Below are 113801 nucleotides of genomic sequence, written 5' to 3'. Positions count from 1 at the left end.
ACGACCGCCTCATCAACGACACGGAGAACGTCGACTACTACGCGACGTTCGACAACTACGCGGTGGGCAAGCTCCAGGGCGAGTACATCGTCGACAGCCTGGACCTCGAGAACCAGCCTGGCCCGTTCTACCTCGAGCCCTTCGCCGGCAGCCCGGACGACAACAACGCCAAGTTCTTCTTCTCCGGAGCCTGGGACGTCCTCAAGCCGTACATCGACGAAGGCAAGCTCGTCGTCGCCTCCGGCAAGTCGCCGGCATCGAACGATGACTGGGCTTCAGTCGGCATCCAGGGCTGGGAGAGCGCTGGCGCTCAGGACGAGATGGAGAACCGTCTCGCCTCGAACTACAGCGACAAGAAGGTCGACGTCGTTCTCTCGCCGAACGACAGCCTCGCCCAGGGCATCGCGGAGGCGCTCGTCTCCTCCGGCTACACGCCCGGCTCCGAGTGGCCCATCCTTACGGGTCAGGACGCTGACAAGGCATCGGTCACGAACATCCTCGCCGACAAGCAGTCGATGACGGTCTGGAAGGACACCCGCCTCCTCGGCGACCAGGTCTTCGCCATGGTCGAGTCGCTCAAGGCAGGCACCGAGGTCGACGTCAACGACACCGAGAGCTACGACAACGGCGTCAAGGTCGTCCCCTCGTACCTCCTCGACCCCGAGGTCGTCACGAAGGACACCGTGCAGGAGAAGCTCATCGACAGTGGCTTCCTCAAGGCATCGGACGTCGGACTCTAACGAGTCACCGACACCACACACTGAACGCGCTCGGGCTGGCTGTGCCCCCACACCAGCCCGAGCGCGCTTCTGTTGCAGCTCGCGCCCCCGAGGCGCAGCAGTGCCGAGCGTTGATGCTCGGAAAGTGAGACGGAGCAATGGTGCAAGACGACACAATCCTGAAGATGTCGAACATCGTGAAGGAATTCAGCGGTGTGCGAGCCCTCGCGGGCGTCGACATCGAAGTCCGTCGCGGCGAGGTGCACGGCATCTGCGGCGAGAACGGCGCGGGCAAGTCGACGCTCATGAAGGTCCTGAGCGGCGTCTACCCCCACGGCACCTTCGAGGGGACCATCGAGTTCGATGGCCGCGAGGTGCGGTACAAGACCATCAACGACAGCGAGCACGACGGCATCGTCATCATCCACCAGGAGCTCGCACTCAGCCCTTACCTGTCGATCGCGGAGAACATCTTCCTCGGCAACGAGATCCAGCGCTTCGGCGTCATCGACTGGGATGAGACCAACCGCCGTGCGGCGGAGCTGCTCAAGCGGGTGGGCCTCAACGAGAACCCCGCCACCGTCATCCGCGAGATCGGCGTCGGCAAGCAGCAGCTCGTGGAGATCGCCAAGGCGCTCTCGAAAGACGTGAAGCTGCTCATCCTCGATGAGCCCACCGCGGCCCTCAACGACGAAGACTCCGCGCACCTGCTCGGCCTCATCGAGCAGCTGCGCGAGCAGGGCATCACGTCGATCATCATCTCCCACAAGCTCAAGGAGATCAGGCGCATCGCAGACCGCGTCACGATCATCCGCGACGGTGCAACGATCGACTCGATCGACATGACCGAACCGGATGCGACCGAGGGGCGGATCATCCGCGCCATGGTCGGCCGCGAGCTCAGCTCCATGTTCCCTCCCCGCGAGGCGGTCATCGGGGAGGAGAAGCTGCGCGTCGAGAACTGGACGGTGCACCACCCGGCCGACCCGAGCCGCAAGGTCGTCGACGACGTGTCGTTCCACGTGCGCGCCGGCGAGATCATCGGCTTCGCCGGCCTCATGGGAGCAGGCCGCACGGAACTCGCGATGAGCATCTTCGGACGCAGCTACGGCACGAACATCTCCGGTGAGGTGTACAAGTCGGGACAGCTGATCTCCACGAAGACGATCAACGAATCCATCAAGAACGGCCTGGCGTACACCACCGAGGACCGCAAGCACCTCGGCCTCAACCTCATCGGCGACATCCAGGCGAACATCTCCGCGGCAGCCGAAGGCAAGGTCTCCCGCTGGGGAGTCGTCGACGGCATCAAGGAGAACGGCGTCGCTGAGGGCTACCGCAAGTCCATGAACATCAAGACGGCGAGCGTCGCGACGCTCACGGGCAAGCTCTCCGGCGGCAACCAGCAGAAGGTCGTGCTCAGCAAATGGCTGCAGACCGACCCTGACGTGCTGTTCCTCGACGAGCCCACCCGCGGCATCGACGTCGGCGCGAAGTACGAGATCTACGGGCTCATCAACAAGCTCGTCGAGCAGGGCAGGGCGGTCGTCGTGATCTCCTCCGAGCTCCCCGAGCTGCTCGGTCTCGCCGACCGCATCTACACGATCTCCGAAGGCCGCCTCACGGGTGAGGTCTCCAAGGAGAACGCAACACAGGAACTGCTCATGCAGTACATGACCGCTGGAAAGGACGAGTCGTGACCACCACGAACACCGAGGCCGCGAAAGAAGCAGGCACCCGGAAAGTGAGGATGTCGGTCGACGTCCGCCAGTACGGGATCCTCGGCGCACTCGCCGTCATCATCATCCTGTTCCAGATCCTCACCGGCGGAAAGCTCCTGCTGCCCGCGAACATCAACAACCTCATCCAGCAGAACGCGTACGTGCTGATCCTCGCGGTCGGCATGATCATCGTCATCATCGCGGGTCACATCGACCTGTCGGTCGGCTCGGTCGTCGCCGTCGTTGGCGCCATCACGGCCATCGCCATCACCCAATGGGGACTGCCGTGGTTCGCGGCGGTGCTCATCGGCCTCGCGGCCGGGGCGGTGATCGGCATCTGGCAGGGATTCTGGATCGCCTACGTGGGCATACCGGCGTTCATCGTGACGCTGGCAGGCATGCTGCTGTTCCGAGGTCTCACGCTCGTACTCCTCACGGGTGGAACGATCAACGCGCTGCCAGACGAGTTCGTCGCCATCGGCAAGGGCTCGCTGCCGCAGTCGATGGGCACGATGCTCGGCGGGCACGACGTCGTCACGATGCTCATCGCGCTTGTCGTGGTCGCAGCCGTCATCGGAAGCCAGCTCCGCACCCGAACACGCCGCAAGAAGCTCGACCTTCCCGTCGAGCCCGGGGCTGCCCTCATCGCGAAGCTCGCGATCGTCGCCATCGCAGTCCTCGCGTTCGCGTGGCTGCTCTCGGCGCACAAGGGCCTGCCGATCATCCTCATCATCCTGGCCGTGCTGATCATGCTCTACACGTTCATCCTGCAGCGCACCGTCTTCGGCCGGAACGTATATGCCATGGGTGGCAACCTCTTCGCGGCAAAGATGAGCGGTGTGCGCACGGAGCGCGTCAACTTCCTCATCTTCGTCAACATGGGTGTGCTCGCGGCGCTCGCCGGCATCGTGACGACGGCTCGCGCAGGTGGCGCCGTCGCCTCAGCCGGCAACACCTACGAGCTCGACGCCATCGCGGCGGCGTTCATCGGCGGTGCGGCCGTGACCGGTGGAGTTGGTACGGTTATCGGCGCAGTCATCGGCGCGATGATCATGGGTGTCCTCAACATGGGACTCTCGATCCTCTCGGTCGACTCGGCCTGGCAGTCGGTCATCAAGGGCCTCGTGCTGCTGCTCGCCGTGGCGATCGACGTGCTCGGCAAGCGCCGAGGCGGACGCAGCTGATCTATTTCCGTCGCCCGCGCTGATCCCAGCGCGGGCGACGGAACGGCTCGGCCGAGCGCCAGCCTGCCCGGAACGAGAACCTGAACCAAACACGCAACGCCGTGATGAGCGAGAGAAGAGGACGGGCATGGCCACCGATCGTGTCGCCTCGTCGAACCTCTCCCTCATCCTCGAACGCCTCCACCGCGGCGGGCATGCGTCCCGAGCGGAGCTGACCCGCGAGACCGGCCTCAACCGCTCCACCATCGCGGCGCTAGTCTCCGAGCTCGCCGACCGCGGCATCGTCGAGGAGCACGAGCCCGTCGCCACGAATCTTGTCGGCAGGCCAAGCCCCATCGTCGGCGTCTGCGACAAGATCGTCGCCGTCGCGGTCGTGCCGGAGGTGGATGCCCTCAACGTGGGTGTCGTGAGCTTCCGCGGCGAGCTCCTGAAGCGCATCCGCTTCGAAACCGAGAAGCCGCCGACCGCGAGGGAAGCGGTCGCCATCGTGAAAGCCCTCGTCGAGGGCCTCAGCGAGAGCCTCGACACGCTCTACGAGTGCGTCGGCATCGGCGTCGCCGTGCCAGGACTCGTCCGGGCCTCCGACGGATTCGTGCGCTGGGTTCCCCACTTCGAGTGGCGAGACGTGCCGCTCGCCGAGCAGCTGCAGAAGGCCACGGGCCTGCCGGTGCTCGCCGCGAACGACGCCAACCTCGGCGCGGTCGCCGAGCACATCTTCGGCGCCGGTCGCGGCATCAGCAACATGCTCTACATGAACGGTGGCGCGAGCGGCATCGGCGGCGGCATCATCGCCGACGACCGACTCCTGCACGGTGTCGCCGGTTACGCGGGTGAGTTCGGACACAACCTCGTGGCGACTCCCGCGGCGCTCGGCAACTCGGGCGACGACGAGCTTGAGCGTGTCGTCAGCAGGCGTCGACTGCTCGCCGCCCTCGGCACGAAGAGCGCCAGCGACGACGAGCTGGAGCGGATGCTGCAGCAGAACATCGACCCAGCGGTGAAGCTCGAGACGCACCGCCAGCTCGGGGTGCTGAGCGTCGGCGTGCGCAACATGATCAACATCCTGAACCCCGAGCGGGTGGTGCTCGGCGGGTTCCTCGGCGTGCTGCTGGACCTCGAGCGCGATTTCTTCCTCGAGATCCTCGCCGAGCACACGCTCGCCCCGAACTACGGGGAGGTCGAGGTCGTGCGGGCCGGGCTCGGCAGCGACCTGCTGTTCATCGGCGCCGCCGAGCTGCAGTTCCAGGCGCTCATCGAACGCGCCCACCTGCGCCGCTAGCGTCCGCAGCCCGGTCCCTCCCGCGCGCCTCGCCGTAGCTCGCCCGCCTCGCCTCCCGTGCTTCGGGCTGGGTAAGTCACTTCGTTCGGGGAATCTTCCCGGTACGAAGTGACTTTTCCATCCCGAGACGGGATCTGGCGGGGGCAGCGAGGGGCGTACGGGGTTTGTGCGGGCATGCGCGAGCCGCTCCTGCCCCTCCAGGACTTCGGGCTGGGTAAGTCACTTCGTTCGGGGAATCTTCCCGGCTCGAAGTTACTTTTCCATCCCGAAACGGGATCTCGCGGGGCGAGCAAGCGGGCATGCGCGGAGCTACGGAGTGCCGGGCGCGCGCGGGGGACGCTTGTGGCGTCTACGCGGGGTTGCGGACCTCGGGGAACGCGATGACCTGACCCGAGTAGCAGAATCCGCCGCCGAAGCCGAGCAGCAGGGCGGGTCCACCGGGCTCCGCGACGCCAGCCTCGACCTGCTTGGCGAGCGCGATGGGGATGGAGGCGGCTGAAGTGTTTCCCGAGTAGACGACGTCGCGAGCGACCACGTCGTCGGCGAGGCCGAGCTGTTTGCCGAGGGCGTCGATGATGCGCAGGTTCGCCTGGTGCGGGACGAACGCGACGAGCTCGTCCGCTCGCACTCCGCCCTTCGCGAGCGCATCGATCGCGACGTGCTGCGCCTGCGTGATGGCCCAGCGGAAGACGCTGCGGCCCTCCTGCTCGAAGCGGCCGGACGGCTGCTGGATGCGCACGAGGTTGCCGAGCTCCGGCTGCGAACCCCATGCGACGGGGGCGACGCCGGGAGTCTCGCTGCGCTCGAGCACAACCGCGCCGGCACCGTCTGCCATGAGGATGGCGGTGGTGCGGTCGGTCCAGTCCATGAAGTCGCTCATGCGCTCTGCGCCGATGATGAGGGCGCGGCTCGCGGAGCCGGCGCTGATCGCCTGGTCGGCGACGGCGAGCGCCTGCGAGAAGCCGGCGCATGCCGCGTTGAGGTCGAAGGCGACGGGGTGCGTCGCGCCGATGCGGGTCGCGACCTGCGCGGCCGTCGACGGCGAACGGTCCATGGCCGTCATCGTCGCGACGATGACCATGTCGATGTCCGTGCCCTGAACGCCTGCGGAGAGGAGCGCCTTGACGCCGGCAGCTGCGGCCAGGTCGGTGACGCTCTGCCCGTCTGCGGCAAGTCGGCGCTCGCGGATGCCGACGCGTGACGTGATCCACTCGTCGCTCGTGTCGAGAGTCTGCGAGAGCTCATCGTTCGTCACGATGCGCTCCGGCGACTCGTAGCCGACTCCGACGATGCGCGAGTGCACTGGCTGAGGCTGGGGGAAGGAAAGCATGATCAACGCAGAATCCTACCCTCCGGTCAGTGCTGGTCTCTGTGGGGGTATTCGGAGCGTGCGCGCCGCCCGGATTGCCGCATCGACCGGGGTCGCCCGGGGTGCGCGTCAGCTTCGGGGGAGCGCGCCGATCTCGTCACCGGCTTCGTTGTAGATCACGAGCGAGTCGCCGTCGACCGAGGCCGACGTGGCGCCGACGAGCCAGGTGTCGACGCCCTCGCAGAACATCATCGTCGAGGCGAGGGCGCCGAACTCGACCTTCCCGTCGGTCTCGCTCCAGTCGCCCATGAGCCGGTTGCAGCCGTCGTTGCCCGTCACCCTGCCGTCGTCCGAGAGACGCAGGCCGGGTTCGCCCTGCCCGCTCGAGTCGGGGGTGCCCCAGGTGCCAACCGCCGACGCGGCTGTCTGCGCGCATCCGCTGAGGAACAGAAGGGTCGCTGCCGCGACTGCGATGCTGACGCCGATGTTCTTCACGAGGGCTCCGATGCTCGGGGGTGTCCACATCGTAGCGAGTCGAGCCGGAGCGACGGATACCCTGTTGCCATGCCCGAACTGACGCCAGAACAAGTCGAGACGCTGACGGAGCTCGCGATGGGCTGCGCTCGCCGCGGTGACAGCCAGACGCTGGTGGAGCTCATCGAGCAGGGCATGCCGGTCGACCTGCAGGACGCGGCCGGCAACACCGCGCTGATGCTCGCCGCGTACAGCGGCCACGCGGGGGCCGTCCAGGCGCTCATCCGTCACGGAGCCAATGTGGACCTGTGCAATGCGCGGAACCAGTCGCCCATCGCGGGGGCGCTCTTCAAGGGCGAGGATGAGATCGTACGGCTGCTCCGGGACGCGGGCGCGGACCTCGACGCGGGAACGCCGACGGCGCGCGCGACCGCTGACATGTTCGGCCAGACGCACCTGCTGAGCTGACCGTCCCGACTGAAAGTGGGATCCGGCAACGGGAGACCTGTGGCGCAGGAACCGAGCGCTTCGGAACCCGAGCTCGCCGAAGAGTTGCCCGAATGCCAGGCTGGGGGCATGGCCACCTCCATTTCGCAGGCGCTCACGCAACCGCACCTCGGCGTGTGGCGTCCTGAGACGGGGCGGCTCCAACGCTTCGAGAAGACGGTCACCCTCGGCGACGGGGATGCGCTGTGGGAGCGCGCCGCGGCAGACGTGCTCCTCTGGCGAGTCAAGACGCGCAGCGGGTTCGAGGTGCACCCGGACGGGGCCCGTGCAGTTGTGGGGGCGCGGCCGACGATCATCGCCGGGTGGGCTGGGGTGCGCATCCAGGAGCCCGTCGAGGTCGTGGCCGTCGTCGACGAGCCGACGAGGGTTGGGTTCGCCTACCGGACCCTCCCGGGGCATCCCGTGCAGGGCGAGGAGGCATTCATCGTCCGGCGAGTGGATGCTCGGGTCGAGTTCACGATCCGATCGCTGACCCGTCCTGCACCCTCGGGGCCTTGGCGCACGCTGTTCCCGCTCCTCCGGGTCGCGCAGATCGTGGCCAGGCGGAGGTACGAGCGCGCGCTTCGGTGAGGCGCGGAACAAGCGCCGGGTCCGTGGTGTTCGACTCAGTGTGACGACGACGATGCTGCAGGCGCCCCCGAGTGACGCGTTCGACCGCGCCCTCGCCTCCCTGGAGTGGACGCTCATCGGATCGCACCGCCATCGGCTCGCTGCTGGGGAGCCGATCGTGCGTCGCCATGCTGGTCCGGGGTTCGTGTTCGTCTTCCGCGGCGGCGTCCGACTCTCGACCTTGGGGGCACCGGTCGTGGACCTCGCGGCGGGTGATCTGGTCTTCTTCCCCAGGGAGCACGTGTCGTCGGTGCTCGCGAGCGTCGAAGCCGAGTTCATCGACGTCGGCTTCGAGGAGGCGCCACAGGCGCAGACCGCGGCCGAGGCGCTGCCGGCGTCTCTGATCGTGCGTGACTTCGCCGGGCAGGAGCCCTCGATGGTGGCGCTCATCGACGGCATGGCGTGCGCTTGGAGTCTCGAGGGCGCACGTACTCGGCCGGGCGACGCCGTGATCTGCAGCCGCATCGCGACGACCATCGTGTCGACGGCGCTCCGCGCCTGGAACGAGGCCGGATGCGCGCCGGCAGGCTGGCTGCGTGACGTCACCGAGCCGCAGCTCGCGGCTGCCCTCGAAGCCCTCCACCAGAAGCCGGGCGACCCGTGGACGCTCGACGAGCTCGCCCGCGTCGCGCGGATGTCGCGCTCGGTCTTCGCCGCGCGGTTCCAGGAGTCCGTCGGCGAGACGCCCATCGGATACCTGACGCGCGTGCGCATCGAGACGGCCAAGGGGCTGCTCCTGCGGAGCGAGCTGACGATCGGGGCTGTCGCGAGCGGACTCGGCTACGAGTCGCAGGCGGGCTTCAGTCGCGCGTTCCAACGGCACACGGGTTCCACGCCCGGACGCTGGCGCGCCGAGGCGCGATCACGGTCGGAGCGAGGAATGCGCGCCAGCTCCTGACGCGCATCCGCTCGACCTGGCCAGGCGAACCGCTCAGCTGGAGCGGCCGGGGAAGCGCGCGCTGCCGAAGATGAGACCGCCGACGATCGCCGATACGGATGCGACGACAAGTGCGGGCGTGACGCCGATCAGGTCGATGAGCAGGCCGCCGACACCGGCACCGAGGGTGATGGCGAGCTGGAAGCCGGCAACCGAGAGCCCGCCACCCGATTCCATGCGGTCGGGGACCAGGCGACCCATCCACGTTCCCAGCGTCGTGAGCCAGCCCCCGAACCCGATGCCCCACGTGGTGACGGCGACCGCGACGAGCCAGATCTGACCGGGTGCGAGCGCGACGATGCCGATCGAGACGCCGATGAGGAGGGGCACGGCGAATCGCAGCACGGCGAGGTGCCGGTCGACGAGCAGCCCCACGACGAAGTTGCCGATGACGCCGCCGATGCCGAAGGCGACGAGCAGGGCGGCGACGCCGACCCCGTCGAGTCCGGGCACTCGGTCGATGGCGAGGCGGATGTACGTGAAGGCCACGAAGTGGCCGAGGACGGTGAGGATGTGTCCGGTCAGTCCCACGCGGATGCCGGGGACGCGGAGCGTCTCCACGAGCGAGCGGAAGCCGCCGCTCGATGCGGTCGGGGGAACGTGCGGGAGGGCCAGTCGCAGCGCGATCGCGACGACGACGGTCACGACGGCGACGCTCGCGAAGATGAGGCGCCAGTCCATGATCGTGCCGAGGTAGCTGCCGAGCGGCACGCCGGCGACGGTCGCGACCGTGGTGCCCGTGTTGACGAGCATGATGGCCCTGCCCAGGTGCTTGGGCTGGGAGAGGCTCGCGGCGATGGCGATGGACATGGCCCAGAAGGCGCCGAGCGCCGCGCCGAGCAGGAGCCGGGCGATGAGCAGGAGCACGAACCCGGGCGCGACGGCGACGACCGCGCTCGAGAGCGCGGCGGCGCCGGCGAGCACCACGAGCAGGGTGCGACGGTCGAGGCGGGGCACGAGGATGCCGATCGTGGGGGCCGTGAGGAACCCGACGAACGCCGTCACGGTGACGGTCTGCCCGGCCTGCCCCTCCGTGATGCCGAGGGAGGCAGCCATGGACGGCAGGAGGCTCGGCGGGAGGAACTCGGCGACGACGAGGACGAAGCTCGTAGCCATCATGGCCGCGATGGCTGCCCACGCCGTCTTTGGGGGAGTCTGCGTCTGAGGAGTCTGCGTCGCAGCGACGGTGGGGATGGTTCCTGTGGTCATGTGCCAAGCATCCTCGAACTCGGGGTCGAGCGTGTGACCGTCCGTCCGATTCGTTGCACCGATCGTCCGCCGCCGTCAGAGTCGCCGCCCCGTCACACGGGTGGCACGGTCACCTTGAGTGCGCGCTTCCTGTTCCGTCCACCGCGCTCGAGGGGCAGCTCAGTCGTGCTGTCGTCGATCACCTGGGCGAGCGTCCAGTCCATCCGGAACAGCGCGATCAGCGCTTCTCCGGAGGGTGATCTGGGGTCGAAGGAGCTGGCCTGGTCCTGCAGCAGGGCGTTGACCGACTGGTGGTCGTCGGCGTCCCTGTCGATCGCGGGCTGGCCACGAGACTCGGCCAGCGCGCGGCGGGCGGCGGATGCGCGCGCGGCGACCCTCGAGATCGCGGCGGCCACCAGCAGGTCCGGCCGGTCGAGATCGCCGTCGAGCTGGACGAGACGAGCTGCGGATCTCGTCGCGATGTACATGAGGTGCACGGCGTTCCCTGTTCTCCTCGGGCCGGTGACGAGGAAGGCCGTGGACATGCCGGAGACGGCGGTGTCGACGTCGCCTTGCGCGAGCTCCAGCGTGCGAAGTCCCGTTCGGAGCGCGGTGGTCGTGCCGAGGTTCACCGGGGTCGCCAGCAGTCTGCCGAGGAGTGCATCCAAGGCGTCCAGGTAGGCGTTCACCTTGGCGTCCAGCGCCGGTTTCGAGCTGGACGAGAGGATGAGGTAGGCGCAGAGCACGCCGATGACGCCGCCCGCGATGGTCTCCTCGAGGCGAGTCTCGAGGACGTCGGCGCCGAGCTTCCCGAGTAGGCGGTACAGGGCGACGAGGATGGTCGTGGTGAAGAGCGCCGAGTAGAGGTAGTTGAGCGGTCCGAAGTAGAGCGCCCCGAAGACGCCGAGGACGCAGATCGCGCTCAGCACGTTCACGTTCCCCGAGGCGAGGGCCACCGCGGCGACGCCGACGATGATGCCGATGGCGGTGCCGAGGATCCGACGGAAGGCGCGCGTGAGGATCCCGCCTCTTGTGGTGGTTCCGGCGAAGATCAGGGAGGCGGTGATGACCGCCCAGTACCAATGCGAGGCGGAGATGGCCTCGCCGACGATGGATGCGATCGATGCGGCGGCCATGGCCTGCACCGTCATGCGCGTCCAGGGATCCTGCTTCGGGGCAAGCGAGACGTGCGGCTGTGCCGAGCCTGAGCCAGACCTCGGCCTCGGGTCTGGTCGCGTGCCGACGATGGTGAGCTCTCGCAGCCGGGCGTGCGCGTGAACGCAGCGCGCGATGAGGTAGCTCGCGAACGTCGCCCCGAGACGGGTGCCGCGTTGCGAGGGTCGATGCGCGATGATGTCCGTCGCCCACTCGGTAGCGGCGCTGATGTCACGCGCGGGAGCACGCTCGTCGAGCACCGTCCGGAGGTGCGCGAGATCCTGATGGAGCTGGGTGGGCAGATCGGCGGCGCTCGCGGTGAGGCGGGCCAGCAGGTAGCAGAGCTCTTGAATGTCGACGCGGGCGTCGAGGACCCGATCGCCGAGCGTCCTCGGGTCACCGTCCGCGTGCAGCTCGGCGTCCGAGCTCCGCTGCCACGCGTCGATGGATTCGCTGGTCGCGTCGATGCGCGCGAGCCTCAGGCGCAGGGCTCCGGGGCGACCGGGGCGCGAGGCGGCGTCGAGCGCCGACTCCGACGCGGCCCGCAGCTCTCTGAAGAGCAGCAGCAGCTGCCGCCTGGGTCTCTGCAGGAGGAGCGCCGCGCGCGCGCCGAGCTGTGTCGTGCAGGCGAGGAGGGCGATCAGGCACAGCGCCGGCAGCTGATCGTGCGTGGGCTTCAGGAGGAGCGCGAAGAAGCACCCCATGAAGGCGACGGTGCCGAGCGAGCCCGCTCTGGCGCCGTAGCGGCGCACCCAGACGGCGGCTCCGCTGACGAGGATGAAGGCGCCGATCGCGAGGATGCGGTTCGGGGCGAGGAGCGCTGCGAGGGCGATCACGGCCACCGAGACGGGAATGAGGAGCGTCGTCGTGACGAGGCGCTCTCGTGGCGAACGATCCTTGACCGAGGCACCGGCCATGATCGACAGGAAGATGCCGACGCTCAGGAGCGAGCGCTCGGCGTGGAGCTGTCCGATGAGCTGGTTGGTGAGGAGCGCGCTCGCGAGGACACCGAGCGAGACGGCGGTGGCCGTGGTGAGTCGTGCACGGGCAGGGTCGCGAGCTGCCAGGAGCAGGCGGAGGGTGTTGCGCATCAGCTCACCCGCTGCTGAACTCAGCGGTTGTCGTCGTCGACGGAGATGAGCTGCAGGGTGAGCGCCGTCTGGATCGCCTCCGCGCGGTTCGAGCAGGCGAGCTTCCGGTAGACGGATCTGAGCTGGGACTTGATGGTGTTCGGGGACACGTGCAGCTGCGCCGCGATCTCGGCGGTGGTCAGCTCTCTCCTGAGCGCGGTGAGCACGCGGAGCTCGCCGTTGGTCAGGGTGGGCCGCGTCTGCACCATGACGTGCGTGATGCCGGTCACGGAGACGTCGAACATCGGGTGCATGGAGGCGTCGAGCTCGCACCTCACGCTCGAGAGCACCTCTCGCGGGATCTGGCTCAGGATGCGCCGGGAGTTGCCCCGCTGCACGATGTGCGCGACGCGCTGAGCGGTCGCCGGATCGATCGAGTCGGCCCTGGCGATGGAGAGCCAGGCGGAGAGGATGATGCGCTCCGTGTGCTGGGCCGGTGCGAGCGTTCGCTGCTCGGACAGGCGCCGCAGGTGCGTCTCGGCGAAGTCGAGCTTGTCGTCGGCGATGGCGAGGCGGATGGCGGCGCTCGTCTCGAGGAACCCCTTCTGCTCGGTCCGGTAGGCGGCTGCTCTCGCCTGCGTCTTCGAGCCGAGTGCCCACAGCGCGTCGATGGTCGCGGCGTTCATGACGTCGATGGCGAGCGAGCCGTGCTGCTCCGTGTGTGCGTCGCGCGCGAGGTGCACGCACTCGAGTGCCTCGTCCGGTCGCTTGCGGGCGAGCAGGGAACGCGTTCGGGCGAGGAGCCCGTACGGCCAGGTCACCTGCAGGCTGCCGAACGAGTCGAGCTTCGCGAGCAGGGGGTCGATGTCGTCGATCATCCGCTCGACGCCGATGAGGGCAGCTGCCGTGTTCTCCGCGAAGCGCGTGGGCTCGATGTACGGCGCGCACGGCTCGGGCAGGAGCGGCAGTTCAGCGAGGACGCGCTCCGCTTCCTCGAGCGATCCCCGTTTCGCGTGGGCGAGCGCGACCCGTGAGAGGGCGAGCCGCCTGGCGTCCGGGCGGCCCGCGATCTGGCCGATCTCCGCTGAGGCGGCGAGCTCGGTCAGCGCGGGCCCCGTCTCTCCGGCGGCGAGCATCGTCGAGCCGATCTGCTGGTGGTAGAACCACAGCGGCCCGTCGGCCCGCTCGCGGAATCCTGTTCCCCGCGATCTGATGCGGTCGGCGAGGCGAGCAGCGTAGGCGAGTGCGGCGGTCACATCGCCGCTGTACCGGAAGGCGATCATCTGCGCGAGCGTGAGCATGTCGACCTCGTCGGTGGTCATGCTCTTGACGGTTTCCGGATTGAGGTGCGGTTTAAACGGGGTTCGTTTATGGGCGAGAACCGGATTCACCCGGTGAAGAATCCAAAGAACCGGGTAATTTTCGAGAAGTGACAGCGGGATCTTCTCTATAGCGTGGATGAGATCCAGGTAGTGCTTGTCGAACAGTGGCCAGATGTGCGCCATCGCGGCCTGTGCGATCTTGCGCGGATTTCCCGTCTCCACTGCGGCGTCGAGCTTCTGCTTGGAGTCTGCGGCAGTGGCTGCGGTCATGAATCGCCATTCTCTGGGGGAAGTGCGGGGCATTTTCGATGGTTCGGCGAGAAAGTGTTTATCTCATGGTAAAAACATGTTCATCGATCGACCGTCCGTCTTCTCAAGGGTCTCTTCGCCCCTCTCGGAGTGGGGAGAAGGGACGGGTGTGATGGCTGTAATTCCCGCAGAGTCGGCGTCAGCGGCGACTGTCGATACGGGTCGGTGGGTATCTTGTCCGAAGAAACCTATCCTGAAATGAACGCGTCACGCGACCCTCGAGCGTGTCGTGACGAGCGGTGTCGCGAACGCCTTTGGAGCGCGGGGTGAAACCCGGGGTGAAGCGTCGGGTTACACCCCAGGTTACGAACCGGGTGAAATTCTCTGGCAGTCGCGGTACATTTTTTCTCTCGGGTTACTGTGGCTTTCATGCCCCAGGATGCGGATAACCCTCCACGAATCATCATTCGAAATGCCAGGCTTTTCGATGGGATAAGTGAACGTGTTCGCGATCATGTGGACGTGCTTATCGAGGGGGCGCGAGTGCTCGCGATCTCGGAATCTCCTCTGGCGAGCAACTCCCCGGACGGCGCGCGTGAGATCGACGCCCACGGCAGATTCCTCATGCCCGGGCTCACCGACGCCCATGTCCACCTCATGGGCAACGCCAACAGCATGAACGACTTCCTGCAGGCGGCGACGGGCGAGCTGTACGGCAACACGATCGCGGAAGCCAAGAAGATGCTGCTCCGCGGTTTCACGAGCGTGCGCGACATGGGTGGCGACACCAGCCCGATCAAGACGCTCATCGACCGCGGCGTGCTCGAAGGGCCGCGCATCTTCCCCAGCCAGGCCATGATCTCCCAGACCTCAGGCCACGCCGACTTCTCGTTCGTCTACGAGGAGCCGAGCGAGTTCGGTGGCAGGCCCGCACGCACCGAGGACATCCACTTCACGAAGGTCGCGGACGGAGTCCCCCAGGTGCTGACCGCGGTGAGGGAGCAGCTGAAGACCGGCGCGAGCCAGATCAAGCTCACGCTCGGGGGCGGTGCTGCATCGCTCTACGACCCGCTCAGCACGCTGCAGTACACGCCGGAGGAGATCCGTGCAGCGGTCCAGGCTGCTGCCGACTACGGAACCTACGTCGCCGCGCACGTCTACACCTCCGCGGGAGTCGCCAGGGCGCTCGACTGCGGTGTGCGCTCGATCGAGCACGGCCACCTCATGGACGAGGCCACCGTCAAGCTCATCCGGGACGCGGGTGCCTGGCTCTCAGTGCAGCCCTTCGCGGAGGACGACCACCACTATCCCGACCGCGATCGCGCGCAGAAGAACGCCGAGATCTGCCGAGGCACAGCGCAGGTCTACGCCTGGGCCAAGCAGCATGGAGTGCAGACCGCCTGGGGCACCGACCTCCTGCTCGAGCCCGGAGCGGCCGCGAGGCAGAGCGTCATGGCAGCTCGACTCGGCGAGTTCTACAGCCCGACCGAGGCGCTCCTGATGCTGACCTCCGGGAACGCGAGCCTCTTCGAGATGGCCGGCGAGCGGAACTCGTATCGGGACGCGAAGCTCGGCGTCATCGCCGAGGGAGCCTGGGCCGATCTCATCCTGGTCGACGGCGACCCGCTCTCCGACCTCTCGCTCATCGCCGAGCCGGAGCTGAACTTCCCGCTCATCGTCAAGAACGGCCAGATCGTGAAGGACGAACTCTGATGCTGCATGTATCCGGACCATCGAACAGGAGTGCCTGACGTGAGCGATGTGACGCAGCTGTTCGGTGACCAACCGCTTCCCTTGACCCGCGCCGAAGGCGAGGCGGCGGTCGGCGACGTCATCCTGAACGCCGACGGCATCGAGGTGAAGGCGTCCTGGGGCCACATCTTCGGGCCGGTGAACCTCACGATCCGGTCCGGTGGAGTCACCGTGCTCGTCGGCGCGGGCGGCCGGGGCCGGACAGCGCTGCTGCTCACCCTGGCCGGGCGCATGAAGCCCTCGAAGGGGCAGCTCGAGTCGTTCGGGCGGCTCAACGACGCCCACCACCTCTTCAAGCAGGCTGCCCTCGCCAACATCGACGAGGTCGATGGCATCGGCCAGACCATCCGAGTCCACGACATCATCACCGAGCAGATCCGGTGGGGAGCCAGAGGGGCCCGCTGGGTGCGGCAGTCGAAGCAGGCGGACCTCGAGCGCATCTGCGCCCCGGTCTTCGGCGAGTACACCCTGCCGACCATGGACGCGATGGTCGAGGAGCTTCCGGAGCTGACCGGAGCGCTGCTGCGCATCGCCGTCGCGAACACCCGCAAGCCGCCGATCCTCGTCGTCGGGGGTATCGACAAGCTCGCGAGCATCGAGAGCTCCCACAAGCTGCTCGAGCGCCTCGTCGAGCTCGGCAGGGAGCAGACCGTCATCACCGCAGACGTCAACGGCGTCAGCCCAGATTCTGGAATCCGCGACCAGTTCCTCGTGGAGAACCTGACGAACAAGGAGTTCGCCGTGCTCGAGCGAGAGGCTGATGGGCGATGATCGCTGCGTTCTCACCAGGAAGCGACTTCAAGCGCTACTACCGTGGCCGCATGCCGCGGCTCGCGCTCGCGGTCGTCATCCTCATGCCGCTGCTCTACGGTGCGCTCTACCTGTGGGCGTTCTGGAACCCGTTCGGCAACGTCGACAAGATCCCGGTCGCGATCATCAACCTCGACCGGGGCGCCACGGTCGAGGGTGAGCCGCTCACCGCCGGCGACTCGGTCGTGCAGGGCCTCATCGACTCCAAGCAGCTGGACCTCACCGAGACGAGCGAGCAGGACGGCGTCGACGGCCTCGCCCACGGCAAGTACTACTTCACGATCACGGTGCCCGCCGACTTCAGCGAGGCCGTGGCGTCGGTGACCACCAACGAGTCACGCTCCGCGCAGCTCGAGTTCACCTACAACGACTCCAACAACTACCTCTCGACGGTCATCGGCCAGGACGCGGCCGAAGAGGTCATCGTCATGGTCAACCAGCAGGTCTCGGCGCAGATGTTCGACCAGGCGCTGGCAGCCGTCAGAGCCGAGATCCCGACGCTCAAGGAAGCCGTCAGCAGCGTCGACGAGCTCAACTCCGGCATGCAGACGGCGAATAGCGGTGCGAAGGAGATCGCGGACAACCTGGTGACGGCGAAGGACGGGTCGGCCACACTCGCCGGTGCTATCGACACGCTCGACGAGGCCGTGCAGGGCGCCGTGACCCGAGTCGACAACGCCATCGCCACCTCCGGCATCACCGGCGCTGAGCTACGAGACCTCTCGGCGGATGTCGTCACGAGCACGAACACCATCGCGACGGCACTCAACGAGGCGGCTGCCGCGCAAGCGCGAGCCGACACCGAGCTCGCGACCATAATGACCGAGCTCGCAGCAAGCGACGATCCGGTCGAGCAGGCGATCGCGGCCCGTCTCGAGAGCGTGCACACGCACATCCAGGACTCCAGGCTGACGGAGGAGTTCGTCACGGTCTTCGACACCCTGCACACCGACATGAACCTGCTCGCCGGCGAATTCAATGATCCAGACAGCCGCGTCAACGTCATCATGACGGCCATCGAGGACGGCGCCGTGCAGCGCGACCTCGCGACCGCCTCCTCAGACGCGGAGCAGCTGCGCTCCGGAGCTGATCAGCTGGACACCGGCCTCGGTGAGCTCTCCGCCGGCGCCGCACAGCTGTCGTCTGGCACCGACCAGCTCGCGGCTGGCACGATCGAGCTGGCCGATGCCGCCGATACTGCGCTCAACCTGTTTCCCGACTGGGACGAGGACCAGCAGTCCAACTTCGTGCAGGCGCTCGCCCAGCCGGTGGAGCTGAAGGAGACGATCAACAACGAGGCCAAGACCTTCGGCTACGGCTTCGCGCCGTTCTTCCTCGGCCTCGCGCTCTTCGTCGGCGGCATCATCGCGTGGATGCTCTTCACCCCGCTGCAGGCGCGTCCGCTCGCCCAGGGGCTCGGTTCCTTCCGCGTGATCCTCGCCTCGTACGTGCCGACCGTGTTCGTCGGGTTCCTGCAGGCGACCATCCTCTACCTGGTCATCTACTTCGGCATCGGGCTGCATCCCGAGCACACCTGGGGAACGTACGGGTTCCTCCTGCTGATGGTGATGATGTTCATGGCGATGATCCAGATGTTCAACGCGGTCTTCGGCCCGGCAGTCGGACGCGTGTTCACGCTCGCCTTCCTCATGATCCAGCTGACCTCCGCCGGCGGCATCTATCCCGTGCCGACGACCACCAACGTGTTCCAGTACATCAACGTCATCGACCCGATGACCTACACCAACAACGGACTGCGGCAGCTGATCCTCGGCGGCATCGACGACCGCCTGCTCACAGCGATCATCGTCATTCTCTCCATGACCGTCGCCTTCATCGCCATCTCGACCTGGGCCGCGAGAAGGAACCGGCAGTACAACATGGACCGCCTGTATCCGCCGGTGGAGGTCTGACCGTGTCAGCATCACCACGAACCCCCAGTACTTCCACGAAGTCACCGTCCGAACGAGAAGAGAGAGTTCCCATGGAGAAAAGCACCAGCAACGGCCACCACCGAAACATCAACCCGGATCTCGACGTGAACCCCGTCTTCGTTCGACCCGGCGAGGCGACGGTCTTCGACAAGTTCAAGCTGCCAGCAGACCAGAGCCTCCCGGAGACGGCCTACCAGATCGTGCACGACGAGGCCATGCTCGACGGCAACTCGCGCCTCAACCTCGCGACGTTCGTGTCGACGTGGATGGACGACGAGGCGAAGAAGCTCTACGCCGAGGCCGCGGACAAGAACATGATCGACAAGGACGAGTACCCGGGAACGGCGGCCATCGAAGACCGCTGCTGGCGGATGCTCGCCGACCTCTGGAACGTCCCGGACGTCGCTGACACCATCGGCACCTCCACGATCGGATCGTCGGAGGCCTGCATGCTCGGCGGCCTGGCACTCAAGCGGCTCTGGCAGGAGAAGCGGAAGGCGGAGGGGAAGTCGACCGAGAAGCCCAACCTCATCATGTCGGCCGCGGTGCAGGTCGTCTGGGAGAAGTTCTGCAACTACTGGGACATCGAGGCGCGGTACGTGCCCGTGTCGCCCGACCACCTGGTGCTCGACGGCCACGAGCTCGAGAAGTACGTGGACGAGAACACCATCGGCGTCGTCGCGATCCTCGGACAGACCTTCACCGGTCTCTACGACGACGTCGTGGCGATCGCCGCGAAACTCGACGAGATCCAGGCCGCGACCGGCAACGACGTGAAGATCCACGTCGACGGCGCATCCGGCGCGATGGTGGCACCGTTCTGCCAGCCGGACCTCGGCTGGGACTTCGGGATCGACCGGGTGAACTCGATCAGCACGTCCGGCCACAAGTACGGGCTCGTGTACCCCGGCGTCGGCTGGGTGGTGTGGCGCAACACGGCGGTGCTCCCCGAGAGCATGATCTTCCACGTCAGCTACCTCGGCGGCGACATGCCGACCCTCGCCTTGAACTTCTCCCGCCCGGGCGCTCAGGTCCTGCTGCAGTACTACCAGTTCCTCCGCCTCGGTCGCGAGGGCTACCGGCTCGTCCAGCAGAACTCGATCGACGTCGCCACCTACCTCTCCTCGGAGATCGAGAAGATGGGGCCGTTCGAGCTCGTGAGCCGCGGGGACACGATCCCCGTCTTCGCCTGGGTGCTGAAAGACGGCCACACCGGCAACTGGAGTCTCTACGACCTCGCCGACCGACTCCGCATGAAGGGCTGGCTCGTGCCCGCGTACCCCATGGCCGACAACATGGGCGACGTCATCCTCCAGCGCATCGTCGTCAAGGTCGGCCTCAGCCGCGACCTCGCGTCGTCGCTCCTCGCGGACATCCGCGGTGACGTGGAGTACCTCGACTCCCTCGAGACGCCGCTGCCGCGCGAAGCTGGCCGCGGCGTGCACTTCCACCACTGAGATCAGCGGCCGCGCGGGGGAGCCGAGCTGCTCTCCCGCCGGCCCTCGCCCACGAGCAGGAGACGGAACCCACGGACATGACGAGCGCAGCCACCTCCCCTCGCGAGCACACGGGACCCCTCGGCGCCACTGGGAAGCTCCTCGTGCCGACCGTCGTCAAGCAGTGCTGGCTCTTCATGGTGGGCTCCGCGCTCTTCGCGCTGGGCTCCGCGCCGGTGCTCAGCGAGCAGATGGGCTCGCAGCTCTCGAACCTGTTCTTCTTCGTCGGGGCCTGGTTCTTCACCTCAGCCGGCCTCATCCAGCTCTTCCTCAGCGGCGCGGTGGCGGTTCCCGTCTCCTACGCCCCCGGTCGAATGGTGAGAGCCGAGTGGCTGACGGCGTCCACCCAGTCGTTCGGGACGCTGCTCTTCAACGTCAGCACGACAGCGGCGCTGCACGCCAAGTCGCTGACCAGCCAGGAGAAGCTCGTGTGGAATCCGGACGCGGGCGGGTCGGTCGCGTTCCTCGTGAGCGGATGCGTCGCCTTCATAGCGTTCGCGCACACGAACCAGACGTGGAGCGTGCGTTCGAGCGCGTCCTGGTCCGTGGTCATCAACTTCGTCGGCTGTGTGGCCTTCGGCGCCTCCGCGGTCGGTGCCTACATCCTTCCTGGCGGGGCGACGATCAACGCCTCGCTGGCGACGTGGGGCACGTTCATCGGCGCGGTCTGCTTCTTCCTCGCGTCCCTCGTCGTCCTGCCAGGGGCGACGAAGGCCGGTGCGACTCCGGCTCGCGACGGCTCCAGTGTCGGACGGAGCGCCTAGGCCATGCTCATCGGCATCGCGCTCGCCCTGGCCGCCGCGGCCTTCATGGCCGTTGGCAACCTGCTCCAGTCGCGCGGCGTCCACCTCGCGGAGACGAGGTCGAGCAGCCGCAAGGATGCGGCCGTCCACGTGCTGCGGAATCGGATCTGGCTCTTCGGGAGCGTCGCGCTGGTCGTCGCGATGCTCGTGCAGGTCGGCAGCCTGGCGTTCGCGCCGCTGATCGTCGTGCAGCCGATCGGCGTGGCGGCTCTCGTGTTCTCCGTCGTCCTGACGAGCATCTTCCGCAAGACGCGGCCGTCGAGAGCCATCATCCGGTCGATCCTGCTGTGCGTCGTCGGCGTCGGCGGATTCGTCGTGGTCGCCGCGATCGTGAGCACGCAGCAGCCGATCGAAGACGCGCAGCTGGTCGCCGTACTCGTGACGCTCGGCGGCGTGCTCGTCGCGACCGGCATCGTCGAAGTGCTGGGGAAGGGCCGTCCGACGCCGCCGCTGCTGTGGGTGCTGTTGGGCGGGGTCTACTCCGCGTTCGTCGCGACGCTCGGGAAGACGGTCATCCTCCGGGTGCAGGCCATCCTGAAGGCCCATGAGATGCCGTTCAACTCGACGGACATCCTCACCATCGCCAGCATCCTCGGCATCGGGATCGCCGGGGCACTGTCCGTGATCTTCGTCCAGCGCGCGCACCTGGACAACCCACCGGAGGTCGTCGTCGCGGGGCTCACGGTCATCGACCCCACGATCGCGGTTGTCCTCGGCATCGTCATCCTGCGCGAGGCGACGAATGCCCCGCTCTGGGCGGTCGTCGCATTCCTTGCGGCAGGTGCCGTCGCTATCACCGGAGTGATTCAGCTGGCGCGGGCCGAGAAGTCTCCCGTCGACGAGGTCTCGAATTCCTCATCCGCGGGTGAGAGGAAGGGTTAGTGGGCGGGTGAAATAACGAGCATCTCTTATCGGTGCAAAAGGGTCAAATATATACTTCGATAACGTCGGACAAATCATGATGGCATTTTATCCTGGCCATTTACGCGAGCCGGCGGGAAATGAGTCGACTATGCATTACAGCAGTGGAAACTACGAAGCATTCGCACGCCCGCGCAAGCCGCAGGGCGTCGACGACAAGAGCGCCTGGCTCGTCGGCGCAGGGCTCGGGAGCCTCGCTGCGGCGATCTTCCTCATCCGCGACGGGCAGATGAGCGGCGACCGCATCACCATCCTGGAAGAGCTCAACATCGCCGGCGGCGCACTCGATGGCATCAAGTACCCCGAGAAGGGATTCGTCATCCGCGGTGGCCGCGAGCTCGAGGACCACATGGAGTGCCTCTGGGACCTCCTGCGCACCGTGCCATCGCTCGAGATCGAGGACGCCAGCGTGCTCGACGAGTTCTACTGGCTCAACATCGACGACCCGAACTCGACGAAGAGGCGGGTCACGGAGAAGCAGGGCCAGGACGCCGGAACGAACTTCAAGTTCGGCCTGTCCGAGAAGGCGCAGAAGGAGATCGTCGGTGTCTTCCTCGCTACGCGTGCGCAGATGGAGGACAAGCGGATCGACGAGGTGTTCAGCGCCGAATTCCTCGACAGCAACTTCTGGCTCTACTGGCGCACGATGTTCGCCTTCGAAGAGTGGCACTCGGCCCTCGAGATGAAGCTCTACCTCCACCGCTTCGTGCACCAGCTCGGTGGGTTCCCCGACATGTCGGCCCTGAAGTTCACCAAGTACAACCAGTACGAGTCGTTTGTGCTGCCCATGCAGAAGTGGCTGCTCGAGCGCGGCGTGACCTTCCAGTACGGCACCAAGGTCACCGACGTGCAGTTCGACCTGGCGGGCGACAGGAAGCAGGCGACGCGAATCGACTGGGTCCGCGACGGCGAGGAAGGCGGCGTCGACCTCAGCGAGAACGACCTGGCCTACATCACCATCGGATCGCTGACGGAGAACTCCGACCAGGGCGACCACGCCACGGCGGCCCGACTCAACACGGGCCCGGCTCCGGCCTGGGACCTCTGGCGCAAAATCGCCGCACGCGACGAGGCGTTCGGCCGCCCCGAGGTGTTCTGCGGAGACATCCAGAAGTCGAAGTGGGAATCGGCGACGGCGACGACGCTCGACGCTCGCGTGCCCGAGTACATCGAGCGCATCGCGGAGCGCGACCCGTTCTCGGGCAAGGTCGTGACCGGCGGCATCGTCACGGCACGCGACTCGCCGTGGCTCATGAGCTGGACCGTCAACCGCCAGCCCCACTTCAAGGCGCAGAAGCCGACCGAGATCGTCGTCTGGATCTACGGCCTCTTCGTCGACACTCCCGGGGCCTTCGTCAAGAAGAGCATGCAGGACTGCACGGGGGAGGAGATCACCCAGGAGTGGCTCTTCCACCTGGGGGTCCCCGTCGACGAGATCCCCGAACTCGCCGCCACCGGCGTCAAGACGGTTCCCGTGATGATGCCGTACGTCACCTCCTTCTTCATGCCGAGGAAGGCCGGCGACCGCCCGGCCGTCGTCCCGAAGGGCAGCGTGAACTTCGCCTTCATCGGCCAGTTCGCCGAGACGACGCGAGACTGCATCTTCACGACGGAGTACTCCGTGCGCACTGCCATGGAGGCGACCTACGAGCTCCTCGGCGTCGAACGCGGTGTTCCGGAGGTCTTCAACTCGACGTACGACCTCAGGTTCCTGCTGCACTCGACGAACGTCCTGCGCGACGGCGAACAGCTCGACATCCCAGGGCCGAGCTTCGCGAAGCGACACCTCGTGAATCGCTTCGATCAGACCGAGCTCGGCCAGCTGCTGACCGACTTCAACCTGATCCCCGCCACGCAGAACGCTCGAGTCCACGACCGCAGCGACGACGCGATCGCCTGACCCGCACGCGCACCCGCCGCCGTCGCATCCGCGGCGGCGTGCACAGCAGTTCCCTTACGAAAGGACGTGTCAACGAACATGTGCACTCGAATTGTGTGGCCCGACGCCAACGGGTCCGTCATTGTCGGCCGGAACATGGATTTCCACATGGATCTCCTCACGAACCTCTGGAAGTACCCACGCGGCATCGAGCGGGCAGACGGAGTCGAGGGAAACCTCACCTGGACGGCCAAGTACGGCAGCATCGTGGCGACGGCCTTCGACCTCATCGCCACCGACGGGATGAACGAGGAGGGCTTCGCAGGGCACATCCTGTGGCTCGCCGAGTCGGAGTACGGAAAGCCGAACGACAAGACGACTCAGCTGAGCCAGTCGGTCTGGCTGCAGTACTACCTCGACAACTTCGCGACGGTCGAGGAGGCCGTCGCGTGGACCAAGAAGTCGCAGGTGCAGATCTCGCAGCTCTTCGACCCGACGGGCCACCTCGTCCCGACCCTGCACCTCGCGATCAACGACGCCACGGGTGACTCGGCCATCATCGAGTACACGAGCGGCAAGCCGACGGTGTATCACAGCCGTGACTACAAGGTCATGACGAACTCCCCGACCTACGACAAGCAGCTCGAGCTCGCGAAGAAGATCGAGGGGCTCGGCGGCGACCAGCCGCTGCCGGGGTCGACGCTCGCGAGCGACCGCTTCGCTCGCGCATCCTTCTACGTCGAGCACCAGGTGCAGCCCAAGACGCAGCTGGATGCGATCGCCGCGATGTTCAGCATGATCCGGAACGCGGCGCAGCCGTTCCGGACCCCGGAGCCCGGCAAGCCGGACGCATCGCAGACGATCTGGCAGGTGGTGCTCGACCTCACGAACAAGCGCTACGTGTTCGAGTCGACGACCCGTCCCAACATCGTCTGGGTGGACTTCGACGAGGTGAGCTTCGCCGAGGGATCCAAGGTGCTCAAGCTCGACCTCGTCGGCCAGCTGGCGCTCGAGGGCGGACTCGCCGGCAACGTGAGCCACAAGTTCACCGACGTCGGGGCGGAGGCGACGCAAGCGCTCGCGACCGGCGTCAAGGCGCTGGAGTTCGTGGCGAACAAGAAGGATGACTTCCTCGCCGTGAAGACGCTCGTGCAGGACCTCGTCGGCAAGAAGGGATAGTCCGCGCGCGGCAGCGGGCGCCCCGCCTCGGGGCGCCCGCTGTCGTCGTATCAGGAGCCGGCCGGGGTGCTCGGCCGGAGACGCCACGGTTCCAGGAGCCGGAGATAGGGAGAGCATCGTGCGGCATGGTCCTGATGTCAGTGGCGGTGCGGTCAGCGCGGCCCTCTCGGTCAAACAGCTGCTGGTGGCGGTCGCCCTGGTCTCCGCCGCGGCGCTCATCCTCGGGGCCAGCCAGCTCCTCATCGGCCCGAACACGGCGGCGTCCGGCTACCTGACGATCCTCTTCCTGCTCTCGATCATCCGCGCGGGGAGTTGGCGGGCCCGGCTCTTCTCCGTGGGTTGGTCGCTTGCCATCGCGGCCCTCGGCTTCGCGGTCGGGGGCCTCGGGCTCTGGGTCACGCTCGCCGCAGTCGTCTTCGTCTGCCTCGTGCAGGCCTTCGTGACGGTCGGTGAGACGGCCTTCCTCACGCGGTCCCCCGTGAACCTGCTGGCGTTCGCCGCGCTCTCGCAGACGGGTGCCGAACTCTGGCAGGCGATGCTGGGGTCCGCGATCGGTGCGGGTGTCGTCGTCGGCTTCGCCGCGCTCGTGAAGGCGAGGGCGCATGCTCACGACCCGGGCACGCCGCTCGTCGACCGGATCGCCTATGGCGCGGTCACCGCGGGCGGATCCTTCCTCATCGTCTTCGCCTCGGAGCTACTGGAGTTCCCCTACCGCGACTGGACGCTGCTCTCGTTCAGCGTGATCCTCGCCGTGGGAGCGGACCAGCGCTTGCGACGCGGCTACCTCAGGGTGCTCGGATCGGTCGCCGGGGTCCTTCTCGCCATGCTCGCGTCGATGCTGCCGGAGCCGATTCCGCTCATCCTGGCCGGCCTCTTCCTCGTGCTGTGCGTCGCCTACGTCAACGCCGGAGAGTACGCGCTGTTCGTGCTCTTCCTGACGCCAGCCATCCTCCTCACAGCCGCCTCAGAGCTCTCCACCTTCGCCCTCGGGGTCTACCGACTCGAAGCGGTGCTCTTCGCGACGCTCGTCGCGGTCCTCGGGGGGCTCGTCATGAACTTCCTCACCCGGCGCTCCGGTGGCGGTGAGGTCGTCGAAGCCGTCTGAGACTGAGCTGTTCGGCTAGCTCCGCGCCTTCTTGGGGATGACGACCTCGCGCACGAGCAGCACGATGCCGGCGGCGAGCGGGATCGCGACGAGGGCGCCCACGAGACCGAGCAGCGTTCCACCAGCGAGGGCGGCGATCAGGACGAGGGAGCCGGGGATCTGCACGGCCTTCGACATGACGCGTGGCGTGAGGATGTACGCCTCGACCTGCATGTAGACGAGCATCGCGACGAGGACGATGAGCGCCGCGATGGGGGAGGCGAACAACGCGATCACGGTCATGAAGATCGTGGTGATGATGGTTCCGATGAGCGGGATGAGCGTGATGAAGAAGCAGATGACCGCGATGATGAACGGGTAGGGCGCGCCGACGATCCAGAGCAGGAGCCCGCTGAACACCGCGTTGATGAAGGCGAGCACCACCATCCCGTTGAGGTACGAGCCGACCGATGCCATGATCCGCTCCGCGTACTCCTCGAAGCGGGGGCGAACCGAGGCGTTGATGAGCGAGTAGCCCGCCTGCTTGATGCTGCCGAGGGTCGCGATGAAGTTCAGGGTCAGGATGAAGACGAACAGCCCGGTGCTGACGCCGTTGACGATCGTCGTTCCCACCTTCAGGGCGCCGCCGCCGACGGTCGCCCAGGTGTTCGGGTCGGTCGCGGTCTTCTGCGCCCAGTCGAGGGCGTTGGTGGCGGCACCGTTCGTGGCCTTGTTGACCGTGTCGAACCAGCCCTCGTTGTTGATCCTGGTGATCTCTTGAGGAATGGTCGTCGCGAGGGAGGTGATCTGGTTGACCAGAATCGGCACGACGATCCAGATGAGCCCGGCGACGATGAGGATGAAGACGACGATCACGGCGATGATCGCCATTCCTCGCTTGAGCCCAAGACGCTGAAGGAGGCGAATCAGCGGGTCGAGTCCGAGGGTGATGAAGAATGCGATGAAGACGGAGAGGACTACCGATTGCAGTTGAATGACGGTGGTTGCGAGAAGCGCAGCCAGGAGAAGTCCGATTGCCACGGAAAAGGCCCACATGACGGGATTGCGACGAAAGAGATCAGTCGCTGTGCTGCGAATATCGGGCATCAAAAAGCCTTCTTCTGAGGGGATTTCCTCTAAGGCTAGAGCACGACCGGCTCCGCACGACTCGTCGTGATGAGCGGTGGGGCGAACTCGCGTGGTGCCGGCGCGAGCGGGAATGCTGCTATGTATGCATAGCCTGGTAATTCGGGCAGAAACGTTGCCCAATGGCCTGACTGTGCATACATTGAGGGGTGTCGAAACGAGGGGACTCCATGCTCGCCAGTGACCGGGTCTACGCGGTGCTCCGTGAGGAGATCCTCGCGGGCGCGCTCCCGCCCGGGACGGTCCTCACCGAGGTCGAGCAGGCCAGCCGCCTCGAGGTATCTCGCACGCCAGTCCGCGGTGCATTCACGAGACTCCTCGCCGACGGGCTCGTGCGCAGCCAGTCACCGCGAGTGCTGCTCGTCTCCGAGATCAGCGCAGAACGCGTCGTCCAGCTCTACGAGCTGCGGGAGGCGCTCGAGACACAGGCCGCCGCCCTCGCCGCGATGCGCCGAGACGAGCGGCCGTTCGAGGCCATCCGCATCCGCCTGCTGCACGCACCCGAGCTCCTCGAGCTCGGGGAAGCCGGCATCGCCGACTACTTCGAGCTCGTCGACGCCCTCGACCGCGCGATCGACGAGGCTGCGGCAAGCGACTACCTCAGCGTCGCGCTCGAATCGTGCCGCCTCCACTCCTCGCGAGTGCGCAGGCTCGCGAGCCACAACCCCGAACGCCTGCGGGAAGCCGCGAGCGAGCACCTCAGCGTCGTCGACGCAATCCTCGCCCGTGACCCTCGCCTCGCCTCGCACGCGACCCACGTCCACCTGCACCGCAGCCTCACGACCGCGCTCTCCTCCCTGCAGTCGAGCGCTCCACGACCAACTCCTCCAGAAGGGATCCTCCACACGTGAATCTCCACGACGTCCGAGTCCACCGCAGCGACGAGAACCTCGAGCGCCGCGACCAGCTGGCGTGGAAGATCGCCGAGGTCGCCGCCGATCCCGTCCCCGTCCAGGCCGAGGTGACCGACATGGTCATCAACCGCGTCATCGACAACGCCGCAGTCGCGGCCGCCTCGCTCACCAGGGCCCCCATCGTCGCGGCCCGCGACCAGGCACTCGCGCACGGCGTCTCGCGTCACGGTGCCGGCTCGACGCTCTTCGGCCTCGAAGACGCACAGCGAACCTCACCGGAGTGGGCGGCCTGGGCGAACGGCGTCGCGGTGCGTGAGCTCGACTACCACGACACGTTCCTCGCCGCCGAGTACTCGCACCCCGGCGACAACATCCCGCCGATCCTGGCGGTCGCCCAGCACCTCGCGGGCCAGCGAGCCATCTCCGGCGAGCAGCTCGTCCGAGGCATCGCGACCGGTTACGAGATCCAGATCGACCTCGCCAAGGGCATCTGCCTGCACAAGCACAAGATCGACCACGTCGCCCACCTCGGCCCGTCAGCGGCGGCCGGCATCGGGACGCTCCTCGGGCTCGACGCGGAGACCATCTTCCAGGCTGTCGGGCAGGCGCTGCACACGACCACGGCCACACGGCAGTCGCGCAAGGGCGAGATCTCGACCTGGAAGGCGCACGCGCCGGCCTTCGCGGGGAAGATGGCTGTGGAGGCCGTCGACCGTGCCATGCGCGGCCAGACGAGCCCCACCCCCATCTACGAGGGCGAGGACGGCGTCATCGCCTGGCTCCTTGGGGGTGTGGACGCGCGCTACCAGGTGCCCCTCCCCGCCGCAGGGGAGTCGAAGCTCGCGATCCTCGACAGTTACACGAAGGAGCACTCCGCCGAGTACCAGGCGCAGGCCTGGATCGACCTCGCGCGCAAGCTGCACAACGAGCACCCCCAGCTCGCGACTGCGCCCGACCGCATCGAGCGCATCCTCATCCGCTCCTCCCACCACACGCACTTCGTGATCGGCTCCGGCGCGAACGACCCGCAGAAGTACGACCCGACCGCCAGCCGCGAGACCCTCGACCACTCGATCCCCTACATCTTCACCGTCGCGCTGCAGGACGGCGCCTGGCACCACGTGGGCTCCTACGCGCCGGAGCGCGCCGCCAGGCCCGACACCGTCGAGCTGTGGAAGCGCGTCGTGACGGAGGAGGACCCGGAGTGGACCCGCCGCTACCACTCGCTCGACATCGCCGAGAAGGCGTTCGGCGGGAGCGTCGAGATCCTGCTCGCCGACGGAACCGTCATCCGTGACGAGATCGCCGTCGCCGACGCGCATCCGCTCGGCGCGCGGCCGTTCGCGAGGGACGAGTACATCAACAAGTTCCGCACCCTCGCCGCAGAGGTCGTCGAGGACCACGAGATCGAGCGCTTCCTCGACACCGTGCAACGGCTCCCCGAGCTCGCCCCCGGTGAGCTTGGCCAGCTCGGCTTCGTCGCGTCGCCCGGCGTCATCGAGTTCAACGAAGGCGGAGGGATCTTCTGATGCTGTACGCCAAGACCACCCCCGCAGAGAAGCGCGCGGCGTTCCGCGCGAGTCTCGCGAGCGGGGAGCTGCTGCGCTTCCCTGGCGCCTTCAACCCGCTCTCGGCTCGCCTCATCGAGCAGAAGGGCTTCGAAGGCGTCTACATCTCCGGGGCAGTGCTCTCCGCAGACCTCGGCCTGCCCGACATCGGGCTCACGACGCTCAGCGAGGTCGCGGGGCGTGGCAGGCAGATCGCCCGCATGACGGAGCTGCCGGCCATCATCGACGCCGACACGGGCTTCGGGGAGCCCATGAACGTCGCCCGCACCGTGCAGGAGCTCGAAGACGCCGGCCTCGCGGGCATGCACATCGAAGACCAGATCAACCCGAAGCGCTGCGGGCACCTCGACGGCAAGCAGGTCGTCGACGAGGAGACGGCGCTCAAGCGCATCAGGGCGGCCGTGGATGCGCGACGTGACCCAAACTTCCTCGTTATGGCCCGCACCGACATCCGCGCGGTCGACGGGCTCGACGCATCCATCGACCGCGCCAGGAAGCTCGTCGACGCGGGCGCCGACGCCATCTTCCCTGAGGCGATGGCATCGCTCGAGGAGTTCGCGGCCATGCGCGCGGCCGTCGACGTGCCGCTGCTCGCCAACATGACCGAGTTCGGCAAGAGCGAGCTCTTCACGGTGCAGCAGCTCGCCGACGTCGGCATGAACCTCGTCATCTGGCCCGTCTCGACCCTCCGCATCTCGATGGGCGCGACGGCCGGGGCGCTCGACGAGCTCATCAGCCACGGAACGCTCACGGGAAAGCTCGACGAGATGCAGCACCGCGCGGAGCTGTACGAGCTTGTCGACTACGAGGGGTATAACCACTTCGACAGCGGAGTGTTCAATTTCACCGTCAAGCGCTGACGACAGCAGCGTTCGCCACACAAGGAAGGGCAGGTCAACGATGACTGAGCAGGAGATCTACAAGGGACTCGCAGGGGTGCCCGTCGACTACAGCGCCATCTCGAAGGTCAACCCGGAGACCAACTCCCTGCTCTACCGCGGCTACCCGGTGCAGGAGCTCGCGGCGCAGAAGAGCTTCGAGGAGGTCGCTCTGCTGCTGTGGGGAGGCGAGCTGCCGAGCGACGCGGAACTCGCCGAGTTCGTGGCGCAGGAGCGCTCGGGCCGTGCGCTCGCCGACAACGTGCGCTCGATCATCGATGTCCTGCCTGTCACGGCGCATCCCATGGACGTCGTGCGGACGGCCGTGAGCGTCATCGGCGCCAACGACCCAGACGCGGACGACCCGTCGCCCGAGGCGGAGCTCGCGAAGGCGAAGGCCCTCTTCGCGGCGCTCCCCGCGATCGTGGCCTACGACCAGCGCCGCAGGCACGGCCTGGAGCTCGTCGAGCCTCGCGACGACCTCGACTACTCGCAGAACTTCCTCTGGATGACGTTCGGGGAAGAGGCCGCCCCCGAGGTCGTAGATGCCTTCCGTGTCTCGATGGTGCTGTACGCCGAGCACTCCTTCAACGCCTCCACCTTCACGGCACGCGTCATCACGTCGACCACGGCAGACCTCTACTCGGCGGTCGTCGGTGCTATCGGCGCGCTCAAGGGCGCCCTGCACGGCGGCGCGAACGAAGCGGTCATGCACACGTTCGCGGAGATCGGCGATGCGGCCAACGTCGAAGCCTGGCTCGACGACGCCCTCGCGAACAAGAAGAAGATCATGGGATTCGGGCACCGCGTGTACAAGAACGGCGACTCACGCGTTCCCACCATGCACGCGGCCCTCGAGCGCCTCGCTGAGCACTACGATCGGCGTGACCTGCTCGAGCTCTCCGAGGCGCTCGAGCAGAGCTTCGGCGAGCGGAAGGGCATCAAGCCGAACCTCGACTATCCGGCGGGTCCCGTCTACCACCTCATGGGCTTCGACACCCCAACGTTCACGCCCCTGTTCGCCGCGGCGCGCATCACGGGATGGACGGCTCACATCATGGAGCAGGCCGGAGCCAACTCCCTCATCCGCCCGCTTGCCGTGTACAACGGCGTCGACGAGCGCCACCTCGAGGGCTGAAGCGGGCCAGCCGCCGGCCACCCCGAGTCTCGCGGGTTGCGACTGTGGGGAGGCTCAGGGCCGGGCTCAGCGAGGGCGGATGCTCGCCGATGTCGCCTGGAGCTTCGTCGCCTCGAGGCGATACAGTCCCCACGTGCCGCTGCGCTCGTAGGTGAGATACCCGCCATCGACGAGGATCCGCAGGTGGTGCGAGGCGGTCGACTGCGCGCATCCGAGCGCCGAGACGAGTTCCGTCACGGTCGTGGGCCGGTCTGGATTCGCGGCGACAAGAGACAGGATGCGCAGTCGGGTCGGGTCGGCGAGCACCTGGAGTCCGTGTGCGAGCGCGTTGGCGGTCGCCGCATCAAGCGGTGCTGCGGACGCAGCACCGGCCCACGCGAAATCAGGCGCCGAAGTCACGCCCGCGACCACCCGTCTGGCCGACGCGGAGCTTCGTGCAGAGGTGCTGCAGGGTGCGGAGCTCGTCGGCGTCGAGCGAGCTGGTCATCCGCTCCTGGATATTGCGCATGTGCGTGCGAGCCGCACGCGTGAACTCGGCGCGGCCTTCCGGTGTGACCTCGATGAGCGTCGATCGCAGGTCGAGCCTGTCGTCGATCTTCACGAGGAACCCGCGTTGCACCAGTCGATCGACGAGCCTCGACACCGAGGACTGCGTGATCAGCACGTTGCGATTCAGGTCGCGGAGGCGGATGCGTCCCTGTGGTTCCCGAACGACGTTGAAGAGCACGTCGTACTCGTTCATCGACAAGGAATTGCTCGAGAACTCGCCGCGGAGTTCTCGCATTATCGAGACCTGGGCGCGGAAGAGAGACTCCCAAGCCTCCACTGGGTTGCTCGTCGTCGGCATCGGGCCTCCAGCTTCGTCGTCTCGTCAGGTTCCGTTGCAGTGTACTGGCCAGTACATCAGGCGACGGAATCCGGCGCGACCACGCGGCGAGCGAGGCCGCATCCACTCACCGCAATCCGGCGCAGAGGCCTTGATCCGGGGGGATGCTCCCAGACCGATCAGAGGCGGTCGGGCGACTGCGCGTTCGGGTAGAGCACCTCGACGTCGGCGTGACGATCGAAGCGGTAGCCCGTGCCGCGGACCGTGCGGACGATGTCTCCGTAAGCGCCCAGCTTGGAGCGGAGGCGGCGGACGTGCACGTCGATGGTGCGTTCGTTCGGGCGCTCCTCGTCGCTGTCGCGCCACAGGATGTCGATGATCTCGGTGCGGTCGACGGTGCGTCCCTCGCGCAGCACCAGCGCCTGGAGGAGCTCGAACTCCTTGTACGTGAGGCCCGCGTTCTCGCCGGAGACGCTCACGCGCTTCCGAGTCGTGTCGATCGTGACCCCCTCGGCGGAGTCAGGCAGGTGGTCCTCCTCGACCCCGCGGGCGGCGAGCGCCTGGGGGTCCTGCAGTGCGAGGCGGACGACGTCGACATCGCGACCGCCGGCGCCCTTCGGAGCAAGGGCGACGGCTGCGTGCGTCTCGGCGTGCGGGGCGACCTCGGCGGTGACGCGCTTGAGCGCTTCGACGAGCTCGGTGAGCGTGGTCCCGTCGAGGGTGGCCTTCGCTTCATCGAGGCCGACGTAGAGGACGAAGCCGCGCGCTTCAGGCGCGGCGGGGACCGCCTGGACATAGGCGGGGCGAGGGGTTTCTGGGATCTGGGTCACGGCATTCAGGGTGCGAGGGCGGCGGAAGTCGGTGGCAAGCGACATGGGAGGAAGTCCTTCGAGGTGATGATGCTCATGGCACCCACCTGCTGGCGGGTGCTGCCCGCGACGGTTCGCGGACGGTGCCGAGGGGCTGGAGCCTCGGCGGGATGCAGTCGGGTGCAGAGTGCAGCGCGACCGCGCTGGCCCAAGGGGCGCAGGGTTCCTTCTTCATGGGCAGGCCATCATGAGAGAAGGGGACGGAAAATGCGGCGACTCGACGGAGGTTGAGTTCCGGAGTCAGCGGCACATTCGACAGCACATCACGCTGCTGGGCATCATCATGCCAGCGGTTCCCGTCGCCGAAATGGCGGTCAGGGTGCGCGAGAGGTTCGTCATGCCGCCAGTATCTTTCCTCGTGACGGCACATGTCAACAGATGACGCGAAGTTTATTCCGCGACGCCGTAGAGGCGATCGCCGGCATCGCCGAGGCCGGGCACGATGAAGCCGTCCTCGTTGAGTCCCTCGTCGAGGGCTCCGACGACCACCGTGACGTTCTTGTCGGCGAACGCTTCCCGCATCTTCTCGATGCCTTCCGGGGATGCGACGATGCAGATGGCGGTGACATCGACTGCCCCTGCGTCGAACAGGAAGTCGATCGCGGCGACAAGTGAACCTCCTGTCGCCAGCATCGGGTCGAGGGCGAAGCACTGGCGGTTCGCGAGGTTCTCGGGGAGGCGCTTGGCGTAGGTCTCCGGCTGCAGCGTCTCCTCGTTGCGGCGCATGCCGAGGAAGCCGACCTCGACGTTGGGGACGAGCTTCAGGAACCCGTCGAGCATGCCGAGGCCAGCGCGGATGATCGGGACGACCAGGGGCACGGGGTCGGTCATGCGCAGGCCAGTGGTCTTCGCGACCGGGGTCTGCAGCTCGTACGACTCGGTGCGGACGTCTCGGGTCGCCTCGTAGCTGAGGAGGGTCACCAGCTCTTCGACCAGCGAGCGGAACTGCTGCGACGAGGTCTTCTCGTCCCGCAGCACCGAGAGCTTGTGGGTGATGAGCGGGTGGTCAGCTACGTGCAGGCGCATGAAATACAGAGTAACGATGCTGGAGGCGTCCCGGTGACATCCGGTCGATGAGGTCGGGGCCGTGATGGGAAGATGGGCGGCGTGCCACTCCACGTCGACGAGCGCCTGCATGAGCTCATGGGAATCGCCCTCGGTGAGGCCGAGCTGGCGCTCGCGAGCGCTGACGTCCCCATCGGTGCGGTTGTGACCGACGCTGCGGGCGAGGTCATCGCCACGGCGCACAACGAGCGGGAGTTGACCGGGGACCCGACGGGGCACGCGGAGGTGCTCGCGCTCAGGCGTGCGGCCGAGCGCCTCGGTGGCTGGCGACTCGACGGATGCACGCTCGTCGTCACGCTCGAACCCTGCGCCATGTGTGCGGGGGCGATCCTCTCCTCGAGAGTCGGCACGCTCGTCTACGGCGCCTGGGACGACAAGGCCGGCGCCGTCGGCTCGCGCTACGACCTCGTGCGCGACCGGAGGCTCCCCGAGCGTGCTGTGGTCATCGCCGGGGTGCGCGAAGCGGAATGCGCGGCACTCGTGCGCGGCTTCTTCCGCGACTGAGCGCCGCGGTGCCCGCGCGGGTCAGTCGACGGAGCGGATGACGATCGACTCGGTGCTCACGTGCACGTTGTGTCGCTCGGTCACGTCGGGCTCGACGAAGATCGACTCCGCATGCGGGGCGGCCTCGCGCACGAGCGCGCGGAGCTGAGCGAGGACCGGAGGCAGATCGAGCACCTGCGGGAGGTTCAGCACCGAGACGCGGACTCCCACGAGCGTCACCCGGTCATCGACTTCCACGCTGCGCACCTGGAGCACCTCGCCCACGTGCACGTTTTCGAGCAGCAGTTCGCGAATGTGTGCGGCGAGTTCCTGATTCGGCACGAGTTCCCCTTCGACGGTGACGAGTAACGGCCAGCATACCGAGGCCACCTTGGCGCCTCTCAGAGCAGGTGCTGCATCGCGGCGTCCTTCATGGTGCATCCGTACAGTCGCGACGCCGGGGCGGCTTCGACCTGGCCCGTGTCTGCGGCGGCGCGCGAGGGTGCACGGCGGGCGAATGTCGGTGGTGCGTCCGTACAATCCCGGTATGACGGCACTCACCTATGCGTTCCTCGGCGGCGGCAACATGAACGGCGCGATCCTGCGCGGGCTGCTGGATGCGCCCCTCGGCGAAGGGGCGCGGGTCCACGTCACGACGAGGTCAGCGGCCTCCGCGGCGGCAGGCGAGAGCGACGGCCGGGTCACGACGACGGCCCTCGAGTCCGATGCGCGTGCGAACCTCGCCGCTGTCGAAGAGGCTGACGTCGTCGTCCTTGGCGTCAAGCCCTACCTGATCGGTGAGCTGCTCGACGAGATCGCGCCGGCGCTCAAGCCGGACGCGGTTGTCATCTCCGTGGCGGCAGGCGTGCGTCTCGAGAGCCTCGCGGCACGTCTTCCCGACGGGGCGCAGATCGTGCGCTCGATGCCGAACACGCCCGCGAGCATCGGCCTCGGCGTCACGGGGCTCGCCGCGAACGACTCGACAGGCGAGGCTGCGCTCGCAGTCGCCGTCGCGCTCTTCGAGAGTGTCGGCAGGGTGGCCACCATCGACGAGGACCGCATCGATGCGCTCGCCGCGGTCTCCGGTTCGGGACCAGCCCACGTGTTCCTCCTCATCGAGCAGTACCTCGAGGCGACCAGGCGGCTCGGCTTCGACGAGGAGCTCGCGAGGCAGCTGGTCGTCGGGACGTTCGAGGGCGCTGTCGGCATGGTGGTCCGCGATCCCGCGACCGAGCCGTCCGAGCTGCGTCGTCGGGTGACGAGCCCCAAGGGAACAACTGAGCGCTCCGTCGCGGAGCTGCAGGATGCCGACCTCGCCGGCCTCTTCGAGCGTGCGTTCGACGCCAATCGGCGTCGATCCGCTGAGCTGGCCGCAGAGAACTCCTGAGTCCACACTCGCGCTCGCCCGCACGGCGACGGGCGACGAGGCGATCACTGCGTAGGCTTGGGCACTTGAACCAGGAGCGGGAGGGGCGGCCATGAGCGGTCGACGGCACGTCTTCACAGAAGACCTCTACCTCGTGCTCGGCGTCTCCAGAACGGCGTCCCTCGAAGAGGTCCGTCGTGTCGGGCGTGCCAGGCAGCGAGAGTCCCACCCCGACCTCGGCGGCAGCTCCGACGACTTCGTCAGGGTGCGACTCGCGGTCGAGGTGCTGACCGACGAGACGACGCGGCGAGAACACGACGCGTGGCTCGCGGGCGGTGGCTCGCGTCGTGTCCGCACCCAGCAGCGCACGCAGTGGGCGCCGACGAGCAGGCGCTCAGCCGGTGGCGGCGGTCGATTCCGCACACCCCCTCGCGCCAGCGCGAAGCGCGACTCGGCCGCCTCCGCTCCTCGTCGCAGCGCCCACGCCGAGCCGGCGACGCGGGACGCACCGCCGCCGTCGCGCATCCCCGCGCAGATCTTCGATGTGCGGCGCATGGCGTGGTTCCGCACGCGCTGGCCGGAGCAGCCCGCCTACTGGCCGCCCGCCGTCGCCGCGAAGCGTCCGTACACGCGCCGTGAGCTGATGGCGGTTTCGGTGCATGCGGCCATCGTCGTCATCGGTGCGCTCCTGCTCCTCGTCGACGCGTCGTTCGTGCGCCTCACGGTTCCCACGTTCGGGCCGGGGGAGGAGCCGACCATGTGGCCCGCGGTGCTCGCCTACGTGGCGGTCAGCGCGGCTTGGCTGACCCTGCGGCTGCGTGTCCGGGCACAGCGCTGGGCTCTTGTGCTGTGGCTCGTGTCGCTCGTGGTGGCCGTCGTCGCGGGAGTGCTGTCGGCGACGCTCGGTGTCATGTCCCTGTTCGCGACGACTGCTGGCATGCAGAACCCGGCGTTCGCGAGCCTGCTCGCGCAGGCGGCCATCTACCTTGCGGCCGCGGTGTCCGGCTACTTCGCCTGGTCCGGCCTCACGCAGCGCCGCGTCGCGGTGACCCGCGAACGACTCCTCGTCCAGCTCGCCAACGAGTCCGCGCCCCCGGCGGGAGATGGCAGGCGAGTCTGGGGTGAACCAGGCCAGACGGCCATGGACGCCGGCGGAACCGCGGGCGGGACGAACCCGATGCGGGCGTTCCTCGCGCAGCGATCGGTCGGCGAACCCCTCGCCCAGCTGCTCCGCATCCCAGGTGTGCGCATCGTGCATGGCCTCCGGGTTCCGGGCCAGGGCACCGGATCGATCGCGCACGCGGTCATCAGCGGCCGCCGGGTGGCGCTCATCAACGACGAGCTCTGGGCGCCGGGCACCTACGGCATCTCGGCAGATGGCGAGCTCACGCACAATGGCGTCGCCTTCTCCTCGCCCGCGGCGGAGTTCCCGCACGCCGTCGAGCGATTCCACGAGCTGTTCGGCGAGATGTCGGCCGTGCGCGGGTGGATGACGGTCGTCGCGGAACGCGAGGGGACGCTCGAGGTCGACAACGCGCTCACCTGGCAGCGGGTCAGGCTCGCCACCACGGAATCGCTGCTGCGCGAGGTCGGCGACTGGCTCGCCGGCGACGGCAATCGCGTCGACCGGCTGCTCCTGCGCGACCTCGTCGCCCACAAGCGCTGACGCTGCCGCACCCCGGGCGCCTCCCTCGCGCAGCGGAGGGACCGGATGAGGAATCATTCGTGCGGCTGATCCCCGGGCATCCGCTGCTCGATACCGTCGAAGCATGAGCAACCACGGCATGACTCCGACCCCGACCGGCAGTGCACCGCTCACCGAGCAACCCGCAACCGGCAACAGCAGACTCACGTACGACCACGCGCTGAGCCCGATCGGGCGCGGCAAGGGATGGTGGAGGGGGCTCCTCTTCATCGCGTTCCTCGTCGTCGGCTTCTTCATCAGCTCCATGACCATCGGCGGTCTCGGAATCCTGATCTCGACACTGACCGGGGAGATCGGCCAGCAGCAGCTCATGGACGCCGTCGAGAGCGGCATCGTCCCCATGACGCCCGCGATCTTCGTGACGAACAACCTGGCGCTCGCGGCGCTCCTCCCGCTGGCGTACCTCGGCCAGCGGATGCTCTTCGGCGTCCGGCCGGGCACGATCTCGTCGGTCACGGGCCGCTTCCGGTGGGCGTGGTTCCGCAAGCTCGCTCTGGTCATCGTCCCGGTCTTCGCGGTCTACTCGGCTGGGCTGTTCCTGCTCGAGCCAGCCGAGGTCAACATCGACGGCACGGCGATGCTCATGCTCGTGTTCGTGCTGCTGACGACGCCCTTCCAGGCAGCGTCGGAGGAGTACGTGGCGCGCGGCGGCTTCCAGCGCGCGGCCGGCTCCTGGTTCGCTTCACCGCAGCTGTCCTTCATCATCGGGACCGCGGTCTCCGCGACGCTGTTCTGCCTCGCGCACGGTGCCGGCGACTGGTGGCTCATCGGGTACTACTTCTTCTTCGGCGTCATCATGTCGGTCACCGTCAAGTACACGGGTGGGCTCGAGAGCGCGGTGCTCATCCACGCGGCCAACAACGTCATGCTGTTCATCCCTTCCGTGCTCACCGGTCAGCTCAGCGAGGGCATCGACCGCTCGGAGGGTGCGGGCGGCCCGATCATGCTCCTCCCTGCCGCGTTCCTCGCGATCGTCGCGGCGTTTGTCATCTGGCGTGCCAGGAAGGAAGGCATCGAGACGACGACGGCGCCGCTCGTGACCGCCAAGCAGCGCAAGGAGGAAGCGGCGCGCGCCGCCTACGAGCTGTACGCGCAGCAGCAGGCGCAGCTCGCCCAGCAGGCCGCGCAGCAGCCGATGCAGACCTACGGCGAGTTGCCCGGTCAGAGTTACGGGCAGACCTACGGCCGGGCCCCGGTGCAGCAGGACAGCCAGGTCCACGGTCAGGTCCCGAACCAGCAGCATGGCCAGGTGCCGGCGCAGCAGTACGGTCAGGCTCACGGTCAGGCACCGGCGCAGCAGTACGGTCAGGCTCACGGTCAGGCACCGGCGCAGCAGTACGGTCAGGCTCCGGCGCAGCACGACGGCCAGGCGCCGAACCTCGGTCAGCAGCAGCAGTCGGACTCGACGCCGCCAGCCGACACGAACCGGGGCCGCGAGTAGCGCCCGCCGCTCGGCTCGGACGCTCGGGCACGACGAAGCCCCTCGAGATGGACCCAGTGTCCATCCGAGGGGCTTCGTCGCAGCAGCGTCCAGGAGCCGCCGCAGGATCGATCAGCGTGCGTCGAATGCCGCTTTCGCCTCGACCGCGAGACTCGGTTCGCGGAAGACGGCGAGTGCAGTCGCAGCGAGCATGGCCGCGCCGTCGGCGATCGTGACCGAGGCATTCGGGCCATCCGCTGCCTCAGCGAACTCCCTCGTGTGCGTGACCCCGTCGGGAATGAGCTGGATCATCGGGTGGATGGAGGGCACGACATGGCTGACGTTGCCCATGTCGGTGGAGCCCGTTATGGGCTCTTCCGTCACCATGCGGCCGAGCCGCTCGTAGGCAGTGCCTGCGATGTCGGCGAGCACCGGGTTCGAGATGAGTGAGTAGTAGGCGGGGGTGTTCTCCTCGATCAGCACCGTGCACCCGGTTGCGATCGCTGCCCCTTCGAAGCAGGCGCGAACCCTCGGCACGATGTTCTCCAGCAGATGGTCCCGGTCATTGGCGCGCACGAAGATGCGCAGCGCCGAGCGCTCGGGGATGATGTTCGGCGCCTGGCCGCCATCGGTGACGATGGCGTGCACACGTGCATCGTCGGTCAGCTGCTGTCGGAGCAGCCCGATCGCGGTCAGCGACAGCGTGGAGGCGTCGAGTGCGTTGATCCCCGTCTCGGGGCTCGCGGCAGCGTGGCTGGCGCGCCCGGTGAACGTGACGTCGAGGGCCACCCGCGACAGCGTCGACCCGCCGACAGTGTTCGTCGCTGCCGGGTGCACCATGATCGCGAGGTCGATGCCATCCAGCACACCGCCCTCGATCATCGGGACCTTTCCTGCGGCCCCCTCCTCGCCAGGGCTGCCGATCACGACGACATGGGCGGGAGTGCCAGGGGCGGCGGTCAGGGCGTCCTTCAGCAGGATGCCCGCACCGAGCCCGCTCGCCGCGATGATGTTGTGGCCACACGCATGCCCGATGCCCTCGAGGGCGTCGTATTCGCAGAACACGGCGATCGTCGGGGTGCCCTCACCCGCATCGGGCGTCGACCAACGGCCCACGAAGGCCGTGTCGAGGCCGGCGAAGCCTCGCTCGAGGGCGAAGCCCGCCGACTCGAGCTCGGACGTGAGCCTGGCTGCGGCGTGCACCTCGGTGAAGCGGATCTCGGGGTTCGCGTGCAGGTCGGCGGCGACGTCGACGAGCAGAGGCAGTCGCGCTGGCAGCTGTGCGCTCAGCTCGTCGACGATCGCGGGCACGTGGTCGGTGCTGATGTTCATGCTGGGTGTTCCTCCAGTGGGGTCGGGGTCATGGTCGAGTGGCCAGGCGTGCACATCAGCCGCCCATCATGAGGGAGTGGCCGGGGCCGACGGGAAGCTCGAAGATTCCCCAGACGAGCAGCTGCAGCAGCCAGACCCCCCAGATCGCGATCGTGAACGGCATGACGAGGCTGAACAGCGTGCCGAGTCCACCCTTCGGCGCCCACTTCTGCATGAGGCCCAGGACCACCGGCAGCAGCGGGTTCATCGGCACGAGCGGGTTCGAGGCGGAGTCGGTGATGCGGAACGCCGCCTGCACGTAGGCGGGGTCGACGCCGTTGAGCATGAACATGGGCACGAAGATCGGCGCGAGCAGGGTCCAGAGCGCCGAACCGCTGGTGAGCAGCAGCGCGGGGACGAACACGAAGATGCTGAAGATCATGAGGCCGCCGATGCCGCCGAGACCCGTCGCCTCCATCGCGTCAGCACCGCCCGTGGCGAGGAGCAGGCCGATCTGTGACCACGAGAACCAGGCGATGGCCTGCGCCGCCGTGAAGATGACGACGATGAACGGCACGAGCTCCTTGACCGCTTCCGTCATCATGCTGGGCACCTGTGCCCAGCTGGTGAGGGTTCCGGCAGAGATGCCGTACGTGACGCCACCGACGAGGAACATGAACAGGATGAAGATCGGGATGCTCGACATGAACGGCGAGCGCAGGATCGCGCCACCCTCACCCTGCAGGGCGGAACCTGGCAGCAGGAGGAGGACCACCAGGACCGCGAGGTAGGCGACGATCGCCACCGTGGCGATGAGGAGCGCGCGACGCTCCTTGCTGGTCGCCGGTCCTGCTTCGGAGTCGGGGGTGAGCGCGCTCGGAAGGAGCGTGTTCTTCGGGGGCACGAAGGTGCCGAGCTTCGGTTCGAGGAAGCGCTGGCAGACGAACGTGATCGTGATGGAGAGGATCACGGTCGAAGAGGCGAAGAAGTAGTAGTTCGCCAGCACCGACACCTCGGCACCCGGTTCGACGATCTGGGCGGCGCTCGTCGTGATGCCCGACATGAGCACGTCGGTGCCCGCAGGGACCACGTTGGCGCTGAACCCGGCGATGACAGCCGCGTATGACGTGATGAACCCGGCGAGCGGGTGCCGGCCCGCGGCGAGGAAGGCCGCTGCAGCGAGTGGGGGAAGGATGATGACGGCCGTGTCCGAGGCGAGGTTGCCCATGAGGCTCACGAAGACGACGACGTACGTGACGGCCCACTTGGGCGCGGACAGCACCGTGGCACGCATGAACGTGCTCAGGAGGCCAGTGCGCTCGGCGACGCCGATGCCCAGCATGACCGTGATGATGAGGCCGAACGGCGGGAACGTGATGAAGTTCTCGATCGCCGTCGAGACCGCGTAGACGAGGCCCTCCGCCGAGAGGATGCTTCGGATGGGAATGACCTCGCCGGTCGCCGGGTCGATCGTCGTCGCCCCGAGCCCCGCCGCGATGGCCGAGGCGACGGCGACGAGGCCGGCGAGGATGAGGAAGAGGAAGAACGGATGCGGGAGTCGGTTGCCGACGCGCTCAACGCCGCGCAGCATCCTTCCGCTGAGTCCTGGCGCCTCCGCGAGCGTGAGCTCCGTGGTGTCAGTCCGAGTCATGAGCACTCCGATGTTCGAGGGGACTTCGCTGTCCTGAGTGTTCTGATTGTGCTTTACGGCAGTGTTACGTTGGTCGCATCGGCCACCAAGTTGGTCCAAGATGTTCGATATGGATCTCAAACCGCGAGAACTGTCCCCGGTGTTGTCCGAATCGGACCTCGCGCTCATCGACGTCATGCAGGAGGACCCGCGCGCTCCATGGGCGCAGATCGGGCAGACGATCGGAGTCAGCGCCCCGACCGCCCGGCGCAGATGGGAACGTCTCCACGCCGAGGAGTCCGCCTGGGTCACCACGCACGTCGGCTGGAACTCCGGGGTCGTCACCGCCATCGTCGCGGTGCAATGTCGGCCAGGGTCGGTCGAGACCGTCATCAACGCCTTCGTCACCCACCCGAGGGTCGTGACCATCGCCGAGATCACCGGCGATCACGACCTCATGCTCACCGTTCTCGTCCCCGACGTGCACGAGCTGCGCCGGTTCCTGCGTGTCGGCCTCACCTCGCACGCCGATGTCGCACGCATGCGAACCATGCTCGTCACTCGGATGTTCCTCGACGGCTCGCACTGGCGGTCCGGGTTCGGCGTCTCCTCCCGGCCCGTCGAGGCCAGGGACGGAGGCACGTCAGCGCCGTCGCCGCTCTCACCCGCCCTGGCGACGGCCATCAGCGTCCTCGAGCGCGACGGTCGCGCGCCGAGCAGCGAGCTGGCATCGGCACTTGGCGTCTCGGAAGCTCACGCGAGAAGGTTCGTCCACCGCGCCGTGCGGTCGGGACACATCGTGCAGCGCATCGACGTGCAGCTCGAGCAGCCTCGCTGGCCATACTCGCTCGTGCTGTGGATGGTCGTGCCGGCTGGCCGCCTCTACAGTGCCGCGGCCCGCATCAGCCAGCGCCAGTCGGTGCGTGCCTGCGCGGCGCTCGCGGGAGGCAGCGCGAACCTGTACGCGATCGTCTGGCTGAGCTCACTGGCTGAGGCGCCGGATGTGGAGATGCAGATCGTGCAGGATGGCGACGTGCGGGTCGTCGAGCGCAGCATCATGCTCCACTACAGCAAGCGCATGGGACACGTCTTCGACAGCGATCAGCGCAGGACGGGTCACGTGCCGTGGGTCGCCGGGGCGGTTACGTGAGCGCCGCGAAGCGCTCCACATCGGAGGCCGAGCCGGACACGATCACGAGGTCGTGGTTCGAGACGACCGTGTCCGCCATCGCGTAGGTGAAGGGCTTGCCCGGGCTCTTCACCCCGACGACCGTCACCCGGTACTTCGTGCGAACGCCGGACTCCATGAGGGGGACGCCCCGGATCGCCTTCGGCGGGTAGAGCTTCACGAGCACGAAGTCGTCATCGAACTGGATGAAGTCGAGCATGCGCCCCGAGAGCAGGTGCGCGATGCGCTCGCCAGCCTCGCGCTCCGGGTAGATGACGTGGTGCGCGCCGATGCGGCCGAGGATCTTGCCGTGTGTCGCCGACATCGCCTTCGCCCAGATCTGCGGCACCTTCAGGTCGGAGAGGTTCGCCGTGACGAGCACGCTCGACTCGAGCGACGTGCCGACCGCGACGACGGCGACCGCGAACTCGTGCGCGCCGATCTGCCGCAGGGCCTCGATGTTCCGCGCATCCGCCTGCACCGCATGCGTCACCCGCTCCGCCCACTTCTGGACGAGTCCCTCGTCGGTGTCGACCGCGAGCACCTCGCGACCCTGACGCTGCAGCTGGCCCGCGGTCGCAGCGCCGAACCGGCCGAGGCCGATGACGAGCACCGGCGCATTGTGTGGAATCGGCTCACCCAACGATGATCCTTTCTTCGGGCAGCCTGAACAGCTGCTTGTGCTCGCTGGAAGCGAGCGCGGCGGCCATGGTGACCGTGCCCACGCGGCCGAGCCACATAGTGATGGAGAGAATGTACGCGCCCTGCTCGGGCAGGTCCCCTGTGAGACCCGTCGAGAGGCCGCAGGTGGCGAATGCGCTGATCGCCTCGAAGATCGCCTCGTCGAACGGCACCGAGGCGAAGTGCATGAGGGAGATCGAGGAGACCGCCACGATCGTCGCCCCCCAGAGCGTCACGCTGACGGCGAGGCGCAGCACGTCGTTCGGGATGCGGCGGCCGAACGCCTGGATGTCGTTGACGCCCCTCGCTTCGGCGAAGGCTGCGAGGAAGAGGATCGCGAGGGTCGTCACCTTGATTCCACCCGCCGTGGATGCGCTGCCGCCACCCACGAACATGAGCATCTGCATGGCGAGCATGGTGGCGGGGTCTGCGTCGGCGAGGTCGATCGTGGAGAAGCCGCCTGAGCGGGTCATGGCAGACATGAAGCCAGCCGTCACCGGCCGGAACCACGGGTCCTGCGCACCGATCGTCTGGGGGTTGTCGCCCTCGAGGAAGTAGATCGCGACCGCGCCGAGCACGAAGAGCAGCACGGTCGTCGAGATGGTCAGCTTCACGTGCACCGAGATGCGCTGCTTCGTCTTCACCCAGCGCGTGAGGGCGAAGATGACGGGGAAGCCGAGGCTGCCGAGGAAGACGGCCGTCGCGAGGCATGTGAGCATCCACACGTCCGTCGCGAAGGGCGCTATGCCGCTGCTCGTCGGCATGAACCCCGTGTTGGTGAACGCCGACGTCGCCCAGAAGAAGCCGTCGAGGATCGCGTCCCAGAGCGGCTCACCGGCGATCAGGAGGCGCGGGATGATGAGCATCGCGATGATCGTCTCGATGATGACGAGCGAGATCGCGACGGTCGCGAGGATCCCGCCGATGTCGCCCAGCTTCACCGCCTGCGATTCGGAGACGGGGCCGGCGTGCGTGCGCAGCGCGTTGCTGTCGCTCGCCGCGACGAGCTTCTGCCGCAGCCCGAGGCGCCGTGTGACGATCGCGCCCATGATGCTCGCGAGCGTCAGCACTCCGATGGCCCCGACCTGCATGCCGAGCCACACCATGAAGTGGCCGAAGCCCGACCAGTGGGTGGCCATGTCGACCACGGAGAGGCCAGTGACGCAGATCGTGGAGACGGCGGTGAAGAGCGCCTCGTGGAACGGAGTCATGGTTCCGTCGGCTGAGGAGATCGGCAGCATGTAGATCGTCGTCCACAGCAGGATGATGCTCGTGAAGATGATGACCGCGAACCGGGACGGCGTGTGATGGGCGAAGTCGTCGATCTTCCGGCCGATGGCCGCGACGATGCGCCGCAGCAGCCCATCCGTGTCCACAGGTGCGGGGATGCTCGAGGCCCGCGGAGTGCGCATCCCATCCCCAATTCACTGCACCGACGACGACGCCGCGCGTGCGCGAGGCGTCGGTCATGCTACTCCTCGCGGGTGGAATCGCGAATCCGTGGCACGGCATGATTCGCTCTGGACCTTGTTTCTGCAGTGCTCTGGGCCATAAGGTGTTCAATTGACACTCACTTCACTTCCGTAACGCGCGGATCATCTGTCACCTTGGAGCTGCAACACATGGCAAACGACCTGTCTGATGTGCGGTTCCTGACCGTTGCCGAGGTGGCAGAACTCATGCGGGTCTCGAAGATGACGGTGTACCGACTCGTGCACTCCGGTGAACTTCCCGCGGTGCGCTTCGGCCGCTCGTTCCGGGTGCCGGAGTCGGCGGTCTCCGAGGCCATCAAGCAGTCCGGCCGCGGAGATGAGCTCGACCAGCACACTGCCTGAGTTCCGCTGGACACAGGGTTACCGGCAGGTGACGTGTAAGCTGGCGCGAGCGATGCCGCAGCCTACCGCTGCGCACACCTCGTACTTGTAGATAAAGGATGTTCCTATGGGTTCAGTAGTCAAGAAGCGCCGCAAGCGCATGGCGAAGAAGAAGCACCGCAAGCTGCTTCGCAAGACTCGCCACCAGCGTCGCAACAAGAAGTAGTCGCGACGACGCAGAGCGCCGGGCCCTCGGGTCAGGCGTTTTCTGCGTTAAGGGGCCGGTTCGCCGGTCGAGTGCTCGACTGGCGGTGACCTGCGGGCCTGCCGTCTCAGGACGCTCGTCTGCGAGACTCGAGGCATGACGGATGCGCGCGTTCCGATGGTCACCTTCCTGGGCAAGCCGGGGTGTCACCTGTGCGAGCAGGCTGAACCAGTGGTGCGGGAGGTGACGGCTCGTCACGGCGCGGCGCTGTCGGTGCTCAGCATCCTCGACGATGAGGCCCTGCAGCAGCAGTATGGCGAGCTCATCCCGGTCGTCCTCGTCGATGGGGTGCAGCACTCGCAGTGGTTCGTGGAGGCCGAGCGGCTGGACGTCGCGCTCGCGGCGGCGGCACGTACGTAGGCCCGGCCGGTCGCTGCGAGTGCACTCAGCTCGCGGCGGTGGCCTCGGTGCTCACGCGGCAGAGGACGTCGCCGAGTCGAAGCTGCGCGCCGTCGGGGACGCGGTACACGACGCCCGGCACGAACGTCGAGATGTGTCTCCCACTGAGGTGCACGCCGTGCGTCGAGTGGTAGTCGGTGACGAGGATGCGACCGGCGTGGTCGACGTCGACGAGCGCGTGGGTGCGAGAGACCGTGCTGTCTCGGCTGTCGACACGAACCGGGATGCGGCCGTCGACGGGTGACGGGTTGCGTCCAAGGGCCGCGCTGCCCGCGAGGACCGCGCGAGAGTCGTCGTCGAACTCGATGACAAGGGCTCGAGGAGAAACCGGCCGTCGTGAAGACGCGCGAGCTGACCCCTGCTGCCTGGATCTCTCTCGGGAACGTCGGGAAAGCGAGGGCGAGGGCGAGGATGCGGGCGAGGGCGATGGTGCGGGCAGTTGCCTCGGCGGTTGCGTCTGCTGAGGTGGCTGCGGCTCTTCTCGGCGGAGCTCGCGTCTGCCGGTCCGCCGGCGCTCGTCCGCACCGTCCTCGCCGGGAGCTGCCCTCAGATCTCTGGGCGGGGTATCGGCATTTCGACTCAGCGGTTCCAGGATGCCGCACCCCTGGCACTGGGCGTCTGCGGCGCTCGACGTGCACCCGCACGCGCGACACGTGCCGGTCACCGCCACCAGCGGTGGGAGGTCCGACTCGGTGCGGTAGGACCCGTCCTCGGTGTCTCCGGGCTCCGCGGCGCCAGACGGATGCACCACCAGCTCGCGCATCCGGTCGCGCTCGTGCAGCTCGAGTCGGACGGGGCGTGCGATCGTCTGCGCGACGCGCGTGCACCGCGCGACGATGGCGGCGCGTGCCGCGTCGCGATCCGACGCGGAGATCCGGCGCACTACGGAGTTCCAGGACAACTCCCCCTGGCCGCCCACTCCGAGCCGCGCGGAGATGCGGGGCCACCGGGGCACCGCCATGCCCGGCTCGGCTGCGTCGGACCGTCGCCTCCTCGCCATCAGAAGCTCACCCCGTGGGTTGCCAGGAACGGCAGAGGATCGACGCGACTGTTGTCGACGACCACCTCGAAGTGCAGGTGGCAGCCGGTCGACTGCCCGCTGGTGCCGGTGATGCCGATCTGCTGCCCCGCCGCGATCGTGGCTCCGACCCCGACGAGGTAGCCGTCCGCCTCCATGTGCAGGTATTTGGTGATGAGACCCCCGCCGTGGTCGACGACGATCGTCCCGTTGCCGGAGCTGTCCGGTTCGGCCTCGATGACGGTGCCCGAGTGCGCGGCCCAGATCTGGCCCCCGCAGCCGCCGGCGGCGAGGTCGATGCCGTTGTGCATGCGCCACTCGAAGTCGGTCGGGTGGAACCTGTTGCCGAAGGTGTCGGTGATGCCGCCCAGGCCGGGAGCTGCCCAGCCGCCCGGACTCACCGCCGTGCTGGTGCCGCCGCCGAGGGCGGCTGCTCCTGCTCCTGCGGCACCGCATCCATCGCCATCCGAGCCGCTTGCGCTGGCACCGGAAGCGAGTGCTCCGTCGCCGAGGTCCGTGCTGGAACCGCTGATCGTCTCGCTGATTGCGACGGCTGCCTGCCAGTACTTCGAGTAGTGCGCCGGATCGGCGTTGCCCTGTACTCGGTGAGCTGCCTCAGAGGGGGTGAGCGCGTCTCGCTCGGTCACCGCGAGCAGTGCTGCGAAGAAGTTGTCCGCGCTGATGCGCGGGTCCATCCTGTCGGAATAGCTGCCCCATGCGCCGTTGTCGCGCTGCTGGAACAGGCCACGTGAATCAGGGCCAGCCTCGTCGCCGTGGTCGATGACCAGCAGCGTCGACTCGCCGATCGCGGTCATGACGCCGGTGACCTGATCACGCGTGCCGAGTCCAGCCTCGCGGCCCGCCAGCAGGATGTGGGCCGCATTCGACAGCTGGGCGCCGGCGAAATCGACCTGATCTGCGCCGATCATGGTGCTCACCTCGAGCTGTGCCGCGGAATCCGGCTCGGCCCCCATGCCTACGCTCGAGTTCGATTCGGTGTCGGAGAAGACGCCCGGCATTGGGAAGTCTGGCGTCGCGCAGGCGGCCACACCCACGAGCGAGGTACTCGCGATGGCTGCGACCACGAGAGCGCCGAGCAGGAGGCCGGGAGCGAGCAGGACCACCATCGCAACGCCCCACCAGAGGCCGTTCCGGGTGCTCACGAGCTCGACTCCCGGGTCGTGATCTCGGCGACGAGCCAGGGCCCCGAGCTGCCGTCGCGCACGAGCAGAAGCCGGTAGGAGCCCGACCCGGTCGGTGCGGTGGCGTGAACCAGGTACCCGCTCGTGTGGCGCTCGAGGTATGTCGCGGCGGTCAGGGAGGCTCCGGGGATGGTGGCGGGGTCGACCGAGCTCAGCGCTGCCATCGCCGACGCCGTGAGGTGCGGTTCCAGCGCTTCGAGCCAGGTGCGTCGCGGGATCTCGCGGCTGAGGTACGCCTCGATGGCGGCCGAGGCGACGGCCAGAGCCTCCACATCCGAGGCCTCGTCATGCGTCGGAGACGGACCAGGGGGCTGCGTATCGACGTGCTCATCCTGCGGCCCACGGACGAGCTGCGTCGGCACGGATGGCGAAGCTGGAGCGTTGGCTGGAGCGCGCCTCGGCACCTCGGCGGGCGCGCAGCCGCTCACGCCTGCGCTCACACCGAGGGCGATGGCGGCAAGCCCGGCGACAGCGATCCTTCGGCGCATGGAGCACCCCCTTCTCGCCGCAGACCGGCTGCGGCGAGCACCAATCTAGGTGGCTGGGGAGCCCCCAGATCGTGGCTGTGGATAACTCCTCGCAGCCCCGTCGACCGTGCGTAGAGTCCATTCCTGTACCGAGCCGGTGCACAACGCCGACGGACCGTCCGAGGTCGTCGACCTGCCGGCTCACGTCCCCGGTGGGCCCATGGCGAGCTGACTCGAGCGCTCGCGGTCTGACTGACCGGCGACGGCTCGAGCCCGCCGTGAGGGGGGCTGCCCTTCATCGCGCGTTCCCGCGTTCATCTCGACAGGAGACCACTGACCATGACGATCGCCGCACTCACCGACCTGCTGCTCGACGCTTCAGCGCGCCTCACGACGCTCCCCGACCCCGACCCCGTGCAGCCTCCAGGCACCGAGGGCCTCACGACGCTGCTCGGCTGGGTGAAGTGGATCGGGCTCGCCGTGTGCGTCCTGGGCCTCATCGCCGCTGGCACCATGATGGCGATCCAGTCACGCAGAGGCGAGGGTGGCGAGCACGCTGGGAAGATCGGCATGGCGCTCGGCGGCGTCATCATCATCTCGGCGGCGACCAGCCTCGTCGGCTTCTTCGTCTGATGCCGGGAGGACGAGCATCATGCCGAGCGGCGGATCGATCCAACGGCGGTCAGCGCAGCGCCGAAAGGCTTCCTCCGGGAGCCGGCCAGGGTTCATCGTCGCCGCGCTGGGCGTCGCCCTGCTTGTCGTGGCCGGTGTCGTGGTCTCCATCCAGGCCGCCTTCGGCGGCGACGCATCCGGAGGCGACATGACGGTGGGCGACGGCCAGCGGGCAGCCGCTCCGGCGGGTGCCGCCCATGCGGGTCCCGAGCACGAGGTCGGCGATGCCGACACGATCGCGACCGTCTCGCCGAGCAGCTGCGGGCTGCGCGAACCAGAGCAGACCTCACCACTTCCCGCCGACAGGCAGCTCCTGATCGCGCCGGAGACCAGCTGGCGCGGCATCGACGTCAACCTGGCACCGAGCTCACCGGAAGCTGGCCCGGCGGCAATGCACGAGGGCGGCTTCGGATACTGCTTCCAGCGTTCGGCCGATGGGGCGCTGTTCGCCGCTGCGAACTTCCTCGTGCAGTCGAACACTCCCGCGCTTCGAGCACCGCTCCTTGACTACGCGCTCGCCGCAGGCCAGCACCGGGATTCTCTGCTTGCCAGTTCGGGCGCGGAGGGCTCCGGCGTCCGACTCCAGATCGTGGGCTACCGGATGCTCGCGTTCGACGGCGACACCGCGCGCGTCGACGTCGCCCAGCGTGTGAGCGTCGACGGGGCCAGCAGCTTCATCGCCGCCGTCGTCGACCTCGTCTGGATTGACGGCGACTGGCGCATTCCGAGCGATGAGCCTGCTCCGGTGCGACTGCAGTCGCTCGGCGACGTCGGCGGCTACGTGAGATGGAGCGCCTGATGGCCGACTGCGGACTCATGGACTTCGAGTGCTACTCCAAGGAGATCGCCTCGACGGTGTGGACCCGAACACGCGAAGCCCTCCAGAACGACATCAACGAATGGATGGCCGAGCAGCTCTCGACCCTCGGCACGATGTGGGTCGACGTCCCGACGCCCGACCTCGGGACGACCGGCGCGCCTTCTGGCACGGCGACAGCAGCGCCGACGGGTGACATCGAGACGCACCTCGGGACCGTCCTCGGCTACGTCAGCTGGATCTCGGGCACTGTCGCGGTCATCGGACTCGTCTTCCTGGCCGTCATGGTGGGTCTGCGCATCCGCTCGGGCGACGGCGTCCCCTTCCACGGAAGGCTGTTCGCGGTACTCGCTGGCGGGGTGCTCATAGCGGGAGCCTCGTCGCTCGTGTCTGCCCTCATACCAACGGCCCCAGCGGCGACGACCAATACTGCGACGTTCCTGCAGTCGTCGACGTGGTGGCTGGCCGGGGTCTGCGCGATCGTATCGGTCATGATCGGCGGTGCTCGCATGGCCTGGGAGCAGCGCGCGAGGCCAGGGCAGGAGCTGCTGAAGAGCCTCCTCACCTTGGTGGTCGTCGCCAGCGTCGGCCTCACGATCGTGTGGCTGCTCGTCCGGGCAGGCGACTCGTTCTCGACCTGGATCATCGACGAGTCGCTCGAATGCGACCTCGATGGGACACCGAACTGCTTCAAGGACAACGTGGGCGTGATGCTCGGCACCTCGATCGCCGGTGTCGCAGGCGCAGCAGGCGGGGCTGCCGGGCCTGCCGCGTTCTCCGGCGTCGTGAACGGCCTCTTCATCGGGGTCATCGTCGGCCTCGTGTCCGTCGTCCAGGTGCTCCTCATGATCGTGCGAGGGGGGATGCTCGTGATCCTCGCCGGGATCCTCCCGCTTGCGGCCTCGGCGACGAACACCGAGCTCGGCCGGGGCTGGTTCCAGCGCTGCCTAGCCTGGCTCACCGCCTTCATCCTCTACAAGCCAGCGGCGGCGATCGTCTACGCCGCCGGATTCCGCATGAGCGGGGCGGCCCCGAGCGCCGAGAGCGGAGCCGTGTTGACCACCTACACGGGGATCGTCATCCTCGTGCTCGCCATCGTCGCGCTCCCCGCGCTCATGCGCTTCGTCACGCCCATGGTGGGAGCGATCGCGTCGAGCGGAGGCGGTGCTGCGATCGCCACCACGGTCGCGGATCGGGTGCCAGAGGGCGCACGACCCAGGCCGGCCCAAGCACCCCAGGGGAGCAGCGTCCCGCGTGGCGGAGCGCGTGCCTCGCCAGGCGGCGGCGCTGCGTCGCGCGGGTCAGGAGCGAGCCCGCAGGCAGCGCCCGCTCCAGCGGGATCTCCTGCCGCATCGTCGGCGAGCACACGCGCAGCCGCATCGACGGGTGCCACCTCCGGTGGTGCGGCAGCTGCAGCGGGAGCAGGCAAGGCCCTCGCTGGGCCCTACGTCGCGGCAGCGATCGCAGGCATCCAGCCGTTGAAGAAAGCCGTCCAGTACGGCACTGACGCCGCGATCGCGGTCGCAGAACGGACAACAGGAGAGGACCCGAGCGGTGGTCGATAGCTCGATGACACGACAGATGCGAACCTACGGGAACTGGCGGAAGCCGACGTCAGCGGGACTGCTCGGTCTCGGCTCGGTGGGGACGGCGCTCCTGCTGGGCGGACTGGTGCTCGTCGTCGTGGCCGTCATGATCTCGGGTCTCATCGCTGCGCTCATCGTCGCCTCGGGGATCGGCGTCGCGCTCCTGATGCTCGTGGTGCGCGACGCGCACGGCAAGAACGCGCTGTCGCGGCTCGGGGCCCACTCAGGCTGGGCCCTCTCGAGGGCGAGGGGTGAATCCGGGTACCGGTCCGGTCCGGTCGGTCGAGTGCCGTGGGCGACGTTCCAGCTGCCGGGCATCGCGGCTCCGACCAGGCTGAGCGAGCACGTCGACTCGCACGGCCGACCATTCGCGCTGCTCCTGACGCCCGCGGTCGGCAGCTACACCGTCGTGTTGGGCACGGACCCGGATGGTGCGGCGCTCGTCGATCAGGAGCAGATCGACTCCTGGGTCGCCGAGTGGGGCCACTGGCTCTCCAGCCTCGGCGACGAACCGGGCATCGAGGCGGCCACGGTGACGATCGAGACGGCCCCAGACTCCGGCTCTCGCCTCAGGCGAGAGGTCGCCATGAATATCGACCCCAACGCACCAGCCTTCGCACGTGCCGTGCTCGAGGAGACCGTCGCGGGGTACCCGGAGGGTTCCTCCACCGTGAAGGCCTTCGTCGCGCTCACCTTCCAGGGGGCCCTCCGGGCCGGTGCGAGGAGGAGAGCGCCGGACGAGATGGCGCGCGAGCTCGCGGCGCGGCTCCCCGGGCTCAGCGCGGGGCTCCAGGCAACCGGCGCGGGCGCCGCGCGACCACTCACCGCACAGGAGCTCTGCGAGGTCGTCCGAGTCGCCTACGACCCGGCAGCGGCGGTGCTGATCGACGAGGCGCACGCCGGAGGGGAGATCCCGGAACTCAGCTGGAGCGACGTCGGCCCAGCGGCCACCCGCGCCAGCTGGGCCGGATACCGTCACGACTCCGCCTGCTCGACGACCTGGGCGATGACCGTCGCGCCCAGGGGCAGCGTGCAGTCGAGCGTGCTCGCACGGCTCCTGGCGCCCCATCGTGACATCGCGCGCAAGCGGGTGACGCTGCTCTATCGACCCATCGACGCCGCCAGAGCAGCAGCACTCGTCGAAGCCGACCTCAGCGCGGCCCAGTTCAGGCAGACCTCCACCTCGAAACCCGCCGCGCGCGACACGCTCGCCGTTCGCGCCGCCGCCGCGACGGCAAGCGAGGAGGCTTCTGGCGCTGGCCTCATCAACTTCGGAGTGCTCGTCACGGCGACAGTGCTCGACGCCGCGCACGAGCTCGACGCCCGAGCGGCCGTCGACAACCTCGCCGCAACAGCACGCCTCCGCCTGCGCCCCGTCTACGGGTCCCAGGACTCGGCCTTCGCCGCGGCGCTCCCGCTCGGCCTGGTCCTCAGCAAGCACCTGCGAGTGCCGAGCGAACTGCGAGAGAAGCTATGAGAAGAGCACACGCCAGGTCACGCAAGCAGGCGACCCAGAAGCAGGCGCGCCCACCCGAGAGGCCGGGACCCAGAGGCTGGAGCGGGAGCGGCCGGGGCGCGTCCACCTACGTCCAGGCACCCGACGAATGGCGCGGCACCACTGTCCAGGTGTGCGGGCTCTGGCCCTTCGCAGTCGGCACGGGAACTCCCATGATCGGGGTGCCCCTCGGTCGGCACACGCAGACCGGCGCGACCCTCTGCTGCGACCCCATCTCGTGGTTCCAGCGGGCGAAGCTCATCAGCAACCCCTCCGCGTTCATCCTCGGCAAGCCCGGACTCGGGAAGTCATCGCTCGTGCGTCGCATGGCGACAGGCCTCGCCGGCTACGGCGTCATGCCGCTCGTGCTCGGCGACCTCAAGCCCGACCACGTCGACATGATCACCGCCCTCGGCGGGCAGGTCATCTCGCTCGGGCGCGGACGCGGCTACCTCAACGTGCTCGACCCCGGAGAGGCGACGGCCGCCGCGCGGCGGCTCAGGGCGAGCGGCTTCGACGCCGAGGCTGGGCAAGTGCTCGCCGACGCGCATGGCCGCAGGCACACGATGGTGTCAGCCCTCCTCACGATCATGCGGCTCCAGCCACCGAGCGATCGAGAGGAGACGATCATCGACCGAGCACTCAAATGGCTCGACCAGCACCACGACGGCGTGCCCGTCCTCGGCGACCTCCTCGAGGTCGTGCGCGCGGGCCCCCCGGAGGTGCGCGCGGTTGCGCTCGACCGCGGAGACGACAGCAGGTACAAGGCCATCACGGAAGACCTCGAGGCCTCCCTCATCGGGCTTGTCGGAGGTGGCAGGCTCGGCGAGACGTTCTCCCGCCAGACCACCAACCCCATGCGGCGCGACGCGCCCGTCGTGTACGACGTCTCCTCCATCGACGACTCCGACGTCGACCTGCAGGCGGCCGCGCTCCTCGCCTGCTGGTCGGCGGGGTTCGGCACCGTCAACGTCGCGAATGTGCTCGCGGATGCGGGGCTCGAGCCCCGCCGGCACTACTTCGTCATCCTCGACGAGCTCTGGCGCGCGCTCCGAGCAGGCAAGGGAATGGTCGACAGAGTCGACGCCCTCACCCGCCTCAACCGCCAGCGCGGAGTCGGCATGGCCATGATCTCGCACACCATGAGCGACCTGCTCGCGCTGCCCACCGAGTCAGAGCGGATGAAGGCGAAAGGCTTCGTGGAACGCGCCGGCATGGTCATCTGCGGCGGGCTGCCGGGGGCCGAGATGCCGCGCCTCACCTCCGCGGTGCCACTGTCGCTTGCAGAGCAGGAGCTCCTCATCGGCTGGCAGGACCCGCCAGCCTGGGACCCGGCAAGCGGTCGGGAAGCCGAGCCACCAGGGCGAGGCAAGTTCCTCGTCAAAGTCGGCGGCAGGCCTGGCATCCCGGTCGACGTGCAGCTGACCGCCGCAGAGGCGAGCATCAACGACACCAACAAGCTCTGGCACGAGACGAGCCGTGTGGGCGGGCTCGGCCAAGAACGGTCGGCTGGTCTCGACCCAGAGCGGACACGGCGATGAGCGCGCCGCGCAAGCGTGGCCCGGGCGGCATGGCGGCCGAGTCCGTGCTGCTGTGGGTCGGGCTCACCGTCGCCGTGGTCGCCATCGGCGGGACCAACCTCTCCGTGCGGGTCGCTGCGAACGTCGAACCCCCGAGCGAGCCGCTGCCCGACGACGTGTTCGCGCTGTTCCTCGGCGTGCTTCGGGGGAGCATCCGCTGGAGTGCCACAGCGACCGGGGCCGCGGTGGCGCTCGGGGTCGGTCTTGCGCTCGCAGTCTCGGCGATACTGCTCCTCGCTCGCGGGCATCGCTCCGGCAGTCGACGCCTCGACCGCTCTGCGGCACTCCTCGGACGGGGTCGGGAGATCGCGGGCATCAGCGCCCGCGGGGCACGCGCAAGCAGCCAGCGCCTCGGCGTCGCGGGCCCGATCGGCGTGCGGCTCGGCACGAGCATGCCGGGCGGCTCACCCGTCTACGGCGGCTGGGAGGACATGCAGATCAACATCAGCGGCCCGCGGACCGGGAAGTCGACGGTCTTCGCCATCCCCGCCATCGTCGAGGCGCCGGGAGCCGTCATCGTCACGTCCAACAAACGGGATGTCGTCGACGCCACCCGGGGCGTGCGCGCAGAGGCCGGGCGAGTCTGGGTGTTCGACCCGCAGGGCGTCGCAGGCGAAGCCGCAGGCTGGTGGTGGGACCCGCTCAGCTACGTCACCGACGAGGTGCAGGCGGCAAAGCTCGCCGAGCACTTCGCGAGCGGATCCCGGGAGCCAGGTTCCAGGGCAGACGCGTTCTTCGACCCAGCTGCGAAGGATCTCCTCGCCGCGCTCCTCCTCGCAGGGGCGGTCGCAGGCACCCGCATCACCGAGGTGTACCGGTGGGTGACGCGGCCCGGTGACGACGACGCAGTCGGCATCCTGCGGGATGATGGGTACCGCCTCATCGCCGACCAGCTCGAGGGGGTGATCAGCGCGCCCGAGCGCCAGCGCGGCGGCATCTACGGAACCGCGCAGCAGATGGCCTCCTGCCTCACCAACGGCGCGCTCGCCCCGTGGATCACAGCGACCGGAGAGCTCGACACGAGGCCGCGGTTCGACCCCCACGAGTTCATCCGCGGGACCGACACGCTCTACTCTCTGTCCCGCGAAGGGCAAGGGACCACGAGCCCACTGGTCACCGCCCTCACCGTCGCCGTGGCCGAGGCGGCGGAGGAACTCGCCTCGACCTCGCCGTCCGGACGTCTCGCTCGGCCCCTGCTCGGCGTCCTCGACGAGGCCGCGAACGTCTGCCGCTGGCGCAGCCTCCCCGACCTGTACAGCCACTACGGCTCGCGGGGCATCGTGCTCATCACCATCCTCCAATCGTGGTCGCAAGGCGTCGAAGTCTGGGGCGAAGGCGGCATGCGCAAGCTCTGGTCGGCGGCCAACATCAAGATCTACGGGGGAGGCGTCAGCGAGGCGACCTTCCTCGACGAGCTCTCCAAACTCGTCGGCGACCACGACCGCGAGCTCTCCTCGCTGAGCTACGGGCGAGGCCACCGCACCGTCTCGAAGCAGCTCCATCGGGAGCGCATCCTCGACGTCGCCGAACTCAGCGCGCTCCCGCGCGGGCGCGCTTGTCCTGGCATCCGGCAGTCGCCCCACCCTCATCAGGACCAGGTCGTGGATGCAGGGCCCACACGCCCCGCGCATCCGCGCGTCGATCACCGCGCACCAACCACGCAGTGACGCCGCAGAAGGAGACGAGGCGGAACGTGACGAGGCGCAACGAGGAGATGAGGCACTGCGTTGAGTCAGGAGCAGCGCCAGGCTGGCCTCGCGAGCGAACTCTCGCGGGCTCCAGGACCGCAGTTCGAGTGCCTCGCCGACTTCGTGCGCGAGTTCATCGCTCGGAGCTGCGCGCGCAGAGTCGACGGCCGGACGCGTGTCTGGTCGGCGCGCTGGTGGGACTCGCCGGAAGCGGTGCTCCGCCTCGGTGGGCTCTGGCAGGCGTGGGAGGAGCTGAAGGACGTGCCCGGAGGTGCGTCTCTCTGGTTCCGAGACCATGCCGACTACCATCTCGGCGTGCTCTTCAGTCCAGACGGGCCCTTCGAGGCGAGCCCCGACATTCGCGAGAGCACCAGCCGCCGCGGCGACGACCTGCCCTGCACGCCGCCACCGCCCGGTCACCAGGTGTCCCGACGACGTTGACCCGTGCCCCGACGCAGCAGAGCCGCCCGCGATCACTCGCGGACGGCTCTGAGGAAGCTCGGCAGACCAGGCTGCCAGATGGCTTACGGCTGCAGGCGGTTCGGGCCGCGGAACAGGTACGTGACCTCGCGCAGAGTCGTCTGGTGCAGCATCAGCATCAGGATGCGCGCGAAGCCCATGCCGAACCCACCGTGGGGCGGTGCGCCATAGCGGAAGAAGTCGAGGTAGAAGCCGAGCTCGTCGACCTCCATGCCCTTCTGCTTCGCCTGCTCCTCGAGCACGTCGACACGGTGCTCGCGCTGAGCGCCCGTCGAGATCTCGACGCCGTTCCAGATGAGGTCGTAGCTCTTCGTGAGCGACTCGTCGCCCTCGTGGCGCATGTGGTAGAACGGCCGGATCGAAGCCGGGTAGTCCGTCAGGAACACGAACTCGTGGCCGAACGTCTCCTGCACGTGCGCCGCGATCTGACGCTCGCCTTCCGGGTCGAGGTCAAGGTCGTTGCGCTCGAGCTTGTGGCCGCGGGCCTCGACGATCTCTCGAGCCTCCAGCAGCGGGATGCGCGGGAACGGCAGCGAAGGAACGACGATGTCGACGTCGAAGAGCGCCTTGATCTCCTCGCCGTGGGCATTCTTGACCGCCTGCAGGCCGGCAACCATGAGCTGCTCCTGCATCTGCATGACGTCCTCGTGCGACTCGATCCAGCTCACCTCGGCGTCGATGCCCGTGAACTCGGTCGCGTGGCGCGACGTGAACGAGGGGTCAGCGCGGAACACGGGCCCGATCTCGAAGATCTTGCCGAGGCCCGAGCTCATCGCCATCTGCTTGAAGAACTGGGGGCTCTGCGCGAGGTACGCGCTCGTGTCGAAGTAGTCGACCTTGAACAGCTCGGCCTTCGACTCGGACGCCGACGCCATGAGCTTCGGGGTGAACAGCTCGACGTAGCCGTTCTCCACCCAGTAGGTGCGGAACGCGTGCGCGAACGTCGTCTGGATGCGGAAGATGAGGGCATTGCGGGGGATGCGCAGGTCGAGGAAGCGCCAGTCGAGGCGCTTGTCGATCGACGTGTCCTCGGCGATGGGCGTCTCGGGGAGCGCTGCGGTCTCGACGACGATCTCGTCGACCTTCACCTCGAGCCCGCCGAGCTTCACGCGCTCGTCGGCCTTCTTCTGGCCGCGCACGGAGATGAAGCTGCCCTGGGCGAGCGCGGAGATCGTGTCGGAGATCGCCTCGCGGCCCTCGGCGCGCGGGTTCACGAGCTGGACGGCGCCGCTCTCGTCGCGGAGGACGACGAACTGCACCTTCTTCTGGTCTCGAACCGTATCGACCCACCCCTGCACAAGCACGGGGCCGTCTTCGAGCGTGGAAAGGGAGGAGATGAGGGCGCGATCAGTCACCTCGCAAGGGTACCCGAGGCGCAGACGCGTGCGAGCGGGAAGAGAACAAGGCACAGCTTGGGGTGCGGACGCGCATCCTGTGCCTCAGTGTCGGTGGCGGTTCGTAGACTGGAGCGCATGGCGGCACAGCGAATCCACCTCGTCCGCCACGGCGAGGTCGAAAACCCCAACGGGCTCCTCTACGGGCGCCTCCCTGGCTTCGGCCTCTCCGAGCTCGGCGCGCGAATGGCGCGCGTCACAGCCGAGGACCTGCATGCCCGGGCTGTTCCCGCCACCCGTCTCGTCGTCTCCCCGCTGCAGCGCACCCGCGAGTCGGCGGCGCCCATCGCTGAGCTGTTCGGCCTCGAGCCCGTCATCGACGAGCGCGTCATCGAGCCGACGAACGCGTTCGAGGGGCGGCGGATGACGGGCAGATACGGAGCCCTTCGTCGCCCTGGCTCGTGGCCGAAGCTCGTGAACCCCCTGCGCCCCAGCTGGGGCGAGGCGTACAAGTCCATCGTCGCCCGCATGCGAGAGGCGGTGCTCGACGGGGCCGAGTTGGCAGATGGCGGCGATGTTATCGTGGTCTCTCACCAGCTGCCGATCTGGATGGTGCACCGCGCGCTCTCGAAGGAGCCGCTCGCGCACAACCCGAAGCACCGGCGGTGCTCGCTCTCGAGCATCACGACGCTGGAGTACCACCCCGCAACCGGCTTCGTGGAAGCCGACTACCGCGAACCGGCGGCGCACGAACTCGGCGCCGCCACCGATGAGGGAGCCGTGTGACCATCCGCTCAGAGAGCGTGAAGACGTCGCGCTTTCCCCGAACCCTCCGTGCAGCCCTCGCGACGGCGGGGGTCGCCGCCATGCTGGCGCTCGCGGCCTGCTCCGGAGACGAGCCGCTCGCCCAGGACTACGCCGCCGGGGGAGATCAGGGCTACGTCGCGGGCGACGGCAGCTACGAGATCTTCCCGGAAGGTGAACGACAGGACCCGATCCAGTTCGGCGGCGTCACCGAGTTCGGAGACGAGCTCTCCAGCGAAGACCTCGCGGGCTCCGTCACCGTCGTCAACTTCTGGTACGCCTCCTGCCCGCCCTGCCGCCTCGAGGCCCCAGACCTCCAGGCAGCTTGGGAAGAGCATGAAGACGACGGCGTGAAGTTCGTCGGCGTCAACATCTACGACCAGGCGGCGACCGCCAAGACCTTCGCCGAGACGCAGGGCATCACGTACCCGTCGATCCTCGACGTCGACGACGCGAGTGTGCGACTCGCCTTCGCCGACAACGTGCCTCCCCAGGCCATCCCGTCCACGCTCGTGCTCGACGCCGAGGGCCGGGTCGCTTCCGTCATCCGCGGGCCGATCGACCCCTCGATCCTGAACTCCATGATCACCGACACGCTCGCAGAGAGCAGCAAGTGACGACCCCCCTGCTCGCTTCCTCCGCGCTGACGGCGATCGCCCCCGGCAGCGCGGTGGGCGAGACGATCGTGAGCGGCCAGCTCCTCCTCGCGATCCCGCTCGCCGTCCTGGCCGGCCTCATCTCCTTCGCCTCGCCGTGCGTGCTGCCGGTCGTGCCCGGCTACCTCGGACTCGTCGGCGCAGTGGCACAGGATGCGCCGGCCAAGGTTCCTGCGCGCCAGAGCGTCGGAGCCGGCTCCGGCCCTGCAACCGCAGCCGAGCGCGCCTCTCGGCCCGACGACCAGCCCGAAGCGAAACGGGGCCTGCTCGCCCGTCTCACAACCGGACGCGGCCGAGTCGCGTTCGGCGCGGCACTGTTCGTGCTCGGCTTCACCGTCGTCTACGTCCTCTCCGGGGCGGCCTCCGGGCTGCTCGGGTTCTGGCTCATCCAGTACCAGGGCGTCATCATGCGGGTGCTCGGCGTCGTCGTCATCGTCATGGGCGTCGTGTTCATCGGCCAGGTGTCGTTCATGCAGCGCACGGCACGCATGAAGTTCGCGCCGTCCGGCCTGCTCGGGGCGCCCCTCCTCGGCATCGTCTTCGGCGTCGGTTGGGTCCCGTGCCTCGGTCCCACGCTCATCGCGATCAACTCCCTCAGCTACCAGTTCGCGTCCCCCGGCCGCGGAGCGCTCCTCGCGTTCTTTTACTGCCTCGGCCTCGGCCTCCCGTTCATCCTCGTGGCGCTCGGCATCGGCCGCGTGACGACGGGCATCAACTGGGTGCGCAAGCACATCCGCACCATCAACCTCGTCGGCGGCGGCATCCTCATCCTCATCGGGTTCCTCATGGTGATCGGCGTCTGGCAGCACTTCATGTCCGCGTTCGCGGCGACGATCGGCGGCTATGTCCCGGCCCTCTGACCACTTCGACGCGGGGAAAGACGGCTTCGAAGCCCGCGACCGCGAACCGAAGAAGACCGCATCAGGCGCCGCGCGTGCGAGCATGCCGACGAAGCCGGGCGACATCAAGAAGCCCGGCCGCGCATCTGCGCTCGTCGCCTGGCTCCGCACGGCCTGGCGTCAGCTCACGAGCATGCGCACCGCGCTGCTCCTCCTGCTGCTGCTCGCCATCGCCGCCGTACCAGGCTCGCTGGTGCCGCAGCGCTCCAGCGACCCCAACGGGGTCATCGTCTACCAGGACACGTACCCGGACATCGCGCCGTTCCTCGACGACATCGGCATGTTCGACGTGTACAGCTCCCCGTGGTTCACGGCGATCTACCTGCTGCTCTTCGTCTCGCTCATCGGCTGCATCATCCCGCGCATCAAGCACCACTGGGATGCGCTGCGCTCGAAGCCGCCGAAGACTCCCGCGCGGCTCTCGCGGCTCGACGCCTACTCCACACAGGTCCTCGACTCGTCGCTCGACCCGAAGCGCGGCGCCGTCATCGACGAGGCCGCCAAGCTGCTGCGCGACAAGAAGTACCGCACCGTCATCTTCGATGACGGCAAGCGAGGCATCTCAGTGTCCGCGGAGCGCGGCTACCTGCGGGAGACAGGCAACCTGGTCTTCCACTCGGCCATGGTCGGCATCATCGTCGCCGTCGGCATCGGCGGCGGCTTCACCTGGTCCGGGCAGCGTGTGCTCGTCGAGGGCCAGACGTTCGTGAACGGCCTCGTCAGCTACTCGTCCTTCAACCCCGGACGCTTCTTCACGCCCGACGTGCTCGCGCCGTTCTCGATGCGCCTCGACTCCTTCGACATCACCTACGAGGAGGAGAACCAGAACGCCATCGGGCAGGCCACCGACTACGCGGCGAACGTCACCGTCAACACACCTGGCGGCGAACCGAAGACCGAGACGGTGCGCGTCAACGACCCGCTTCGTTTCGCCGGCACCGACAGCTACCTTCTCGGCAACGGGTACGCCCCCGAGATCACGGTGCGCGACCCGGACGGCAACGAGGTCTTCTCCGACTTCGTCCCGTTCCTCCCGCAGGACTCCTTCCTGACCTCAATGGGCGTCGTGAAGGTCCCGGATGGGCTCGACGAGCAGATCGGCATGCTCGGCTTCTTCTACCCCTCAGCGGTCGAACTCGAGTCGGGTGCACTCACCTCGAACCATCCCGACCTCCGCGACCCGATGCTGACGCTGAACGTCTACTCGGGTGACCTCGGCCTCGACGACGGGGTCCCGAGGTCCGTGTACACGCTCGACACGGATACGCTCACGCCCATCGCGGCGCGCGACCTCGACTTCAAGCCCATCGAGCTCCGGCCGGGTGAGACCGCCGAGCTGCCGAACGGCCTCGGCACGATCGAGCTCGGCGAGGTTCCCCGCTACGCGTCCTTCGACGTGCACGAGGACCCGACGCAGATACCGGTGCTCATCTTCGCGATCCTCATCATCGGCGGCCTCTTCACCTCACTGCTCGTGCCGAGGCGCCGCCTCTGGGTGAAGGCGACGACCCGCTCCGACGGCACCGTGCTCGTCGAGTACGCGGGCCTCGCGCGTGGAGACGACCCCCAGCTGGCCGCCTCGGTCAACGATCTCCTCGACGCCCACACGAGAAAAATCGTAGGCTTAGCGGAACCTGCGTCGCCGGCCCGCGCCGCCGGGGCACCTCGAGGGTCCGAGGCCACCCAAAGCTCACCATCTGGCGCCGGCAACCAAGGCGCGGCGCTCGCCTCTTCTCCCACTCAGGAAGCTCCATGATCGAAACGCTGTCCAGCTGGTCGAACCTGCTCCTCTACGTCGCGATGGCGGTGTACTCGATCGCGTTCATCGCGTTCGCCATGGACCTGGCCGGTCGCAGCGCACGCGCAGCCGAGCGCTCCGAACGGCAGTCTGCGGTCGGAGCGACCGCCGCGCGCCGCAACGCGCTCGTCGGCGCGGCAGCCCCGGTAGGAGCAGCGGCGCACGACGGCGTCGCGGCAGACCGCGACGTGTCCGAGCCGGCCAGCTACACGACGGAAGACCCCGCGAGCTCGGTGTCTCTCGCATCCACCCGCACCGAGTCGGGCGACGCCTGGCGCGACACTCGCGCGACGCCGTCGCTGCGCATCGCGATGTGGCTGACCATCGCCGCGTTCGTCGTGCACCTCGCGGCGACCACTCTGCGTGGCATCGCCGCTGACCGGGTGCCGTGGTCGAACATGTTCGAGTTCTCGATGACCTCAACGCTCCTCATCGTGCTCGTCTTCCTCCTCGCCCGTTTCTGGGCCGACGTGCGCTTCCTCGGCACCTTCATCACGGGCTTCACCGTCATCACGCTTGGCATCGCCACGCTCGGCTTCTACGTCGATGTCGTGCCGCTTGCCCCCGCCCTGCAGTCGGTGTGGCTCGTCATCCACGTGTTCGTCGCGTCTCTCGCGACCGGCTGCCTCGCGATCGGCGCGGGCCTCAGCGCCGCGCAGCTCCTGCAGACTCGTCGAGTTGCGCGCGTGCGTGCCGGCCTGCCCACGAAGCTCAAGCTCCTCTCGGCGCTGCCAGACGCGGTGCGCCTCGAGAACCTCGCGTACCGCATCAACATCATCGGCTTCATCCTCTGGACCTTCACCCTCATGGCGGGAGCCGTCTGGGCTGAGCGCGCCTGGGGCCGCTACTGGGGCTGGGACACCAAGGAAGTGTGGACCTTCATCATCTGGGTGGTCTACGCGGGCTACATCCACGCTCGTGCCACGCGCGGCTGGCGCGGAACGCCGTCGGCGTGGCTTGCCATCGCGGGCTTCGCGACGGTCATGTTCAACTTCGGCGTCGTCAACGTGTTCTTCAAGGGACTGCACGCCTACTCGGGGATCTGAGCAGACCCTCCGGCGAGGAGGGCGTGGCAGCGGCGGAGGCGCCCCCTCCACCAATCCTGCCGTTCGGCGGGCGACGCGAGCCGCTCGAGTGCGGCTTCGTCGACCGTGACGGGGGCGAGCGGGATGCGCCCGGCGCGCGGGCGGAGCGGCTCGATCACGACGTCTTCCGCGAGCAGCGAGGCCGTTCCGAGGCCCGCGTCGTGGCGCGGCGCTGACAGGGCTGCGGCGAGCTGTGCTCCCATCGCGATGCCGACCGAGGAGTCGAGGGCGCTCGACACGGTCGCGGGAAGCCCAGCAGACTCGACGATGTCGACTGCGCGGCGGACCCCGCCGAGGGGCTGCATCTTCACGACGACCACGTCAGCCGCGCCGAGACGCGCGACCTCCAGGGGGTCCTCGGCCTTCCTGATGGACTCGTCGGCGGCAATGGGCACCTCGATGCGCGCGTCCCGCAGGCGGCGCCTGAGCACGCCGAGCTCGGCGGTCGTCGCGCACGGCTGCTCCGCGTACTCCAGGCCGAAGCGAGCGAGAGCCCGGAGCGCCGTGATGGCCTCGTCGACCGACCAGCCACCGTTCGCGTCGATCCGCAGTCGCGCATCCGCGCCGAGGCGCTCGCGCACGCCGGCCACCCGGGCGACGTCGTCGGCGAGCGTCTGCCCTCGCTCGGCGACCTTGACCTTGGCCGTTCGGCAGCCGTCGAAGCGCGCGAGCACGCCGTCGAGCGCGGACACCTCGACGGCGGGCACGGTCGCGTTGACCCAGATCTCGCCGTCCGCGTGACGCTCGAGGGTCTCATCGAAGCCGAACTCGATCGCGGCGCGCAGCCAGTTCGCGGCTTCCGTGTCGCCGTACTCGAGGAACGGCGAGAACTCGCTCCACGCGACGGTGCCGCGGATGATCGCCACCTCGCGTGCATCCACCCCACGGAACCGGGTCACGAGGGGAAGCGTCACGATGTGCGTGCGGTCGAGGAGCTCGTCGATCTCGGGCAGCTGCATGCCGCCATTGTCTCGCGCGGTCCCGGGAAGGTCTCACCGGCTGGGGACGTTCGGCGCGGATCGCGCTAGGCTGAGGCATCGATCGGTCATGCCGGACGCAAACTCCTATGTCTACGAACCTCTCCAGCCCCGCACCTCGCTTCAGCCCTCCGCCGGCCGACGAGGACTTCGGTGACGCCCTCGTCAGCTCCGGCTCGGGAGAGCACCGCCCCCCACGAGTCGCCTCGACGGGCGGCCTGGGCAGGCTCGGGTACGGGAAGCCGCAGTATCGGCACGGCTCGCTCGTGCAGCGCACCTGGTACGAGATCGCCTTCAACCCGAGACGCTGGTCGGCCGGCCACTGGGCGCTCCTCGGCGTGCTCATCACGGTGCTCGCCGACGTCTTCGTCTTCTTCTACGCCTCGAACCTGTTCGGCATCGACCGCAAGTTCGAGATCGAGATGTGGCTGCTCACGGCCGGCATCGCGGGCTTCCTGACGATCGCGATGGCCCTCTGGGGAATCATCTTCAACAGTGCCAGGGGTGCGGCGATCTTCGCGATCATCCTCGGACTGCCGTTCGGGGCACCCCCTGCATGGCTGGTCGGCAACACGATCATCCAGCTGATGGCGAACGGCGGCACCCTCCCCGTCGCGCCGCCCCTCTGGTAGCGGGGCCACACGCGAAGGCCCGGACTCCGCGGGCCCACCCCCCCCCCGCAGGACCCTGCCCGCTCGTCGGATAGCGTTATGGCATGACTGCCTTCGTCTCCGAACTCTTCGACGCCGAGCGCTGGCGCACCGTCCCGGGCTTCGAGGAGCTCACCGATCTCACCTACCACCAGGATCTGACGGGTCGCATCGCCCGCGTCGCGTTCAACCGGCCCGAGGTGCGCAACGCGTTCCGCCCGCAGACGGTCGATGAGCTCGCGCGTGCCCTCGACGATGCGCGCATGAACCCGCGCATCGGCGTGGTGCTGCTCACGGGCAACGGTCCGAGCCCGAAGGACGGCGGGTGGGCGTTCTGCTCGGGCGGGGACCAGCGCATCCGCGGTCGTGACGGCTACAAGTACGCCGACGGGGAGACGCGCGACACCATCGACTCGGCCCGCAACGGTCGGCTGCACATCCTGGAGGTGCAGCGGCTCATCCGCTTCATGCCGAAGGTGGTCATCGCGGTCGTTCCCGGCTGGGCCGCTGGTGGCGGGCATTCGCTGCACGTGGTGTGCGACCTGTCGATCGCGTCGCGTGAGCACGCGAAGTTCAAGCAGACGGATGCGGATGTCGGGTCGTTCGACGCCGGCTACGGCTCCGCGTACTTCGCGAAGCAGGTCGGGCAGAAGTTCGCGCGCGAGGTGTTCTTCCTCGCCGAGGAGTACTCGGCGGACCGCGCCATGGAGATGGGCACCGTCAACCGGGTCGTGCCGCACGCGGAGCTCGAGGTCGAGGCCGTTCGCATGGCGGAGACGATCCTGACGAAGTCGCCCACGGCTATCCGCATGCTGAAGTTCGCCTTCAATGCGGTCGACGACGGGCTTGTCGGGCAGCAGGTGTTCGCTGGCGAGGCGACCCGCCTGGCCTACGGCACGGATGAGGCGGTCGAGGGTCGGGATTCGTTCCTCGAGAAGCGCGAACCGGACTGGTCGCCGTTCCCGTGGCAGTTCTGACGTCGCGGATCCCTGGCGTCTCGTTGGAGCGGGGGCTTCGACGTGGGCGCTGAGCTCGGAGTCGGCGGCACGCGTCCGCTGGTCCGCGTGGATGCGCGTGACGCGTCCGCGGTCACGGCCGCGCTCCGGAGCGCGCTGAGCGGCGCAGGTCCTGCCGTGCTGCCCACGCAGCTGCAGGCGGAGGCGCTGTTGTCGGGCGGTCCTGGCCTGGCCGGTGAGGCGCTCGGCGCCGTGCCGGAGGGCGTCGTGCTGGTGATCGAGACGAGCGGGTCGACGGCGGAGCCCAAGCGCGTCATGCTCACCGGAGACGCGCTGCGCGCATCCGCTGCGGCGACGTACGCGCGCTTCGACCTGCTGTTCGGGAGGGCGCGTGCGGCTGAGCCCACTCGCCAATGGCTTCTGACACTGCCTGCGTCGTACGTGGCGGGCGCCCAGGTGCTCATGCGGTCGATCCTGGCCGGGACGGAGCCCGTCGTGCTGGGCGATGAGCATTTCACGGCTGAAGGGTTCGCGCGCGCTGCCTCGGAGCTGACTGCCGAGCGGCGATACGTCTCACTGGTGCCCGCTCAGCTGGCGCGCCTGCTCGATGCGTCTCCTGCGGTCGCGGATACGGTTGCTCGCTTCGACGCCATTCTTGTCGGCGGGCAGTCGCTGCCGCCCGCGCTTCGTTCGCGGGCCGAGGCGCTCGGCTGGAACGTCGCGACGAGCTACGGGTCGAGCGAGACGAGCGGCGGGAGCCTCTACAACGGTGAGCCGCTCGACGGGGTGCGGATGCGAATCCGCGATGGTGAGGTGCAGCTGGCTGGTCCCGTGCTCGCGGCCGGCTACCTTGGCGACCCGCGCCGCACGGCGGAGGCCTTCGTCGAAGATGACGGCGAGCGCTGGTATCGCACGAGCGACGGTGGACGCTTCGAGCGTGATGAGGCCACGGGCCGAGAGCGGCTCGTGGTGACCGGCCGCCTCGACAACGTCATCGTCTCCGGGGGTGAGAAGGTGCTCCTCGATCGGGTCGAGGGCATCGTGCGGCAGCTGCGCGGCCTCACCGACGCGGTTGTCGTTCCCGCACCGTCCGAGGAGTGGGGGCAGGTGCCCGCGCTTGTGGTGGAGGCTTCCGGCTGGGCGCTTGACGGGCCCCCGCCCGGGGCCGAGGCGGCGTTGCTGGGCGCGCGTGCGCTCGCGGGCGACGAGCGCTGGCAGTCTGTTCGCGAGGCGACGGGGGCCGCCGGCCGTGCGGCTCGCCCGGCGCTGCTCGTGCTTGCACGGCGCATCCCGTACCTGCCCAGCGGGAAGCCAGACCGTCGATCGCTGGAGCGCCTGGTGGCGGGGCTCGCCCGCGGAGTTGGCGAGGGCTGAGCGCCGGCTGCCGATCGACCCTGTGGGCCGAGTCAGACCTCGGTGTCGTGCTCCAGGGGGCTTCTGGCTGCGGCCGAGCGCCGGCGGAGGATGATCGTCGTGGCGATACCGGCTCCGCCGAGGACCAGAACACCGGCGATGACGAGTGGTGCTGCCGGCGTGGCCGTGGTCGCAGCCGTGTCCGTCGGCTGATCGGTGGCGGTCGCCGTCGCCGTCGCTGTCGGCGTCGGCGTGGTCGTCTCGGGCGTGCCCGGCTCGAGGAGCGCCTGCAGCTTCGCCCCGACGGTCTCCGCGAGGTAGGCGACACCGGCCTCGTTGGGGTGGAGCGCGCCGAGCTTGAGAGCTGCGCCCGGCGTGGTCGACGCTCCCTCGCCGGGTTCTGCCGTGATGCCGTTCATGTAAGGCGCCGTGGTCGAGCATGCGGAGTGGGCGGAGGTCGCCTTCAACGTGGAGATGAAGGTGGCGCCGCTGGCCTCGGCCGCCGTCTTTATGGCCTCGTCGAGGTGGACTTCCGTCTCGTGCAGGTACGCGGTGTCGACGTCGGTGAACGGGAAGGAGTTCTCCGGGTAGCCCGCCGAGGTGAAGGCGGGGGAGAAGCATCCACCGACCGGCGTGTTCGTGGGGTCGGGTGTGATGGCGGGGTATCCGACGACGACGATGTCGGCGTTCGGCGCCTTCTCGGCGATGAGGGCGAACGTCGAGGCCAGCGCGGGGGCGATGAGCGAGTCGATGCGGTCCTTCAGGGCGTCGACCTCGACGCCGCCTCCGTCGACGACGTACTGCGATCGGCAGTTGGGGACGGTCTGGTCGGCGACGAGGGGGCCGAGGGAGCTCGCGGCGACACAGGAGGCGGCGATGTCCGAGAACTCGAGGTCGTTGCCGCCGATCGACAGGGTGACGAACTCCGTCGTCGCGGAGAGGCTCGCCGACTGCACCGGTGCGTTCGCGCCGGATGCGGTGACCTGCTCGGTGTCGCGGATGTCGGCAGTCACGGCGCCGCTGCACGTGCGGTCGTCGAGGGCCAGGCCGAGCGAATCGGCGACGCGGTGCGGGTAGTTCGCGAGCGCCTGGAAGCAGCCGGCGGCGGGCTCCTCGCTGAACGGGACGAGCCCGAACCCTGAGGAGTACGAGTCGCCCAGCGCGATGTACTCGCGCGCCTGGGTGCCGCCGTTCACCATTGCATCGCCGAGGGGCGCCGCGAGGGCGCCGGAAGGCGCGAGCAGCGCGATGCATGCGGCCGCGACGCCGACGGCGGCCGCGCGCAGGCGTGATCGGGAAGTCATGGATCTCCTGTCGAGCGGACGTCGATCGGGACGGGGAGGTGGTGGTCTCATAGTGCCACCGCGATGCTGACCGGGGAACGTGCTGCAGAGCTCGCTTCTGGGGTGCGCCAGCCGGCGTCGCAGGGATGCGGGCCTGCGCCGCCCTCTAGAATCGCTCCGTGGCGCAGAAACAGAAGCACAGACAGCGGAAGCAGCAGCAGGCGAACCCGACGCAGCGGCCACGGCCGAAGGCGAGAGAGGTGCGCAAGCTGGATGCGCGCGCCTGGATCGCGGGTGCGCGTCTGCGGACGCTCCCGCTGGCGATCGCTCCGGTGCTGCTCGGCACTGCCGGTGCCATCGTCGACGGCGAGCCCGGCCAGTACCACTGGGTCCGCGCCCTCGCCTGCCTTGCGGTTGCGCTGTGCCTGCAGATCGGCGTGAACTACGCCAACGACTACTCCGACGGCATCCGCGGCACCGACGCCTTCCGGGTCGGGCCGGCCAGGCTCACCGGCTCCGGCCTGGTCGAGCCGAAGCGCGTGAGGCTCGTGGCGTTCATCTTCTTCGGCCTCGGCGCACTCGCCGGCCTCTTCCTGGTGGTGACCTCAGGGCACTGGTGGCTGCTCGCCGTCGGTGCCGCCGCGATCATCGCCGCCTGGTACTACACGGGCGGCAAGCGTCCGTATGGCTACGCGGGCCTCGGCGAAGTGTTCGTGTTCGTCTTCTTCGGTCTCGTGGCGACCGCTGGCACGACGTTCGTGCAGATCGGGAGCGTCTCCACGAACGTGTGGATCATGGCGACGGCGGTCGGCCTCTTCGCGTGCGCGGTGCTCATGGTCAACAACATCCGCGATATCGAGCAGGACCGTCTCGCGAGCAAGCGCACGCTCGCCGTGCTCGTCGGTCCGGTCGTGTCGCGGTGGCTGTTCGGCGTCTTCACGCTGGCGCCGTTTGTCCTCGCGATCTTCTTCGCCATCGCGTACCGCAACGCGGTCTTCACCTTCTTCGCCCTGCTGCTGGCGGCACCGGCCGTGCTCATCGCATCGACGGCCCGCAAGCCGCGAGAGCTCATCCTCGCTCTGATGCTCACGAGCTTCGCGACCTTGGCCTACGCTCTCCTGCTCGGCCTCGGTATCGTCTTCAGCGGGTATGTGCGCTAGTTGACGCTCGGTCGGGTGCCCTTCGGAGCATCCGGCTCGTCGGAGCTGTCTGGTGCCTCCGCCTGCTCGGCTGCGGTGAGCTCGTGTGACTCCGCGTCTGCATCTGCGTCCGCGTCTGTTCCTGCGTCCGTGACGTCGACAGCCTCTGGAGCTGTATCGACGTCTGCCTCGGCAGCGGCAGCGGCAGCGGAGGCTGGGCCCGCTTCGCCGTCGAGGGCCGCGTCCTCGAGCTTGTCATCCGCGGTGCGCGCGTCCTTGCGCTCGCTGAGGCGCTGCAGGTCGTCGCCCATCTTCTGGCGGGTGCCGCGCAGGAAGATCACCGAGATGCAGGCGCTGATGATGGCGCCGACAAGAGCTCCCGCGAGCCAGCTCCACTGCCATGCGGGCAGGGCCAGCATGACAACCGCGAACGGGATCGCGAACGCGAGCAGTCTGATGACGGAATAGACGAGCCAGGCGCGCTTCGAGTTCATCCCTCAATTCTAGGAGCGAGGCGGATGCGCGCCTCACCGACTCCCTGAACGCCCGGTGTCCGCTCGGCACTCGCACCGAGCACGGTTCGCGGAGGGCGAAGGCATCACCAGGTCGGGCGGAGGCAAGTCGCGTATCCTCGGGGGACCATGTCTCGCCTCCTCATTACTGCCGCAGTCATCGTCGTCGCGGTGACGATCTTCGCCGTGGTCGATTGCGCGATGACGGACGCAAAGCGCACGCGCGCACTCCCGAAGCCCGTCTGGGTCGTCGTCGTGCTGCTGGTCCCCGTCGTCGGTCCGCTCCTCTGGCTCTTCTTCGGCAAGGTCCGCGGCAACGCGGCGGCCGCGAAACCGGTGCAGACCACCCCGGACGATGACGAGACGTTCCTGCGCTCGATCGGCATCGAGTCCGACAGCGATGAGCGCATCCGCAAGCTCGAGGAGGAGCTGCAGGCGCTCGACGACGTCGATTTCCCGGCCGCAGCACCGACTGGTCCGGTCTCGGAGGGTGGCGTTGCGACGGCACTCGAGGACGCGAACGACGAGGCATCGTCCGGCGAGAAGTCGGAGAAGTCCGCGAAGCCCGAGTCTGGCGGCAAGAAGCCCCGCAAGGGCGACGAGAAGCCTGCCGCCAACGACGAGCCCGGCGAGCACGAAGAGCCCATCGAGCACAAAGACGACTGGACTCAGGGCGACGGGTCGCCCCGTGCCTGAGCGGCACGCCCACACCGAAGCCTCCAACTCCCAGCGCCCCACAGTGGGCGCTGAGTCGCGTGCGCCTGCACCCGGGTCGAGCATGCCTCGCACCGGCAACCCGGCGGTCGACTTCAGCCTGGACTTCCTGGGTTCCCTCGTCCGCCTCGGCATCACCGATCTTGTGGTCTGCCCCGGTTCCCGTTCACAGGCGCTCGCCCTCGTGGCGGCCGAGCTCGAGCGAGTCGGCGCGGTTCGCCTGCACGTGCGCATCGACGAGCGCTCGGCCGGCTTCTTCGCTCTCGGTCTGGCCGCGGAGACCGCCCGCACGGTACCCATCATCACCACCTCGGGAACCGCCGTCGCCAACCTGCTCCCTGCCATGCTCGAGGCGTTCCACGCCGGAGTGCCGCTTGTCGCGGTGACCGCAGACCGGCCGGAGGAGCTCCTCGGCATCGGGGCGAACCAGGCCACGACGCAGCCCGGGATCTTCGGGCCCAACATCGTGCACGAGGCGATGGATGCGCCGACGGGGGCACCCACGGAATCGGCGGAGGCCGAGCGCCTCGCGCTGCGCGCAGCATCCACGACCGGACCGCTGCAGCTGAACCTCGCCTTCCGCGACCCGCTGAGCGTCGCCGTTCCATCGCTCGAGGCGTGGGCCGAGGGCGTCGACCCGGGCGAAGCTCCAGGCGGCGACCGAATCGCCGAGGCCAGCCAGTCCGCCGATACGGACGGGGTCCTCGACGTGGACGCGGCCGAGTGGCAGCGGACGCTGGTCATCGCCGGGGCTGGCGCCGGCCCAGTGGCCGAGGAGGTCGCCCACGCCGGCGGCTGGCCGCTCATCGCCGAGGCGTCGAGCGGCTCCCGGTACGGACGCAACCTCGTGCTCGCGTACCGACAGCTCCTCGGCGCGAGCTCCCCCCGGCCGGATCTCCGGGACGCCATCACGCGGGTCCTCGTGTTCGGGCACCCGACGCTCAGCCGCGAGATTCCCCAGCTCATCGCTCGCGAGGGAGTGCACGCCGTCGTCGTCGGGTCGACGGGCGGCGAGCCCTACAACCCCGGCCGCGCGGTCGCGGCGCACGTCGAGGCCGTGCGCGTGCATCCCGTCTCCGCCCGCGACGCCGAGTCCCGTGCCGAGTCGCGCTCCTGGCTGCGCGAGTGGGTGCTCGCGAGTCGGGAGATCGTCGCTGCGTCAGCGGAGCAGCCGCCAGCGCCCGACATCGAGGCGTCACGTTCGAGCGACAAGGCCGTGCGCAGCCGATTCGCCAGGCAGGAACTCGCTGTCGCCCGCACGAAGGTCGACAGGCGGATGCTGGTCGAGGCTGTCTGGAGCGCCACCTGGCCCCATGACCGGCTTGTGCTCGGCGCATCCACTCTCATCAGGGTGCTCGATGCTCACGTCGCGGGCAAGCCCGTGCGAGTGCACTCGAATCGGGGGCTCGCCGGTATCGACGGCACCGTCGCGACGACGCTCGGCGTCGCCGTGGGCAGCCAGCTCGCTGGCCCCGTCTCCGCGCAGGGGGGCGTGACGCGTGCGCTCATCGGCGATCTCACCTTCCTCCACGACGCCTCTTCGCTGCTGGTCGGACAGGGGGGCGAGTGGTCGCCTCGCGTGCAGCTCATCGTCGGCAATGACGGCGGGGGGACGATCTTCGACGATCTCGAGGTGGCTCGCACGGCCGCCGCCGCCGCGCACGCACGGGTCCTCTACACGCCGACCGTGGTCGACCTCGAGGCTCTGGCCAAGGCGTACGGCTGGAGCTACCTGCGCGTCGAGACACGTGCCGACCTGGAACGCGCGCTCGTCTCGCGGGAGTACGAGCGTGTCCTCATCGAGGTGCCTCTGCACCGAGGCTGAAGCAAATGTCAGGACATATGCTTGCTGTGTACTGTCCGGCCTGAGCAGCGGAGAAACGATGGCCCCCACATCCCCCAACCCCGAGACGCGCGCCGCCGCCGAGGGAGACATGAACTTCCACACCCGCAAGTGGGTGCGACCGGAGGACCTGAACGCGAACGGCACCCTCTTCGGCGGAAGCCTGCTGCGGTGGATCGACGAAGAGGCCGCGATCTACGCGATCATCCAGCTCGGCAACTACCGCTGCGTCACCAAGTACATCTCGGAGATCAACTTCGAGGCCTCCGCCCAGCAGGGCGACCTCATCGAGATGGGGCTCGTGGCGACGCACTTCGGCCGCACGTCGATGACGATGCGCGCCGTCGTGCGCAACATGATCACACGACGCACGATCCTCTCGATCGAGAAGATCGTGTTCGTGAGCCTCGGCGATGACGGGCATCCCGTTCCGCACGGCTACTCGAGTATCACGTATGCGCGCGACCGGATGCCGACCACGCATCCGCAGACTGGCACGATCGCTGTGCCCCGCGTCGGCGAGTAGCGCCGCCGCTCCGAGCGGCAGCCACGCGCGGGGGCTCCTGAGCCCAGGCCACTTCAAGCTGGGGCGCCCACTCCCGCGCGCGGCTGCGTCGGCGTCGAGCTACTGGTTGCCGATCTGCTTGTCCGCCGCGTCGCGTGCACCCTTGATCTGATCGGTGAACTTGTCGCCGGTCGCCTTCTGGGCGGCGTTCGCGACGCCGTCGAGGATCTTGTCGCTGATGTCCTCGGCCTTCTCGCTCTTGAGCGCCTCGGTGACTCGCGGGTCCTTGAGGAACTCCTGCGCCTTGCCGGTGATGTTCTCGATGCCCATGTGCTTCTCCTCTGCTGGGCGCCGCTTCCGCTCCGTCGCGAAAGCTGTTCGCGCGAGCAGAGCATAGCGTCGGTGGGTGGCGTTAGCCTGTCCTCATGCCTCACTTCACCACCGAAGACGCTGCAGTGCTGCGCGTCGATGAGAACTTCGATCTGGGTGCGCTCGACCCCCGCTCGACCCCTGGATTCACCGGCAAGAAAGCCGACGCCGCCTCCCTGTTCACCGAACACGACGACGAGATCGCGGAGCTGCAGGAGCGCATGTTCGCGAATTCGCGGGCTGGTCTCGAGGCGCCGTCCGTGCTGCTGCTCCTGCAGGGCATGGACACGTCCGGCAAGGGCGGAATCGTGCGTCACGTCATCGGGGGCGTCGACCCGCAGGGGGTGCAGATCGCGTCCTTCAAGGCGCCGACGGACGAGGAGCGTGAGCAGGACTTCCTCGTGCGCGTTCGCAAGCAGCTGCCCGCGGCAGGCAAGATCGGCGTCTTCGACCGCTCCCACTACGAGGACGTGCTCATCCAGCGCGTCCGCTCCTTCGCGCCGCCAGAGGAGATCGAGCGCCGCTACGGCGCCATCGTCGACTTCGAGAACGAGCTCGCCGCATCCGGAACCAAGCTCATCAAGGTCATGCTGCATATCTCGAAACAAGAGCAGGGCGCGAGGCTCGCGGAGCGGCTCGAGCGCCCCGACAAGCACTGGAAGTTCAACCCTGGCGACATCGACGAGCGTCTGCTCTGGGACCAGTACCAGGAGGCCTACGAGATCGCGCTGCAGCGCACGTCGACGCAGACCTCGCCCTGGTACTGCGTGCCCGCCGACCGCAAATGGTTCTCCCGCCTCGTCGTGAAGGGCCTGCTGCTGGATGCGCTGCGCGGCTTCGACCTGCAGTGGCCCGCCGCCGATTTCGACGTCGAGGCCGAGAAGCAGCGTCTCGCCGAGAGCTCGTAGCTCAGTCTGCGAGCTCGGGCGGCCAGACGACGCTGAACCGCTCGAAGACGACCTCGTGCTGCGGCGTGAACTCGCGACCGACCGCGGCCCGGGTGCGTTCCCAATAGCGCTGGTGCTCCCGGCGCCAGCTCTCGAGGCTCCGGTCGTCTTCACCCTCGTCGTAGGCGAAGGCCTCGTCGACGCTGTCGAAGGGGCCGACGCGCAGCTCCGTGCTGCGGATGACGACGACGGGCGTCCCTCGGCCATCGCACGCGATCCAGTGCGAGCCGATGCGGGGCAGCAGCTCGCCTTCCTCGGCGAACTCCTCGAGGAGCGCCGCGGTGGCGCGCTTCGGTCCGTGTGTCACCAGTGCAAGCAGCTCATCGGCGAGCTCGACGCTGTCGCCGAAGTTCTCGACCGAGTACTCGGGGGCGGCATCGGCGGCACCGGGGTTGGCGGCGCGGTAGGCGCCCCACATCGTGGCGGCCGCGACCCGGTCGAGTTCTGGGAGCTCCGTGCGGCCGAGGGCCGCATTGCTGTTGGGCGTCTCGGTCACCGCAGGACCCCCTCGTGCGGCCCGTCAGCGCTGTCGCCGCGGAGCGCCTCCACGATAGGACGGAACTTCAGCTGTGTCTCGCGGTACTCGTCTGAGGCATCCGAGGACGCCACGATGCCACCGCCCGCGTACGCCGTGATCGACCCGTTCGCGTCGATCTCGGCACCGCGCAACGCGACGGCCCATTCGCCGTCCCCACCAGCGCCCACCCAGCCGACTGGGCCGGCATAGCGCTGTCGGTCGAACGGCTCGAGGGCGAGGATCGCGTCAAGGGCCGTAGGTGTCGGGGTGCCGCCGACGGCCGCCGTCGGGTGGAGTGCATCCACGAGATCGAGCACCGTCACCCCTGCAGGCAGGGTGCCGCGGATATCGCTCGCGAGATGCCACAGGTTCGGGAGCTTGAGGGTGAAGGGGATGCGGCTGCTCGTGAGGCCCGTGCCCGGGTCGTCGTGCGTGTCGAGGGTCGCGAGCGAGGTGAGCGCGCTCTCGACGGCGAAGCGGTGCTCTGCCAGGTTCTTCTCGCTGTGCCGCAGCCTCGCCTCGGCCCGCGCGTCCGCCTCCTCGTCGCTGCCGCGGGGCGCCGTGCCGGCGAGCACACGCGCCGAGACCTGCCGCTCGAGCACACGCACGAGCGTCTCCGGGCTTGTGCCCGTGAGCCCGTCGACGGCGTAGGTCCAGCACTCCGGATACGCCGAGGCGAGCCTCGCGATCAGGCGGCGGCGGTCGGCGCCCTCCGGGAGTGAGCCGCGCTGCTCGCGCGCCAGCACGACCTTCGAGAGGTGACCGGTGTGGATGAGGTCGAGGGCTCGGTCGATGGCGCGCCGGTGCTCGTCGCCGGACATCAGGCCGTCCCTGAGCGTCGCCGCGGCGTCGATGTCGCCGAGCGGTGCAGCGTCGGGGAGGCGCGGCTCCGGGGCCGAGCCGTCGGCGGTGATCGCCGTCACGAAGCACCGCGCACCTCGACGCCCCACGACGAGCTCGGGAACCTCGAGGATGCTGCGCGCCCCGGATTCGGCGGCGAACGCGAACGCGCCGAACGCGATGAGGCCAGAGCCCGTCACCTTGGCGGCATCGTCGATCTCGGCTGCCCCCACGACGTCGCGCCAGGCGGCGGCGGAGTCCGGGATTCGCGTCGCGCCTGTGAACTCGCCGCGCCACGCACTCCCCGTGGCGACGACCCCATCGCCCTGACGAAGCCACACGAGGGGGGAGGTCGACGACGCGAAACGGAGGAGATCGCCCGGATCGGGGACCTCGATCGTCCGTGCGCGCAGGCGGGGGAGGATCACAGCTGGCACGACGGCAAGACTATCCCCAGCAATCCACTGGAACACGGCCAGGGCGAGACGTGCGCCGCAACGTAGGATGATCTGGTGACAAAAGCCGACCTGAACAAGCGACCCGAGCAAGTGTCGTCGATGTTCGACCGTGTTTCCAAGAAATACGACGAGACGAACGACATCTTGAGCATGGGCAACGCAGCGCGTTGGCGCGTGCAGACGCGGCACGCCATCGCCCCGCAGCCCGGCGAGAAGATCCTCGACGTCGCAGCGGGGACGGGCACTGTCAGCAAGGTCCTCGCCGACGCGGGCGCCAAGGTCACCGCTCTCGACTTCTCCGCGGGCATGATCGAGGAGGGCAAGCGCATCCACGGCGCGAACCCGAACATCGACTTCGTGCAGGGCGACGCGACCAAGCTCCCCTTCGACGACAACACCTTCGACGCGTCGACCGTGAGCTTCGGCCTGCGCAACGTGCAGCAGCCGAAGATCGCGCTCCAGGAGATGCTGCGCGTCACGAAGCCGGGCGGGCGCCTCGTCATCGCCGAGTTCTCGACGCCGCCGCAGGCCCTCATCCGCACGGGATACCGCGCCTACATGCAGATCGCGATGCCGACCATCGTGAAGCTCGTGAGCAGCGACCCTGAGGCCTACACCTACCTGAACGAGTCGATCATCGCCTGGCCGGCGCAGCGTGAGCTGGCGTCCTGGCTGCGCGAGGCGGGCTTCGAGCGGGTCAAGTACCGCAACCTCACCGCTGGTGTCGTGGCCCTGCACAAGGGATTCGTCCCGCTCGCCGACTCCGGCAGCATCCCGAGCTAGGGAGCGGCGCGCCAGCAGGAATCCGGCAGGGCGCCGGCCTGAACCCCCAACCAAGTTCGCCCGAAGGTCCCCTTCGAGCGGAGAACCTGAACCACCAGGAGACATGAGCGTGGAGCTCCCCAAGACCGAACAGCGCCGGAAGGCGCGAAGCACCGTGGTGCCGGGCGGAACCGACGACCTCTTCGACGGTCCGAACTCCGACGTGCTGCGCGAGCGCCTCGACGCCGGATTGGCCGCGGTCGAGACTCGTCTCCGCGCCGAAGTCCAGTACGCCGACGAGATCGCCGACGTCACCGCCCGCTACCTCCTCAACGCCGGCGGCAAGCGCCTGCGCCCCATGCTCACCGTGCTCGCCTCGCAGTTCGGTGACACCCCCGGGTCGGACGAGGTCATCACCGCGGCTGCCGCGGTCGAGCTCACCCACCTCGCCTCGCTGTACCACGACGACGTCATGGACGAGGCGGAGCTGCGTCGAGGCGTCGCCGCGGCGCACCTGCAGTGGGGCAACTCCATCGCGATCCTCGCCGGCGACCTGCTGTTCGCCCGCTCGAGCCTCCTCTTCTCGGAGCTCGGCCTGCGCGCCGTGCGCCTGCAGGCGACGATCTTCGAGCGGCTCGTGCTCGGCCAGATGCGCGAGACGACGGGGCCGGCCGCGGATGTGGACCGCATCGACCACTACGTCGGGGTCCTCGCGGACAAGACCGGCTCCCTCATCTCCGCTGCAGCCCAGTTCGGCGCGATCGTGTCCGGTGCACCGGAGTCCGTCGTGTCGGCGCTCGCCGAGTACGGTGAGCGGGTCGGCGTGGCCTTCCAGCTCGCCGACGACGTCATCGACCTGCAGCAGAACCCGGACGCGACGGGGAAGCTGGCCGGCACGGACCTGCGAGCCGGCGTCGAGACGCTGCCCGTGCTGCTGCTCGAGCGCCAGGCCGCGACCGACGAGGCGAGCCGCGACCTGCTGGAACGCATCCGGTCCAGGGTCGCCGGCGTCAACGAGCAGCCGGAGGAGACTCGCGCGAGCGAGGAGGAGATCTCAGGCATCATCCGCGAGCTCCGCGAGCACCGCGTGACGCAGCTGACGGTCGACGAGGCCCAGAACTGGGTGACGCTCGCCGTCGAAGCGCTGCGGCCGGTCAAGGCCGGCCCCGCGAAGAACGCCCTCGAGCGCTTCGCCGCAGAGGTCGTCAGCCGCGACCGCTGACCGAGCCGTCCACGAGACAGCTCACCCCCTGACCCCTTTTCTGGAGGACATGTGACCACGCTCCGCCTTGCCATCGTCGGCGCAGGACCCGCCGGGATCTACGCGGCAGACATCCTGCAGAAGATGGAGCGGCAGTTCGATCTCTCGATCGACCTGTTCGACAAGCTGCCGGCGCCGTACGGTCTCGTCCGGTACGGCGTGGCCCCGGACCACCCGCGCATCAAGGGCATCATCAACGCCCTCCGCGAGGTGCTCGAGTCTGGTGTCATGCGGGTCTTCGGTGGGGTCGAGTTCGGCAAGGACATCACGCTCGACGACCTCAAGCAGCATTACCACGCGGTGATCTTCTCGACCGGAGCCATCCGCGACGCCTCCCTCGACATTCCCGGCATCGAGGCCGACGGCAGCTTCGGCGCAGCCGACTTCGTGAACTGGTACGACGGGCACCCCGACGTGCCGCGCACCTGGCCGCTCGAGGCGCGGGAGATCGCCGTGATCGGGAACGGCAACGTCGCGCTCGACGTGGCCCGCATGCTCGCGAAGCACCCCAAGGACCTCCTGTCCACCGAGGTGCCGCAGAACGTCGTCGACGGGCTCGAGTCGAGCCCCGTGACGGATGTGCACGTGTTCGGGCGTCGGGGGCCCGCGCAGGTGAAGTTCACGCCCCTGGAGCTGCGCGAGCTCGGTGAGATCCCTGACGTCGACATCATCGTCGACGAGGACGACTTCGACCGTGACCCAGCCGCGGCCGAGCTTGCGAAGACCAACAAGCAGCTCATGGTCATCGGCCGGATCATGGGCAAGTGGCGCGGCGAGCGTGAGCTCACCGCATCGCGGCGCCTGCACCTTCACTTCTACTCGAAGCCGGATGCGGTGCTCACCGAGGAGGGCCCAGAGGGTGAGCGTGTGCGCGCGATCCGCATCGAGCGCACGGAGCCCGACGCCGAGGGTGGCGTGCGGGGTACTGGCGAGTTCATCGAGTACCCGGTGCAGGCCGTCTACCGGGCCATCGGGTACTTCGGCTCGCCGCTTCCCGGGGTTCCCTTCGACGAGCACCACGGCGTCATCCCGAACCACGAGGGTCAGGTGTGGGACGACGACAACCAGCAGGTGAACGGCATGTACGCGACCGGGTGGATCAAGCGCGGCCCCATCGGCCTCATCGGGCACACGAAGTCGGATGCGCTCGAGACCGTCACGCACCTCGTTGCCGACCAGGGCAACTGGTGGACTCCGGCCGACCCGAGCGAAGCCTCCATCATCCAACTCCTCGAGTCACGTGATGTGCGGTTCACTGACCTCGAGGGGTGGCGTCGTCTGGATGCGCACGAGCTCGCGCTCGGCGAGGCGGCTGGTCGCGAGCGGATCAAAGTCGTGGACCGCGAGGAGATGACGCGGATTTCCCGCGGCGAATAGGGCTTCCGCCATCTCTTGACAAAGAGGGGAGTTCTCCCCATCGCGGAACGACGGTTCACCTCGTACGCTCGAAGTACGCGCAGAGAGCGGAAGAAATTCCCGGGCCTGAATCGGTCCGGGGCACCGACTTCAGCCGGCGGTTGAGCCGCGTCGCATTGGTCGTTCTGACCGCGGCGCGAAACTGGGGGAGCTCGCCGTCGGCTGAAGACCCTTTCTGATCGTTCGGGCGGCCTCGATCGAGAAGTGCGACCTCGAGTGGGTTCCTACTGGATGACGCTCGTCAGGCGTGCGACGTTGTCGAGCGCTCGCGTCAGGATCGGTCGCTGCCGCCACTCCTCGAGGGTGAGCTCGTAGCTGCGCTGCCGGTACCCGTTCTCGACCTCGCGCATCCGGTTCACGAACTCCTCGCCGTGCACCATGAGCATGAGCTCGGCGTTGAGGGTGAAGGAGCGCATGTCCATGTTGCTGGAGCCGATGAGGGTGACGGAGTCGTCGAAGGTGATGTGCTTCGAGTGGAGGATGTACGGGCGCCGGTACAGAATGATCTTCACTCCGGCCCGGAGGAGCGCCTCGTAGTAGGAGCGCTGTGCGTGGAAGACGAAGAACTGGTCGGCGATCTCCCCGACGAAGAGCTCGACGCTCACTCCTCGCTGCACGGCCGTGGTGATGGCGTACATGAGCGAGTCGTCGGGCACGAAGTAGGGGCTGACGATGACGATGCGCTCTCTCGCCGCGTAGAGCAGCTGATTGAAGAGGCGGAGGTTGTTCTCGTTCTCGTAGCCTGGCCCGCTCGGCACGAGCTGGCATGGGAAGACGTCTTCCTGGTCGCCCGCTTCGATCTCTGCTTCCGCTTCGTCGGGCTCGGGGGTGACGGGGTCGTTCTCGAAGACGTCGGTGAGCAGCTCCTCCGTCTCCGCGTACCAGTCGGAGATGAAGACGGCGTTGACTCCCGTCACCATGGGGCCCTCCATGCGGAGCATGAGGTCTTTCCACCTGAGGGAGTCGGTGCCGGGCTTGGGGCCACGGTGGTAGTCGCGGGAGATGAGGTTCTGCGAGCCGAGGTAGGCGGTGCGTCCGTCGACGACGAGGAGCTTGCGATGGTTGCGGAGGTCGACGCGCTGCATGCCGCCCTCCCACGGGTACAGCGACAGCATGCGGTGCCAGTCGGCGCCGATCTCGGTGAGCCGCTGCTTCATCTTCTTGTAGCCCCGGTACCGCATCGAGCCGATGTGGTCGAAGAGCACCCGCACCTTCACGTCACGTTGCACGGCACGTTCGAGGGCGTCGAAGAAGGGGGCGGTGGCGTCGTCGTGGCTCATGGCGTAGAAGAGCACGTTGACGTAGCTCTCCGCCTGGTCGATCTCCCGAGCCATGCGCCTGATGGAGCGGTTGTAGCTGCCGTGGAGCTCGAGGCGGTTGCCGTCGGCGAGGGGGATCGCGGTGAGGTGCTCACCGAGCTTCGTGACCTGCTCGAACCAGGAGGGGTGCGTGATGGCGCGCTCCGCCGGGGCGATCTGGTCGGTGGCATCGCGGATGATGCCGTCGACCTGCGCCTGCATGCGTCGCCGCCTCGTCGGCAGCTGGTTGGTGCCGAACAGGAAGAACAGGATCACCCCGGCGTAGGGGATGAGGACGATCGTGATGATCCAGGCGAGCGCTGTCGTGGGCCGTCGGTTGCGGGGGATGACCACTACTGCCGTGACGATGATGAGCACGTAGATGGTGGCCACGAGCCCGAACCAGAACCCGGTCAGACCGAGTTCTGGGTACCACGGCATGAGCGCCCCGACGGTCGTGCTCGGGTCGTAGCCGGCGCGGCCGCCTGCGACCCCGGGTGGCACTAGCGGCGGTTGACGAACTGGAGGTCGACCTCGACGTCGGCGGCCTTGAGCAGTGCCATGGTGGCCTGCAGGTCGTCGCGGCTCTTCGAGGAGACGCGGAGCTCGTCGCCCTGGATCTGCGCCTTGACGCCCTTGGGGCCCTCGTCGCGGATGAGCTTGGTGAGCTTCTTCGCGCTCGGCTGGTCGATGCCCTCCTTGAGGGAGGCCTCGATGCGGTACTCCTTGCCGGAGGCGTAGGGCTCACCGACATCGAGCGTCTTCAGCGAGAAGCCGCGCTTGATGAACTTGGTCTGCAGGACATCGAGCACCGCCTTCACGCGCTCTTCACTGGAGGCCTTGAGGAGGAGCTTCTCGCCAGACCAATCGACCGAGGCGCCGACGCCCTTGAAGTCGTAGCGCGTCTCGAGCTCCTTCTGCGCTTGGTTGACGGCGTTGTCCGCCTCCATCTTGTCGACCTTGTTAACGACGTCAAACGAGGAATCTGCCATGCCGTCCATGGTAGCGAGGCCCGCCGACAATCTCGCGAGCGTGGCGGTTCGTCGGGTCGTTTCGACAAACCGGGTGGAAGTCGGTAGTCTCTAGCCTGCACGTTTGCGCTTCGCGCTGTGCACTGGCGAGTTACCCAAGCGGCCAAAGGGATCTGACTGTAAATCAGACTGCTCAGCATTCGGGGGTTCGAATCCCTCACTCGCCACGAACACCATGACGCGAGACATCTTCGAGATGTCTCGCGTCATTTGCGTCTCCGGGATCATCCCCAGCCCCATCCCCGCCCCTACCCCCGCCGCCGAGGGCTGACTTGTGGTCGCTTCCGGGCGGTGTTGACGACCACAACTCAGCTTTCGGCGGCGGCGGCGGCGGGGGCAGGGGCGGGGGTAGCGCGTCGACGGCGCACCTTCGTTGCCGGGGCCTCGCTCGGCAGTCGCGCCTCGAGGAGCGGCATGGACTCGATGCGGCCCCGTTCGACGTGAGCGGCCGTCAGCAGCTCTGCCACGTCGGCTTGACCCGCCACGATCGCGTCGACGATCTCTCGGTGCTCGACCCACATCGCGGCGGTGTCGCGCTGCGGTGTGAGGCGGAAGAGCCAGCGCACGCGTCCGCTCATAAGCTTCGTGACCCGGCGCAGGAGCGCGTGGTCGGCGAGCGCGATGATCTCCTCGTGCAGGTCGGAGTTGCGCGTCGAAGGCGGTGCGTCCGACTGGGCGTCGGACGTCGACCCGTCGTGTGCAGACTGCAGGGCCGCCAGCATCGGGCCGACGTCGGCGCCGGCCTGCGCCCGCCTGGCGGCGAAGGCGGAGGCCATCGGCTCGAGCTGTCGGCGCAGGTCGAACACCTCCATCGCATCGGTGACGGTGAGGATGTGCACGACGGCGCCACGCCGCGGCTGCGAGGTGATGAACCCCTCGGACTCGAGGATCGGCAGGGCCTCCCGAACGGGGATGCGCGACACCTCGAGTCGCTCCGCGATCTCGCGCTCGTTGAGTTTCGACCCCATAGCGAGCTCGCCCGTGATGATCTGCTCGCGGAGGGCGTGCGCGATGCGTGCTGGGGTCGGCTCGAGGCTCATGGGGACCATTCTGGCACGGTCACAAACCGGCTTTTGGAATGCCAATAGCCACCTAAAACGACTCTGAGGGTGCCCAATCGCGGTTTTGGTATGCAAACGTGACGCCAGGGTAAGAACTGTGTGACGAGCGTGTTACTTCGTGCCGAAGCGCGCAGGAGGTCGCATAGCGTCGCCGACGTGCTCCCGTTTATCGCCCGCCGACTGGCCCTCGCCGTCGCCACCGTGCTCGCCGTGGTGACCATCGCTTTCGCGCTCGGCCGCGCCACCGGTGAGCCCGGTGCGCTGCTCCTGCCCGACAACGCGACGCAGGCCGAGGTCGATGCGCTCAACACCGCGCTCGGCTTCGACCGCCCCCTCATCGTGCAATATCTCGACACCATCGCCGGTCTTTTCACCGGCGACTTCGGCAGCTCGTACCGGCTGCACGAGTCAGCGCTCGGACTTGTCCTCGAGCGGGTTCCCGCCACACTCGAGCTGGCCTTCTGGGCCTTCGTCATCGGACTCGGGCTCGCCGTCGCGGCTGCGCTGGCCATCCAGCTCACCGGCAGCCGGACGCTGCGCGCCGTGGTGGGGTGGGCCGGCGCCGTGCGCCAGTCGGTGCCGGACTTCTTCTTCGCGCTGCTCCTGGTGCTCGTCTTCTCGGTGCTGCTCGGCGCGCTGCCCTCGCTCGGGCGAAACAGCTACGCCAGCCTCGTGCTGCCAGTGCTCACGCTCGCCACTGGCCAGTTCGTCATGTACCTGCGCCTGCTCGACTCATCCCTCAGCGAGCAGGCCGGTCAGGACTACGTGCGCACCGCCATCGCGCAGGGTCAACGCCGCTCGACGGTGCTGTTCACCCGCATGCTGCCGAACGCGGCGCTGCCCGTGCTCGGCATGGCGGGACTCAACCTCGGGGGGCTGCTCGGCGGCACCGTGGTGGTCGAGGTCGTGTTCGCATGGCCGGGGCTCGGCCAGCTCCTCACCACGGCAGTGAGCCAGCGTGACTTCCCGATCGTCCAAGCCGGCCTCGTCTTCGTCGCGCTTGCCTTTGTCATCGTCAACACCGCGGTGGACGTGCTCGTCCGCCGAATCGACACGAGGACGGCCGCAGCATGACCGCTCAGCTCACCCCCATCACCCCCATCACCCCCGTCACCCCAGTTACGTCGGCCACGCCGGTGCCGCGTCGCCTGCGCCTGCGCCCCGGCGCCGTCGTCGGCGCGATCATGATCGGCGCCGTGCTGCTCCTCACGGCCATCGTGCCGATGCTGCCCGGCTTCGACCCGATGGGGCAGGACCTGCGCGCCGCGATGCTGCCGCCGTTCACCGATCCGGCGCATCCGCTCGGCACCGACGCCCTCGGCCGGGACCTCCTCGACCGCATCGCGCTCGCCTCCGCGGTGACGCTCGGCATGACCGTGCTCATCGTGGTGATGAACGCCCTCATCGGCAGCACCGTCGGCATCCTCGCCGGCTACTTCGGCGGGCGTCTCGAAGCGCTCGTGACGCTGCTCAGCAACGTGACGCTGGCCATGCCCGTCGTCCTTCTGCTCATTGCCATCTGCGCCGTCCTGCGTCCGAGCGCGGGGCTCACGATCCTGGTGCTCGGCTGCACCTGGTGGGTCGGCTACGCACGGGTCACGCGCAACGTCGCTGCCTCGCTGCGACGCCAGGACTTCGTCGTCTCGCCACTGACCCAGGGCGGCGACACCATCTGGGTGCTCACCCGCCACATCGTCCCCAACATCTGGCCGCACACGCTCATCATCGCCGCCACCGACCTCGCCACGATCGTGCTCATCACCTCCTCGCTCGAGTACCTCGGCCTCGGCGTGCAGCCCCCGGTGCCGAGCTGGGGCGGCATGATCTTCGACGGCCAGCGCCACCTCGGCAGCGACCCCTGGCTGTCGCTCCTCCCAGGAATCGTCATGCTCCTCGCCGTCGGCGGAGTGCAGTTCCTGAGCCAGCAGTTCACAGCAGAGACCCGCGGCTCGCTGCTGCGGAAGGGAGGCATGCGATGAATCCGGTACTGCGCATCGAGGACCTGCGTATCGAGACGACAGGCGAGGCGCCACGCACGCTCGTCGACGGCGTCACGCTCCAGGTCGACCGCGGCGAATCGCTCGGAGTGGTCGGGGAGTCCGGTTCGGGCAAGAGCCTGACCGTGCTCGCCGCGCTCGGCCTGCTCCCCGCTGGCACCCGCATCGCCGCCGGCCGCATCCTGCTCGACGACACGGTGCTCGTCGACACGGAGGCCGATATCTGGATGCGCGAGCGCGAGCTGCGCGGTCTGCGCGGACGCACGGCCGCGATGGTGTTCCAGGACCCCATGTCCTCGCTCGACCCGCTCCGCGCGGTCGGCGCGCAGGTCGCAGCAGCGGTGCGGGTGCACCAGCCCATGAGCCGACGGGCGGCCCGCGACCGCGCCGTTGAGCTGCTGACCGCGGTCGGCGTGCGGGAGGCTGCCGAGCGTGCCGCCGCCCGACCCCACCAGTGGTCCGGTGGCATGCGCCAGCGAGCCATGATCGCGATGGCGATCGCCCACGACCCGCTCCTCCTCATCGCCGACGAGCCCACCACCGCCCTCGACGTGACGGTGCAGGCGCAGGTCATGGACCTGCTCGCCGAAGTGCGCGAGCGCACCGGTTCGGCGCTCGTGCTCATCACCCACGACCTCGGCCTGGTCGCCGAGAACAGCGACCGGCTCGCCGTCATGCACCACGGCCGGGTCGTGGAGACCGGTGTAACACGAGCTGTGCTCGACAACCCCGCCGAGGACTACACCAAGCGCCTCATGGCGGCCATCCCCGCCGAGAGCGAGCGCGCCGCGAGCGCCGTGTGCCCCGGCGAGCCGGACGCGCTGGTCGCCGACGGCGTCGTGGTCGAGTACCGCGTGCACGGCCGAAGGCAGCCAGTGCGGGCAGTGGACGGCGTCTCGCTGCGGATCGCGGCAGGCGAGACGGTCGCCGTCGTCGGGGAATCGGGATGCGGCAAGTCGTCGCTGGCCAAGGCCGTGCTCGGCGTGCAACCCGCCGCCGCAGGCAGCATCGAGCTCGGCGGGGTCGCAGTCCACAACGAGCTCGCGGCGCGCAGTGCGGCGGAGCGGGAACGCGCGCAGATCGTCTTCCAGGACCCGTACTCGGCCCTCGACCCGCGCTTGACCGTGCACGACCTCGTGGCCGAGCCTCTGCGCATCCGGCACGCCTACGACCGAGGGACCGTGACCCGCCTGCTCGCCGATGTCGGCCTCGACGAGCAGCACGGCGCCCGCCTCCCTGCTCAGCTCTCCGGGGGCCAGCGCCAGCGCGTGGGCATCGCACGCGCCCTGGCGCTGCGCCCTCGGCTGCTTGTGCTCGACGAGCCCGTCTCGGCCCTCGACGTGTCGATCCAGGCGCAGGTGCTCGAGCTGCTCGACGCACTCCAGCGCGAGCACGGGCTCGGCTACCTCTTCATCTCACATGACCTCGGCGTCGTGCGGAGCATCGCCGACCGCGTGGTCGTGATGCAGGAGGGGCGGATCGTCGAGGAGGCCTCGACCGCCGAGATCTTCACCTCCCCCAAGCACCCGTTCACCCGACAGCTCCTCGACGCCGTGCCCCGCCTCGACGGGGCGCGCCGCGGAGCGCATCCGCTTCCCGTCTCCTGACCCACCGACCCCCCCCGAACTGAGGAACTCCATGCCCAAGCACGCCCTCCGACGTCGCCTCCTCGCGACCGGTGCATTCGCCGCCACCGGCACCCTCCTGCTCACCAGCTGCGCAGGTGGCTTCGAACCCACCAGCGCCGAAGGCGAGACCCCCACCAAGATCGTCGCCGCCATCCCCACCGACCCGAGCTCCATGGACCCGATCCGCTCGGGAGCCCTCGTCGTGCTCTCGGTGTTCTTCCACACCTTCGACCAGCTCGTCGCGATCACCGCCGAGGGCGAGCTCGCACCGAAGCTCGCCACCGAATGGACCTCCAACGACGACCTCACGCAGTGGGACTTCACCCTGCGCGAGGGTGTCACCGCCAGCAACGGCGAGGCCATCACCGCCGAAGACGTCGCTTTCTCCTACCAGACGATCCTCGACGACCCGACCGGCGAGAACTTCGCCTACCTCAGCTCCGTCGCGTCGGTCGAGGCCGTCGACGAGCTCACCGTGCGCTTCACCCTCAACTCGCCGTTCTCGGCGTTCCCGCGCAACACCTCGCTCATCTCGATCGTGCCCGCCGACACCTACCAGGAAGTGGGCGCCGACGCCTTCGCCCAGGACCCCATCGGGTCCGGTCCCTACGTCTTCGACAGCATCCAGACCGGCGTCTCCTACGACCTCGCCCGCAATGACGACTACTGGGGCGAGGCTCCCGCCATCGAGCAGATCTCGCTGCAACCCGTCTCCTCCGACGAATCACGCGTCAACGGGGTGCTCTCCGGCAGCCTCGATGTCGCGCCGATCGGACCCACGCAGGTCTCCTCGGTCGACGGGCAGGGCTCCGCGCAGGTGTTCTCCGCCCTGTCGAACGGCGTCGTCTTCCTCGGCGTCAACTCCACCAGCGGAGTGCTCACCGACGTGCGCATCCGCGAGGCCATCGCCCTGGCCATCGACAAGGAAGCCATCACCGGCGGGCTGCTCGGCGGCCTCGCCGAACCCGCCAGCGCCATGCTCGCGCCAGCCGTCGAAGGCTACAGTGACGACGTGACTGACCCCGGCTACGACCAGGAGCGGGCTCGCGAGCTCCTCGCGGAAGCCGGCTACGCGGGCGAGTCGATCCCCTTCGACTACGCGACCGACGGACGCATCCCCCTCTCCTCGGAGGTCGCGCAGACCATCCAGGCGTCGCTCGCCGAGGTCGGCATAACCGTCGAGCTCCGCGGTGCAGATCAGCAGGCCCACACGCTGAAGGTCCGCAGCAAGGAGATGCAGGGCATCTACCTCAACACCTGGGCGCCCTCGACGGTCGACGGCGACCTCCCGCTGACCGACTTCTACGAGACCGCAGGGAACAACAACTACGCGCAGGACCCGCGCACCGCCGAGCTCGCGGCCGAACAGCGGGCCGTCACGGGCGAGGAACGCCTCGACGTCTTCGCCGAGCTCCTCAACTACAGCAACGAACAGGGATACTTCGTGCCGCTCTACGTGCCAATGAACAACTACGCAGCAGACCCCGACCTCGACTGGACGCCCCGCGCGGACGGCCTGTTCGACTTCACCCAGACGAGCTTCCGTTGAGCGCCGCGCTGATCCGCGACGCCCGCCCCTGGGGTGGGGAGCCAGCCGACGTCCGGCTGCAGGATGGCAGGATCGCCGCCTTCCTGCCGACCGGCACGCCACCGGAGCCGGGTGAGACGGTGATCGAGGGTCGCGGTCGCATCCTGCTGCCCTCCTTCGCCGACGTGCACGTGCACCTCGACTCCACGCGCATCGGCCTGCCGTTCCGCCCGCACACCGGCAGCCCCGGCGTCTGGGGGATGATGCTCAACGACCGCGTCAACTGGCGCGAGGCCGAGGCGTCCATGGAAGAGCGGACGAGCGGCACGCTGGCGCGCATGATCGCCCACGGCACGACAAGCGCACGCAGCTACGCGCAGGTCGACGTGGATGCGGGACTCGAGCGGCTCGAGGCGGTGCTCGCCGCCAAGCAGCGGCACCGCGAACGCGCCACCGTGGAGGTGATCGCCTTCCCCCAGGCGGGTCTGCTCCGCGAGGAAGGCTCCTTCGAGCTGCTCGAGGAGGCCATGCGCTCCGGCGCCGACGTGGTCGGCGGCATCGACCCGTGCCAGCTCGACCGCGACCCCGCCAAGCACCTCGATCTGGTCTTCGGGCTCGCCGAGCGCTACGACGCCCCCATCGACATCCACCTGCACGAGCCCGATCAGCTGGCTCGCTTCTCCGCCGAGCTCATCGTGGAGCGCACCCGTGCGCTCGGCATGACCGGACGAGTGACCATCTCCCACGGCTACGGCCTCGGCGAGCTGCCGCGCGAGCAGCTCGTCCCGCTTGTCGAGCAGTTCGCAGAGCTCGACATCTCCTGGGCGACCATTGCACCGGCCAAGCCCCTGCCGACGCTCCTGCTGGCGGAGCACGGCATCCGTCTCGGCCTCGGCCAGGACGGGCAGCGGGACTACTGGTCGCCGTACGGCAACGCCGACATGCTGGATCGCACCTGGCAGTTGGCCTTCACGAACGGCTTCCGTCGCGACGCGGACATCGAGCACTGCATCGCCATCGCCACCGTCGGCGGACGCTCCGTGCTCGGCACCGCGCCAGCGCTGCAGGGCGCGCTCGACCGGCCGGGCGTGGCCGTCGGCGACCCCGCCGACCTGCAGCTCATCGAGGGGGAGACCGTGACCAGCGCGATCATGGACCGCCTCCCCGATCGCACCGTGCTCTTCGGCGGGGTGGTCGTGGCAGACGCGCTCGAACTCGTGGGCACCGCGTGATCGTGCTCACCGCCTCGCAGCTGGAGCCGCTGGTCGACCGGCCGGCCACCGAGCGTGCCGTGGCGAAGATCTTCTCCGAGATCGCGCGAGGCAGCGCCGACCAGCCGCCGCCCACCTCCATGAAGACGGAGGCTGGCACCGGCCGCTACGTGCTCATGTCGGCACTGTCGGAGGCCACCGGCACCGCCGCGGTGAAGCTGCTCGCCGACGTCCCCGACAACGCGGCGCGGGGGCTGCCGACGCAGCGTTCGATGATCACCGTGCTCGACCGCGAGCTGGGAGCCCCGGTCGCACTGCTGCACGGCGGGGTGCCGACCCGGGTGCGCACGGCAGCCGCGAGTGCCGTCGCCACGCGGGCCCTGGCCCGCGACGACAGCCGCGTCCTCGGCCTGGTCGGCGCTGGCGGGCTCGCGCGGGAGCACGTCGAAGCGCTGCGAGGCGTGCGCGACTGGGATCGCCTCGTCATCTGGTCGCGCACCAGAGCGCGGGCCGTCGCGCTCGCGGAGTCGCTCGAATGGTCGGGGGCGATCGAGGTCGTCGACTCGTGCGAGCGCGTCTTCGGGGTGGCGGACACGGTGTGCACGCTCACTCCATCGGTCAGCCCCATCGTGCGAGGTGAGTGGCTGCGCCCCGGGCAGCATCTCAACGTCGTCGGTGCCAGGCCGCGAGCCGACGAGCGCGAGGTGGATGCGCTGACCATGTCGCGATCGTCCGTGTGGGTCGACGACCTGGCGACGGCGCGCACGAAATCGGGCGATCTCATGCTCGCGGTCGCGGAGGGTGCGCTCAGCCTCGACGACCTCGTCGGAACCCTCGGCGAGGTGCTGGCTGGGCTACGGCCTGGGCGGACGAGCGCCGACGAGATCACGTTGTTCGACTCCGTCGGCATCGGCGCTCAGGACCTCGCCATCGCCGACCTCCTGGTGCGTGAAGCCCGCGTTCGGGGTGTTGGGATCGAACTCGATCTCAACGGCTGAGGGTCGGCCGGGCTCGGCTATCGGGCTCCGGCCATCACGGTCGCGTGCCAGGCATCCAGGAGGCGCGCGACCGTGCGGGTCTGCTCCCAGGGCATGGCGCGCGACTCGAGCCGCCCGTCCCTGAGGGCGCGCGAGACCGCATCCGCCTCGGCCGCGAACGGGTGGACCTGCGCCACCTCGATCGTGTCCCGCTGCCCGTCGTGGAAGTGGTCGAGGGTCTTCGGCGAGTGGTTCCGGTCGCCGAACGCGTTCTCGAGCGTGATCCAGCCCCCGTCCCCGACGATGTCGGCCCGCTTGGACAGCTGGGTGTCGATGGAGCAGTCGACGTAGGCGGTGAAGTCCACCGCCGCCAGCCTGGCCGAGGCGTACACGTCGACGCCTCTCTCGACCCGTCCGTGCGCGGCCTCGAGGGCCAGGTCCTCGAGCGCGACGCCAGCTGCAGCGGCCGCCGCGACCGCGAAGGAGACGGGGTAGCCGCCGACGTCGAAGATCGCCCCGCCTGCTAGCGCCGGGTCGAACAGCCGGCCGTCGCTGCCGCCCGCTGCGAAGCCGAACTCTGCGCGCACCTGCATCGGGGCAGCGACCTGCCGCCATGTCAGGCGCCGACCGATCGCGCGAGCGAGCGGACTGAAGCGATGCTTGTACGCCTCGACGACGGGCAGGCCCGCGCGCTCGGCGGCGGCGAGGACACGCTCGGTCTCGGCGGCGCTCGGTGCGAGCGGCTTCTCGCAGAGCACGGCCTTGCCCGCCTCGAGCGCCGCGATCGCGAGCTCGGCATGGGTCGTATGCACCGTGGCGACGTAGACGGCATCGACATCGTCGCGCGCCAGGACGTCCGCGTAGGTGCCAGAGACCTCCGCGCCATAGCGCGCCGCGAAGACCGCCGCGCGGGCAGGGTCGCGACTCGCGACCGCTAGCAGCTCGCCGTGCTCGGAGCTGGGAAGCCACTTCGCGAACGACTCCGCGATCGCGCCCGGTCCGAGGATCGCCCACCTGGTCTTCTGCATGACGCGAAACTATCGGAGCCGGCTCGCACTCATCCACAGCCCGACCGCGAACGTCGCGTTTGGCGGTAGGTTCTGGATGCAGCGGTGCAGGGGCGGGGCCCCGATGGGAGTCCAGGAAGGGGCGGCGACGTGGCCGAGCCGAGACAGCAGGTGGTCGCCGTCGACCTCTCCAAGCGCGACCTGACGCTCGACCTCGCGCGCGTGTTCTGCGTGCTGCTCGTGGTCCTCATCCACCTCCTCATGGTCGGAATCGGTGTGGATGCGACCGGGCAGCTGGTCGCGTCCCGTCCGCTCGAGGCCCAGCCCTGGTTCGCGCTCGCCACCTGGGCCGGGCAGATCATGCCGCTCTTCTTCTTCGTCGTCGGAGGCTTCGCGTCGATCACGGCCTGGCGAAGTGCCGTGCGGCGGGGCTCCACGCCGGCGGACTACGTGCGCTCGCGGGTGCTCAGGCTGGCCCAGCCGGCGCTGCCCCTGTACGCCTTCTTCCTCGTCGGCATCGGTGCGGCCACGCTCGCAGGACTCGACCCGGCGCTCGTCGACCTGGCGGCATCCGGCGCCGGCACACCCCTGTGGTTCCTCGCCGCGTACACGCTGTGCCAGGCAGTCGTGCCGTGGATGGCGGGCTGGCACGCCCGCGCCCCGCGGAGCACCCTGGGCGTCCTGCTCGCCGGCGTGATCGCGGTCGACGCGGCCCGCTTCGCGACTGGCGTTCCCGAGGTGGGCCTCCTCAACCTGTTCTTCGTGTGGGTGCTCGTGCAGCAGCTGGGATTCTGGTTCGCCGACGGGTGGCTCGACCGGCGGCGCCCGCTCACCCTCCTGGCCATCGCCGTCCTGGCGTACGCGTCGCTCGCACCGCTCACGACACTCGGGCCCTACTCGCCGGACATGCTCTTCAACCTCAACCCGGCGACGCTGCCGCTTGTGGTGCTCGCCGTCGCGCAGGCATGCATCCTGGGTCTCCTGCGGCCCGCGCTGGCGAGACTCATGCAGACGTCGGGCGCGCGCGCGGTCGTGTTCCTCGTCGGGTCTCGGCTCATGACGGTCTACCTGTGGCACCTGCCCGTGATCCTGCTCGTCTCAGGTCTCGCGCTCCTCATCCCGGGCGGGGCACCCGAGCCTGGCTCCACGGCGTGGTGGTGGAGCCGCATCCCGTACTTCCTCGTCGTGCTCGTCTCGGTCTACGGACTGTCGTTCATCGTGGGGCGGTGGGAGACCCCGCGGGAGGTGGGGCGCACCCCGCCGGGGCGGGTGGTCGCGGTGGCCGTGGTCTGCGCCTTCACGCCGTCGTTCCTCGTGCTGCAGTTCCTCATGGACCTGCCCCTCGCCGCGACCGGCACGGTGCTGCTGAGCGCGGCCATCCTGCTGCTCGGGCGTTGGCCGTCACGCGCGCCTGTGCATCGGCCGAGGGGAACCTGACGGTTCGCCATCACCGCTCGTGGACACGGCGATCGACCCGCCAGACTTGGCGCACAGCTCTCGACGAGGACCGGAGACGACCGTGACCGCACCGAAGCAAGGCGAAGACCCCGTCAGCAGCTACCGGCCCCGCCTCGTGCCGTGGGCCCTCGGCATCGCGATCGGCATTGCGATCGGCGTCGTGATCTCCGTCATTCTCTCGATGAGCGCGGGGTTCACGATCGCGTTCCTCTTCATGGGCGTCGCGATCGGCGTCGGCTTCGCGATCGCCCTGCAGGCCGCGTTCGACGACATGGCGCGCAAGAGGAAGTAGGCGTCAGATCGTGGCGGCGAGGGCCAGCGTCGCGAGCGGGACGATGATCGCGACGCCGACCAGCCCGAGGGCCACGAAGCGGAGCCACGAGATCGTCACGTCGAGCGCCACGAGACGCTCGTGCCAGAGCAGCGTCGCGAGCGACGCCCAAGGGGTGACGAGCGGGCCGAGGTTGACCCCGATGAGCAGCGCGACCAGGCGAGCCGGGCTGTCGGCCACCGGCTCGAGTGCCAGGTAGGCGGGCAGGTTGTTGATGCCATTGGCGCTCGCGGCACCGATCGCGGAGAGCTGCAGGAGGCTCAGCGGGTCGTCCCCGCTTCCCGAGACCGCGGCGAGCAGCTCGCTCAGGCCGTGCGCGTGGGCCGCCTCCACCAGCACGAACAGCGAGCCGGCGATGCCCAGCGCCTGCCACGGCACGAGCCCGAAGCGCAGCGCTCCGCGGCGGCGGACGGCGAAGGCGACGATGAGCAGCAGCGCGGCGGCTCCCGCCGGGATCGCCACCTCGACGCCGGTGACGAGCGCCGGGAGGAGCAGCGCGGTGACCACGGCGGCGAAGATCAGGAGCGGCCGGTCCTGGATGCTCGTCGGGGTCGGCATCCGGTAGCGGCGGTCGAGCTCTCTCCGGAACACGAACGACAGGATGGCGGCGCTCGCGAGCACGCCCACGAGTGCAGGGGCCCACGTGATCGCAAGGAACTGCAGGGGCCCGCCCTCGAAGGAGCGGGCAGCGAGCAGGCTCGTGAGGTTCGAGACCGGGAGGAAGAGGGAGGCCGTATTCGCGAGCCACACCGTCGCGAGCGCGAACGGGATGGGCGAGACGCCGACGTGCACGGCGAGCAGGACGACGACGGGCGTCACGAGCACGGCGGTCGTGTCGAGCGAGAGGAAGGCGGTGCTGACGGTGGCGAGCAGCAGGACGAGCATCCACAGCAGCCAGAGGCGCCCTCGCCCGAGCTTCGCGAGACGGTCGGCGAGCACCGAGAAGACCCCGGCGTCGCTCGCGAGCTCCGCGACGATCGTGATGCCGACGACAAACGCGAGCACGGGCACCACACGCTCGCCCAGCTCCAGCAGCTCAGGGGCCGGGAGCACTCCGATGGCCGCGACGACGACCGCCGCGACGACAAGCACGGCGGTGGCGATGATGGGGGCGACGCGGGCGACGTGGGACTCAGCCATGGCTGAGCAAGCATAGGCCCGCGAAGGGCTTGCGATGTCGGAGTCCGCTCGTAGGATTCGAGCATGACCTCGAACGGGGATGTTCCTGCGCGGAGAGCGGCCGTCATCGTGAGCGGGCTGCGCGTCGAACGCGGGCGAGCGACGGTCTTCGATGGGCTCGACCTGTCCATCCCCAGCGGCCAGATCACAGGGCTCCTCGGGCCGTCCGGATGCGGGAAGACGACGCTCATGCGCGCCATCGTGGGCGTGCAGAAGACGGCAGGCGGCACCGTGACCGTGCTGGGTGAGCCCGCCGGCTCCCGGCAGCTTCGCTCGCGTGTCTCGTACGCGACGCAATCCGCATCCGTGTACGACGACCTGACCGTGGCGCAGAACCTCAGCTCCTTCGCGAGCATCCTCGGCAGCCGGCGAGCGGACGTGGCCGCCGTGATCGACCGGGTTGGGCTGAGAGGCCAGGCGAAACAGCGGGTGGAGTCGCTCAGCGGCGGGCAGAAGAATCGCGTCTCCCTCGCCGTCGCCATGCTGGGCGATCCCGAGGTGCTGGTGCTCGACGAGCCCACCGTCGGACTCGACCCCGTGCTGCGCGAGGAGCTGTGGGCCCTGTTCCGTTCACTCGCCGACGGAGGCGCAACGCTCCTGGTGAGCAGCCACGTCATGGATGAGGCGATGCGCTGCGACCGCCTCATCCTCATGCGCGACGGGCAGGTCGTCGCCGACACGACCCCGCCGGAACTGCTGCGAGCCACGGGGACAAGCGACGCGGACGCCGCCTTCCTCGCCCTCATCCAGCGCGACGATCACCGCGGACGCCACGCGGGTGCCGAGGAAGGCGCCGCATCATGAGCCCCCGGAGGACGCTGGCGACGGCAGGCCGTGTGCTGCGGCAGATCCGCCACGACCCCCGCTCGATCGCGCTCATGGTCGTCGCGCCCAGCCTCCTCGTGGGCCTGTTCTCCTGGCTGTTCTCCGAGCAGGACGGCGTGTTCCAGCGGCTCGGGCCTGCGATCCTGGCGCTGTTCCCGTTCATCATCATGTTCCTCGTCACGAGCATCACGACCCTCCGGGAGCGTCGTTCGGGCACGCTCGAGCGCCTCATGACGACGCCGCTCGCCAAGGGCGACTTCATCGTCGGCTACGCACTCGCCTTCGCCGTCGCCTCCGTCGTGCAGGCAGCCGTCACCGTCGCGTTCGCGGTTCTCGTGTGCGGCCTCACCGTCGAGGGGCCGCTCTGGCAGCTCGCACTCGTAGCAGTCGCGGATGCTCTGCTCGGCACCGCGCTGGGGCTCCTCGCGAGCGCATTCGCGCGCACCGAGTTCCAGGCTGTGCAGTTCATGCCGGTGCTCGTCATCCCGCAGATCCTGCTCGGCGGCATCCTGATGCCCCGCGAGCAGATGCCGGAGGCGCTGCAGGCGATCTCCGACTGGCTGCCGCTGAGCTACGGCATCGACGCGATCAACGCGGTCACTGCGGGCGACGCGGGCTGGGACCTCTGGGCGCCCATCCTCGTCGTCCTCGCCTTCGCATCCGGCGCGCTGGCGCTCGGCTCGCTCACGCTTCGCCGCCGCACGGCCTAACCCGCCTGGCCTGGCGCGGCGCGTCCGGTTCCGGCCCGGCCCCTCCGTCTTCGCTCCCGGATGCTCCGGGAGCGGGCGAGGCCGCCAGGGGAGTGCGGCTACTTCGCGGCGACGCTGTCGAGGTGCTCGCGCAGCGCGATGATGATGTCGTCACGCGTCGCGTTGCGCGCGTGTGCGAGCTCTTCGATGAGCCAGTCGAGGGTCATGTAGTTCGCGTGGAGCAGGTTCGAGAGCTCGATGTTGACCTTGACCTGGTTGGGGCCGCCGTCGGCGGGCTGCTCCGTATCCGGGTCCGTGTCAGCGTCGAGTCCCTGCCCCTGCTCGACCTTCACGACAAACGCGCCGACCTCGACGAGGCGCTCGTACGCGAGTGCCGCCGCGTCCGGAGAGACCTCCGTGACGGAGACGGCGTCGAGCAGCACGTGCGCTGCTTCTCGACTGGTTGCTGGAGTGGACATGCAACGAGGATAGGCGTGCACTTCGCGCAGACAGTCAGGGTCCATCCATGCAAGGCACAATCGGGGGCATGAGCAGCAAACCCACAGCGAAGACCCGGCCGACCTCGGACGCGCCTGTCGTCGTCGTCGGAGATGCCATCGTGACCGAGCTGCGGGAGACCGAGGCGCGCGGCGGGCTCACGAGCCGCAGCTACGTGGGCGGCTCAGCGCTCAACGTGGCGATGGCGCTCGCCCGCCTCGGCGTGCCCATCGCGCTCATCGCCAGCATCGGCGACGACCCGGACGGGCTGCGCATCCGCGACCACCTCCACAGGTGCGGCATCCAGTTCGCTCCGTCCGTCTCGCTCGCCGGAACCGGGCGAGCCGTCGGCGAGTCCGCTGATGGGGAGCCCCTCTACACGTTCGACGACGCCGCGAGGGCGCGGCGCATCCGCTTCGACGACGAGCAGGTCGCCCTCATCCGGGCCGCGCCGTTTGTCGCGATCTCCGGCTTCGCGTTCGATGACAAGAAGCAGCACCGGCGCCTGCTCGAGGCGGTCATCCGGCCACAGGAGCGGCTGCTCCTCGACCCCAATCCCCGGCTCGGGCTCGTGGAGGACGCGGGCGCCTTCCTCGACAACTTCGAACGGCACGTGTCGAGTGCTCTCTTCGCGCACCTGTCCGACAACGACGCCGACCTGCTCTTCGACGCGCCCCTCGACGAAGCGACCAGCGACATGCTCGACCTCGGCGCGACCCACGTGCTCGCGACCGAGGGCACGCGCGGCGGCCGCTGGGTGAACCGGGCCGGCATCGACGTCGCCGAGCCGATCGTCGACCTGCCCGGCGACATCGTCGACACCATGGGTGCGGGTGATGCGGTGTTCGCGACGGCTGTCGCGTCGATCGCGCAGGGCGGCATCCCGCACGATGTGGCGGATGCGCGGCGCATCCTGCAGCGCGCCATGACGGTCGCCGCCGCGACGGTCCGCGTCACGGGCAGCTTCCTCGCGGCCGACGACGACCTGCCGCCCGCCGCCGACGCGTAGCCGCGCCGCCCGCCGCCTGCGCGCCCCTGCCGTTTCGGGATGGGAAAGTCGCTTCGTGCTGGAGAAGTTCCTGCAACGAAGTGACTTTTCCATCCCGAGTTGGGGGCTTTGGGGTGGCTCGGCTCGTCCGGTGTCGGCTCGTGTCGGGACGGACCTCGGGCCGACCTCTTCGGGTTCGGGATGGGAAAGTCGCTTCGTGCTGGAGAACTTCCCGCAACGAAGTGACTTTTCCATCCCGAGTGAACCCGCCCCAGGAGAACCCGCCCTGGGGCGCGCGCTGCAGGGGACGAACTAATGCGCCGAACCCGAGCCCGAGCCCGCAGAACCCGAAGACTTCGTAGAACCCGCCGAAGTCGCCGAGCGCGAGCCCGCCGAACCCGAACCCGAACTAGTGCGCCGAACCCGCCGAAGCCGGATCCGAAGTCGCGGGACCCGAAACCGCGGCTGCCGCCGAGCGCTCGCGCTTCTGCTTGCGCTGCACATAGACGCCCGCGACGATCGAGATGCCGGCGATCACGAAGCTCGTGGTCACCTCGATAAGGCGCGTCTCTCCCGCGAAGAACATGTAGATGAGCAGCGCCGACAAGGCGATGATGACCACCCAGGTGAGCCAAGGGAAGCCCCACATGCGGATGCTGCCCTTCGCCGCTTCGTTCGGGTCCTCGCCGGCCGCGACGGCGTCCTCCGCGAGGATCCGGCGCGAGCGCAGCTGGGAGACGGCGATGACGATCCACACGAAGATCGCGACGGCGCCCGTCGAGTTCACGAGGAACGAGAAGACGTACTCGGGGGTCGTGTAGTTGAGGACGACGGAGAGGAGGCCGACGACGGCGGAGGCGAGGATCGCGACGTACGGGGTGCCGCGCTTCGAGACCTTCCGGAACGCCTTGGGGGCTTCGCCGCGGCGGGAGAGTGAGAACGCCATGCGGGATGCCGTGTAGAGGGAGGCGTTGAGGGTGGAGAGCAGCGCGGAGAGCACGATGATGTCCATCGCAAGGGCCGCCCAGCCGATGCCCGCCGCGTTCAGCATGGTGACGAAGGGGCTCACGCCTGCCGTGATCTGGTCCCAGGGCAGCACGATGAGCACCACGAGGATCGAGCCGATGTAGAAGAGCAGGATGCGCCAGACGACCGAGTTGACGGCCTTGCGGACGGCCTGCGCCGGCTGCTCGGATTCGCCGGCCGCGATCGTCGCGACCTCGGCACCGAACATCGAGAAGATGACGGGGAGGAGGGCAGCCAGGATGCCCGCGACGCCGAACGGCGCGAATCCGCCGTCTGCTGGCGCGAGGTTGCCGAACGTGGCCGTGTTGTTGGGGATGACGTGCGCGATGAGGAGCGCGCCGACGATGATGAAGATGATGATCGAGACGATCTTGATCGACGCGAACCAGAACTCGAACTCGCCGAACGACTTCACGCTGATGAGGTTCGCGATGAGGAACACGAGCGTGATGATGAGCGCGGGGATCCACTGTGGGACCTCGGGCAGCCAGCCGCTGATGATGACGGCGGCCGCGGTCGCCTCGATGCCGACGACGACCACCCAGAACCACCAGTAGAGCCAGCCGATGGAGAGGCCGGCCCACGGGCCGATGAATCGCGTCGCGTAGGCCGAGAAGGAGCCCGTCTCCGGGGAGATGGATGCCATCTCGCCGAGCATCCGCATGACGAGGACGACGACGACGCCGGCGAGGGCGTAGGCGAGGATCACGGCGGGGCCGGCGGCGAGGATCGCCGTGCTGGAAGCGACCAGCAGGCCAGCGCCGATGACGCCGCCGAGCGCGATCATCGACAGGTGGCGCGGCTTGAGCGTGTTCGCGAGGGCCTCGCCCTGCTCGACGGGGCGGCCGTTGCCGCGCTGGTGGCCGCGTTCGCTGAGATCGCGGCCCTTCTCGGTGAAGACGGCCTCGGTGTGAGGCGCTGCTGCGCCTTCGGGAATCTTGCCGTCAGCGCTTGGGGACGTCATGGATCACGTTTCTCCTGGTGAAGGGGGCCCCGGGCGTCACGTGCTCGCTGAGGACTCAGCACGTGGGGGAGGAGCGCGGCGGGCGCCTCGAGGTCGGTACCGAGCAAGGGTAGGGCCCTGCGCGTGTCCCGTTCACCTTGTGTTCATAAGTGACGCGGCGGGGTGGGGCTCGACCCGTCCGGGATGGCGGTGCGCGTCAGCTCGCGGGCGAGTCGCCCGGCAGCATCTCGGGGTCGCTCGGCTCGACGCTGCCGCGCACGTCACGCTCCAGGGGAGTCTCCGACTCGGCTGCGTCTCCCACATCGACCGTGAACCAGCGGATCGTGACGCCGCAGATGGGGCCGATGAGCAGCGCGAACGCGACCGTGCCGATGCCCACGTCTCCGCCGAGCAGCCACCCGATGGCGAGCACGACCACCTCGATGCTCGTGCGCACGATCCAGATGCGCCATCCCGTCACCCGGTGCAGGCCCGTCATGAGGCCGTCGCGTGGCCCCGGCCCGAAGAGGGCGCCGATGTAGAGGCCCGTCGCGAGGCCCAGGGTCAGGATGCCGCCGGCGAGCAGCAGGATGCGCCACCACAGGTCGAGGCCGGGTGGGATGATCCACAGCCCCAGGTCGGCGAAGGGGCCGACGAGCAGCGCATTCGTGAGGGTCCCGAAGCCTGGCCGCTGCCGGAGCGGGATCCACAGGCACAGCACGACGACGCTGATGAGCACCGTGATGAGCCCGAACGGCAGCCCGGACTGCACCTGGACGCCGAGCGTCAGCACATCCCAGGGCGAGACGCCCAGCTCGCCGCGCACGATCATGGCGATCGCGAAGCCGTAGAGGAAGAGGCCGACGGTGAGCTGCGTGGCGCGGCGGGGCAGGCGGACGATGGAGCGCATCCGTGTATCTAAGCCTCAGCGCGCGCGGGTATCGCGGTCCACTCCGGAAGAGTGGATGGGTGGGTGCTCCTGCGCGCATCCGGACCTAGCTGACAGAGCGCACCCAGCTGACGGGTCTAGCTGACGGAGCGCACCGTCGAGCGGATCTCCTCAGCCGACGCGAGGAACTTCTCGAGCTCGCTCGGCGACATGGGGGTGTCGAGGATGCGCTCCACGCCTCGTGCGCTGACGATGACGGGGGTGGAGATGGCGACGTCGTCGATGCCCCATTGCCCCTGCAGGAGCGTGGAGACGGGCATGATGGCGTGCTCGTCGTTGACGATCGCCTCGGCGATGCGGGCCCCGGAGAGGCCGATCGCGTAGTTCGTGGCGCCCTTGCCCTCGATGACCTTGTAGGCGGCGGTGCGCACGTCGTTCGTGATGCTCTCGAGGGTCTCCTCGGTGAAAGGGCGCTCGCCGTCGCGCTCCCAGTCGAGGATCGGCACGGGCCCGATCGTGGCCTGCGACCACAGGGCGAACTCGCTGTCGCCGTGCTCGCCGACGATGGTGGCGTGCACGCTCGTGGGGGCGAGGCCACCGGCGAGCTTCGCGATGATCCAGCGGAGGCGGGAGGTGTCGAGCACTGTTCCGGAGGAGATGACACGCCCTGGCGGCAGGCCGGAGATGCGCTGGGCGACGACCGTGAGCACGTCGCAGGGGTTCGTGACGAGCACGAACACGGCGTCGGGGGCGAGCTCCACGAGTCGCGGCATGAGCGACTCGAGGATGCCGACGTTCACGCCGACGAGGTCGAGCCTCGTCTGCCCCGGCTTCTGCTTGGCGCCGGCAGTGATGATGACGACGTCGGCGCCGGCCACGGTCGTGATGTCGCTCGAGCCGGTCATGACGCTCGAGCCCGTGAACTGGGTGCCGTGGGCGAGGTCGAGCACCTCCGCCTCGACCTTCTTCGTGTCGATGTCGTAGAGCGTGATCTCTCGGGCGACACCGCGGATGAGGCAGGCGTACGCGAGCGAGGTGCCGACGCTGCCGGCTCCGACGATGGCGACCTTGGACTGCTTCTGAACGGGCATGGTGCTTCCTTCCACGAAGCCTCCGCGATGGAGACGCTGAATGAGGAGACCGTCCCGGGAAGACGAACGCGGAGCAACGCGGCGTCGACCGTCGCTTCGGTCGGCAACGCTCTGATCGTATGGGCGCGGCCCGGCGCACTGCGGCGTGTCGCGGCGCGGCTCGGGTTGGCCCGAAGGTGCGCTGGTTACGCTCGTTCGCATGCGCATCCCGTCGGAACCCAGTGAAGAATCACGGCACGACGGCGCGACTTCCCCGAATACCGGTGCGAACGACCGTGGCGATGGCGACCGCCGCGCTCGCGGACTCGAGGAGGTCGACGCCAGGCGGGTGCAGCGCGCCGATTTCGTGAAGCAGGTGCTCGCGAAGCGCGACGGGGGAGCGGAGGCAGACCCCGAGTCGCCCGAGTCCGCCTCGATTGGGTCGGCTCTCCCGGGGGCCGGTTCGCCCGCCGCGCAGCTCTCGCCGGACGAGACCGTGACGGTGGACGACTCGATCGTGCGTGCACTGCGCGCAGAAGGACGGACGGCCTCCAGCGACAGGGACGCCGCGAGTGACGGTGCCGATGGTGCTGACGCCGACGGTGCTGATGGTCCCGTCGCCGAGCGCACCGTCGCCGTGGACGACTCGATCGTCGCCGCCCTGCGAGCCGAGGGGCGCACGGCGACGGGCGACCGCGACGCGAGCGACGCATCCCGAGCCGCATCGAGACCAGCAGGCCCCGCGGCGACCCCGCCCGCCTCGCCAGAACCAGCCGCCCCAGCACTCAAGGGTCCGGTCGACGCCGCCCCGCCAACCGCGGCGATGCCCGTCGTGACGCAGCTGCGCGACGTGCCCGTCTCGGAGGCCCTGCCGGCGGCGCTCGCGACGCTGCGCGGCTGGCGCGAGCAGCTCGCCGCCTCCGATGCGCAGCGCGCGGCCGCGGTCGAGGCCGCCTCCAGCGCCCGGGCGAGACGCCGCGCCGACACGACCTCCGAGCTGGACCGCGTGCTCAGCGGAGCAGACGGAGCATACTTCCTTCGCTCCCTCATCGACGACGTCATCCGGCCCGACGACGCCATCGCAGCCGGCAACGGCCTCGGCGACCTCGCCCCGAAGCTCCCCGCGAGCCTCTCGCCCGGCACGAAGCGCGCGTTCCAGCTCGGCGCCTTCGCGGGTCCCGGCGTGCCGTGGCTCGCAGTCCCCCTCATGCGCCGCGCCACGTCGGCGTTCTTCGGCGATGACACCGTCCGCAACGTGCCCTCCGAGATCTCGGCGGCCGCCGAGCGTGCGGCCTCCCGGGGAGCCGTGCCGCGCATCCGCCTCCTCGGCGATGCTGTGCTCGGCGAGCGCGGCTCGAACGCGAGCCTCGAGATCTACACGCAGCTGCTCGCCGCGGGTCAGGTTCGCGAGCTCGAGCTGCGCGTCGCCGACATCGAAGCGCAGCCGGCCCTCTGGGACTTCGACGGCACCCTCGAACGGGTCGTCTTCAAGCTCGCCGCGCTCGGACGCGCGGCGCTCACCGCCCCGAACCCGCCGCTGATCATGCTGCGCACGCAGTCCTCGGCCGACCTCGAGCTGACCGTGCAGGCGTTCATGCGCGCCTTCGAGCAGGAGGAGCTGCGTGGCCTGCACGTCGGAATCTCCCTCCCCGCGCAGTTCCCCGAGACACCCGGCCTGCTCCGCCGCATCGGCGGGTGGGCGCACATGCGACGCGAGGACCTCGGCTCCGACATCACGGTCGCCATCACCAGAGACGCGAACCACGAGCTCGAGCGCGCCGACGCCGTGATCAACGGCTGGCGCCTCGCGACCTACGCGTCCGACGCCGACGTCGACGCCAACTTCGCACGCCTCCTCGACGAGGCGCTCGCCATCGACCACGCCGCGGCCTTCAGGGTCGAGGTCGAGGCGGATGCACGCCGCGACGTCGCGCTCGCCGCAGCCATCGCGAAGGCACGCGGCCTGCCGCGGCCGGTGCGGGTCGTCGTGCCGCGCTCCAGCGACGAGGCGGCGCTCGGCCGCATCCGCTCTGCCGGGGTCGAGCTCGTCGAGCGAACGCCCGTCATCACAGGCAGTACGCAGCGTCATGCGGCCAGCTACCTGCAGCACCGGGTGGATGTTCGGGCCCGGCAGCTCGGAGCGGACCCAGCCGAAGGCGCACCCGCCGCCGCGACCGGCCTCCCAGCCGACGCCGTGCATCCCGACGACGAGCGCCTCCTCAGCGCGACGGCGCGCATGCGGCAGATCGATTCCGGCCCGAACCGCGAGCAGGATCGCGTGCTCGCGGACGACGCCGCGACCGTCACGGCCAGCATCCAGCTCGAGCTCTTCCCCGAAGGTCTCTTCGAAGACGAGGCGCCAGCGCCCGAACGCCCGGCGCGCGTGAAGAAGCTGAAGCCGGCCTCGAAGCCCGTCATCGAAGACGAGGAAGAGGTCACCGAGAACCCCGCCGACACTGGGCCGAGCCCCCGCCTCACCGAAGTGGTGCTCGGCCTGAAGCGCGGCAGGCTGCTGCGCAACACGTTCAGGAACGCGCCAGGCACCGACCCTTCGCTCGCCAGCAACCGCGAGTGGCTCCTCTCCATCCAGCGCCGCGTGCCGCGCAGCGAACTCGGCATCGACGAGGTCGAACGGCACCTGCTGCACGAGCCGGGCGACGTGGATGCGCTGCTCTCGCGCGCAGAGCGTGCGGCCGAGCCGTGGGCACAGAAGCCGGGCTGGGAGCGGGCAGCGGTGCTCGAGAAGGTGGCGAAGGCCCTCGAAGCGAACCGTGCGCGCCTCATCGAGGTGGCCGTCTCCGAGACGGGGACCCCGCTGCCCGACGTCGACGCCGACGTGAGCCGCTGCGTCGACCTCGCGAACTACTACGCGCACCTCGCACGCCAGCTCGACCGCATGCAGGGGGCCGACTTCGAACCCGTCGCGGTGACCGTCGTCACGCCCTCCTGGGTCCCGGCAGTCGCAGGCAGCGCAGGCCACACGGCGCAGGCGCTCGCCGCCGGCAGCGCGGTCGTGCTGAAGCCCTCGCCTCGAACGCGCCGCACGGCGGCGGTCTTCGCGGAGGTGCTGTGGGACGCCGACATCCCGCGCGATCTCGTGCAGCTCGCGATCTGCGACGAGAGCCTCCTCTCCGACGAGCAGCTCGGGCAGATGCTCATCACCGACGACCGCGTGCAGCGAGTGCTGCTCAGCGGCAACTGGGAGACGGCCCGCTCGTTCCTTCGCTGGCGCCCCGACCTGCCGCTCATCGCCGCGACGAGCGGCAAGAACTCGATGATCATCACGCCGAGCGCCGACCTCGACCGGGCCGCGCTCGACGTCGCACGCAGCGCGTTCCTCAGCGCGGGACAGCGTCCGGGACATGCGGGCACCGTCATCCTCGTCGGCTCCGTGGCCCGCTCGAAGCGCTTCCACGAGCAACTCGCTGACGCCGTCGCCTCCCTGCGCATCGGCTACCCGAGCGACCCCGGCGCCGTGGTCGGCCCCCTCGTGTCCCCACCGGACTCGCAGCTCCGATTCGCGCTCAGCTCCCTCGGCGAGGGAGAGTCGTGGCTCGTCGAGCCGAGGCAGCTCGACGACACCGGGCGCCTGTGGTCGCCCGGCATCCGCGCCGGCGTGAAGCCAGGCAGCTACCAGCACGTCACCGAGTTCTTCGGCCCTGTTCTGAGCGTCATGCACACGCACACGCTCGACGAGGCGATCCGCCTGCAGAACTCGACCCAGTACGGGCTGACGGCGGGCATCCACTCGCTCGACCGGACGGAGATCGCCGAGTGGCTGCGGCGAGTGGAGGCCGGCAACCTCTACGTGAACCGAGACATCCTCGGGAACACGCCTCAGCGTCAGCCGTTCGGCGGCTGGCTGCGCTCCATGGTCGGCACGGCGACGAAGTTCGGCGGCCCCAACTCGCTGCTCTCACTCGGCACGTGGCGTCCGAACCACGGCGAGCAGTCGCAGACGCTGCACCTGAGGGGCATCGACGAGCAGGCGACGGCCCTCATCGAGTCGGCGGCTCCCTTCATGGACTACGAGACCTTCGACCGGCTGCGGCGTGCCTCGCTGAGCGACCAGATCGCGTTCAACGAGGAGTTCGGGGAGGTCTCCGACGTCTCGAATCTGGGGTTCGAGCGCAACCTCATGCGGTACATCCCGGTGCAGGCCACGATCCGTGCCGCCGAGGACGCGACGCTCGCCGACCTCATCCGCATCATCGTCGCGGCCCGCATCGTGCGTTCGAAGCCGCTCATCACCTCCGGCATCGAGGTGCCTGATGCGGTGCTCGCCGAACTGCAGGCCCAGAACCTGACGGTGCGGCGAGAGACGGACGCGGAGTTCGCCGAGCGGGCGAGGGCCGGCGGCATCGAGACGCTGCGCGTGCGCCTCGTCGGCGGCAAGCGGCGTGAGTTCTGCGACGCCCTCGAAGGCGATCCGGACATCTCCATCTGGTCGGATGAGGTCACACCGGCCGGTCGCATCGAGGCGCTCCCGTTCCTCCGCGAGCAGGCGATCTCCATCACGGCGCACCGCAGCGGGCATCCGGACCCGCGCATGCAGCAGCTCTTCCCGTACGAGCAGACGTTCGATCCGGACGCGCCCATCACGCAGGGCCCCACGAAGTCCCGCGGGTAGGCGCGCTGGTCGAGGGGGCTCCGGGGCGGCGACGTCGGGGTGCAGCGGGCCAGCGGTCCAGTTGTGTCGTTGTGCAGATGCTCGCTGTCCGCGCCGCCGCTGTCCAACATCAGTGCGAAATCGGCGCTTGACGCGAGTTGGCGGGGTTCTGGTGCTGTTTTTTCACTGATGTTGGTCAATGGCTCCGGCAGGGGGAGCCGGAGGCGCGGCGGCAGCGGGTCTTCGCCAGCTGCTGCCGCCTGCCAAGCGGACGCCTGCCCCGTGGGCAGAAACCTCCAAGCAAAAGCCTGCCCCGCCACCCGGACCCCGCCCCCGGACCCCGCCCCCTCCGGACCCCGCCCCCCTCCGGACCCCGCCACCCGGACCCCGCCCCTCCGGCAGAGGAGTGAGGCAGATGCAGGGTCCGGCGACGCGGAACCTGCGTCTGCCTCACTCCTGGTGACGGGGTGGGCGACAGGTGACGGGGCCGCGGGCGACGCGGGCTGCGGGCGGCAGGCGACCGGCCGGGCGCAGGTGCTCCCGCTTCCGCTTCCGCCGACGCTCCCGCTTCCGCCGACGCTTCCGCTCCCGCTTCCGCCGACGTTGTCGCTTCCGGGCTTGTTGGTGCGCAGTGTTGGTGCGCCGTGAAGGTGCGCGGAGGTGACGCTGCGCGGGGTGGCCGCGGGATGCACGGCTCGCGAGGGCGCATCCGCTTCGCCTACGATCGGGCGCATGTCTGCCGATGTCGCCGGAGCGCCAAACACCCTGCACGCACTCGAATCTCTGCACCGTGAGCTGCCGGGACGGGTGGTGACGGACCCGGCGGCACTCGAGCCGCTGCGCGTCGATCGTTCCGGTGTGGTCGCCGCTGGCGTGCCGGTGGCGCTCGTCGAGGCGGAGTCCGTCGCGGATGTGCAGGCCGTGTGTCGCATCGCGAGCGAGTTCGGGGTGCCGATCGTCACGCGCGGGGCCGGCACCGGCCTCGCTGGCGGGGGCGCGGGCGGCGCTGGCGAGATCGTGCTGTCGACGCTGCGCATGAACCGGATCCTGGAGATCTCGGCGGCGAACCAGTTGGCCATCGTGCAGCCGGGCATCCTCAACGGCGCCCTCAACGAGGAGCTCGAGGGGCACGGCTTCTGGTGGGCGCCCGACCCGGCGTCGAAGCACATCTCGTCGGTCGGCGGCAACATCGCGACGAACGCTGGCGGGTTGCTGTGCGCGAAGTACGGGGTGACTCGCGAGGCGGTGCTCGGTCTCAAGGTCGTGCTCATCGACGGCTCGGTCATCGACGTCGGCCACCGCACGGTCAAGGGGGTCACGGGCCTCGACCTGTGCGCGCTCATGGTGGGCTCGGAGGGCACGCTCGGCGTGATCGTCGAGTGCACGCTCAAGCTGCGTCCGCTGGTCGAGGGGGTCGTCCCGACGATCGGCGCGTACTTCCCCGATGTGGGGAGCGCGGCCCGCGCATCCGCTGCGGTGACCGCGTCTGGCATCCAGCCGGCCATCATGGAGCTCATGGACGGGGGCGTGCTCCGCGCCGTCTCGGCGTACACGGGGGTCGACCTCGCGTCTCACGGCGACTCGTACCTGCTCATCCAGACCGATGGGGCGAACGCGGTGGCGGAGGCGGAGGGCATCGTCGAGGTGCTGCGGGCCAACGGCGGGGCGGCGGAGATGACGACGGACCCGCAGTCGGCGCTCACGCTCGTGGATGTGCGGCGGCAGGCGTACGCCGCGAAGGAGGCGCTCGGGCAGGTGCTCGTGGAGGACGTCTCCGTGCCGAGAGACCGGCTGCCCGACATGTTCGCGAAGATCGACGAGGTCGCCGTCCGCACCGGGACGACGATCGTGACGGTCGCGCATGCGGGCGACGGGAACCTGCATCCGACGTTCATCTACGACAGGGCGGAGCCTGTCGTCCCGCAGGCGGTGTGGGATGCAGCCGACGAGCTGTTCACGTACGCCATCTCGATTGGCGGGACCCTCACGGGCGAGCATGGGGTCGGTGTGCTCAAGCGGCAGTGGCTCGGTGCGGAGCTCGGCGAGCGTCAGTACGAGCTGCAGCGCGGCATCAAGGGCCTCTTCGACCCGAAGGGGCTCCTGAACCCGGGCAAGGTCTTCGCCGAGTAGGGGGGGGCGGGGCAGCGCGCCGTGCGGCCGCGCAAGTCTGCGGCTCGGCAGCCCACACGGTCAGGTTTCGAGGTGAGTGCCACGCTTCGGGATGGGATGCAAGCCATCTGCAGGCGTGGAACCCACCCGTGGAACCCACCCGTGGAACCCCGCCGTGGAACCCCGCGTCGGACGGGTGGATGCGTGCGGCTAGCTGACGCCACCCGCCCGGCCCGGCCCGCCTTGCCCTGGCCAACATCCGTGGTGGTTGGCCGCTGCGCAGCCTCGGGAGGCGGTCTCGGCCGGAACGATCACGCAAGCTGGACGCGCGCCACCCCAGGAAACTCCACGATTGACGGGAAATTCTGCGGGACCCCGGGCGTGCCGTCCAGGCGAGCGCTCCGCGAAACAAGCGCGTCACATTGCGTCCACTAGTCTCGGGGCATGGGTGACCTCTTCGACGGCTACAGCCAGGCTCTGACCAGGCAATCCCAAGCGGCGCTGTCGCCGCCATTCGACGAGATGTTCATGGGGGAGGCGCCAGAGGGCGAGCTCGATCCGCGGCGCACCTACCGAGATCTCTACGACGTCCTCTCGGGGATGACGCAGGAGCAGATCCGGCACCGCTCCGACTCGCTCGCCGACTCGTACCTCGCTCAGGGCGTCACGTTCGACTTCGCCGGCGAGGAGCGCCCGTTCCCGCTCGACGTGGTCCCGCGCGTCATCGAGCGCGCCGAATGGCAGAAGACGGAAGCCGGCATCAAGCAGCGCGTCCGCGCCCTCGAGGCGTTCCTCGACGACGTGTACGGCGACCAGCGGGCCATCGCGGACGGCGTGATCCCCGCGAGCCTCATCGCCTCCTCGGTGCACTACCACCGGGTCGCGAAGGGCATCCGCACGGCCAACGGCGTGCGCATCCACGTGTCCGGAATCGACCTGATCCGCGATGAGCACGGCGAGATGCGCGTGCTCGAAGACAATGTGCGCGTCCCGTCCGGCGTCTCCTACGTCATCTCGAATCGGCGCGCCATGGCGCAGACGCTCCCTGAGCTGTTCTCGCGCATGCGCGTCCGCCCGGTCGGCGACTACCCGAACCGGCTTCTCGGGGCGCTTCGGGCTTCCGCCCCGGACGGCATCGAGGACCCGACGGTCGTCGTCCTCACCCCCGGCGTCTACAACTCCGCGTACTTCGAGCACACGCTGCTCGCGCGCCTCATGGGCGTCGAGCTCGTCGAGGGCCGCGACCTGTTCTGCTCGGGCGGTCGGGTGTGGATGCGCACCACAGCCGGCCCGCAGCGCGTCGACGTCATCTACCGCCGCGTCGACGACGACTACCTCGACCCGCTGCAGTTCCGCCGCGACTCGATGCTCGGCTCGCCCGGCCTCATGATGGCGGCGCGCCTCGGCAACGTCACGATCGCGAACGCGGTCGGCAACGGCGTCGCCGACGACAAGCTCGTGTACACGTACATGCCAGACCTCATCCGCTACTACCTGTCGGAGGAGGCGATCCTCCCGAACGTCGACACGTGGCGCCTCGAGGAGCCGGACGCGCTCGAGGAGGTGCTCGACCGGCTCGACGAACTCGTCGTGAAGCCCGTCGACGGCTCGGGCGGCAAGGGCCTCATGATCGGGCCGAGCGCGTCGAAGACGGAGCTCGACGAGATGCGGGTGCGGTTGCTCGCCGACCCGCGCGGCTGGATCGCGCAGCCCGTCGTGCAGCTCTCGACCATCCCGACTCTCGTCGACGACGGGATGCGGCCGCGCCACGCGGACCTGCGCCCGTTCGCCATCAACGACGGCCACGACGTGTGGGTGCTGCCGGGTGGCCTCACTCGCGTCGCCCTCCCGGAGGGTCAGCTGGTCGTGAACTCCAGCCAGGGCGGCGGGTCGAAGGACACGTGGGTGGTCGGCGCCGAGCGGAGCTTCTCCAAGCCGCAGCCGCACGGCGTCGAGGAGCTCCTCGACGACCAGGCCGACGTGTCGGAGACGCCGCACCCCGTGACGGGCGTGCTGCGCGTCATCCCGCACCGCCAGGACCACATGCCGCAGGACGCCCCGAAGCGCGGCGACCAGCAGCAGGTGCAGCAGCAGACGCAGGGCCGTCAGCCGCAAGCCCAGTCGCACTCGCATTCACAGTCCGAGCAGGTGCAGCAACAGCAGCAGGCGCGTGCTGAAGTGTCGCCGGCAGCCGCATCCGCCGGCAAGAACCCGAAGGGAACGGACGCATGCTGAGCCGTATCGCCGAGTCGCTCTTCTGGATCGGCCGCTATGTGGAGCGTGCCGACGGCACCGCCCGCATTCTGGACGTGCACCTGCAGCTGCTCCTCGAGGACCCGTGGGTCGACGAGGCGACGGCCTGCCGGTCGCTCCTCAGCGTCATGGGCGCGGCGGATGTGCACCCCGACACGGAGCTCACCCGCTCGGACGTCCTGAACCTCCTCGCGGTCGACCGCTCGCAGCCCGCATCCATCGCCTACTCGGTCAACGCGGCCCGCGAGAACGCTCGCCGTGCCCGCGAGATCGTGTCGACGGAGCTGTGGGAGTGCCTCAACGCCACCTACTCGCGCATGCCGTTCAGTGTGCGGCAGGAGAAGGTGCACGACCTGTTCGCGTGGGTCCGCGAGCGTTCGGCGCTCGCGGTCGGCGTCGTGAACTCGGCGGCGAGCCGTGACGACGCCTACCAGTTCATGATGCTGGGGCGTTCGCTGGAGCGTGCCGACATGACGGCGAGGCTGCTCGCGACGCGTTCGCTCACCGAGGCCTCCGGGGCGTCGTGGACGACGATCCTCCGCTCGTGCGGTGCGTACGAGTCGTACCTGCGCACGTACCACGGCATGCCGTCGGCGGCGAACGCCGCGGAGTTCCTGCTGCTCGACCGCCTGTTCCCGCGGTCGATCCAGTACTCGGTGTCCACGGCCCTCTCGAGCCTCTACGACATCCAGCCGCGCCACGAGCGCGGTGGCCGCGTCGGCGTCACCGACCAGGCCCAGCGGCTCCTCGGGCAGATCTCCTCTGACCTCGAGTACCGCCCCATCCACGACACGCTGGCCGACCTGCCCCGCTACATGGATGGTGTGCAGGATGCGGTCTCTCGGGCTTCCGAGGCGATCCGTCAGCGCTACTTCCCGTCGATCACGGCACCGAGCTGGGTGGGAGACAACTCATGAGTCGCATCCGCATCCGCCACTCCACCGGTTTCCGGTACGAGGGCGACGTCACGACCTCGTACAACGAGGCCCGCATGCTGCCGATGGCCAACAACGGCCAGTTCGTGCTGTTCGGGCACCTCGATGTCACGCCGCATTCGTCGACGCACAACTACTCCGACTACTGGGGCACGAAGGTGACGGCGTTCGAGGTGCTGAATCCGCACTCCGAGCTGTCGCTGACTGCGTCGAGCCTCGTCGAGGTGCGCCAGCGGCCCGAGGCGGGTCAGCTGTCGCTCAGCTGGGATGAGCTCGCCCGCGAGCGGCTGCGCAGCGTCGAGCTCGTGGAGCAGACGGCGCAGACGCGCCTCACGATGCCGCCGGACGACGTGAAGGCGCTTGCTGCTGAGGTGAAGGGTGCCAACGCCGGACCTGCGTCCACCGCGATGGAGATCCTCCACCTCGTGTACGAGGCTGTCGCCTACGAGGGCGGCGTGACGGGTGTCCGCACGACGGCCGCCGAGGCGTGGGAGCACAAGCGCGGCGTGTGCCAGGACATCTCGCACATCGCACTCGGTGCGCTCCGTGCGGCCGGAATCCCGGCGATCTACGTGTCCGGCTACCTGCACCCACGGCCGAACGCCGAGATCGGCGAGACGGTCAGCGGCGAGTCCCACGCGTGGATCGAGTACTGGGACGGCGAGTGGCGCGGCTGGGACCCCACCAACGACATCCCGATCGGCGAGCGCCACGTGCTCGTGGGTCGTGGCCGCGACTACAACGACGTGCCTCCGCTGCGCGGCGTGTACGCGGGCCCGTTCTCCTCGCAGCTGTTCGTGAAGGTCGACATCACTCGAGAGGCGTAGCCATGACGGGGTCGGGCACCGGTTCGCAGGGCGGTTCCGCCGGTGGGTCGCATGGCGGCTCGCAGGGGCGGGCGGATGCGCGCGGCCCAGCCGCCCCGAAGCCCGACCCGTCCGGCGCCCCGGCCTCGTTCGTCGTGCCGGTCGGTCATGGCATCGACGTGCACGTCTACGAGTGGGCGTGCGAGTCGCCGCGAGGCATCATCCACCTGTCGCACGGCTCCGGCGAGCACGCGATGCGTTACGACTCGTACGCGCGCGACCTGGTCGCGGCCGGCTACGCGGTCGTCGCGCACGATCACCTCGGTCATGGGCAGACGGGCCTCGGCGCGCACGGGCTGTCGGTGCTCCCCACGACCGAGAACCGGGCTGCGCTCGAGGCGCTCGAGGACATCTCCGCGTGGGTGCGCGACCGGTACCCGAAGCTGCCATTGATCCTGCAGGGGCATTCGTGGGGTTCGCTGCTCGCGCAGCAGCTCCTCGCCCACGACTCGGCGTTCTTCTCCGCATGCATCCTGACCGGGACGACGCTCGCGGTGCCCGGCTTCATCAACGCCGGGAATTTGAACAAGCGCTTCGAGCCGGACGAGACCGGCCTGCTCTGGTTGAGCCGCAACCCTGACGCTCGCCGCGCGTTCGCGTACGACGAGCTGTGCTTCGACATCGCGAAGATGCCCGTTTGGTCGGCGAGGGGCGCGCTGCAGCTGGCGCACATCCCGCCTCGTGCTGCTTCCGGCAAGCTCGACGACGTGCCGGTGCTGATCATGGCCGGGTCGGAGGATTCGATCGGCTACGGCGAGCGGGGGCCGCGCGCGCTCGCGCGGTTGTACCGGAAGCGGTCGAAGCTGAGCGATGTGACGCTGAGGATCTACCCGGAGGCGCGTCACGAGCTCCTCAACGAGCTGAACCGCGACGAGGTCATCGCCGACATCGTCGCGTGGCTGGACACCCGCATCCCGCTCCCCGCCTGACCTCGCGCGGCTGCCGGCCCTCCCGCCTGCGCATTCGCTCGCCCGCCTGCGCGCCGACCTGCCCGCGCGCAGGCGCCTCCGCCTGCCTGCCTGCTCGCGCCCGTCCGCGCATCCGCCCGCCCGCCCCACCGCCCGCCTGCCTGCTCGCGCCCGCCCGCGCATCCGCCCGCGCGCCCGCCCGCGCGCCCGCCCGCGCGCCCGCCCGCGCGCTCGCGC

General features: G+C 68.8%; 102 protein-coding genes and 1 tRNA gene (1 of these 103 running past the window's edge). 69 read left to right on the top strand and 34 right to left on the bottom strand.

Annotated features, from left to right (window positions below; translation table 11 throughout):
* From chvE to ITJ67_RS05955, 4 genes are all read left to right on the top strand, one after another.
* Positions 1 to 740, top strand: partial view of a multiple monosaccharide ABC transporter substrate-binding protein gene (gene chvE, locus ITJ67_RS05970; RefSeq protein ID WP_160070647.1) — the 3' portion only. Its footprint begins 382 nt before the window's first position; only the last 740 of its 1122 coding nucleotides appear in the window; the start codon falls outside the window, past its left edge; its stop codon occupies positions 738 to 740.
* Between the two features lie 164 nt (positions 741 to 904).
* A complete protein-coding gene (gene mmsA / locus ITJ67_RS05965) occupies positions 905 to 2419 on the top strand; it encodes a multiple monosaccharide ABC transporter ATP-binding protein (RefSeq protein WP_323741402.1) in 1515 nt (504 codons plus the stop codon).
* Between the two features lie 50 nt (positions 2420 to 2469).
* Positions 2470 to 3624 (top strand): multiple monosaccharide ABC transporter permease, encoded by a 1155-nt coding sequence (gene mmsB / locus ITJ67_RS05960; RefSeq protein ID WP_160071525.1) that lies wholly within the window; start codon positions 2470 to 2472, stop codon positions 3622 to 3624.
* Between the two features lie 127 nt (positions 3625 to 3751).
* Positions 3752 to 4903, top strand: coding sequence for an ROK family transcriptional regulator (locus ITJ67_RS05955; protein WP_160070645.1), 1152 nt, complete (start codon positions 3752 to 3754; stop codon positions 4901 to 4903).
* A gap of 349 nt (positions 4904 to 5252) precedes the next feature.
* On the opposite strand, the gene ITJ67_RS05950 is transcribed toward ITJ67_RS05955, so the two are convergent.
* Both ITJ67_RS05950 and ITJ67_RS05945 read right to left on the bottom strand, forming a co-directional pair.
* A complete protein-coding gene (locus ITJ67_RS05950) occupies positions 5253 to 6233 on the bottom strand; it encodes a beta-ketoacyl-ACP synthase III (protein ID WP_160073092.1) in 981 nt (326 codons plus the stop codon).
* Between the two features lie 108 nt (positions 6234 to 6341).
* On the bottom strand, positions 6342 to 6737 hold the full coding sequence (locus ITJ67_RS05945) for an META domain-containing protein (protein WP_194677050.1): 396 nt from the start codon (positions 6735 to 6737) through the stop codon (positions 6342 to 6344).
* A 39-nt stretch (positions 6738 to 6776) separates the two neighbouring features.
* Here ITJ67_RS05945 and ITJ67_RS05940 point away from each other — a divergent pair, with 39 nt between their 5' ends.
* The 3 genes from ITJ67_RS05940 (at position 6777) to ITJ67_RS20210 (ending at position 8700) form a co-directional block, all read left to right on the top strand.
* On the top strand, positions 6777 to 7154 hold the full coding sequence (locus tag ITJ67_RS05940; RefSeq protein ID WP_160073088.1) for an ankyrin repeat domain-containing protein: 378 nt from the start codon (positions 6777 to 6779) through the stop codon (positions 7152 to 7154).
* A 108-nt stretch (positions 7155 to 7262) separates the two neighbouring features.
* Positions 7263 to 7763: a DUF1990 family protein gene (locus tag ITJ67_RS05935; RefSeq protein ID WP_194677049.1), complete on the top strand. Its 501-nt coding sequence runs from the start codon at positions 7263 to 7265 to the stop codon at positions 7761 to 7763.
* A 40-nt stretch (positions 7764 to 7803) separates the two neighbouring features.
* On the top strand, positions 7804 to 8700 hold the full coding sequence (locus tag ITJ67_RS20210) for an AraC family transcriptional regulator (RefSeq protein WP_323741401.1): 897 nt from the start codon (positions 7804 to 7806) through the stop codon (positions 8698 to 8700).
* A 33-nt stretch (positions 8701 to 8733) separates the two neighbouring features.
* Here the strand turns inward: ITJ67_RS20210 and ITJ67_RS05925 are convergent, their stop codons facing one another.
* The 3 genes from ITJ67_RS05925 to ITJ67_RS05915 form a co-directional block, all read right to left on the bottom strand.
* Positions 8734 to 9948: an MFS transporter gene (locus ITJ67_RS05925; protein ID WP_194677048.1), complete on the bottom strand. Its 1215-nt coding sequence runs from the start codon at positions 9946 to 9948 to the stop codon at positions 8734 to 8736.
* A gap of 92 nt (positions 9949 to 10040) precedes the next feature.
* A complete protein-coding gene (locus tag ITJ67_RS05920; protein WP_194677047.1) occupies positions 10041 to 12173 on the bottom strand; it encodes an FUSC family protein in 2133 nt (710 codons plus the stop codon).
* 20 nt (positions 12174 to 12193) lie between these two features.
* Positions 12194 to 13744 carry a response regulator transcription factor gene (locus ITJ67_RS05915; protein ID WP_160073080.1) on the bottom strand — a complete coding sequence of 517 codons (1551 nt, stop codon included), beginning with the start codon at positions 13742 to 13744 and terminating at the stop codon, positions 12194 to 12196.
* Between the two features lie 501 nt (positions 13745 to 14245).
* On the opposite strand from ITJ67_RS05915, the gene ITJ67_RS05910 reads away from it, so the two are divergent.
* The 9 genes from ITJ67_RS05910 (at position 14246) to ITJ67_RS20205 (ending at position 25602) form a co-directional block, all read left to right on the top strand.
* Complete coding sequence (locus ITJ67_RS05910) at positions 14246 to 15436, top strand: metal-dependent hydrolase family protein (RefSeq protein ID WP_201297688.1); 1191 nt, start codon at positions 14246 to 14248, stop codon at positions 15434 to 15436.
* Between the two features lie 39 nt (positions 15437 to 15475).
* Positions 15476 to 16246 (top strand): ATP-binding cassette domain-containing protein, encoded by a 771-nt coding sequence (locus ITJ67_RS05905; RefSeq protein ID WP_228502368.1) that lies wholly within the window; start codon positions 15476 to 15478, stop codon positions 16244 to 16246.
* Positions 16243 to 18198, top strand: a complete 1956-nt coding sequence (locus ITJ67_RS05900; protein ID WP_160073076.1) for a YhgE/Pip domain-containing protein — start codon at positions 16243 to 16245, stop codon at positions 18196 to 18198. Before ITJ67_RS05905 ends, ITJ67_RS05900 begins: the two co-directional genes overlap by 4 nt.
* Before the next feature lie 71 nt (positions 18199 to 18269).
* Positions 18270 to 19676: a glutamate decarboxylase gene (locus ITJ67_RS05895; protein WP_160073074.1), complete on the top strand. Its 1407-nt coding sequence runs from the start codon at positions 18270 to 18272 to the stop codon at positions 19674 to 19676.
* 77 nt (positions 19677 to 19753) lie between these two features.
* Complete coding sequence (locus ITJ67_RS05890; RefSeq protein WP_194677046.1) at positions 19754 to 20479, top strand: hypothetical protein; 726 nt, start codon at positions 19754 to 19756, stop codon at positions 20477 to 20479.
* Positions 20480 to 20482: 3 nt separating this feature from the next.
* Positions 20483 to 21400, top strand: a complete 918-nt coding sequence (locus ITJ67_RS05885) for a DMT family transporter (RefSeq protein ID WP_160073070.1) — start codon at positions 20483 to 20485, stop codon at positions 21398 to 21400.
* A 130-nt stretch (positions 21401 to 21530) separates the two neighbouring features.
* Positions 21531 to 23339, top strand: a complete 1809-nt coding sequence (locus ITJ67_RS05880) for an oleate hydratase (protein ID WP_194677045.1) — start codon at positions 21531 to 21533, stop codon at positions 23337 to 23339.
* Between the two features lie 78 nt (positions 23340 to 23417).
* The gene (locus ITJ67_RS05875) at positions 23418 to 24497 is read left to right on the top strand and encodes a linear amide C-N hydrolase (RefSeq protein WP_160073066.1); all 1080 of its coding nucleotides are present in this window, start codon (positions 23418 to 23420) and stop codon (positions 24495 to 24497) included.
* Between the two features lie 118 nt (positions 24498 to 24615).
* A complete protein-coding gene (locus tag ITJ67_RS20205) occupies positions 24616 to 25602 on the top strand; it encodes an FUSC family protein (protein ID WP_194677044.1) in 987 nt (328 codons plus the stop codon).
* A gap of 15 nt (positions 25603 to 25617) precedes the next feature.
* On the opposite strand, the gene ITJ67_RS05865 is transcribed toward ITJ67_RS20205, so the two are convergent.
* Positions 25618 to 26622, bottom strand: coding sequence for an AI-2E family transporter (locus tag ITJ67_RS05865; protein WP_160073061.1), 1005 nt, complete (start codon positions 26620 to 26622; stop codon positions 25618 to 25620).
* Positions 26623 to 26897: 275 nt separating this feature from the next.
* Between ITJ67_RS05865 and ITJ67_RS05860 the strand changes: the two genes are divergently transcribed.
* The 4 genes from ITJ67_RS05860 to ITJ67_RS05845 are packed head-to-tail and all read left to right on the top strand — an operon-like array spanning position 26898 to position 31165.
* Positions 26898 to 27578: a GntR family transcriptional regulator gene (locus ITJ67_RS05860; protein ID WP_160073059.1), complete on the top strand. Its 681-nt coding sequence runs from the start codon at positions 26898 to 26900 to the stop codon at positions 27576 to 27578.
* On the top strand, positions 27575 to 29110 hold the full coding sequence (locus ITJ67_RS05855; protein WP_160073057.1) for an MmgE/PrpD family protein: 1536 nt from the start codon (positions 27575 to 27577) through the stop codon (positions 29108 to 29110). The genes ITJ67_RS05860 and ITJ67_RS05855 overlap by 4 nt, the downstream gene beginning before the upstream one ends.
* A complete protein-coding gene (gene prpB, locus ITJ67_RS05850) occupies positions 29110 to 30009 on the top strand; it encodes a methylisocitrate lyase (RefSeq protein ID WP_194677043.1) in 900 nt (299 codons plus the stop codon). The genes ITJ67_RS05855 and prpB overlap by 1 nt, the downstream gene beginning before the upstream one ends.
* 40 nt (positions 30010 to 30049) lie before the next feature.
* Complete coding sequence (locus ITJ67_RS05845) at positions 30050 to 31165, top strand: bifunctional 2-methylcitrate synthase/citrate synthase (protein ID WP_194677042.1); 1116 nt, start codon at positions 30050 to 30052, stop codon at positions 31163 to 31165.
* Between the two features lie 66 nt (positions 31166 to 31231).
* On the opposite strand, the gene ITJ67_RS05840 is transcribed toward ITJ67_RS05845, so the two are convergent.
* The 4 genes from ITJ67_RS05840 to upp form a co-directional block, all read right to left on the bottom strand.
* Positions 31232 to 31564 (bottom strand): ArsR/SmtB family transcription factor, encoded by a 333-nt coding sequence (locus ITJ67_RS05840; RefSeq protein WP_194677041.1) that lies wholly within the window; start codon positions 31562 to 31564, stop codon positions 31232 to 31234.
* Positions 31548 to 31949 (bottom strand): MarR family winged helix-turn-helix transcriptional regulator, encoded by a 402-nt coding sequence (locus ITJ67_RS05835; protein WP_228502366.1) that lies wholly within the window; start codon positions 31947 to 31949, stop codon positions 31548 to 31550. Before ITJ67_RS05835 ends, ITJ67_RS05840 begins: the two co-directional genes overlap by 17 nt.
* A gap of 221 nt (positions 31950 to 32170) precedes the next feature.
* Positions 32171 to 32866 carry a winged helix-turn-helix domain-containing protein gene (locus ITJ67_RS05830; protein ID WP_160073047.1) on the bottom strand — a complete coding sequence of 232 codons (696 nt, stop codon included), beginning with the start codon at positions 32864 to 32866 and terminating at the stop codon, positions 32171 to 32173.
* A 384-nt stretch (positions 32867 to 33250) separates the two neighbouring features.
* Positions 33251 to 33886: a uracil phosphoribosyltransferase gene (upp, locus tag ITJ67_RS05825; RefSeq protein WP_104243489.1), complete on the bottom strand. Its 636-nt coding sequence runs from the start codon at positions 33884 to 33886 to the stop codon at positions 33251 to 33253.
* A gap of 72 nt (positions 33887 to 33958) precedes the next feature.
* Here upp and ITJ67_RS05820 point away from each other — a divergent pair, with 72 nt between their 5' ends.
* Entirely contained in the window at positions 33959 to 34429 is a 471-nt protein-coding gene (locus tag ITJ67_RS05820) for a nucleoside deaminase (protein WP_416362310.1), read from the top strand.
* Between the two features lie 21 nt (positions 34430 to 34450).
* Here ITJ67_RS05820 and ITJ67_RS05815 read toward each other — a convergent pair whose 3' ends face one another.
* Entirely contained in the window at positions 34451 to 34750 is a 300-nt protein-coding gene (locus tag ITJ67_RS05815) for a hypothetical protein (protein WP_146080122.1), read from the bottom strand.
* Positions 34751 to 34955: 205 nt separating this feature from the next.
* Here ITJ67_RS05815 and proC point away from each other — a divergent pair, with 205 nt between their 5' ends.
* The 3 genes from proC to ITJ67_RS05800 all read left to right on the top strand — a co-directional run bounded on the left by proC (position 34956) and on the right by ITJ67_RS05800 (position 38920).
* A complete protein-coding gene (gene proC, locus ITJ67_RS05810; RefSeq protein WP_194677040.1) occupies positions 34956 to 35795 on the top strand; it encodes a pyrroline-5-carboxylate reductase in 840 nt (279 codons plus the stop codon).
* Between the two features lie 91 nt (positions 35796 to 35886).
* Positions 35887 to 37440, top strand: a complete 1554-nt coding sequence (locus tag ITJ67_RS05805) for a J domain-containing protein (protein WP_194677039.1) — start codon at positions 35887 to 35889, stop codon at positions 37438 to 37440.
* A 103-nt stretch (positions 37441 to 37543) separates the two neighbouring features.
* Entirely contained in the window at positions 37544 to 38920 is a 1377-nt protein-coding gene (locus tag ITJ67_RS05800) for a CPBP family intramembrane glutamic endopeptidase (RefSeq protein WP_194677038.1), read from the top strand.
* Positions 38921 to 39031: 111 nt separating this feature from the next.
* Here ITJ67_RS05800 and ITJ67_RS05795 read toward each other — a convergent pair whose 3' ends face one another.
* Positions 39032 to 40231 carry a M20 family metallopeptidase gene (locus tag ITJ67_RS05795; RefSeq protein WP_160073037.1) on the bottom strand — a complete coding sequence of 400 codons (1200 nt, stop codon included), beginning with the start codon at positions 40229 to 40231 and terminating at the stop codon, positions 39032 to 39034.
* Between the two features lie 55 nt (positions 40232 to 40286).
* The gene (locus ITJ67_RS05790; protein ID WP_194677037.1) at positions 40287 to 41861 is read right to left on the bottom strand and encodes an AbgT family transporter; all 1575 of its coding nucleotides are present in this window, start codon (positions 41859 to 41861) and stop codon (positions 40287 to 40289) included.
* A 139-nt stretch (positions 41862 to 42000) separates the two neighbouring features.
* On the opposite strand from ITJ67_RS05790, the gene ITJ67_RS05785 reads away from it, so the two are divergent.
* Positions 42001 to 42990, top strand: coding sequence for an Lrp/AsnC family transcriptional regulator (locus tag ITJ67_RS05785; RefSeq protein WP_160073033.1), 990 nt, complete (start codon positions 42001 to 42003; stop codon positions 42988 to 42990).
* On the opposite strand, the gene ITJ67_RS05780 is transcribed toward ITJ67_RS05785, so the two are convergent.
* Together ITJ67_RS05780 and ITJ67_RS05775 are read right to left on the bottom strand one after the other, a co-directional pair.
* Positions 42983 to 43651 (bottom strand): potassium channel family protein, encoded by a 669-nt coding sequence (locus ITJ67_RS05780; RefSeq protein WP_068478414.1) that lies wholly within the window; start codon positions 43649 to 43651, stop codon positions 42983 to 42985. The genes ITJ67_RS05785 and ITJ67_RS05780 overlap by 8 nt on opposite strands.
* Entirely contained in the window at positions 43644 to 45101 is a 1458-nt protein-coding gene (locus ITJ67_RS05775) for a TrkH family potassium uptake protein (RefSeq protein ID WP_160073031.1), read from the bottom strand. The genes ITJ67_RS05780 and ITJ67_RS05775 overlap by 8 nt, the downstream gene beginning before the upstream one ends.
* A 210-nt stretch (positions 45102 to 45311) precedes the next feature.
* On the opposite strand from ITJ67_RS05775, the gene ITJ67_RS05770 reads away from it, so the two are divergent.
* The 3 genes from ITJ67_RS05770 (at position 45312) to ITJ67_RS05760 (ending at position 46128) form a co-directional block, all read left to right on the top strand.
* Positions 45312 to 45524, top strand: a complete 213-nt coding sequence (locus tag ITJ67_RS05770; protein WP_104243471.1) for a helix-turn-helix domain-containing protein — start codon at positions 45312 to 45314, stop codon at positions 45522 to 45524.
* A gap of 106 nt (positions 45525 to 45630) precedes the next feature.
* A complete protein-coding gene (locus ITJ67_RS05765; protein ID WP_082775156.1) occupies positions 45631 to 45729 on the top strand; it encodes a 30S ribosomal protein bS22 in 99 nt (32 codons plus the stop codon).
* Between the two features lie 135 nt (positions 45730 to 45864).
* Positions 45865 to 46128 (top strand): glutaredoxin family protein, encoded by a 264-nt coding sequence (locus ITJ67_RS05760; protein WP_228502365.1) that lies wholly within the window; start codon positions 45865 to 45867, stop codon positions 46126 to 46128.
* A gap of 25 nt (positions 46129 to 46153) precedes the next feature.
* Here the strand turns inward: ITJ67_RS05760 and ITJ67_RS05755 are convergent, their stop codons facing one another.
* The 3 genes from ITJ67_RS05755 to ITJ67_RS05745 all read right to left on the bottom strand — a co-directional run bounded on the left by ITJ67_RS05755 (position 46154) and on the right by ITJ67_RS05745 (position 48875).
* Positions 46154 to 47050 carry an FHA domain-containing protein gene (locus ITJ67_RS05755; RefSeq protein ID WP_194677036.1) on the bottom strand — a complete coding sequence of 299 codons (897 nt, stop codon included), beginning with the start codon at positions 47048 to 47050 and terminating at the stop codon, positions 46154 to 46156.
* Between the two features lie 116 nt (positions 47051 to 47166).
* Positions 47167 to 48348 (bottom strand): M23 family metallopeptidase, encoded by a 1182-nt coding sequence (locus ITJ67_RS05750; RefSeq protein ID WP_194677035.1) that lies wholly within the window; start codon positions 48346 to 48348, stop codon positions 47167 to 47169.
* Positions 48345 to 48875, bottom strand: coding sequence for a hypothetical protein (locus ITJ67_RS05745; RefSeq protein ID WP_160073025.1), 531 nt, complete (start codon positions 48873 to 48875; stop codon positions 48345 to 48347). Before ITJ67_RS05745 ends, ITJ67_RS05750 begins: the two co-directional genes overlap by 4 nt.
* 318 nt (positions 48876 to 49193) lie before the next feature.
* Here ITJ67_RS05745 and ITJ67_RS05740 point away from each other — a divergent pair, with 318 nt between their 5' ends.
* Genes ITJ67_RS05740 through ITJ67_RS05710 form a run of 7 tightly spaced genes read left to right on the top strand, consistent with a single transcriptional unit; the run spans position 49194 to position 57133 of the window.
* Positions 49194 to 49487 (top strand): hypothetical protein, encoded by a 294-nt coding sequence (locus tag ITJ67_RS05740; protein ID WP_160073023.1) that lies wholly within the window; start codon positions 49194 to 49196, stop codon positions 49485 to 49487.
* A gap of 19 nt (positions 49488 to 49506) precedes the next feature.
* Positions 49507 to 50325, top strand: coding sequence for a hypothetical protein (locus tag ITJ67_RS05735; RefSeq protein ID WP_194677034.1), 819 nt, complete (start codon positions 49507 to 49509; stop codon positions 50323 to 50325).
* Positions 50325 to 51908 carry a hypothetical protein gene (locus ITJ67_RS05730; protein ID WP_194677033.1) on the top strand — a complete coding sequence of 528 codons (1584 nt, stop codon included), beginning with the start codon at positions 50325 to 50327 and terminating at the stop codon, positions 51906 to 51908. The genes ITJ67_RS05735 and ITJ67_RS05730 overlap by 1 nt, the downstream gene beginning before the upstream one ends.
* A gap of 4 nt (positions 51909 to 51912) precedes the next feature.
* Positions 51913 to 53406 carry an SCO6880 family protein gene (locus ITJ67_RS05725; RefSeq protein ID WP_194677032.1) on the top strand — a complete coding sequence of 498 codons (1494 nt, stop codon included), beginning with the start codon at positions 51913 to 51915 and terminating at the stop codon, positions 53404 to 53406.
* Positions 53403 to 54965: an ATP/GTP-binding protein gene (locus ITJ67_RS05720; protein ID WP_160073015.1), complete on the top strand. Its 1563-nt coding sequence runs from the start codon at positions 53403 to 53405 to the stop codon at positions 54963 to 54965. The genes ITJ67_RS05725 and ITJ67_RS05720 overlap by 4 nt, the downstream gene beginning before the upstream one ends.
* Positions 54962 to 56671: a type IV secretory system conjugative DNA transfer family protein gene (locus ITJ67_RS05715; RefSeq protein WP_228502364.1), complete on the top strand. Its 1710-nt coding sequence runs from the start codon at positions 54962 to 54964 to the stop codon at positions 56669 to 56671. The genes ITJ67_RS05720 and ITJ67_RS05715 overlap by 4 nt, the downstream gene beginning before the upstream one ends.
* 60 nt (positions 56672 to 56731) lie before the next feature.
* Entirely contained in the window at positions 56732 to 57133 is a 402-nt protein-coding gene (locus tag ITJ67_RS05710) for a DUF4913 domain-containing protein (protein WP_160073011.1), read from the top strand.
* A gap of 83 nt (positions 57134 to 57216) precedes the next feature.
* On the opposite strand, the gene aspS is transcribed toward ITJ67_RS05710, so the two are convergent.
* Complete coding sequence (gene aspS, locus ITJ67_RS05705; RefSeq protein ID WP_160073009.1) at positions 57217 to 58527, bottom strand: aspartate--tRNA(Asn) ligase; 1311 nt, start codon at positions 58525 to 58527, stop codon at positions 57217 to 57219.
* A gap of 117 nt (positions 58528 to 58644) precedes the next feature.
* Here aspS and ITJ67_RS05700 point away from each other — a divergent pair, with 117 nt between their 5' ends.
* From ITJ67_RS05700 to ccsB, 5 genes are read left to right on the top strand one after another with little or no spacing between them, the layout of a single operon-like run.
* Positions 58645 to 59292, top strand: a complete 648-nt coding sequence (locus tag ITJ67_RS05700) for a histidine phosphatase family protein (RefSeq protein ID WP_104243445.1) — start codon at positions 58645 to 58647, stop codon at positions 59290 to 59292.
* Positions 59289 to 59927 carry a TlpA family protein disulfide reductase gene (locus ITJ67_RS05695; RefSeq protein ID WP_236558488.1) on the top strand — a complete coding sequence of 213 codons (639 nt, stop codon included), beginning with the start codon at positions 59289 to 59291 and terminating at the stop codon, positions 59925 to 59927. The genes ITJ67_RS05700 and ITJ67_RS05695 overlap by 4 nt, the downstream gene beginning before the upstream one ends.
* Complete coding sequence (locus ITJ67_RS05690) at positions 59924 to 60826, top strand: cytochrome c biogenesis CcdA family protein (RefSeq protein WP_416362309.1); 903 nt, start codon at positions 59924 to 59926, stop codon at positions 60824 to 60826. The genes ITJ67_RS05695 and ITJ67_RS05690 overlap by 4 nt, the downstream gene beginning before the upstream one ends.
* Entirely contained in the window at positions 60810 to 62621 is a 1812-nt protein-coding gene (gene resB / locus ITJ67_RS05685; RefSeq protein WP_160073005.1) for a cytochrome c biogenesis protein ResB, read from the top strand. Before ITJ67_RS05690 ends, resB begins: the two co-directional genes overlap by 17 nt.
* A complete protein-coding gene (gene ccsB, locus ITJ67_RS05680) occupies positions 62618 to 63709 on the top strand; it encodes a c-type cytochrome biogenesis protein CcsB (protein WP_160073003.1) in 1092 nt (363 codons plus the stop codon). Before resB ends, ccsB begins: the two co-directional genes overlap by 4 nt.
* Here ccsB and ITJ67_RS05675 read toward each other — a convergent pair.
* A complete protein-coding gene (locus ITJ67_RS05675) occupies positions 63694 to 64707 on the bottom strand; it encodes an o-succinylbenzoate synthase (protein ID WP_194677031.1) in 1014 nt (337 codons plus the stop codon). The genes ccsB and ITJ67_RS05675 overlap by 16 nt on opposite strands.
* A gap of 107 nt (positions 64708 to 64814) precedes the next feature.
* Between ITJ67_RS05675 and ITJ67_RS05670 the strand changes: the two genes are divergently transcribed.
* From ITJ67_RS05670 to ITJ67_RS05660, 3 genes are all read left to right on the top strand, one after another.
* Positions 64815 to 65357 (top strand): hypothetical protein, encoded by a 543-nt coding sequence (locus ITJ67_RS05670; protein WP_160072999.1) that lies wholly within the window; start codon positions 64815 to 64817, stop codon positions 65355 to 65357.
* 83 nt (positions 65358 to 65440) lie between these two features.
* Positions 65441 to 66352 (top strand): 1,4-dihydroxy-2-naphthoyl-CoA synthase, encoded by a 912-nt coding sequence (locus ITJ67_RS05665; RefSeq protein WP_160072997.1) that lies wholly within the window; start codon positions 65441 to 65443, stop codon positions 66350 to 66352.
* 42 nt (positions 66353 to 66394) lie between these two features.
* On the top strand, positions 66395 to 67705 hold the full coding sequence (locus tag ITJ67_RS05660; RefSeq protein ID WP_323741399.1) for an AMP-binding protein: 1311 nt from the start codon (positions 66395 to 66397) through the stop codon (positions 67703 to 67705).
* A gap of 32 nt (positions 67706 to 67737) precedes the next feature.
* On the opposite strand, the gene ITJ67_RS05655 is transcribed toward ITJ67_RS05660, so the two are convergent.
* Positions 67738 to 68988 carry an SGNH/GDSL hydrolase family protein gene (locus tag ITJ67_RS05655; RefSeq protein WP_194677030.1) on the bottom strand — a complete coding sequence of 417 codons (1251 nt, stop codon included), beginning with the start codon at positions 68986 to 68988 and terminating at the stop codon, positions 67738 to 67740.
* A gap of 158 nt (positions 68989 to 69146) precedes the next feature.
* Here ITJ67_RS05655 and ITJ67_RS05650 point away from each other — a divergent pair, with 158 nt between their 5' ends.
* On the top strand, positions 69147 to 70127 hold the full coding sequence (locus ITJ67_RS05650; protein WP_160072991.1) for a 1,4-dihydroxy-2-naphthoate polyprenyltransferase: 981 nt from the start codon (positions 69147 to 69149) through the stop codon (positions 70125 to 70127).
* Here ITJ67_RS05650 and ITJ67_RS05645 read toward each other — a convergent pair.
* Complete coding sequence (locus ITJ67_RS05645; protein ID WP_194677029.1) at positions 70124 to 70600, bottom strand: DUF4229 domain-containing protein; 477 nt, start codon at positions 70598 to 70600, stop codon at positions 70124 to 70126. The genes ITJ67_RS05650 and ITJ67_RS05645 overlap by 4 nt on opposite strands.
* A gap of 147 nt (positions 70601 to 70747) precedes the next feature.
* Between ITJ67_RS05645 and ITJ67_RS05640 the strand changes: the two genes are divergently transcribed.
* The 3 genes from ITJ67_RS05640 (at position 70748) to ITJ67_RS05630 (ending at position 73701) form a co-directional block, all read left to right on the top strand.
* The gene (locus ITJ67_RS05640; protein ID WP_194677028.1) at positions 70748 to 71314 is read left to right on the top strand and encodes a PLDc N-terminal domain-containing protein; all 567 of its coding nucleotides are present in this window, start codon (positions 70748 to 70750) and stop codon (positions 71312 to 71314) included.
* Positions 71315 to 71396: 82 nt separating this feature from the next.
* Positions 71397 to 73157 (top strand): 2-succinyl-5-enolpyruvyl-6-hydroxy-3-cyclohexene-1-carboxylic-acid synthase, encoded by a 1761-nt coding sequence (gene menD / locus ITJ67_RS05635; protein WP_194677027.1) that lies wholly within the window; start codon positions 71397 to 71399, stop codon positions 73155 to 73157.
* 58 nt (positions 73158 to 73215) lie between these two features.
* Positions 73216 to 73701, top strand: a complete 486-nt coding sequence (locus ITJ67_RS05630) for an acyl-CoA thioesterase (protein WP_104243423.1) — start codon at positions 73216 to 73218, stop codon at positions 73699 to 73701.
* 99 nt (positions 73702 to 73800) lie between these two features.
* Here ITJ67_RS05630 and ITJ67_RS05625 read toward each other — a convergent pair whose 3' ends face one another.
* Positions 73801 to 74010 carry an Rv0909 family putative TA system antitoxin gene (locus tag ITJ67_RS05625; protein ID WP_160072983.1) on the bottom strand — a complete coding sequence of 70 codons (210 nt, stop codon included), beginning with the start codon at positions 74008 to 74010 and terminating at the stop codon, positions 73801 to 73803.
* 95 nt (positions 74011 to 74105) lie between these two features.
* Between ITJ67_RS05625 and ITJ67_RS05620 the strand changes: the two genes are divergently transcribed.
* A complete protein-coding gene (locus ITJ67_RS05620) occupies positions 74106 to 74957 on the top strand; it encodes a PPK2 family polyphosphate kinase (protein ID WP_160072981.1) in 852 nt (283 codons plus the stop codon).
* A 1-nt stretch (position 74958) separates the two neighbouring features.
* Here the strand turns inward: ITJ67_RS05620 and ITJ67_RS05615 are convergent, their stop codons facing one another.
* Complete coding sequence (locus tag ITJ67_RS05615; protein WP_194677101.1) at positions 74959 to 75414, bottom strand: ASCH domain-containing protein; 456 nt, start codon at positions 75412 to 75414, stop codon at positions 74959 to 74961.
* A 74-nt stretch (positions 75415 to 75488) separates the two neighbouring features.
* Entirely contained in the window at positions 75489 to 76790 is a 1302-nt protein-coding gene (locus ITJ67_RS05610; RefSeq protein WP_323741398.1) for an isochorismate synthase, read from the bottom strand.
* A gap of 75 nt (positions 76791 to 76865) precedes the next feature.
* Between ITJ67_RS05610 and ITJ67_RS05605 the strand changes: the two genes are divergently transcribed.
* The 3 genes from ITJ67_RS05605 (at position 76866) to ITJ67_RS05595 (ending at position 80211) form a co-directional block, all read left to right on the top strand.
* Positions 76866 to 77594: a class I SAM-dependent methyltransferase gene (locus tag ITJ67_RS05605; protein WP_194677026.1), complete on the top strand. Its 729-nt coding sequence runs from the start codon at positions 76866 to 76868 to the stop codon at positions 77592 to 77594.
* 103 nt (positions 77595 to 77697) lie between these two features.
* Positions 77698 to 78795 (top strand): polyprenyl synthetase family protein, encoded by a 1098-nt coding sequence (locus ITJ67_RS05600; protein ID WP_194677025.1) that lies wholly within the window; start codon positions 77698 to 77700, stop codon positions 78793 to 78795.
* Positions 78796 to 78846: 51 nt separating this feature from the next.
* Positions 78847 to 80211 carry an FAD-dependent oxidoreductase gene (locus ITJ67_RS05595; protein ID WP_160072975.1) on the top strand — a complete coding sequence of 455 codons (1365 nt, stop codon included), beginning with the start codon at positions 78847 to 78849 and terminating at the stop codon, positions 80209 to 80211.
* A 263-nt stretch (positions 80212 to 80474) separates the two neighbouring features.
* On the opposite strand, the gene cls is transcribed toward ITJ67_RS05595, so the two are convergent.
* Positions 80475 to 81989, bottom strand: a complete 1515-nt coding sequence (cls, locus tag ITJ67_RS05590) for a cardiolipin synthase (RefSeq protein WP_194677099.1) — start codon at positions 81987 to 81989, stop codon at positions 80475 to 80477.
* Between the two features lie 62 nt (positions 81990 to 82051).
* Positions 82052 to 82540: a YajQ family cyclic di-GMP-binding protein gene (locus tag ITJ67_RS05585; RefSeq protein WP_104307651.1), complete on the bottom strand. Its 489-nt coding sequence runs from the start codon at positions 82538 to 82540 to the stop codon at positions 82052 to 82054.
* 124 nt (positions 82541 to 82664) lie between these two features.
* Here ITJ67_RS05585 and ITJ67_RS05580 point away from each other — a divergent pair.
* Positions 82665 to 82746, top strand: a tRNA-Tyr gene (locus ITJ67_RS05580).
* Positions 82747 to 82887: 141 nt separating this feature from the next.
* Here the strand turns inward: ITJ67_RS05580 and ITJ67_RS05575 are convergent.
* Positions 82888 to 83619 carry a GntR family transcriptional regulator gene (locus tag ITJ67_RS05575; protein ID WP_194677024.1) on the bottom strand — a complete coding sequence of 244 codons (732 nt, stop codon included), beginning with the start codon at positions 83617 to 83619 and terminating at the stop codon, positions 82888 to 82890.
* Positions 83620 to 83796: 177 nt separating this feature from the next.
* On the opposite strand from ITJ67_RS05575, the gene ITJ67_RS05570 reads away from it, so the two are divergent.
* Genes ITJ67_RS05570 through ITJ67_RS05545 form a run of 6 tightly spaced genes read left to right on the top strand, consistent with a single transcriptional unit; the run spans position 83797 to position 91002 of the window.
* The gene (locus tag ITJ67_RS05570) at positions 83797 to 84714 is read left to right on the top strand and encodes an ABC transporter permease (RefSeq protein WP_160074943.1); all 918 of its coding nucleotides are present in this window, start codon (positions 83797 to 83799) and stop codon (positions 84712 to 84714) included.
* Entirely contained in the window at positions 84711 to 85619 is a 909-nt protein-coding gene (locus ITJ67_RS05565; RefSeq protein WP_194677023.1) for an ABC transporter permease, read from the top strand. The genes ITJ67_RS05570 and ITJ67_RS05565 overlap by 4 nt, the downstream gene beginning before the upstream one ends.
* Positions 85616 to 87244 (top strand): dipeptide ABC transporter ATP-binding protein, encoded by a 1629-nt coding sequence (locus ITJ67_RS05560; RefSeq protein ID WP_194677022.1) that lies wholly within the window; start codon positions 85616 to 85618, stop codon positions 87242 to 87244. Before ITJ67_RS05565 ends, ITJ67_RS05560 begins: the two co-directional genes overlap by 4 nt.
* 31 nt (positions 87245 to 87275) lie before the next feature.
* On the top strand, positions 87276 to 88814 hold the full coding sequence (locus ITJ67_RS05555) for an ABC transporter substrate-binding protein (RefSeq protein WP_160074937.1): 1539 nt from the start codon (positions 87276 to 87278) through the stop codon (positions 88812 to 88814).
* Positions 88811 to 90025 (top strand): amidohydrolase family protein, encoded by a 1215-nt coding sequence (locus ITJ67_RS05550; RefSeq protein WP_228502363.1) that lies wholly within the window; start codon positions 88811 to 88813, stop codon positions 90023 to 90025. Before ITJ67_RS05555 ends, ITJ67_RS05550 begins: the two co-directional genes overlap by 4 nt.
* The gene (locus tag ITJ67_RS05545) at positions 90022 to 91002 is read left to right on the top strand and encodes an ornithine cyclodeaminase family protein (protein ID WP_194677021.1); all 981 of its coding nucleotides are present in this window, start codon (positions 90022 to 90024) and stop codon (positions 91000 to 91002) included. The genes ITJ67_RS05550 and ITJ67_RS05545 overlap by 4 nt, the downstream gene beginning before the upstream one ends.
* Positions 91003 to 91019: 17 nt before the next feature.
* Here the strand turns inward: ITJ67_RS05545 and ITJ67_RS05540 are convergent, their stop codons facing one another.
* Positions 91020 to 92009, bottom strand: a complete 990-nt coding sequence (locus ITJ67_RS05540; protein ID WP_160074933.1) for a Gfo/Idh/MocA family protein — start codon at positions 92007 to 92009, stop codon at positions 91020 to 91022.
* A 129-nt stretch (positions 92010 to 92138) separates the two neighbouring features.
* On the opposite strand from ITJ67_RS05540, the gene ITJ67_RS05535 reads away from it, so the two are divergent.
* Positions 92139 to 93425: an acyltransferase gene (locus tag ITJ67_RS05535; RefSeq protein ID WP_323741396.1), complete on the top strand. Its 1287-nt coding sequence runs from the start codon at positions 92139 to 92141 to the stop codon at positions 93423 to 93425.
* Positions 93426 to 93507: 82 nt separating this feature from the next.
* The gene (locus ITJ67_RS05530) at positions 93508 to 93738 is read left to right on the top strand and encodes a hypothetical protein (RefSeq protein WP_160074931.1); all 231 of its coding nucleotides are present in this window, start codon (positions 93508 to 93510) and stop codon (positions 93736 to 93738) included.
* Between the two features lie 3 nt (positions 93739 to 93741).
* Here the strand turns inward: ITJ67_RS05530 and ITJ67_RS05525 are convergent, their stop codons facing one another.
* A complete protein-coding gene (locus ITJ67_RS05525) occupies positions 93742 to 94917 on the bottom strand; it encodes an SLC13 family permease (protein WP_194677020.1) in 1176 nt (391 codons plus the stop codon).
* 63 nt (positions 94918 to 94980) lie between these two features.
* Between ITJ67_RS05525 and ITJ67_RS05520 the strand changes: the two genes are divergently transcribed.
* Together ITJ67_RS05520 and ITJ67_RS05515 are read left to right on the top strand one after the other, a co-directional pair.
* A complete protein-coding gene (locus ITJ67_RS05520; protein WP_160074927.1) occupies positions 94981 to 95760 on the top strand; it encodes an ABC transporter ATP-binding protein in 780 nt (259 codons plus the stop codon).
* Positions 95757 to 96491, top strand: a complete 735-nt coding sequence (locus ITJ67_RS05515) for an ABC transporter permease (protein ID WP_160074925.1) — start codon at positions 95757 to 95759, stop codon at positions 96489 to 96491. The genes ITJ67_RS05520 and ITJ67_RS05515 overlap by 4 nt, the downstream gene beginning before the upstream one ends.
* 98 nt (positions 96492 to 96589) lie before the next feature.
* Here the strand turns inward: ITJ67_RS05515 and ITJ67_RS05510 are convergent, their stop codons facing one another.
* Positions 96590 to 96949 carry a hypothetical protein gene (locus tag ITJ67_RS05510; protein ID WP_160074923.1) on the bottom strand — a complete coding sequence of 120 codons (360 nt, stop codon included), beginning with the start codon at positions 96947 to 96949 and terminating at the stop codon, positions 96590 to 96592.
* Positions 96950 to 97017: 68 nt separating this feature from the next.
* Between ITJ67_RS05510 and ITJ67_RS05505 the strand changes: the two genes are divergently transcribed.
* Positions 97018 to 97977 (top strand): carbohydrate kinase family protein, encoded by a 960-nt coding sequence (locus ITJ67_RS05505; RefSeq protein ID WP_160074921.1) that lies wholly within the window; start codon positions 97018 to 97020, stop codon positions 97975 to 97977.
* Between the two features lie 388 nt (positions 97978 to 98365).
* Here the strand turns inward: ITJ67_RS05505 and ITJ67_RS05500 are convergent, their stop codons facing one another.
* The 3 genes from ITJ67_RS05500 to ITJ67_RS05490 form a co-directional block, all read right to left on the bottom strand.
* Positions 98366 to 99946 carry an amino acid permease gene (locus ITJ67_RS05500; RefSeq protein ID WP_194677019.1) on the bottom strand — a complete coding sequence of 527 codons (1581 nt, stop codon included), beginning with the start codon at positions 99944 to 99946 and terminating at the stop codon, positions 98366 to 98368.
* Positions 99947 to 100142: 196 nt separating this feature from the next.
* A complete protein-coding gene (locus ITJ67_RS05495; RefSeq protein ID WP_228502362.1) occupies positions 100143 to 100835 on the bottom strand; it encodes a YczE/YyaS/YitT family protein in 693 nt (230 codons plus the stop codon).
* 116 nt (positions 100836 to 100951) lie between these two features.
* Positions 100952 to 101905, bottom strand: a complete 954-nt coding sequence (locus ITJ67_RS05490; protein ID WP_104244226.1) for an L-lactate dehydrogenase — start codon at positions 101903 to 101905, stop codon at positions 100952 to 100954.
* A 199-nt stretch (positions 101906 to 102104) separates the two neighbouring features.
* Between ITJ67_RS05490 and ITJ67_RS05485 the strand changes: the two genes are divergently transcribed.
* The 6 genes from ITJ67_RS05485 (at position 102105) to ITJ67_RS05460 (ending at position 113585) form a co-directional block, all read left to right on the top strand.
* Entirely contained in the window at positions 102105 to 106514 is a 4410-nt protein-coding gene (locus tag ITJ67_RS05485; RefSeq protein WP_194677018.1) for a proline dehydrogenase family protein, read from the top strand.
* A 711-nt stretch (positions 106515 to 107225) separates the two neighbouring features.
* The gene (locus tag ITJ67_RS05480) at positions 107226 to 108623 is read left to right on the top strand and encodes an FAD-binding oxidoreductase (protein ID WP_160075438.1); all 1398 of its coding nucleotides are present in this window, start codon (positions 107226 to 107228) and stop codon (positions 108621 to 108623) included.
* A 423-nt stretch (positions 108624 to 109046) separates the two neighbouring features.
* On the top strand, positions 109047 to 110837 hold the full coding sequence (locus ITJ67_RS05475; protein WP_194677017.1) for a circularly permuted type 2 ATP-grasp protein: 1791 nt from the start codon (positions 109047 to 109049) through the stop codon (positions 110835 to 110837).
* The gene (locus tag ITJ67_RS05470; protein ID WP_104244235.1) at positions 110831 to 111772 is read left to right on the top strand and encodes an alpha-E domain-containing protein; all 942 of its coding nucleotides are present in this window, start codon (positions 110831 to 110833) and stop codon (positions 111770 to 111772) included. The genes ITJ67_RS05475 and ITJ67_RS05470 overlap by 7 nt, the downstream gene beginning before the upstream one ends.
* Positions 111769 to 112617: a transglutaminase family protein gene (locus tag ITJ67_RS05465; protein WP_104244237.1), complete on the top strand. Its 849-nt coding sequence runs from the start codon at positions 111769 to 111771 to the stop codon at positions 112615 to 112617. The genes ITJ67_RS05470 and ITJ67_RS05465 overlap by 4 nt, the downstream gene beginning before the upstream one ends.
* 2 nt (positions 112618 to 112619) lie before the next feature.
* The gene (locus ITJ67_RS05460; RefSeq protein WP_194677016.1) at positions 112620 to 113585 is read left to right on the top strand and encodes an alpha/beta fold hydrolase; all 966 of its coding nucleotides are present in this window, start codon (positions 112620 to 112622) and stop codon (positions 113583 to 113585) included.
* Positions 113586 to 113801: the final 216 nt, after the last annotated feature.

It is taken from the genome of Pseudoclavibacter sp. VKM Ac-2867 (assembly GCF_015351275.1).
Classification (GTDB): Bacteria; Actinomycetota; Actinomycetes; order Actinomycetales; family Microbacteriaceae; genus Pseudoclavibacter.
Note: the sequence above shows the minus strand (reverse complement) of the source record. Positions and strands in the feature narration are given on the sequence as shown.

Bases quoted from the DNA above. Each gene is read 5' to 3' on its own strand.
- ITJ67_RS05820 (WP_416362310.1), top strand. From the start codon at position 33,959: ATGGGCGGCGTGCCACTCCACGTCGACGAGCGCCTGCATGAGCTCATG.
- prpB (WP_194677043.1), top strand. From the start codon at position 29,110: ATGCTGTACGCCAAGACCACCCCCGCAGAGAAGCGCGCGGCGTTCCGC.
- ITJ67_RS05495 (WP_228502362.1), bottom strand. From the start codon at position 100,835: ATGCGCTCCATCGTCCGCCTGCCCCGCCGCGCCACGCAGCTCACCGTC.
- ITJ67_RS05735 (WP_194677034.1), top strand. From the start codon at position 49,507: ATGCCGAGCGGCGGATCGATCCAACGGCGGTCAGCGCAGCGCCGAAAG.
- ITJ67_RS05585 (WP_104307651.1), bottom strand. From the start codon at position 82,540: ATGGCAGATTCCTCGTTTGACGTCGTTAACAAGGTCGACAAGATGGAG.
- mmsA (WP_323741402.1), top strand. From the start codon at position 905: ATGTCGAACATCGTGAAGGAATTCAGCGGTGTGCGAGCCCTCGCGGGC.
- ITJ67_RS05880 (WP_194677045.1), top strand. From the start codon at position 21,531: ATGCATTACAGCAGTGGAAACTACGAAGCATTCGCACGCCCGCGCAAG.
- ITJ67_RS05945 (WP_194677050.1), bottom strand. From the start codon at position 6,737: ATGTGGACACCCCCGAGCATCGGAGCCCTCGTGAAGAACATCGGCGTC.
- ITJ67_RS05465 (WP_104244237.1), top strand. From the start codon at position 111,769: ATGAGTCGCATCCGCATCCGCCACTCCACCGGTTTCCGGTACGAGGGC.
- ITJ67_RS05490 (WP_104244226.1), bottom strand. From the start codon at position 101,905: ATGCCCGTTCAGAAGCAGTCCAAGGTCGCCATCGTCGGAGCCGGCAGC.
- ITJ67_RS05620 (WP_160072981.1), top strand. From the start codon at position 74,106: ATGCCTCACTTCACCACCGAAGACGCTGCAGTGCTGCGCGTCGATGAG.
- ccsB (WP_160073003.1), top strand. From the start codon at position 62,618: ATGATCGAAACGCTGTCCAGCTGGTCGAACCTGCTCCTCTACGTCGCG.
- resB (WP_160073005.1), top strand. From the start codon at position 60,810: ATGTCCCGGCCCTCTGACCACTTCGACGCGGGGAAAGACGGCTTCGAA.
- ITJ67_RS05505 (WP_160074921.1), top strand. From the start codon at position 97,018: ATGAGCAGCAAACCCACAGCGAAGACCCGGCCGACCTCGGACGCGCCT.
- ITJ67_RS05600 (WP_194677025.1), top strand. From the start codon at position 77,698: ATGAGCGTGGAGCTCCCCAAGACCGAACAGCGCCGGAAGGCGCGAAGC.
- ITJ67_RS05480 (WP_160075438.1), top strand. From the start codon at position 107,226: ATGTCTGCCGATGTCGCCGGAGCGCCAAACACCCTGCACGCACTCGAA.
- ITJ67_RS05800 (WP_194677038.1), top strand. From the start codon at position 37,544: ATGAGCAACCACGGCATGACTCCGACCCCGACCGGCAGTGCACCGCTC.
- ITJ67_RS05950 (WP_160073092.1), bottom strand. From the start codon at position 6,233: ATGCTTTCCTTCCCCCAGCCTCAGCCAGTGCACTCGCGCATCGTCGGA.
- ITJ67_RS05670 (WP_160072999.1), top strand. From the start codon at position 64,815: ATGTCTACGAACCTCTCCAGCCCCGCACCTCGCTTCAGCCCTCCGCCG.
- ITJ67_RS05470 (WP_104244235.1), top strand. From the start codon at position 110,831: ATGCTGAGCCGTATCGCCGAGTCGCTCTTCTGGATCGGCCGCTATGTG.
- ITJ67_RS05640 (WP_194677028.1), top strand. From the start codon at position 70,748: ATGTCTCGCCTCCTCATTACTGCCGCAGTCATCGTCGTCGCGGTGACG.
- ITJ67_RS05665 (WP_160072997.1), top strand. From the start codon at position 65,441: ATGACTGCCTTCGTCTCCGAACTCTTCGACGCCGAGCGCTGGCGCACC.
- ITJ67_RS05935 (WP_194677049.1), top strand. From the start codon at position 7,263: ATGGCCACCTCCATTTCGCAGGCGCTCACGCAACCGCACCTCGGCGTG.
- ITJ67_RS05770 (WP_104243471.1), top strand. From the start codon at position 45,312: ATGGCAAACGACCTGTCTGATGTGCGGTTCCTGACCGTTGCCGAGGTG.
- mmsB (WP_160071525.1), top strand. From the start codon at position 2,470: ATGTCGGTCGACGTCCGCCAGTACGGGATCCTCGGCGCACTCGCCGTC.
- ITJ67_RS05515 (WP_160074925.1), top strand. From the start codon at position 95,757: ATGAGCCCCCGGAGGACGCTGGCGACGGCAGGCCGTGTGCTGCGGCAG.
- ITJ67_RS05645 (WP_194677029.1), bottom strand. From the start codon at position 70,600: ATGAACTCGAAGCGCGCCTGGCTCGTCTATTCCGTCATCAGACTGCTC.
- menD (WP_194677027.1), top strand. From the start codon at position 71,397: ATGCCTCGCACCGGCAACCCGGCGGTCGACTTCAGCCTGGACTTCCTG.
- ITJ67_RS05560 (WP_194677022.1), top strand. From the start codon at position 85,616: ATGAATCCGGTACTGCGCATCGAGGACCTGCGTATCGAGACGACAGGC.
- ITJ67_RS05830 (WP_160073047.1), bottom strand. From the start codon at position 32,866: ATGTCGCTTGCCACCGACTTCCGCCGCCCTCGCACCCTGAATGCCGTG.
- ITJ67_RS05955 (WP_160070645.1), top strand. From the start codon at position 3,752: ATGGCCACCGATCGTGTCGCCTCGTCGAACCTCTCCCTCATCCTCGAA.
- ITJ67_RS05835 (WP_228502366.1), bottom strand. From the start codon at position 31,949: ATGCGAGAACTCCGCGGCGAGTTCTCGAGCAATTCCTTGTCGATGAAC.
- ITJ67_RS05940 (WP_160073088.1), top strand. From the start codon at position 6,777: ATGCCCGAACTGACGCCAGAACAAGTCGAGACGCTGACGGAGCTCGCG.
- ITJ67_RS05540 (WP_160074933.1), bottom strand. From the start codon at position 92,009: ATGCAGAAGACCAGGTGGGCGATCCTCGGACCGGGCGCGATCGCGGAG.
- ITJ67_RS05725 (WP_194677032.1), top strand. From the start codon at position 51,913: ATGACACGACAGATGCGAACCTACGGGAACTGGCGGAAGCCGACGTCA.
- ITJ67_RS05915 (WP_160073080.1), bottom strand. From the start codon at position 13,744: ATGACCGCAGCCACTGCCGCAGACTCCAAGCAGAAGCTCGACGCCGCA.
- ITJ67_RS05890 (WP_194677046.1), top strand. From the start codon at position 19,754: ATGACGAGCGCAGCCACCTCCCCTCGCGAGCACACGGGACCCCTCGGC.
- ITJ67_RS05805 (WP_194677039.1), top strand. From the start codon at position 35,887: ATGAGCGGTCGACGGCACGTCTTCACAGAAGACCTCTACCTCGTGCTC.
- ITJ67_RS05475 (WP_194677017.1), top strand. From the start codon at position 109,047: ATGGGTGACCTCTTCGACGGCTACAGCCAGGCTCTGACCAGGCAATCC.
- ITJ67_RS05740 (WP_160073023.1), top strand. From the start codon at position 49,194: ATGACGATCGCCGCACTCACCGACCTGCTGCTCGACGCTTCAGCGCGC.
- ITJ67_RS05920 (WP_194677047.1), bottom strand. From the start codon at position 12,173: ATGCGCAACACCCTCCGCCTGCTCCTGGCAGCTCGCGACCCTGCCCGT.
- ITJ67_RS05760 (WP_228502365.1), top strand. From the start codon at position 45,865: ATGACGGATGCGCGCGTTCCGATGGTCACCTTCCTGGGCAAGCCGGGG.
- ITJ67_RS05895 (WP_160073074.1), top strand. From the start codon at position 18,270: ATGGAGAAAAGCACCAGCAACGGCCACCACCGAAACATCAACCCGGAT.
- ITJ67_RS05900 (WP_160073076.1), top strand. From the start codon at position 16,243: ATGATCGCTGCGTTCTCACCAGGAAGCGACTTCAAGCGCTACTACCGT.
- upp (WP_104243489.1), bottom strand. From the start codon at position 33,886: ATGCGCCTGCACGTAGCTGACCACCCGCTCATCACCCACAAGCTCTCG.
- ITJ67_RS05510 (WP_160074923.1), bottom strand. From the start codon at position 96,949: ATGTCCACTCCAGCAACCAGTCGAGAAGCAGCGCACGTGCTGCTCGAC.
- ITJ67_RS05745 (WP_160073025.1), bottom strand. From the start codon at position 48,875: ATGCGCCGAAGGATCGCTGTCGCCGGGCTTGCCGCCATCGCCCTCGGT.
- ITJ67_RS05885 (WP_160073070.1), top strand. From the start codon at position 20,483: ATGCTCATCGGCATCGCGCTCGCCCTGGCCGCCGCGGCCTTCATGGCC.
- ITJ67_RS05520 (WP_160074927.1), top strand. From the start codon at position 94,981: ATGACCTCGAACGGGGATGTTCCTGCGCGGAGAGCGGCCGTCATCGTG.
- cls (WP_194677099.1), bottom strand. From the start codon at position 81,989: ATGCCGTGGTACCCAGAACTCGGTCTGACCGGGTTCTGGTTCGGGCTC.
- ITJ67_RS05700 (WP_104243445.1), top strand. From the start codon at position 58,645: ATGGCGGCACAGCGAATCCACCTCGTCCGCCACGGCGAGGTCGAAAAC.
- ITJ67_RS05485 (WP_194677018.1), top strand. From the start codon at position 102,105: ATGCGCATCCCGTCGGAACCCAGTGAAGAATCACGGCACGACGGCGCG.
- ITJ67_RS05565 (WP_194677023.1), top strand. From the start codon at position 84,711: ATGACCGCTCAGCTCACCCCCATCACCCCCATCACCCCCGTCACCCCA.
- ITJ67_RS05525 (WP_194677020.1), bottom strand. From the start codon at position 94,917: ATGGCTGAGTCCCACGTCGCCCGCGTCGCCCCCATCATCGCCACCGCC.
- ITJ67_RS05775 (WP_160073031.1), bottom strand. From the start codon at position 45,101: ATGCGCACTCCGCGGGCCTCGAGCATCCCCGCACCTGTGGACACGGAT.
- ITJ67_RS05925 (WP_194677048.1), bottom strand. From the start codon at position 9,948: ATGACCACAGGAACCATCCCCACCGTCGCTGCGACGCAGACTCCTCAG.
- ITJ67_RS05765 (WP_082775156.1), top strand. From the start codon at position 45,631: ATGGGTTCAGTAGTCAAGAAGCGCCGCAAGCGCATGGCGAAGAAGAAG.
- ITJ67_RS05875 (WP_160073066.1), top strand. From the start codon at position 23,418: ATGTGCACTCGAATTGTGTGGCCCGACGCCAACGGGTCCGTCATTGTC.
- ITJ67_RS05795 (WP_160073037.1), bottom strand. From the start codon at position 40,231: ATGAACATCAGCACCGACCACGTGCCCGCGATCGTCGACGAGCTGAGC.
- ITJ67_RS05615 (WP_194677101.1), bottom strand. From the start codon at position 75,414: ATGTGGGGCGCCTACCGCGCCGCCAACCCCGGTGCCGCCGATGCCGCC.
- ITJ67_RS05790 (WP_194677037.1), bottom strand. From the start codon at position 41,861: ATGACTCGGACTGACACCACGGAGCTCACGCTCGCGGAGGCGCCAGGA.
- ITJ67_RS05720 (WP_160073015.1), top strand. From the start codon at position 53,403: ATGAGAAGAGCACACGCCAGGTCACGCAAGCAGGCGACCCAGAAGCAG.
- ITJ67_RS05500 (WP_194677019.1), bottom strand. From the start codon at position 99,946: ATGACGTCCCCAAGCGCTGACGGCAAGATTCCCGAAGGCGCAGCAGCG.
- ITJ67_RS05630 (WP_104243423.1), top strand. From the start codon at position 73,216: ATGGCCCCCACATCCCCCAACCCCGAGACGCGCGCCGCCGCCGAGGGA.
- ITJ67_RS05555 (WP_160074937.1), top strand. From the start codon at position 87,276: ATGCCCAAGCACGCCCTCCGACGTCGCCTCCTCGCGACCGGTGCATTC.
- ITJ67_RS05845 (WP_194677042.1), top strand. From the start codon at position 30,050: ATGACTGAGCAGGAGATCTACAAGGGACTCGCAGGGGTGCCCGTCGAC.
- ITJ67_RS05575 (WP_194677024.1), bottom strand. From the start codon at position 83,619: ATGAGCCTCGAGCCGACCCCAGCACGCATCGCGCACGCCCTCCGCGAG.
- ITJ67_RS05715 (WP_228502364.1), top strand. From the start codon at position 54,962: ATGAGCGCGCCGCGCAAGCGTGGCCCGGGCGGCATGGCGGCCGAGTCC.
- ITJ67_RS05625 (WP_160072983.1), bottom strand. From the start codon at position 74,010: ATGGGCATCGAGAACATCACCGGCAAGGCGCAGGAGTTCCTCAAGGAC.
- ITJ67_RS05675 (WP_194677031.1), bottom strand. From the start codon at position 64,707: ATGCAGCTGCCCGAGATCGACGAGCTCCTCGACCGCACGCACATCGTG.
- ITJ67_RS05860 (WP_160073059.1), top strand. From the start codon at position 26,898: ATGCTCGCCAGTGACCGGGTCTACGCGGTGCTCCGTGAGGAGATCCTC.
- ITJ67_RS05730 (WP_194677033.1), top strand. From the start codon at position 50,325: ATGGCCGACTGCGGACTCATGGACTTCGAGTGCTACTCCAAGGAGATC.
- ITJ67_RS05460 (WP_194677016.1), top strand. From the start codon at position 112,620: ATGACGGGGTCGGGCACCGGTTCGCAGGGCGGTTCCGCCGGTGGGTCG.
- proC (WP_194677040.1), top strand. From the start codon at position 34,956: ATGACGGCACTCACCTATGCGTTCCTCGGCGGCGGCAACATGAACGGC.
- ITJ67_RS05655 (WP_194677030.1), bottom strand. From the start codon at position 68,988: ATGACTTCCCGATCACGCCTGCGCGCGGCCGCCGTCGGCGTCGCGGCC.